This is a genomic window from Nonomuraea sp. NPDC003804 (assembly GCF_040610675.1).
Lineage (GTDB): Bacteria > Actinomycetota > Actinomycetes > Streptosporangiales > Streptosporangiaceae > Nonomuraea.
Genome location: NZ_JBEXMT010000003.1, coordinates 188,424 through 301,650, shown reverse-complemented (window position 1 = coordinate 301,650; position 113,227 = coordinate 188,424). Strand labels below are relative to the sequence as shown.

Below are 113,227 nucleotides of genomic sequence, written 5' to 3'. Positions count from 1 at the left end.
ACTTGTCCAGCACCAGCCGGTGCAGGCTCTCCGCGTCGGCCACCGCCACGTGCACGAGGAAGTCGTCGGGCCCGGCGACGGCGTAGAAGGCGATCGTCTCCGGCAGCCCCAGGATGAACACGCGCAGCGGATCGACCAGCTGGCTGGTGTGCGGGCGCACCTTCAACGCGAGGAAGGCCTGCAGCGGCCGGCCCAGCGCCGAGGTGTCGATCAAGATGCTGCGCACGTCGGGGCTGTCGGCGGCGGTCCTGGTGCGGCGGGAGGCCGATCTCGACGCGGCCTTCCAGCAGCAGGCCAGCTACCTGTTCTACGGCGATCAGGGCTTCGACCTCATCAGCAGGACCGTGGAGTGCACCAAGGCCGCGCTGGGCCTCAAGGTCTTCCTCAACCTGGCGTGGCGGGGGGAGCGGGGGCTCGGCGACTACGTGGCCAGGCAGTACGACACCGCGCACAGGTTCTGGGAGCTGGCGCGGCGGCGGCCCGGCTTCGTCCTGCCGTACGAGCCGGAGAGCAACATCGTCTGCTTCAGGTACGGCGACGGCGACCAGGCGGCGATCCGCGAGCGGTTGATGGCCGACGGCGCCTTCCACCTGACCTCGACCGAGCTGGACGGCGTGCGCCACCTGCGCGTCACCGTCATGGCGCCCGCGACGGACGAACAGCACCTGGAGGCGCTGCTCGACGCCGTCGCGGGCGGCCGGATCACTACCTGACCCCCTTGACAGGCAGGACGGCGACCGCTCCGACGAGCGAGATGACGATGGCCGCCAGCCAGAGCGAGGGGTAGCCGCCCAGGTTCGCGATGATCGTCGCCGCCAGGAACGGGGCGATCATCTGCGGTCCTGCGTTGGCGATGTTGAGGATGCCCATGTCGCGGGCGGCGTCCTTCTTGCTGGGCAGGACGAGCGTGACGATGGCGATGTCGACCGCGCTGTACGCGCCGAACGCGGCCCCCTGCACGGCGGAGAACACCAGCATCGACGTCCAGGTCGGCCACAGCAGGGGCAGCAGCATGGACAGCGCCGCCGCGACGCCCGAGACCGTCACGAACAGCTTGCGGCGGTCGAGCCGGTCCGACAGCGGCCCGCAGACCACGGTGGCGAGGATGCCGGTCAGCGTGGAGACGATCGTGATGGTGGCGACGGCCTGCGGCGCCTGGTCCTTGGGGATGCCGATGTTGTCCTGGAGGATGAAGAGGGTGAACATCAGCGGCATGAAGTAGCCGAGGATCATCATCGCGCGGCCCAGGAAGACCCACAGGAAGTCGCGGTGCCGCAGGGCGGAGACGAAGTCGGCGAGCGACGGCCTCGGGGTGGTGACCACCTCGTACTCGCCGGGCCGAGGGTCGTGCGTGAGTGTCACGATGAGCAGCGCGCCGAGGACGACGGCCGAGCCGAACACGAGGTAGCCGAGCGAGATGTCGCCGACGAAGAAGACCGCGACCTGCGTGCCGGCGATGGTGCCGATCGACAGGGCGACGCCGAGGACGGCGGAGGCGGTGCCGCGGCGCTCCTCCGGCACCCTGTCGGGGACGATCGCGGTGATCGCGGCCTGGTAGATGTTCATCATGGCCTGGGCCAGCGACCAGCCGAGCAGGATCATCGGGATGGTCGAGACCTGGCTCATCAGGAGCATGGTGGCCAGGGCGGCGAGCGCGCCGCCGATGATCCACGGGTTGCGCCTGCCCCAGCGGGAGCGGGTGGTCCTGTCGGACAGCGTGCCGCCGATCGGGTTGAAGACCGTGGCGAAGATCGCGCTGACGCCCGCGACGAGGCCGACGTTGGCGACCTTGTCGGCGGGGTCGATCTCGGCGATCTGGACCTGCACGAGCAGGCCTCCGACGCCCATGTAGAGCGCGTACATGACGGCGTTGCCCGCGCCGAGGACGCTGAGCAGCTTCGGCAGGCCGTCCCGCCGGACGCCAGTGGTGGGGACCATGGCGACTCCTGACTTGTGGGGGGTGGTTATACGTATAAGCATTGGATAGCATCGAGTGACGACTTCTGACAAGAGGAATGTTCTGAACGTGATGAGCGGCAACAGGCCCGCCACCAGCATGGACGTGGCCAGGGCGGCGGGCGTCTCCCAGGCCACCGTCTCGTACGTGCTCAACGATCGGCCCGGCAGCCGGATCAGCGAGGAGACCAGGGCCCGCGTGCGCGACGCGGCCGAGCGGCTGGGGTACGTCCCGCACGCCGGCGCCCGCACCCTGCGCACCGGCAGCAGCGGCCTGGTGCTGGTCGCGCTCCCGGACATCCCCCAGGGTCCGCTGGCCACCGGCCTCATCGAGGGGCTCGACAAGGAGCTGGGCGGACGCGGCTACACGATGGTCCAGTACGGCGGCGCGCGCCACGTGAAAGGCGTCGCCGCCGCGAAGGCGTGGGCCGAGCTGCGGCCCGCCGCCGTGCTGGCCGACGGGGCCAGGCTGACCGGCGCGGGCATCGAGGTGCTGCGCGCGGCGGGGGTCAAGGCGGTCGTCGGGATGGGGTTGAAGGCGGTGCCCGGCATCCCCTCCGTGCTCGCCGACCACGAGGGCGTGGGCGCGCTCGCCGTACGGCATCTGGTGGACAGGGGCCGCGACGGGATCGTGGCGATCGTGCCGCGCGAGGAGGGCATCAGGCCCATGGGCCTCGAACGGCTGCGCGGCGCGCGGTCGGTCGGAGTCCCCGTCAAGGCCGTCGACCTGGCCTTCGACGAGGGCGAGGCGGCCGCGTTCGTGGCCGGCCTGTCGGGCGGCGAGGGCGTGTTCGCCTACAACGACGACTACGCGATGCTGCTGCTGGCCGCGCTCCACGACGCGGGCCTCGGCGTGCCGGGCGACGTGGCGGTGGTGGGCTGCGACGACCTGCCGCTCTCGCGGCTGACCAGGCCCAGGCTGACCACCGTGCGGCCCGACCTGTCGGCGGCGCCTGCCACCATTGCCACGGTGATCGACCGGCTGGTCCGTGGCGAGAGCTGCGGCGACGTCGGCATCTGGACACTCGAGCTCATCGGAAGGGACTCCACATGACCGACCTCGACGCGCGGCTGCGCGCCGTCCTCGACCTGGCGCAGGCCGACGCCCGGGAGACGGGCGGCCGGCACGAGTACGACGGCAGCGTCCAGGACCTGTCGCCCGAGGGCGTGCGGGCCGGGCTGGCGCGGGTCGGCGTGGGCCCCGCGCCGGCCGACGCCTACGACGCCGCCCACCTGGAGGTGTTCGAGGAGGCGGCGCGGGTCACCTTCGGCGAGCTCGAGCTCCACCGCCGCAACCCGCTGTTCCACCTGTCCAACCTCGACGTGGCCTGCTACGACCGCGACTACGCCCCCGAGCAGGAGCGGGCCGCCGCCAAGGCCGCGCACCTGAGCCGGTGGCCCGAGGCGACCGACCACGCCGTCGCCTCCCTCGACCGGGTGCCGGCGCCGGTCGCCACCGCGCTGCTCGGCGCGGTCAAGGGGCTGGCGGCGGGCGTCACCGACGAGGCGGCGCTGAAGGCGCACGCCAGGCTGGTGGCGCACGTCGAGCGGGCCGCCGCCGAGGGCGAGCCCGACGCCGCGCTCGGCGGGCAGGCGCTGGCCCGGTTGATGGGCGGCGGTGAGGGCCTGCCCGTCGACCTCGGCAGGCTCGCCGAGCGCGCCGACGCCGAGCGCGACCGGCTGATGGCCCGGCTCGCCGACGCGTGCGCCAGGCTCGGCGAGCCGGGCAGGCCGCCGCTGGAGGTGGCGCGCGAGCTGGTCAAGCAGCACCCCGACGCCGACGGCGTGATCGAGGCGGCCAGGGTCGGCACCGAGAAGGCCATCGCGTTCACCCGCGAGAAGGACCTCGTCCCCTACCACGACGGCGAGTGCCTGGTCGGGCTCGCGCCCGAGTCGCGCCGCTGGGCGATGGCCATGATGGCGTGGAACGCGCCGGGCGAGCCCGAAGGCCCCTCCTGGTACCACATCACCCCGCCCGACGCCTCCTGGCCGCGCGAGGAGCAGGAGGAGTGGCTCGAGGTCTTCAGCGACACGACGCTGCCGGCGATCAACGTGCACGAGGTGGCGCCGGGCCACTTCTCCCACGGCCGTGCCCTGCGGCACGTGAGCTCCGACATCCGGCGCCACCTGCTGTCGATGTCGTTCGCCGAGGGCTGGGCCCACTACGGCGAGGAGCTGTGCGTGGAGGAGGGCTTCGAGGCCCACGACCCGCGCTTCGAGATCGGCGTCTGGCTGGAGGCGCTGATCCGCGTCACCCGGCTGGCCTGCGCGATCGGCGTCCACACCGGGCAGATGACGGTCGAGGACGGCGCGCGCCGCTTCGAGTCCGACACCCAGCTCGCCGGGCCCGCCGCGCTGTCGGAGGCGCGCAGGGCCACCTTCGACCCCACCTACGGCCGCTACACCTGGGGCAATCTGCTCATCCAGGACCTGAGGGACCGGGCGCGCGCCGACTGGGGTGCGGAGTTCACGCTGCAGCGCTTCCACAAGGCGATGCTCGACCTGGGCTCGCCGCCGCTCGGCCTGCTCGACCGGGCGCTCTGAACCGACCGGCACTCCGGGCGGGCGTGGGTAACGCTTACCGCGCCCCCTGGTGTCCTTTCCTCACGCCCGAGATCACGCTAACGTCTCTTGCAAGCGAGCGCTAGGGAGGGGCGGTGCGGGAGCTCTCCGGCAAGGTCGCGGTGGTGACAGGGGCGTCGAGCGGGATCGGTAGGGCGCTGGCGGTACGGTTCGCGGCCGAAGGCATGGCGTTGATGCTGGCCGACGTCGATCCACGGGGTCTGGCGCGGACGGCCGCGATGATCTCGGGGGTCAAGGTGCTCACCCAGATCACCGACGTCTCCGACGCGCCGGCCGTCCAGCATCTGGCCAACCGGGCCTTCAACGAGCTCGGCGGGGTCCACGTGCTGTGCAACAACGCGGGCGTCTTCCAGGGCGGGCGCATGTGGACCCGCACCGAGGAGGACTTCGCCTGGCTGCTGGGCGTCAACGTCTGGGGCGTGCTCCACGGCATCCGCGAGTTCGTGCCCCGCATGATCGAGCAGGACACCGAGGGGCACATCGTCAACAGCGTGTCCGTCGCGGGCCTGTTCGCCGGGCCCAACCTCGGCGGGCAGGCGGTCAGCAAGTACGCCGCCCTGGCCGCCTCCCAGGCGCTGGCCCACGACCTGCGCCAGGTCGGCTCGAAGCTGCGCGTCACCGCCCTGTGCCCGGGCGGGGTGCGCACCGGCATCAGCCGCTCCGAACGGGTCAGGCCCGCCGACCTGGCGGTGGCCCGCACCCGCGACGACCTCGCCTCCCAGGAATGGCTCGACACCCTGGTGGAGAAGGGCAAGGAGCCGGCCGAGGTCGCCGACGCGACCGTCGAGGCCATCAGGAACGAGCGTTTCCTGGTCCTGACCCACCCCGGCTACGACCGGAACCTGCGCGAGCAGACCGCCGCCCTGCTGGACGGCGACGTGCCCGATCCGCCCGACTACGCGTGACGCGGGCGCGAGCCCGGCCGGTCGTCCGGACGGCGGTCAGGTAGCCGGCCCCCCACAACGCCCCTGTCACGCCTGCCCCGACAAGGTCCGCGTACTGGTCATGACACGTCCTGCCGGGTGTCTGTCGGCCTGCGGATACACTGGGAGCACCGCATTCACCTGGTTGGGGGTTCTTTCGGTGTCTGAATTCGACACAGTGCTCGTGGTCGACTTCGGTGCGCAGTACGCACAGCTCATCGCCAGGCGGGTGCGCGAATGCCACGTCTACTCCGAGATCGTCCCTTCGACGATGTCGGTCGACGAGATGCTGGCGAAGAAGCCGAAGGCGATCATCCTGTCCGGCGGCCCCTCCTCGGTCTACGCCGAGGGCGCGCCCGCCGTTCCTGTCGGCCTGTTCGAGACCGGCGTGCCGACCTTCGGCATCTGCTACGGCTTCCAGGCCATGGCCCAGGCGCTGGGCGGCGAGGTGGCCCGCACCGGCGTCGCCGAGTACGGCGGCACCGAGCTGCGCGTCGGCCGCGAGGGCGTGCTCTTCTCGGGGCTGCCCGCCGAGCAGACCGTCTGGATGTCCCACGGCGACAGCGTCGCCGCGGCGCCGGTCGGCTTCACCGTCACCGCCGCGACCGACGAGACGCCGGTCGCCGCCTTCGAGCATCCCGGCCGCGGCCTGTACGGCGTGCAGTTCCACCCCGAGGTGCTCCACTCCGAGCACGGCCAGGCCGTCCTCAAGCACTTCCTCGACGCGGCGGGATGCCGTCCGTCGTGGACGATGCTCAACATCGTCGAGGACGCGGTGGCCGCCGTCCAGGAGCAGATCGGCCCCGAGGGCCGCGCCATCTGCGCGCTGTCGGGCGGCGTCGACTCCGCGGTGGCCGCCGCCATCGTGCAGCGCGCCATCGGCGACCGCCTCACCTGCGTGTTCGTCGACCACGGCCTGCTGCGCAAGGGCGAGGCCGAGCAGGTCGAGCGCGACTTCGTGGCCGTGACGGGCGTCAAGCTCCGCGTGGTCGACGCCGCCGAACGCTTCCTGAAGGCGCTCGACGGGGTCACCGATCCGGAGGAGAAGCGCAAGATCATCGGCCGCGAGTTCATCCGCGTCTTCGAGGACGAGCAGCGCGCCATCATGTCGGAGGGGCCGGTCGACTTCCTGGTCCAGGGCACCCTCTACCCCGACGTGGTGGAGTCGGGCGGCGGCACCGGCACGGCCAACATCAAGTCGCACCACAACGTCGGCGGCCTGCCGGAGGACCTGCAGTTCTCGCTCGTGGAGCCGCTGCGCACGCTGTTCAAGGACGAGGTGCGCAGGGCGGGCGAGGAGCTCGGCCTGCCGGCCGCGATGGTGTGGCGCCAGCCGTTCCCCGGCCCGGGGCTCGGCATCCGCATCATCGGCTCGGTCACCCAGGAGCGGCTCGACCTCCTGCGCGAGGCCGACGCCATCGCCAGGGAGGAGCTGTCCAGGGCGGGGCTCGACCGCGACATCTGGCAGTGCCCCGTGGTGCTGCTGGCCGACGTCCGCTCGGTCGGCGTCCAGGGCGACGGCCGCACCTACGGTCACCCGGTGGTGCTGCGTCCGGTGACCTCGGAGGACGCCATGACGGCCGACTGGGCGCGGGTGCCCTACGACGTGCTGTCGCGGATCTCGACGCGCATCACCAACGAGGTGCGGGAGGTCAACCGGGTCGTGGTCGACGTGACCAGCAAGCCTCCGGGCACCATCGAGTGGGAGTAGGCATCGCGTAGCGGGGAGTCACGGAATAATCGCCTTCCGTGACTCCCCCTTTGCGTTTCGGATACATCGACGAATCGATCCATGACAGGCAGGGGCTGTACCTCCTGGCCGTGGTGCGTGCCGAGCCGTCGCTCGACGACGAGGTGCGCCACCTGCTGACCGACTGTGTCCCCACCGGCCGGCCGCCGCACTGGTGCAAGGAAGGCGAGGCGGTGCGCGATGCCCTCGTGCGGGCGGTCGCGTCGCTGGATGTCGAGGCGAGCGTCTATGCCTGCCGGTTCTCCGGTCCTCAGCGCCAGGAGGCCGCGCGGGCGCGGGCGCTGGGCTGGGCGGTGCTGAGTCTGGCTCCCTGCGTCGGCCACCTGGTCATCGACCGTCGCGAGGATCGGCAGAACCAGATCGACCGCAAGGTGCTCTCGGCGCTCGTGGGGCGCCCACGGCAGTTCACGTTCGTGCACGCCTCGGCGAGGTGGACGCCGCTGCTGTGGGTGGCCGACATCGTGGTGGGCGCCGCGGCGGCGCAGCTCGCGCGCGGAGAGGAGCGGCACCTCAAGGCGTTGGACGGGCTGGTGGAACTCTCGTGCGAGGCGACCGCGTCCTGACAGCGCAAAGGCCGGGCGCCCGCCATCCGGCGGAAAACCCGGCCCCACTTCACCGCCCTAGTGGGCGGTGCATTACCTATGGTAATCGAGTGACTGCGATCGTCAAGCCAGTTGCCGTGCCCGCTCCTCGCTCACCTCGGCCGTCCGGTGGCGCGGCAGCATGAGCAGGGCTGCTGCGAGCGCGGCCCCCAGGATGGCGACGGCCGCCCAGACGGCCGTCTGGTAGCCGGTCACCAGGTCGGCGGGCCTGGTCGAGTCGCTCGTCACGCCGGCCGCCAGCGAGATGAGCACGGCCATGCCGATCGAGATGCCGGTCTGCTGGCTGACGTTCATGAGGCCCGAGGCCAGGCCCGCCTCGCCGGGTGCGGCCTCGGCGGTGGCGGCGACGGTGGCGGCCACGACCATGAGGCCGAAGCCGAACCCGGACAGCAACTCGGGGGCCAGCAAGACGGACAGGAAGCCGCCGTCGACGTCGATCCGCAGGTAGAGGGCGACGCCGGCCAGCATGAACGCGACGCCGATCGCGGCCGTGGCGCGCACGCCGTACCGGCTGAGCGCCCTGCCGCCGGCGGTGGAGGCGGTGACGGCGACGGTGACGGCGATGGCCACCATGGACAGGCCGGACTGGGTCGGGCTGTAGCCGAGGACGAGCTGGGTGTAGAGGGTCAGGACGAAGAAGATCGGCTGCATGGCCGCCGGCACCAGGAACATCAGCACGTTGCCGGCGCTGAGCTGTCGCTTGCGGAAGATCGTGAGGGGCATGAGCGGGTTGGCCGAGCGCGACTCGATGACGAGGAAGGCGGCCAGCAGCGCGGCGGCGAGGACGCCCGCCCACAGCCCGCCCGAGCCCTCGACGGCGTAGGTCAGCATTGCCAGGCCGCCGGTGGAGGTGACGGCGCCCGCCAGGTCGAAGCCGCCGCGGGTCTCGCCCGAGAGGATCTCGGGCAGCAGCCGGACGGCCAGCACGGCCACGACGACGCCGACGGGGACGTTCACGAAGAAGACCGAGCGCCAGCCGAACCAGTCGGTGAGCAGGCCGCCGAGCACGACGCCGGCCGCGCCGCCCACGCCGCCGACCGCGCCCCACACGCCCATCGCCTTGTTGAGCTGCGGGTCGTCCTTGAAGATGGTCATCACCAGCGACAACGCGGCGGGCGCGACCAGCGCCCCGGCCAGCCCCTGGACGGCGCGCGCCGCGATCACCAGAGTGCCCGTGGCGGCCAGGCTGCCCGCGAGGGAGGCGGCGGCGAACAGCAGCATCCCGGCGACGAACACGCGGCGGCGGCCCAGGTAGTCGGACAGCCGGCCGCCGAGCAGCAGCAGACCGCCGAAGACCAGCGTGTACGCGGTGGTGATCCACGACAGCTCCTGGGGTTTCAGGTGCAGCTCCCGTCCCAGGATCGGGGTGGCGACGCCGGTGATCGTCAGGTCGAGGATCAGGACGAACTGGGCGGCGGCCAGCAGGGCGAGCGCTCCCCACTTGTTGGGCACGGTCATGATTGCTCCCTTAGTGCATGATTTGTAACTATGGGCATGATGTGTGACCATCGAGGTCCGACGGAAGAAGGCACTTTCATGTCCCAGGGGAACACCGCTGTACCAGCCCAGCTCAGGACGCTGGACGACGCCCGAGCCCTGCTCGAGGTGGGGGAATGCCCGATCCCGCCCAGGGAGATCCTCGACCGGATCGCGGGCAAGTGGGCCATCCAGATCATCGTCGCGGCGGCGGGCGAGCCGATCAGGTTCACCGAGCTGGAGCGGCTCATCCAGGGCATCTCCCGGCGCATGCTGACGCTGACCCTGCGCAACCTGGAGCGCGACGGGATGCTGACCCGCACCGTCTACCCGACCGTGCCGCCCAAGGTGGAGTACCAGGCGACGCCGATGGCGCTGGAGCTGTACGAGGCGATGCTCACGCTCACCGACTGGTCACGGCGGCACAGCTCGTGCATCGCCAGGTCGCGGGAGCTCTACGACGCTAGGCAGCAGTGACGAGACCGCGGCCGGCGGCCCGCCGTTCGATCAGCCGCCTGCCGTAGCGCTGGGCGGGCAGCTCGACGAAACGGTAGGTGACCCAGCTCGTGGCCAGGATCGCCCCGAACAACGCCAGGCCGAGACCGAGCTGCGCGGGCCACGGGAAGCGTCCGGGGTCGCCGACGACGAGCAGCGCCAGCTTGATCAGCGGGACGTGCACGAGATAGATCGAGTAGCTGATCAGGCCCAGCCAGGCCAGCACGCGCGGCAGCGACCGCCCGCGCAGCGCGAAGAACAGCGCGAACGTCGCCGCGGCCAGGCCCATCGTGGCCAGGTTCGTCAGGCCGTTGAACGTCACCGGCCGCAGGAACGGCACCAGCACGATCAGCGCCGCGACCCCGGCCACCGGCCACAGCCCCGAACTCCGGCCCTGCTCCCAGCGGTAGATCGCGGTGCCGGTGAACATCACCGACAGGACCATCGCCCCCTGCCACGACTCCCTGCTGCCGATCCAGACCAGCGTCACGGCCAGAACGGCGAGCACGACCGCGCCCGCCGTACGGGCCGGGCGGGAGCCGGACAGCACACCGGCCAGGCCGGCCGCGGCCACGACCAGCACGGCGACGGGCGCCCACGGGCCGTCGAGCAGATGCCCCTCGCGGGGCAGGGTGAAGGCCACCAGCGTCGCCAGCAGCGCGAAGGCGAGCGCGAACCACCCGCTGCGCCGGTGCACGCCCGCCACGAACAACCCGGTGACCAGCAGGTAGAAGACCATCTCGTAGGAGAGTGTCCACATCGGCTCGACGAGACCCGCCGAGCCCGTGACCTCCATCAGCATCGTGAGGTGCGCGAACACGTTGGTGTCGCCGCGTAGCGGCAGCAGCGGCGAGAGCGCCAGCGTGACGGCGATGAGCAGCAGGTAGAGCGGGTAGAGGCGGAAGACCCTGCTGATCCAGAACGCCCGCACGTCACCCCTGCGCTCCAGCGAGGCCGGGATGATGTAGCCGCTGACCAGGAAGAAGACCAGGACGCCGTAGATCCCGAGGTTCATCCAGCGCGGCCGCAGCTGGTCGAGGACGTGGTAGTTGAGATGCTCGACGAGGACGGCTGTCGCGCCCAGGCCCCGCAGAGCGTCGAGCCACGCCAGCCGTCTTGTCATTTGACGAAGCCTACCGGCGCCCCGCTCGCCAGAAGCGCACAAGCAGAGGAAGCATGAGGAAGCCGATGAAGATCGGCGAGGCCATGTAGCGGAAGTCCTGGGCGGAGATGTTGGCGAGCACCGCGAGCTGCTGGCCGAGGATCGCCGCCGCGATGCCGAGCACCCACCGGTTGCCGCGCAGCCATGCCGCCGCGGCGAGCGCCACGTACGCGGCGTAGCACCAGATCGGCCCCCGCCACACCAGCCAGTCGAGGTCGGGCTCGAAGGAGGCCGACAGCCACCCGTCGGCCAGGTCGTGCAGCGGCCACGACAGCGGGCTCAGGTTGAAGCTCTCGAGCTCGGGATGCCGCTCGATCATGTCCGGCCCGACGTACTCCCAGGCGAACCACCGGCGAGAGAAGTGGTAGGTCTCGCCGCCCTCCGACCAGCGGTCGGCCCCCGGCCGCCACGCGATCGCGCCCCTGCACAACCTGGTCTTGACCACCTGGTCGGGCGCCTGCAGGAGGATGCGTTTCCACAGCTCCATCACCTGCGGGCTGAGCTCGTCGGAGCGCCGCCAGTCGAAGTCGCCGCGCCAGATCAGCGGGTTGATCGTGTTGCAGTTGCCGCCTCTCCACCAGCGTTCGAGCGGCACGATCTGGGCCATGAGCGCCACGTCCCGCGTGGTGAACAGGTCCGTCCGCTCCTTCCAGGCCACCGCGATGTCGCCGTAGGCGGTGTGGTAGACGAACGTGCGCGACGGCGGCACGATGCCGACCTGGGGCAGGACGAGGTTGGTGAGCAGGACGGGCACGCCCGCGGCGAGCAGCCCCACCGCCGCCAGCCGCTTCCTGAACCCCTTGCCGATGACCAGCAGCACCGCCACCACGATGCCCACGACCAGGAACCCGTTGGCCCTGAACAACCCCGCGCCCAGCATCACGGCGCCGAGCGCGAGCAGTGTCCCTCGGGTCGGGCCCTTGTTCCTGGCGATCCGCGCGCAGACGGCCGTGATGCCGATGATGCAGGCGGTGAACGGCACGTCCTTCCAGAACGTCACCGAGAAGGCCCCGAACGGCGGCGCGAACGGCAGCAGGACCGCGGCCACGGTCGTCGGGATCCTCGGCGCGCCGAGCCCCTTGAGCTCCTGCGCGAGGAGCGAGACCGCCATCGCCATCGCCGTGGTCTGCAGCAGCGTCACCGGGCTGACGGCGCCCGTGAGCTTCACGCTCAGCCACAGCATCGCGTCGTAGAGGACGGAGTGGTCACTCACCCATGGGCCCACGATGGTGTGGCTCAGGTAGAGGACGGAGTCGCGGCTGAACAGACCGGGGTAGTACGCGGCCCACCACAGCAGGAGCACTGCCTGAACACTGAGGAAGATCCGTGCCGTGGAGCGTTCGACGATCATCGAGGTTATTGTCCGGAGGGAAGTGGATCGGCGCAAAACGGGCTAGGGGTAGGTCTCACCTGGTGCGAGCCTGCGCCCCTGGAGCAGCGCCGACACCGTCACGAGATGGTAGCCGCGTTTCTTCAGCTCCTTGACCAGCGCCGGCATCACCCGCACGGTCTGCGGGACCACGTCGTGCATCAGGATGACGCCGTCGCGCCTGGCCAGCTTGAGCACCACCGCCCTGATCTTCTTCTCGTCGCGCAGCTTCCAGTCGAGCGTGGTGCCGGTCCACAGCACCTGCGCCATCCCCTCGTCGCCGGCCAGCGCCGCCACCCGGTCGTCGGTCTGCCCGTACGGCGGGCGGAACAGCCTCGGCGCCCTGCCGGTCACCTGGGCGACGGCGTCCTGGGTCGCCTTCAGCTCCGTGGTGATCTCCTCGTCGAACAGCGTGGGAAGGCTCGGGTGCGACCAGGTGTGGTTGCCGATCTCGTGGCCTTCGGCCGCCATGCGTTTCACCAGTGCGGGCCGCTCCTCGACGTGCTTGCCCATGAGGAAGAACGTGGCCTTGACGCCCGACTTCCGCAAGGTGGTCAGCAGCGTGCCGGTCGCGGCCCCCGGCCCGTCGTCGAAGGTCAGCGCCAGGCACTTGACCTTGGCGCAGTCGACCGTGGCCGCCGCACCGCCGTGGAGGGCGGCCCGCGCGGGTGGCGCCGGGAGGGTCGCGTGCGCGGGGAAGGCCGGCAGGAGCGCGGCGGTCATGGCGGCTGTGACGAGACCGCGCGAGAACATCGGGCACCTCCATCGACGGGGGATCAACGGACCTCGTCTATCGTGCCCCATCGCGAGTGCCCCCGCGCGTGTCACTGCCCGCGGCTGCCCCCACGCCGGTCACTGCCCCCACGCCGGTCACCGCTCCCGCGCGGGTCACTGCTCCCGCGCGGGTCACTGCTCCCGCGCGGGTCACTGCTCCCGCGGGCGTCTCCGCCTCCGCGCGCGTCGGTCCGGGCGGGCGGCCGGTCCTGGACCGGCGCGTGGACCGTCACCATGCGGGTGAACTCGGAGGGCAGGTCCACCCCGTCCCACACCCGGTGGAAGGTCAGCGCCGAGCCGAAGGGCACCATGCGGTCGACGCCCCGCCCGGCCAGCGCCTTGGCCAGCGTCTCGAGCTCGTCCTTCGCGAAGCCGAAGTGCGTCATCGTCTGGTCCTTGCGCTCGATGAGCGGCACCAGCTCGGCCAGGTCGGCGAGCCTGGTGTGCGCGAAGGTGCCCATGCCGAGCCAGCGCCTCGGCATCGCCGTGGGGGTCGCCAGCCGTACCTCGGCCAGCGTGTTGCCGTGGAAGGTGATCGACTTTCCGTCGCCGTCGGCCGCCATCCCGTAGGTGGCCACGCGCTTCTCGACCGCCATGGCCGCGTCGACGTTCCAGCCGCGGGCGGCGATCGCCCCGGCCAGCCGCAGCGTGAAGTCGGCGTGCGCCTTGTCGGTGTCGGCGGCCGAGCCGACCCAGAACACCGTCCGGGGAGACGAGCACGCCGCCTGGTCGAACCAGTAGGAGTCGTTGGCGAAGCCCTCGGCGGCGGCCGCCCGTACGGCCGGCGAGCTGCCCAGCCACGCCACCGACCGGATGACGGCGAAAGACGAGCGGTCGGGGAAGGTCAGGTCGCGGGCGCGGGGCGCGAGCGGGTGGCGCCGGATGGCCGTGACGGCGGCGTCGCCGCCCCAGATGACCCGCAGGTCGCAGGCGGCCGAGAAGGCGGCGGTGGCCTCCTCGGAACGGTCGTAGGAGACGATCCGCTGCGTCTGCGCGACGGCCGGGTCGGCGTCGCGCAGGGCCCTGGCGAGGGTGTCGACGATGGTGCGGGCGACCGCTCCCGAGCGCGGCGACAGCCGTACGACGTTGTGGTTGCCCATGAGCGCCGACAGCGCCCACGAGTAGACGAAGACGGTGTCGACGTTGGCCGGGGGCACGTGGAAGACCAGCCCGCGCGGCACCCTCAGGTGCTCGCCGTCGAGCAGGTCGATGGCCCTGGCCAGCTCGACGCGGCGCAGGAAGAACCCGAGCGAGCCCAGCTCGGGGTGGCGGCGGGAGATCGCGGGGCTGAGCAGCCTGGCGCCGAAGGTGGTGAGGAAGGCGCGCATCCGGTCGTCGCCGACCACCAGGGGCCCGCCGGCGGGCGGGGCGGCCAGCTCGGCGACCAGCGTCTCGGGCGTCGACCTGCCGGCGACGGGGAACAGGATGTCGATCATCAGGCCGCCGCTCCGAACGTGTCGCCGCATCCGCGCGCCTCCGCCCTGGGCAGCCGGCCCAGGACGGAGAACCTCTTGCCGGGCCACACCCCGTCGTCGACGCCGTGGACCACCCCGAGGTCCTCGGTCAGGAGCACGTGCCCCGGATAGGAGGTGGGCAGCGTGCTGACCACCTCGATCACGCCGGGCACACCCACCGGCGCCTCCTGCCAGGTGGCGGGGTCGCGGACCACCACGTCGGCGAAGTCGGGGCAGTACAGCCCGCCGCCGTCGGGGCCCTCCAGGTAGACGGTGCCGATCTGCTCGACCATGCCGTAGAAATTGTGCACGGCGGTCAGCCCCGTGCGCTCGGCGAAGTGGCGGCGGAAGGCGGCGTTGTCGACCGCCTGGTCGGCCAGCTTCTTCCAGCCGCCGGAGTGGACCAGGATCCCGTTGGACAGGTCGGCCTCCAGCTCGCGCAGGTAGAGCCAGACCATGAAGGTGAACCCGAAGATCAGGAAAGGCTCGCGCCCGTGCTCGGCGAGGAAGCCCGCGACCGCCCGCGGATCGGGCCTGCCCTCCTCGTCGAGGGCGAAGGCGTGGTCCCTGCCGAAGGTCATCATGCCGAGCACGCCCGCGCCGCGCGCGCTCAGCGTCGGATCGCGCACGACCGCCCGGCTGTCGGCGACGAGCATGGGCAGCCGCCGCTCGCCGAGCACGACCCGCATGGTGGCCGCCAGCATGCGGGTCTGCGTGGCCGCCGCCTCCCTGTCGAGGTGGACGCGGCTGGGCCGCTGCCCGCTCGTCCCGCTGGAGGTCAGCACCCTGAACACCCGCTCCGGCGGGACGCTGCGCAGCTCGTGCGTCTTGAACAGTCGCACCGGCAGCCACGGCAGGTCGGCGACCGACGCGTACGGCGGCGCCGCCCCGATCGCCGCCATGATCCGCCGGTACGGCTCGCAGTCGCGCCTGTGCCGCTCGGTCATGGCGGCCAGCTGGGGCAGCAGCGCCGCCTCCTTGGCCGCCTGGGTCAGGGTGAAGACGCTCATGCGCGGGCCTCCAGCGCTCGATAGTCGATCTTTCCGGTGGCGAGGAGCGGCAGCCGGTCCACCTCTCGCACGTCGAAGCCGCTCCAGTGCAGGCGCAGCTCGCCGGCCAGCCGCCGGGCCAGCGCCTCGCGCGCGCCCCGGTCCAGGCCCTCGGTCCACACCGTCACCCTGTCGTCGCCCCCGGTGGCCGCGACGGGGCCGCAGTCGCGCAGGAGCCGCTCCACGTCGTCGAGGTTGACGCGCACCCCGTAGACCTTGGCGATGCGCTTCACCCGGCCGGTGACGAACAGGAACCCCTCCTCGTCGACATACCCCAGGTCGCCGGTCCTCAGCACGCCGCCCAGGTCGTCGCCTCTGGCCAGGTCGGCCGCGCTCGTGGCGTAGCCCATCATCACGTTGGGGCCGCGGTAGACGATCTCGCCGTTCTCGACGCCGAGCGCGCCGCCGGGCAGCGCGACACCCGCCGAGCCGAGCTTGTCCGGCAGGCGCTCGGGGGGCAGCACGGCGATGCGGGCGGTGGCCTCGGTCTGGCCGTACATCACGAAGAACCGGTCGACCTTGGCGGCGAACTCGGCGACCAGCTCGGGGCGCAGCCTGCCGCCGGCCTGGGTCAGCGTGGTCAGCGCGGGATGGGCGGCGGGGTCGAAGCGCAGCCGGCGCAGCATCTCGTACTGGTACGGCACGCCCGCCAGCGAGGTGCAGCGATGCTCGGCCAGCTGCCGCCAGAAGGGCCGTTCGAGCAGGCTCGCGCCGGTGAGCACGATGGTGGCGCCGGCCGCCAGATGGCTGTTGAGCACCGACAGGCCGTAGCTGTAGTGGAGCGGCAGGCTGGTGGGTGCCACGTCGGCGGGGGTCAGGCGCAGGGCCTGGGCGATGGCGCGGGCGTTGGCCATGACGGCCCGGTGCGAGAGCCGGACGAGCTTGGGGTTGCCGGTGGAGCCCGACGTGGTCAGCAGGACGGCCAGGTCGGGATGCGGGTCGGGGGCGGCGCGCGGCCGCGGCCGGTGCGCGACGGCGAACCCCGCGACGGCGGCGGGCTCGCACCCCGCGGTGGTGGGCTGGAACCCCGCGACGGCGGTGGGCTCGAACCCCGCGGTGGTGGGCTGGAACCCCGCGACGGCGGTGGGCTCGAACCCCGCGGTGGTGGGCTGGAACCCCGCGACGGCGGCGGGCTCGAACCCCGCGGTGGTGGGCTGGAACCCCGCGACGGCGGCGGGCGCGAAGCGGTCGGTCAGGTCGGCGAGCACGGCCGCCGGAAGGGCGGGGTCGAGCAGGGCGACGGGCCTGCCCGAGCGCAGCGCGGCCAGATAGGCGAGCACGGACGGCAGGTCGTTGCGCATGCCGAGGAACAGCGGCCCCGGTGGCGCCGCGGCCAGCTTCCGCGCCGCGTCGGCGATGCGCGCGGTCAGCTCGTCGGCGCCGAGCACGTCCTGCGTTTCCGCCACGACGAGACTCGCGTGCGGGTGGGGGAACGGGTCCATTGGCTGTGCCTTCCTGCCCTGCCGGGCACCGGTCGTCGCGCGGCGCTCCTGCTGCGGGGCGCCGGACGGGGTCAGAGCACCAGGCCGCCGTCGACGCCGAGGACCTGACCCGTGACGAAAGCCGCCTCGGCCGACAGCAGGAAGGCCACGCTCGCGGCGACGTCGTCCGGCCTGCCGAGCCTGCCGAGCGGCGTGGCGGCGATCGTGGCGGCGCGGCCGGGCTCGTCCAGCGACTCCAGCATGCCGGTCTCGACGAAGCCGGGCGCGACGGCGTTGACCCTGATCCCCGACGGCCCGAGCTCCTTGGCCGCGGCCAGCGTGAGACCGAGCACGGCGGCCTTGGTGGCGGAGTAGACGGCCTGTCCCGCGCCGCCCCTGGCGCCCATGACGGACGAGACGAGGACCACGGCCGGAGCCGTGCCCCTGCGCAGCAGCTTCACCGCGGCCTGCAGGGTGTGCGTCGCGCCCATGGCGTTGACCTCGAACAGGCGGCTCACCGACGCGCCGCGCATCATGCCCAGCAGGGCCGCCTCATGGACACCCGCGTTGATCACCAACGCGTCGAGCCGCCGGTGCCTGCGGTGGACCTCGCGCATCATGGCGGCGACGGCGTCGGGATCGGCCACGTCGCCGTGGACGGCGCCGACCGCCCCGCCGGTCCGCTCGGCCAGCTCCGCCGCCGCCTTCTCCGCCGCCTCGGCCGCGCGGCCGTGGACGACCACCTCGTGCCCGGTGGCCGCGAGCCTGGCCGCGACCGCCCTGCCGATGCCCTTGGTGGAGCCGGTGACGAGGGCGACCCGCGGCTCAGGCCGCGACACCCTGCTTCTCCAGCAGCAGCACGGCCTTGCCGAACGAGCTCATGTCGAGCATGTCGTCGGTGTCGATCACGATGTCGAACTCGTCCTCCATCGCGGCCACGAGCGCCATGTGGCCCAGGGAGTCCCACTGCGGGACGCCGCGATACTCCAGCGCGTCGACGTCGGTGCCGTCCGGCAGGTTGAGCGCGCTGCGGAAGACGACGCGCAGACGATCGAGATGTCTCATGTTTCCTCACTATGTGCGACAGAATCGAAACGCAGTGTAGCGTCGCGGCGGTGGGCAGGGGGGCGGCGCGTGAAGGCAACTTCCACCGCGAGTAATGGATGGGTATAGAGCCGCGCGGCTCACGGGGGCGAATGGAAACGTCAGCCGAACGCAGGCTCACGAGGAGGTTCGGTGTGGACGAATCCAATCACTGGTACGGGCACTCACAGATCTTCGGACGCTACTGCGGGATGGCTCAGGGAACGCCCCAACGTATTCAGGGATTCGTGCAACACGGCTGGAACTACCTTCACGGCTTCCCGCCCAACGACAAGTGGTGCAGCCCCGGCTACCCCCGGTTCGTCTGGTCCGACGTGCTGCGCCGCAGAGGCTGGTCGATGGGCCGCAGGCAGCACTACCTCATCGGCGCGCCCTGGGTTTACCTGCTCCACCTGGAGCCGGACCTGGGACGGGTGCCGGAGGACGAGCGCGAGGGCACGATCTGGTACCCCTTCCACGGCTGGGAGAAGAGCTCGGTCAACGGCGACCACGCCAGGCTCGCGGCGGAGATCCGCGAGGTGGAGACCGGGCCGGTGACCGTCTGCCTCTACTGGCTCGAGTACGGCGACGCGGGCATCAGGCGGGCCTACGAATCGGCCGGATTCCGTGTCATCAGCCACGGTCACCGGGGCTCGCGCTGGGACGGCAAGGGCCGCGACTTCCTGCGCGGGCAGCTGGCCGAGCTGCGCCGCCACCGCAGGGTCGCCTCCAACCGGCTGGGCAGCGCCCTGTTCTACGGCGCGTCCGTCGGCTGTGACATCGCCGTGTACGGGGACCCGATGCAGTACGAGGACGAACGTCCCGAGTACGGCGGCACAGAGCGCCGGATGCGCCTGTGGCCCGACCTGCACGGCGTGCGCGTCGATCGCGAGCTCGCCCGCGAGGTGGCCCGGCGCGAGCTCGGTTTCGACTACCAGGCGAGCCCGGAAGAGCTGCGACGCCTGTTCGGATGGAGAAAGGCGCGATGCGCGTGAACACGACGCCGGACAATGTCCAGTTGATCGGTGGCGAGATGCTGTTGTGGTCGGATCTGACACAGGCCAGGGACTGGGGGGCCGTCGCCACGCAACTGGTGTCCCTCCTGGTGCCCGAACGGGGCCGGGTACTGGTCGTCGGACCGCATCCCCAGGGCCTGTTCGACCTGGTCGCCGCGCGGGCCGGGTCGCTGTCGGCGCTGCTGCGCTCATACCCGGACGCCTGCGCGCTGGCCACCAGGCATCCGGCGGCGAGCGTCTACTGCGGCAGGCTGGACACGCTCGCGCAGGCCGCGCCGTACGACCTGGTGCTCGCCTTCGACGGGATCGCCGCCCTGCACTCGGCCGAGGAGCCGCCGCAGACCTGGCGGGAGACGCTCGCCGCGCTGTCGGAGCTGGTCGCCGAGGGCGGGCGGCTGGTCCTGGGCGTGGAGAACGACCTGGGCGTGGACCGGTTCGTGTCGGCCAGGCCCGCCGGCCGCGAGGGCGACGACTCCCAGTGGACGCCCCACGGCTTCGACGTCACCTACCCCAACGGCCCCGAGACGGTCGAGCTGGAGCTCCACGCGCTGCGCTTCGCCACGGAGACGTGCTACGCGGCCTACCCCACGCGTGAGGCGCCGCGCGCGCTGCTGGCCACCCACGTGCTGGCCCAGCGCCCGCCGGACGCGCTCGCCGTCCCCCTCAGCGCCAGGGGCTACGACGCGAGGATGATCGTCGCCGACCCGCTCCACCTGACTCGCACCGCCTTCCGGCACGACCTGGCCGACCGGCTGGCCCCGCTGTGGGTGACCGTCGCGGCCAAGGGCCCGGTCGCCGCCCACCACGCCATCCTGCCGATGGGCCTGCTCCAGAGCGGCCCCGTGGTGCACGAGGTGGTCTACGGCGGCCACGGCTGGAGCCGTACGGTGATGTCGGCGCCGCCCGCCGCCGGACGGGTGCGCCTGGCGGATCCGGCCGCCCGCACACCCATCCCGCACGGCAGGGTGCTGGAGGAGATCCTGCTGGAGGGGTGCGCCCGTGACGACCTGCGGGCGCTCAGGCGCACCTTCGCCGTGCTCGGCGCGTGGGTGAAGGGCGAGGATCCCGCGGTCGCGGTCTTCGGGACCACCGACAACCTCGTCTGGGACGGCGAGCGCCTGCGGCTGGCCGAGGAGGGGTGGACGCTGGACGACGCGCCCGCCGTCGAGGTGGTGCTCTGCCGGATCCTGTGGCGCTTCGCCGTACGGCTGCTCGCCGCCGGCCACCACCACCCGTGGCCGTGGCCGGTCGAGGCCGACCAGCTCGCGCTCACGCTGGCCGGCATGTGCGGGATCCCGTGCGACAAGGAACACCTGGTGGCGGCCGTCGAACTGGAGGAGGAGATCGGCGCGGTCATCGAGCCAGGCCAGACGCCGCCCGACTACCGCGAGCTGCTCGACGCCCGCGACCACCTCCACCGGCGGCTGACCGACTCCCAGGCCAGGGTGTCCAGGCTGGAGACCAAGCTGACCTACCGCGAGCGCGACCTCAGGAAGACCAAGGCGAAGCTGAAGAAGGCGCAGCGCAAGGCGCAGGCCGTCCGCAGGTCGCTGCGTCACCGGCTGTCGCGCAGGCTGGCGCGCCCCAGACGGCTGGCCCGCAGGGTCCTCCGTACGTTCTCCGGTTGAAGGGGGTCGCTGTGCTTTCGGTGATCATTCCCTTCCACAACGTGGAGAAGTACGTCGGCGAGTGCCTGAAGTCGGTGGCGGCGCAGAGCCTGCGCGACCTCGAGGTGATCTGCGTCGACGACGGATCGACGGACGGCGGCGCGGCGGTGGCGGCGGCGCTGTGCGCGGCCGACGACAGGTTCCGCCTGATCAGACAGCGCAACACCGGTCCCGGCATGGCCCGCAACGTCGGGGTGCGCCACGCGACGCGCCGCTACCTCGCCTTCGTCGACGGCGACGACGTGGTGCCCCGTGACGCGCTGCGCAGGCTGGTCGGCTCGCTCGAGTCGACCGGCTCCGACCTGGCCTGCGGCAACGCCAAGCGGCTCATCGGCGGGCAGCTGGTGCCGTCATGGGCGCACCGGCAGGCCTTCAGGACCTCGATGAAGCGCACCCACATCACCCGCCATCCGCTGCTGATCCGCGACCGCATGGTGTGGAACAAGGTCTTCCGGCGCGCGTTCTGGGACGAGCTGCGCCTGGCCTTCCCCGACCGGATGTACGAGGACCAGCCGGTCACCATGGCCGCGCACGTCCGCGCCGCCTCCGTCGACGTGCTGCGGGAGGTCGTCTACCACTGGCGGCAGCGCGACGAGGCCGACTCGTCCATCACGCAGCGCAAGCTCGAGCCGGACAACCTGCGCGACCGGCTGCTGTCGGTGTGCGACGCCTCCAGGATCCTGCGCGGAGGCGCGCCGAAGCTGGCCGCCGCCTTCGACACCGACACCCTCGACATCGACATGCAGGTGGTGGTGGAGGCCGTCGCCCACCACGGCGACGCGCTGCCTCCCGACATCGTCGACCTGGCCGTCTCCTACCTCGACCAGGTCCCGCTCTCGGGCTGGCTCGACCTGCCGTGGGCGCGCCGGCTGCTGGTCCACCTCCTGCGCCGGCGCGAGCTCGGCCCGCTGCTGGACGTCGTCGACGAGGTGGAGAGCGGCGCCCTGCAGCCTCTGATGCGCAGGTCCGGCCTGCGGGGACGGCGCTGGGTCGCCGAGCACCCCCAGCTGCCGGGCCATCTGACGCCGCTGTCCCGTGACCTGTCCCTGACCTCCCGACTGGTCCGGCTGGACTGGCAGGACGGGAAGCTGCGCGGCGAGGGGAGGGCCGCGATCGGCAGGTTCGACGCCGGCGCCCTCGGCCGGGCCAGGCTCAGCGTGTCGCTGCGGGAGCGCAAGAGCGGCGCGAGGATACCGCTGGGCCAGGCGACGGCCTTCCCCTCCTGGGACAGGATCGCCTGGGGCGCCGGCGCGGCGCTGGAGAGCGGCTACGACTTCGCGTTCATGATCGACCCCGCCGCGCTGCCCGCCCGCGGGGTCGGCCACTGGGACCTGCGCGTGGAGCTGCGCCGTCCAGGGCTGTGCCTGGAGGGCAAGGTCGGTGGCGTGCGCTGGGATCCGCCCTCGACACCGGTGCCCGTCCGCATGGGCGGCCGGTGGCTGGTGCCGGTGCGGTCCTTCCGCGGCGCGTGGGGGATCCGGCTGCTGCGGCGCGACGCCGTCGTGCGCGAATGCCACGTCGAGGACGACCGGCTCGTGGTGTCGGGAGAGCTGCACGCGCTGGGCGACGGCGAGCCCGTCCTGCGCCTGATCCGCCGGCACGACGGCGAGGAGATCTACTTCCCCGTCGACCTGGACGGCAACACCTTCACCAGCCGCCTGTCCTTCGCCGCGATCGACGACTCCCAGCAGGAGGAGGCCTGGTGGGACGTCGTCATCGACCAGGGCAGGATCGTCAGGCTCGTGGTGGAGACCGCGGCCAAGCCCGAGGCCGAGGTCGGCGACCGGCGCTACCTCGTCGACAGGGGCGAGGACGGCTGCCTCATGATCAGGGAGCGGAGCGCCGGCTGAGGATGCCCGCCAGGCACTCGACGACGCGGTCTTGGTCGCCGTCGGTCAGGTCGGGGAAGAGCGGCAGCGACAGCTGCTCGCTGTAGTACGCCTCGGCCTCGGGGCACAGGCCGCGGCGGTAGCCGAGGTCCTCGAAGACCGGATGCCAGTAGGCGGGGATGTAGTTGACCTGGACCCCGATGCCGGCGGCGCGCATCCTGTCGTAGACCTCGCGCCGCCGCCCGTCATGGATCCGGACGGGGTAGAGATGCCACGAGGGCGTGACGTGGTCGCGCTGGACGGGCAGCGTGAGGCCCGGCACCCCGCCCAGCAGCTTCGTGTAGCGCGCCACCAGCTCGGCCCTGCGCGCCATGAACGCGGGCAGGCGGCGCAGCTGGCTGATGCCGAGCGCGCACAGCACGTCGGGCAGCCGGTAGTTGAGCCCGAAGGCGTGCACCTCCTGATGCCAGCCGCCCACCTCGGGGTCGCGCTGCAGGGCCTGGTCACGGACCAGGCCGTGGTTCCTGAACATCGCCGCGCGCCGGAACAGCTCGGCGTCACGCACGGCGACCGCGCCGCCCTCGGCCGTCGTGACTGTCTTGGTGGGGAAGAACGAGAACGTCGTCAGGTCGCAGACCGAGCCGACCGCCCGCCCGCGATAGGCGGCCCCGATCGAGTGGGCGGCATCGCCGACCAGCAGCGCGCCGCACCCGTCGGCGACCCGGCGCAACTCGTCGTAGTCGGCGGGGTGACCCGCGTAGTCGACGGCGGTGATCGCGCGGGTCCGCGCCGTCACCGCGGCGGCGGCCGCGCCCGGGTCGAGGGTGCCGGTGCCCGGCTCCACGTCGGCGAAGACCACCTTGGCCCCGAGCAGCACCGCCGTGGCCGCGGTGGCGACGAACGTCAGCGGTGAGGTGACCACCTCGTCACCCGCCCCGATCCCCGCCGCCGCGTAGGCGACGTGCAGCGCCGCCGTCCCCGAGGTGACGCTGACGCACGGCACCCCGCCCGTCCACGCGGCCAGCTCGCGCTCGAACCGCGCGACGGCGGGACCCGTCGTCAGCCAGTCGCCGCGCAGCACCTCGCAGACGGCCGCGATGTCGGCCTCGTCGATCGACTGGCGTCCGTAGGGCAGCATCAGGCGCTCACCATCACCATGGCGCGCAGGTCCTCGACCGACAGCCACCGGTCGTTGGTGTCGGAGCGGTAGGCGAATCCCTCGGGGAGCACCTCACCGCCCTGCGGCGGGACGTAGCCCCAGGTCGCGATCGTCGGCTGGACCACATAACGGTCGGCGAGGCGCAGCGTGCGCCTGCCGTCGTCGGGGCCGATCATCTCCTCGTGCAGCTTCTCGCCCGGCCGGATGCCGATCTCCTCCATCGGGCTTCCCGGGGCCAGCGCCTCGGCCAGGTCGGTGATGCGCATGCTCGGGATGCGCGGCACGTACAGCTCGCCGCCCTGCATCATGTCGAAGGAGTCGACGACGAACCCGACCGCCTGCTCGAGCGTGATCCAGAAGCGGGTCATCCGCTTGTCGGTGATCGGCAGGCTCGCGCCCTCCCTGGCCAGGCGCAGGAAGAACGGCACGACCGAGCCCCGGCTGCCCACCACGTTGCCGTAGCGGACCACGGCGAACCTGGTGACGTGGCCGGCGGCGTAGTGGTTGGCGGAGACGAAGAGCTTGTCGGCGACGAGCTTGGTCGCGCCGTACAGGTTGACGGGGCCGGAGGCCTTGTCCGTCGACAGCGCCACGACCTTGCGCACGCCGCAGTCGATCGCCGCCTCGACCACGTTCTGCGAGCCGGCGATGTTGGTCCTGACGTATTCGAAGGGGTTGTACTCGGCCGTGTCGACCTGCTTGAGCGCGGCGGCGTGGACGACGTAGTCGATGCCGTGCATGGCGCGGGTCAGCCGGTCGCGGTCGCGCACGTCGCCGATGAACCAGCGCAGCCGCTCGTCCTCGCCGAACAGCTGCCGGGCCTCGTACTGCTTGAGCTCGTCGCGGGAGAAGACGACCAGGCGGCGCACGCCGAGATGGTCGAGGGCGTGGCGCACGAAGGCCTTGCCGAAGGAGCCCGTGCCCCCAGTGATCAACATTGACGATCCGCTCACCACGCTCACGCCGCCCCCTCATTTCGGTGGTACGACCTGCGTCTGCGCAGGTTGGCCGGTAGCCTAGCGCGACGAAGCAGACACGCACGGTCACACGGGGGAATGGGGCATCAGTGCGTATTGTCGGAGTCATTCAAGCGCGCATGGGATCAACCCGGCTGCCCGGCAAGGTGCTGCGCGACCTGGGGGGTCGCTCGGTGCTCGGTTGGGTGGTCAGGGCCGTCGAGCGGTCGGGGGCGGTCGACGACCTCGTCGTGGCGACCACCGGGCAGGCCGCGGACGACGCGGTCGTCGCCGAGTGCCGGCGGATCGGCGTCGCCTGGCACCGCGGTCCCGTCGACGACGTGCTGACCCGGTTCCTCGGCGCGCTGGAGAGCCGCCCGTGCGAGGCCGTGATGCGGTTCACCGCCGACTGCCCGCTGCTCGACCCCGAGGTCATCGGTCAGGCGGCGCTGGCCTACCAGGCTTTGCCGGGGCTCGACTACCTGACCACGAGCCTGGTCCGCACGCTGCCGCGCGGCATGGACGTCGAGATCGTCGGCAGAGACGTGCTGGAGGCGGTCGGCAAGGTCGCCACCGGCTACCACCGCACGCACGTCACCTCCCACATCTACACTCATCCTGACGACTTCCACCTGCTCGGCCTCAGTTACCGCCCGGCCGCTCCCGACCTGCGCGTCACGCTCGACACCGAGGACGACTGGCGGCTGATCGCCCTGATGGTGGCCGCCATGGGCGACCGCTGCGCCCGCGTGCGCGAGCTGGTCGCATGGCTGCGTGCGCGACCGGAGGCGTGCATGATCAACGCACACGTCGAGCAGAAGGCGCTGCGGGAGGCGTAGCGTGCGCGTCGGCATCCGCTGCGACGCGGGCACCACGATCGGTGTGGGGCACCTGATCCGCTGCGTGGCGCTGGCCGAGGAGCTGCGTGCGCGGGGCATCCGCGTGTCCTTCCTCGGCGACTTGGGCTCGCTGCCGTGGGCGTGGCGGCAGCTCGACCTGCGCGCCCTGCCCGTGCGCCCGGCGCCGGCCGAGCCCGAACGGCTCGCGGCGTTCGGGCTCGACTCCGTCGTGCTCGACTCCTACACGCTGCCGCCCGGGACGGGAGCCGCGCTCATGGCGGCCGGCACCCGCGTGCTGGCCATCATCGACGGCGATCCGCTCGGGCAGGAGGCGCACCTCTACCTCGACCAGAACCTCGGCGCCGAGGAGGTGCCCTGCCGGCTGCCGTACCCGGGGGTGCGGCTGGCGGGGGCGCGCTACGTCCTGCTGCGCGACAGCGTGCGGCGCGCCATCCGCCCGCCCCGCTGGCCGGGGGTCGCCGTGCCCCACGTGCTGTGCTTCTTCGGCGGCACCGACGCCGCCGGGGTCACGCCGCGGTGGGTCGAGGCGCTGCGGGCGACCGGCGTGCCGTTCACCGCCACCGTGATCAGCTCGGCCCCGCTGGAGGCGGGGGAGGGCATCACCGTCATGCCGCCCACCGACCTGCTGCCGAACCTGATGGCCGCCGCCGATCTCGTGGTGACCGCCGCCGGCTCGGCCGTCTGGGAGCTGCTGTATCTCGGGGTGCCCGCCGCGCTCACCTGGGTGGCCGACAACCAGCTCATCGGATACGAGGCGCTGGTCGGCCGCGGCCTGGCGGCGGGGCTCGGCGGCAGCGCCGAGCTCGCGGTGCCCGCGCTGCGCCGCCTGCTCACCGACCCCGGCCTGCGAGCCGAGTACGGCACGCGCGGCCGGGAGCTCGTCGACGGCAGGGGCAGGGAACGCGTCGTCGACGCCCTGCTCAGATGAGGTCCCAGGTCAACGGCGTGCCCAGGGTGACGTCCCTGGTGAAGGTGCGGCCCATCACCGTGCTCACCGCCGCCGGCGGCAGCCCGCCCGCCGGCCTGATCGACCTGACGTTGTCGGGGGTCACGGGCTCGCCCGCCCGCACGTCGCGCACGACGTAGAGCGAGCGCCGGAACCGCAGGCCCTCGCGCTCGCTCGGCCGCGGCCCGAGCACCGGGGCGCCGAGCGAGCGCCAGGCCCGCTCGCTCTCCACCACCAGCGCCGCCAGCTCGGCCGGCTCCAGGGAGAAGGCGGAGTCGACCCCGCCGTCGTCACGCGAGAGCGTGACGTGCTTCTCGATCAGGCAGGCGCCCAGCGCGACCGCCGCGAGCGGCACCCCGATCCCGGGCGTGTGGTCCGACACGCCGACCACCGTGCCGGTGACGCCCGCCAGGAGCGGCAGCGCCCGCAGGTTGCTCTCGGCGGGGTCGGCGGGGTAGGAGACCGTGCAGGCCAGCACCGCCAGCTGGGTGCACCCCCCCTCGCGGGCGGCCTCGACGGCGGCGTGGATCTCGGCGATGGTCGCCATGCCGGTGGAGATGACCAGCGGCTTGCCGGTGGCCGCCGCCAGCCTGATCAGCGGCAGGTCCACGATCTCCGACGACGCGATCTTGTACGCGGGCGCGTCGAGCTTCTCCAGCAGGTCGATCGCCGTCGGGTCGAACGGGGAGGAGAAGGGCACCATCCCCCGCTCGCGAGCCCGCTCGAAGATGGGCCGGTGCCACTCCCACGGTGTGTGCGCCCGCTCGAAGAGCCGGTAGAGGTTCTCGCCGCCCCACAGCGCGTGGCCCTCGCCGATGCGGAAGGCCGGGCCGTCGGCGTCGACGGTGATGGTGTCGGGCCGGTAGGTCTGCAGCTTCAGCGCGTGGGCCCCCGCGGCGGCGGCCGCGTCGACGATGGCCAGCGCCCGGCCGAGGTCGCCGTTGTGGTTGCCGGACATCTCGGCGATGACGAACGGCGGGTGCCCCGCCCCGATCTCGCGCCCCGCGATGGAGATCACGCGTTGTCCTCTCTGCTGAGCTGGATGGTGATGACGTTCCTGTCGACGCCGTCGACGGCCCGAGTGCCGGAGCCGATCTCGGCGAAGCCGAAGCGCCGGTGCAGGCGCCTGACCGACTCGTTGTCCTCGAGCACCTCGCCGCGCAACCTCACCAGGCCGAGCGGGCCGAAGGCGTGCTCGATCGCGGCCCGCTCCAGGCCGATCCACGCCCGCAGCAGCTCGCCCGACGACTCCAGGCCGTCGATGTCGAGGTAGAAGCCCCAGGCCGCGGTCGTGACGCCGGGGCCGAGACCGGCGAAGGTCACCACGCCGGACGGGACGCCGGCGTGCTCGTAGACCAGCACCTGCCGGCTCGGGTCGCCGCTCAGGGCCGCCCACCAGCGGGCGTGCTCGTCGGGGCCGATCTCGTGGGTGGTCAGGCTGGCCGCCCTGACCTTCGGATGGTTGCGCCAGCCCCGGATGATCTCGAGGTCGTGCTCGCGGACGTGTCTCAGCACCTCGTCCCCCTACGAAGCGTGCTCGTGTCGATGCCCAACGTAGCGGATTCGGATGTGGGTAAAGAGCTGATCAGGGACAGGCATGGCGGCTGCCGGGCGGTCATGGGCCAGGCATGCTGCGAGCATGCCCCTGCTCAGCGTGATAGTGCCGTTCTGTAATGTCGAGCCGTACATCACCGAATGCCTGGAGTCGCTCGCCACCCAGACCCTGCGGGATCTCGAAGTGATCCTCGTGGACGACGGGTCCACCGACGGAAGCCGGGCGATGGCCGCGGCCTTCGTCGAGGCGGACCCCAGATTCACCCTGGTCACCCAGGAGCGGCGCGGCCCCGGCCCCGCCCGCAACACCGGTGTACGGCACGCGAGCGGCACCTACCTGGCCTTCGCCGACAGTGATGACCTGGTGCCGTCCGGCGCCTACGACGCGCTCGTCGGCTCCCTCGAAACGACCGGCTCCGACCTGGCCTGCGGCGGCGTCGAACGGCTGCGCTCGGGCGAGCTGTCGCCGTCGGCGCTGCACATGAAGCCGTTCAGGCGCAGCGTGGAGCGCACCCACATCTCCCGCATGCGCGTCCTGGTCAGGGACCGGACGGTGTGGAACAAGGTGTACCGGCGTTCCTTCTGGGACGCGGCCGAGCTGGAGTTCGCCGAAGGCATCTACGAGGACCTGTCCGTCGCGATCAAGGCGCACGTCGCCGCCGAACAGGTCGACGTCCTGTCCGACGTCGTCTACCGGTGGAGGGAGCGGGACATCGGGGAGCCCTCGATCACGCAGCGGCGTGAGGAGCTGCCCAACCTGGTGGCGCGCCACCAGGCGATCAGGCAGGTGCGCGGGTTCATGGCCGAGGCCGCGCCGCGGCTGGTGGTGCCCTTCGACCGCGTGGTGCTGGAGAAGGACACCGCCTTCCTCCTCCAGGCGGTCGCCGACTCCAGCGCCGACGACCGCGGCGAGCTGCTCGAACTGGGCAGGAACTGGCTGTCCGGGCTGCGCCGCTCGGTGGTGAAGGAGGCTCCCGCGCTGCGCCGCCTCGAACTGCACCTGCTCCGCAAGGGACTGGTCAAGGAACTCGCCGAGGTTCGCAAGTACCGCGTCAAGGCGGCGGGGGAGCCCCGCGCGGTCCAGCTGCGCGGCAAGACCAAAGGCTGGTACGGCGACTTCCCCTTCCTCGGCGACAAGCGGCTGGACATTCCCTACAAGGTCTACGAGATCAGCGAGGAGCTCAGGCTCGTCGCCAGGATCAGCCAGGCCGCCCGGGACGGCCGCCGCCTGAAGCTGGAGGGCGAGGTCTTCATCAGGCGGCTGGAGGGCCGCAGGGTCAAGGTCGCGCTCTGGCTGGAACGTGGCCAGACCGCGCTGCCGTTGAAGGCCCGCTGGAAGAAGCGCAGGATCTTCACCGCCGCCATCGACACGGCCGCGCTCGAGAGCGGCACGTGGCGGATCGGCGTGCGCGCCACCTACCGCGACCTGGTCAAGGACGGCTACCTTCGGCTGGCGCCCATGGCAGAGCAATTCGACGGCGCTGACGACGACGACGAGGACGCTGGGGGATCTACCCAGGAGCCCCAGGGGTGCCGGGATGGTCAAGAAGCAGCATGGACATTCTCCAGTAGTTCCAGAGAGTAATCGAAGAACAACGGGCTGTCGTCATGCTGGGATCCATGAGGACCTACTCGCTCGATGATGTCCACGCGACATGCAAGCGGAGAGACTCGTGGTGGACCGTGTACTTCGTGGACCCGGTCGCCTGCCGGGTCGCGCTGTTCGTCGCCAACCGCACGAACATCACGCCGAACGGGCTCACGGTCTTCTCGCTGGTTCTCGGCATGGCGTCGGCCGCGTGTCTGGCGGCCGGTCAGCTCGCCGCGGGGGCGGTGCTGTTCTACCTGAGCTTCATGATCGACTGTGTCGACGGCAAGATCGCCCGACTCAAGGGCACGGGGACGCCGTTCGGCCTGTGGCTCGACTTCATGGGCGACAGGATCAGGGAGCTGTGCTGCGCCACCGGTCTCGCCTACGGCCAGTACGCGGCCACGGGCAACGTCGCCTTCATCGTGCTGGGCGCCGTCGTGGCCGTGCTCGACATGTTCAGGTACGTCAACGCGCCGCAGATGAAGCGGGTCAGGGAGACGATCAGAGAGGAGATCGCCTCCAGGACGCCGCCTCAGCTGCCGGCGCCGAGAGCGCACCAGCCACTGGTACGCCAGCCGAGTTCGCTGCAGGGGACGCGGCCGGCACCGGCGCACCAGACGGAGGCACCGCCCTCGAGGCCGCAGCGACCCGGGCCACGGCGCCGGATGCTGCGAAGGCTCACCAGAGCCATGGCCAGGCGGAGGGTCAGATCCCACGTGATCAGCGGCATCGAATTCCACGCGACGGTCTTCGTGATCGCGCCGCTGCTGGGACAGTCGTCACTCATCCCCGTCATCGCGGGCATCAGCGTCCTGTTCCTGACCAACGAGATCTTCCTTGTCTATCGGATGTGGCTCTTCACCCGCCGCAACAGCGCGGTCCCCAAGCCCGAGGAGAGCCGAGAGTACGTGCCAATGGGGGGTTCACTAAATGTCTGACAGGCCGATATTCGTCGTTGGCTGTCCGCGCTCGGGTACCACGCTGCTGCAGCTCATGCTGCACCAGCACCCAAGGATCGCGGTGCCGCCGGAGACCAGGTTCGTGGGCGCCGTCTACAACAAGCGTCGCTCGTTCGGCGACATGCGGCTGGGCGCCAACCGTCTCGCGCTGGCCGAGTGGATGTCGGGGGAGCGTACGAAGTTCCGCGAGCTGGGCATCGACAGGGACGAGTTCATCAGGCAGGCGGTCGACGGGCCCGGTTCGCTCGGCTCCGTGATCGGCATCGCGTTCAGGATGTACGCCGAACGCTTCGGCAAGCCCCGGTGGGGCGACAAGCGCCCGAGCTACGTCAAGCAGGTCGACATGCTGGTCAGGCTGTTCCCTGACGCGCAGTTCGTGCACCTGATCAGGGACGGTCGCGACTGCGTCTCCTCGCTGAAGGAGATGCCGTGGTTCAAGCACGACTCCTTCCACGCGATCTCCATCTGGGCGGAGGCGATCGACGCCGGCAGGCGGCTGCGCAAGACCATGCCGGAGGACAGCTACTACGAGCTGCGCTACGAGGACCTGACCGACGACCCCGCGACCGAGCTGAAGAAGCTCTGCTACTTCCTCGACGAGGACTTCGACCCGGCGATGTGCTCGCCGCACGAGGTGGCCAGCGTCGCGGTGCCCGTCCACAAGGTCTGGCACAGCAACACGCACGGCGAGGTCATGAAGTCGCGGGTGGGCAGCTGGTCGGCGCGCCTCGACGAGTGGGAGATCAGGCTGTGCGAGCAGGCGCTCGGCAAGCGGCTGGAGGCCAACGGCTACGAGCTGACCGGCGTGCCGCAGGCGGCGATGGAACACGTCGCCCGCCTGCAGAAGGTCATGCAGAAGCGGCGCGGGGCACGGCTGCGCAAGAGCATGCGCGACCGGTTCCTCCGCTTCCGTGAGCCCGGTCCCGTGGCGGCGCTGCTGACCTCGACCCAGCGCTCGCTCGCAGGGGTCCCCCAGCAGCGCACCGAGGCGGAGATCCCTCAGCGCGTCATGTGAGCGAACAGCTCCTCCCAGCGGTCGAGCACGGATTCCAGACGGAACGTCTCGGCCCTGACGCGAGCGGCGGCGCCCAGGCGCCGCCGCTCGTCCGCCGACCCCATGAGGGCGGCGAGCCGTCCGGCGAGGGCGGGCACGTCGCCCGGGGGCGCGAGCAGCCCGCCGATCGAGCGCACCCCTCCTGAGACGTCGAAGGCGACCGAGGGCAGGCCGTGCGCGGCCGCCTCCATCAGCACCAGCGGCAGGCCCTCGTGCTCGCTGGACAGGGCGACGATCGAGGCCGACAGGTACTCCCGCGTCATCGCCGCCGCGGGCACGCGCCCGCGGAACACCACCCGGTCGGCGACGCCCTCCTTCCGCGCCCAGGCGCGCAGCCTCGGTTCCTCGGGCCCGTCGCCGAGCAGGTGCAGCTCCCACGGCGGGGCCGCCGCCTCGGCGAACGCGCTGATCAGCCGGTCGAACCGTTTCACGCCCGCCAGCCTGCCCACGCCGAGCACCCTCGGCGCCGACAGCTCGGCCCGCGCGCCGGGCCAGGCCTGCAGGGGGTTGGGCAGCGACCAGGTGTTGGGCAGCAGCGCGTGCTCGGCGAACAGCCGCGCGTCGTCCTCGCTGAGGAAGACGGCCTGGTCGAGACCGCCGTAGTGCTTCCTGATCGAACCCAGGTGCGAGCAGATGCGGGCGTGCTGGTAGGAGCCGTGGTACTGGCCGATGGTGCGCGTCCGGGCGGGCAGCAGCCCCGACAGCCGCGTCACCACTCCCGGCGAGGTCAGGACGGCGAAGCCGGGCCCGATCCCGGTCAACAGCCTGCGCACCCGCGCTCCTTCGAACCGCGACGCCCGGGAGGACCGGTTGACAACGTGCCGCCGGTAGAGCGGCCGCCCGACGTACCGGAACGGATCCCGCGCCCGGTGCAGGCCCACGACGTGCACCTCGTGGCCGCGCTCCGCCAGACCCTGCGCGAGCGTGTGGGTGACCTGCTGGATGCCGCCGAGGGTGTCGGCGTCCACGCAGGCGAACACCAGCGGCCCGCTCACGTCGCCCCCCGCAGCGGGGACCGCTCGGCCACAGGTACGGCGAGCGGCGCACGGAAGAAGTCGGCCACGACCCTGGCGGCGGCGTCACCCCGTTCCTCCTCGCACCACAGCCTGCGCGCCGCGGCGTACCTGGCGGCGAAGGAGGCGTGCACCGCGGGCAGGTGGCGCAGGCACTCGACGAGATCGGCGGTCGTGGTGACGCACGGGCCCGGCGCGATGGCGGGCAGGTCGGTGTTGACGCCGCGCTCGGTCAGCCGGTACTCGTCCCAGTCGTCGACGAAGAACAACATCGGCTTGCCCGTCACCGCGTAGTCGCACATCACGGACGAGTAGTCGGTCAGCAGCGCGTCGGAGACCAGGATCAGGTCGTTGATCTCCGGATAGGAGCCGGCCGGCGTGACGAAGTGGCGCAGGTGCGGGGGCACCTGGTAGCGCTCGACGGGGTGGGTGCGCAGGATCAGCGCCCATTCGCCCGACAGAGCCTCGGCCAGTTCCTCCAGGTCCACGCGCACCGAGGCGCCCGAGCCCTTGGCGCCGTCGCGGTACGTGGGCGCGTAGAGGAGGATCTTGCGTCCCGGCGGGATCTCCAGCCGCTCGCGCACGCCTTCGGGCGGCCGGCCGCGCACCAGCGCGTCGCAGCGCGGCGTGCCGTACCGCAGGACACGGCCCTCGTAGCCGAGAGCGGGCACGAAGTAGCGGGAGAACTCGGCGCTCGGCGAGATCAGCGCGTCCCATCGGGCGACGGCCGCGCGCCACTGCTCGCGCGGGCCGGGCAGGTCGGCGCGCAGGTCGGGGGCGTCGAAACCGATCGACTTGATGCCCTGGCCGTGCCAGGTCTGCAGGTAGCGGGTGCCGCGCGGCTTGGGATGGTCGAGGGGGAAGCCGTGGCTGTCGACCCAGACGCCCGCGCGGGCCATCGTCCAGACGTAGCGCCAGCTGCCGCGCCGGACGAGGGCGGCGTCGGAGGGGAAGTCGGCCCGGGCGCGGGCGACCGACCAGACGACGCTGACGGGCAGGCCGCGGCGCCGTACCTCCTCGTAGACGGCGCGGGGGCTGCCGGTGTAGCCCTTGCCGCAGTCGGCCTCGAACAGGGCCAGGTCAGGGCGGGGCGGGACCAGCCTGATCAGCGCCTTGTAGGCGGCCAGCTTCGTCCGGGGCATGCCCAGCCTCCTGAGCACGACCCGTTTCAGCCGGGAGAGCGCCACGCGCGGCGTGCGCCGCGGGCGCACGCACAGCTGGCCCGCGCTGCCCTCGGCGCTGACCCGCAGGTGGCGGAGGGTGAACGGCGCCATGCAGGGGTCGGCGAGCAGCACGTCCGTCGTGGTGCGGCCGTCGGGTCCGGTGAAGCCGATGCGCGGGTCACCCCGTCCCCGCAGCGTGGCCAGATCGACGGTGACCTCGCTGAGGTAGCCGCCGTCGGGGTCGGGCACGGGGGACAGCGGCGTCCTGACGGTGCCGCACCGCAGGGACGCGGTCCACCCGGGCGCCGCCGTGAGGACCCCGAAGGGGTCGTAGGTGCGCACCCGCAGCCGCATCCGCGTGCCCGCCGACGCGAGCGCGACCACCTCGTGGCGCAGCCTGGAGGCGGTGTAGGGCAGCTCGGCCAGGTGCAGCGCGGTGATGTCCATGCCGGGCGCCGGCGTGCGGCCCCAGTACGTGCGCCCGCCGCGCGTGACGACCTCGCGCGGCGGCGCCTGCGGGCCGTTCAGCGACCTGGCGGCCACGCGCAGGTCCTCGGCCCTGTCGGCGAGGATCAGGTGGCAGCACACCCGCGCCGTGGCGGGCAGCCGCTCCAGCACCTCGCCGGGGATCTGGGCGAGGTACGGCCTGACCACCCCGGCGAACTCCGCGGCCCACGCCACGTCGCGCGAGGGCAGCGGGTTGAGGTAGACGCGCAGGTCCTGGCGGACGAAGCGGTACTGCCGATCGGGCACCAGGTCGCCGAATCCGTGCGCGCGCAGCACCGCGTCGCTGCGCCTGGCCGCCTCGAGGCGGTGGCGGACGTTGTCCATCTCCTTGGTGCTCATCGAGATGGAGGTGCCGTCCTGCGGCCTGTGCCAGTGGTAGACGGTCCACGGCACGACCGCGAACCTGCGTGCCGCGCAGTACATCTCGGCGCCGAAGACGTGGTCCTCGTAGAGGATGTCCTCGGGGAAGCGCAGCGCGTGACGGCGCAGGAAGGACACGTCGAACAGCTTGTTGGTGGTGAAGCAGTCGAGGAACAGGTCAGGCTCCTCGCGGATGCCCTCGACCGTCCGCCGCCTCGCGAACAGGTGCGGGTAGTAGCGGTGGGTCCGGCCACTCGACTCGTACAGCCGCGCGATCTGTCCCGAGACGAAGTCGGCGCCGGTCCGCTCGATCTCGGTGAGCAGGCTCTTGCACGCGTGCCGTGGCAGCGTGTCGTCACTGTCGAGGAACATCACGTACGGCGAGAGCGCCGCGTCGAGCCCGTCGTTGCGCGGCGCTCCGCATCCGCCCGAGTTGACCTGCCTGCGCACGTAGCGCACCCGGGGGTCGGCGCGCGTGAGAGCCCCGGCCACGCGCGGGGTGTCGTCGGTGCTCGCGTCGTCGCAGATGATCACTTCGAGGTCGCGGAGCGTCTGGTCGAGCACGGAGCGGACCGCCCGGGGGAGGCGGGCGGCGTCGTTGTAGGTGATCACGACAACGGTGCAGTCCGGCATGCGTGTTCTCCCCCGAGTCCTGAGGCTCGAAAAAGACATTCCCCTGCGATTGCCTAAGTGTCGTGACTTGATGGCCTTTTTACCGGACAATTCGCCGGATTAGCCACACAACTAGGGCTATTCCGACAATTGCCCCGACAATGGGCGCGATTCTCTTGAGCAGCGGCGCTCCGGCGATCTCCAGCAGGTCGAGCGCCTCCTCGTCGGGTGTGCGCGAGGTGCGCAGCGTGCCGCTCGGCCGGATGTCCTGCTCTTCCTCCTCGATCTCCGGGACCGCCGCCAGATGGCGCTCCTCGGCGGCGGGCTCGCCCAGCAGCTCGGCCAGGTTCGCCGCGAACGTGTCGATGAGCTTGGCGCCCACCTCCGCCATGACGCCCCTGCCGAACTGCGCGGGACGTCCCGTGACGTTGAACGAGGTCTCGACCTTCACCGTGGTGGCGCCGTCCGACGGGGTCAGCCGGGCGGTGACCGTGGCGCTGGCGGTACCCGAACCGCGCGCCTCCTTGCCGGAGGCGCCGAGCGTGAGGGCGTAGGCGTCCTTGTCGACGTCCTCGAACCTGGCGCCGCCCCGGTAGGTGACGGTGATCGGGCCCACCTTCACCTTCATCCGGCCGATGAACTCCTCCCCCTCGACGGTGTCGAGCGTCGCCCCCGGCAGGCACGGCGCCACGCGCTCGACGTCGAGCAGCGCCGCCCAGGCCTGCTCGATCGGGACAGGAACCGTGAACTCGTGCTCGAACCGCATCGCCATCGATCCGCTCCTTCCACCTGTCTGCTCACGCTCTCTCAGCCTCGTCCCCCGCGCCCTTCGACGGCTACCCTCCGGACCCGTACGAGGGAATCGGCAGGACCGCCTGCTCCGCAGGACCGCACGCGCCGGTTCCTCGCAGGACGCATCTGCCCTCGGCGGCGGCGATCAGGCACTCCGGCGGCCCGCACACGGCTGTCTCCGAACGGCCCGCCCCGAGGACACCCCGGCGTATCGAGGTGCCCTCAGGAACCGGTGGCTCGCGGCGCCCTCGAAACCGGTGGCACGGGGTGCCCTCAGGAACCGGTGGGTCAGGGGGCGCCGGTCGCCGCCAGCACCGCCCGCCGCGTCAGCACCTGGGCCAGGTGCCGCCGGTAGTCGGGCTGGGCGTGCAGGTCGGCCGTGGGGGAGGTGCCCTCCGCCGCCGCCGCGCACGCCTGCGCGACCGCGTCGCCGAGCTCGGCCCCCCGCAGCGCCGCCTCCGTCGCGCCGGCGCGCAGCGGCGTCGGCCCCATGTTGGTGAGCCCGATCCGCGCCTCCTGGATCGAGCCGTTGGACCGGCGGACCGCCGCCGCCACGCCGACGATCGCCCAGGCCTGCGCCGTACGGTGGAACTTCTCGTAGTGGAAGCCCCACCCCGGCCCCAGCTTGGGCACCCTGACGCCCACCAGGATCTCCCCCGGCTCGAGCGCCGTCTCCAGGTAGTCGAGGAAGAAGTCCGCGGCGGGGATCTCCCTCGACGAGGTGACCAGCACGCACTCCAGCGCGAGCGCCACCGCGGGCAGGTCGCCCGCCGGGTCGGCGTGGGCCAGGGAACCGCCGAAGGTGCCGCGGTGCCGTACCGCGGGATCGGCGACGGTGGCGACGGCCATGGCCACCAGCGGGCAGCCGGAGGTGACCACGGCCGAGCGCATCACCTCGTCGTGCGTGGCCGTCGCGCCGATGAAGACGTGCTCGCCCTCGTCGCGGATGCCGGCCAGCTCCTCGATCCTGCTGACGTCCACCAGCAGCGACGGGAACGACAGCCGCAGGCGCAGCAGCGGCAGCAGCGACTGCCCCCCGGCGAGGACCTTCGCGTCCTCGTCGGCGGCCAGCGCCTCGCTCGCCTCCCGGAGGGAGGTGGGGCGCAGATAGTCGAACTGGGCCGGAATCATCGGATGGCCCTCCAGATCCGTTCGGGCGTGCATGGCATCTGGATGTCGTGGACGCCTCTCGGCCGCAGGGCGTCGACGACGGCGTTGACGACGGCCGGAGTCGAGGCGATCGTGCCCGCCTCGCCGACCCCCTTGACGCCGAGCGGGTTGGACGTCGCGGGCGTCTCGGTCCTGTCGGTGACGAAGTCGGGCAGGTCGGCGGCCGACGGCACCAGGTAGTCGGCCATGGTCGCGGTCAGCAGGTTGCCGTCGGCGTCGTGGACGGCCTCCTCGAACAGCGCCTGCGCGATGCCCTGGGCGAGGCCGCCATGGACCTGACCCTCGACGATCAGCGGGTTGACCACGTGTCCGACGTCGTCGACCGCCACGTACTTGCGGATCTTCGTCAGGCCGGTCTCGGTGTCGACCTCGACCGCGCACAGGTGCGTGCCGTGCGGGAAGGAGAAGTTCTCCGGGTCGAACGTGGCGTCGGCGTCGAGCCGGGGCTCCAGGCCGTCGGGCAGGTCGTGAGCGGCGAAGGCGGCCAGCGCCAGCTCCTGGATCGTCTTGCTCGACGTGGTGCCCTTCACCGTGAAGGCGCCGCGGGTGAACTCGAGGTCGTCGGGCGAGCACTCCAGCGCGTGCGCGGCCAGCCGGCGGGCCTTCTCCTTCACCTTCTCGCAGGCCTTCAGGACGGCCATGCCGCCCACCACGAGCGAGCGCGAGCCGTAGGTGTCCATGCCCTTGTGCGAGATCGCGGTGTCGCCGTGCATGACCGCGACGTCCTCGAACGGCACGCCCAGCGAGTCGGCCACGATCTGGCTCCACGCGGTCTCGTGGCCCTGGCCGTGCGGCGAGGTGCCGGTGACGACCTCGACCTTGCCGGTGGGCAGCATGCGCACCGAACCGTGCTCCCAGCCGCCCGCGCCGTAGCTGAGCGAGCCGAGCACCCTGCTGGGCGCCAGGCCGCACATCTCGGTGTAGGTGCTGACGCCGATGCCGAGCTGGACGGGGTCGCCCCTGTCGCGCCTGTCGGCCTGCTCGGCGCGCAGCTTGTCGTAGCCGAACAGGGCCAGCGCCTTCTCGGTGGCCGCCTCGTAGTTGCCCGAGTCGTAGGTGAGCCCCGCGATCGTGGTGTACGGGAACTCCTCGTGCCTGATCCAGTTGCGCCTGCGCACCTCGATGGGGTCGAGGCCGAGCTCGGCGGCCAGCTCGTCCATGACCCGCTCGATGGCGTAGGTGGCCTCGGGACGGCCCGCGCCGCGGTAGGCGTCGGTCGGCATCTTGGTGGTGAAGACACCCGTGCAGTCGAAGCTGTAGGCGTCCATCTTGTAGATGCCGTTGTACATGAAGGCCCCGAGCAGCGGCACGCCGGGCGTGACCAGCATGAGGTAGGCCCCCATGTCGGCGAGCAGCTCGACCTTCACCCCCCTGATCCTGCCGTCGGACTCGGCGGCCAGCGTGACGTGCTGGATCTGGTCGCGGCCGTGGTGCACGGTCAGGTTGCCCTCGGAGCGCGACTCGGTCCACTTGACCGGCTTGCCGAGCTTCCTGGTGAGCAGCAGGCAGAGCACCTCCTCCGCGGTGACCTGCAGCTTGGAGCCGAACCCGCCGCCCACGTCGGGCGCGATGACGCGCAGCTTGTGCTCGGGCACGCCCGTCGTGAGCGCCAGCATCACCCGCAGCACGTGCGGGACCTGCGTCGCGGTCCACAGCGTGAAGCCGTCGCCGTCGGTGGTCGCCACCACCGCGCGCGGCTCCATCGCCGACGGGATGAGGCGCTGCTGGACGTAGGTGCGCTCGACGAGCACGGGCGCGTCCCTGAGCGCCGCCTCCATGTCGCCCTGGGCGAACGTCCAGGTGAAGGCCTTGTTCCCGGCCTCGTGGACCTTCGGGCCCGCGTCGGTGAGCGCCTGCCTCATGTCCATGACGGCCGGCAGCGGCTCGTAGTCGACGTCGATGGCATCCAGCGCGTCGGCCGCCAGGTAGCGGTCGATGGCCACCACGCAGGCGACGGCCTCGCCCGGGTAGCGCACCGTCTCCACCGCCATCGGCGGGTGGTCGGGGATGACGACGTCCTCGCTCACCGGCCACGCGCACGGCAGGCTGCCCTGCTCGCCGGCGAAGTCCTGACCGCTGAAGACGGCCACCACGCCCGGCATGTCCTTCGCGGCCGAGACGTCCACGCCGGTGATCCTGGCGTGCGCCATGGGGCTGCGCTTGAAGACGACGTACAGCATGCCGGGCAGCTGGATGTTGTCGGTCCACTGGGTGCGTCCGGTCAGCAGGCGGGCGTCCTCCTTGCGCCTGCGCGCCCTGCCGACCTCCCGGCCGTCGGCCGGTTCGGACAGCTGGCCGCTCTCGGCCACCTGCTCGGCCACCAGGCCGGCGTCGAGTTCTTCGGTCATGGCGTCCTCACCGCCGCCCCTCGCCGTACCGCTCTGACGATGTTGCAGTAGCCGGTGCACCGGCAGAGGTTGCCCTCGAGGCCCTCCCTGATGGCCTCCTCCGACGGGTCCGGGTTGTGGTTGACCAGGTCGATCGCGGCCATGACCATGCCGGGCGTGCAGTAGCCGCACTGCAGCGCGTGCTCCTCGTGGAAGGCCTGCTGCATCGGGTGCATGGTGCCGTCGGACGCCAGGCCCTCGATGGTGACGACCTCCGCGCCGTCCGCCTGTACGGCGAGCACGGAGCAGCTCTTCGCGCTCTTGCCGTCGAGCATGACGGTGCAGGCGCCGCAGTTGCTGGTGTCGCAGCCGACGGGAGTCCCGGTCTTTCCCAGACGATCTCGGAGCAGGTGCACGAGGAGGAGCCGCGGCTCCACGTCCTCCTCGTAGCGGATCCCGTCGACGGTGACGGAGATGCGAGGCATACGTCCTCCCTCGATTCCTGAGGTCGGCGAGAAAGGCGCGTGCCGGGCCGCCGCGGTGATGCGCCCGCTCGGAGCGAGGCGGCGGTCCGGGGGGCGTTTCTCATCGATAAATGGAACGTACGCCTAACTAACGCCAGGTCAAGTGCGGCGCACCGACCGCGCGACGACGGCGACGACACCGGCCAGCCCCAGACAGCCGAACAGCAGCGCCAGCAGCAGGACGAAGTCTCTGATGACGCCCGTCACCAGCAGGATGCCGAGGACCACGAACAGGATGCCGCTGAGCAGAGCCATCCAGTCGGTGCGGTGCAGCAGCGGCTGCCGGGAGGGCTGCGGAAGGTAGGGGTCATGCCGCAACGCGCACCTCCATGTCACCCAGGCCGCCCTTGAGGTTCAGCACGATCGTGGGCGGCTCGCCCTTCGGCGGGGTCTCGGGCTCGAGCACCCTGTCGACCTCCACGTCCGTGCCGCCCTCGAACGACGGGCCGACCTTGACGTCGCCCACCCTCGAGGTGGCGTGCACCTCGACCCGCGCCGTCGGCGGGACGATCACGACGAGCTCGCCGACGGCCAGCTTGGCGTTGAACGTCACCTTCGCGCCGGGCGAGAGCTTCAGCTCCGACAGGTCCAGCGTGCCGTCGCCGATGCCCACCTCGTAGGTGCGCCGGACCTCGGCCATCGTCGTCGGCGTCCAGGTGGACGTGCCGATCTTCCCGGGCAGGTTGCCGAGCATCAGGCTCACGCTGATGATGAGCGTCAGCACGGTGCCGAGCGCGATGAGCCCGGCCCCGCGGCCGAGCCAGGTGGCCACCAGCAGGCCCGCGCCGATGGTGATGAGCATGGCGCCGCCCACGGCGGTGAGGCTGGGGGCGGTGGATCCTGAGGTGGCTTGGGCCGCCACGACGATCCCTCCAACGATCAATGCCAGCAGGACGGTGATCACGCCGGTGAACGACCTGCGTCGCCTGGGGCGCGGGGTGGCGACCTGCGGGCCGTAGCGGCTCAGGTCGTAGGGCGAGTAGCCGGCGCGCCTGCGGGGGTCCAGCGGCTGGAAGGGACCGTGCGGCGCGAACGGCTCGCCGTAGGAGTAGGCGGGCTGCCGCGGCGGGGGCGCCTGGCGGCGCGGCGGCGGCGGCCCGTACGGCTCGGCCCCGGGGATCTCGTTGACCCGGGTCGGCGCCGGCCGCTCGCCCTCGGCCTCGCGGCTCGCCTGCCACGCCGGCGGCTGGTGGATCTCGACGGTCGGCTGCGGCTCAGGGGCGGCGGGTCGACCGGCGCCGGGCCGGTGCCCCTCTTCGGGCGCCGGACCCCGCAGGTCCGCCCCCTCCCCGCTGTCCCGGTCCTCCCGGGCCTTCTGGACGTCCTGGGTCTCCCGGATCTCCTGGGCGCCCTGGATCTGCGTGTGCTGGTCCTCGTGGGCGGGCCGGACCGGTTCGGCGTGCCGGACCTCCTGAGGCCGCGGCGCGTCGGCGGCCGGCGGGGTGACCGGGGCCTGCGTGCCGGGTGCCGGGGGCGTGCGGAAGGCCGCCGTCGCGAACGACGTCGTCGGCGGGGCCTCGCGCCTGACCGGCGTCGGCTCCCCGCGCAGGCCGGTCGGCGCAGGGCCGTGGCCGATGTCCTCCGGGGCGAGCGGCTCGGTCCTGCGGTTGAGCCGCTCCGGCAGCGACCGCGCCAGAGCCGGCAGGTCCATTCCCCTGGCGTGCGCGGTCAGCAGCGTGATCGCCATCAGCGTGGCGACCACCAGCGTGCCGGTGCCCAGCCACACCGTGGCCAGGTTGACGATGAGGCCGAACCCCGCGATCCCGGTCAGCAGCGCGAACACGGTCTCGGCGTCGAAGTCGCGCCTGGTCCACTGCTCGACGTAGCCGGGACGGCCGTTGCTCTCCTTCATGAGCAGGAAGGCGGCGACGTACAGGAACAGGCCGATGCCGGAACCCAGCACCAGCATGGGGAAACCGACGCGGAAGACCACCGGGTCGATCCCCGTGTAACGGCCGAGGCCCGCGCAGACGCCGGTGAGCATCCTGCCCTCGTCGCTCCTCTTGAGCACGCGAGGCGGGGCTGCCTGGTCGATGGGCGGCGCTTCGGTCATGACACCATCGTGGCGTGCCGGGCGCCGGCCCGCATCCGGGACTCCCCTGAGGCGACCCCGAGAAGACGAACCAGGGCTCTTCCCTGATGCCCGCGAGGCCGCGACGTGTGACTATTGCGGTGTTATGGCTGACCAACAGACTCTGCGCGAGACGGACGACGCGCCCTTTCCCCGCCTGATCCGTCCGTTGGAGGGCCGGCTCGTGGGCGGCGTGGCCCAGGCGCTGGCCACCCAGCTCAAGCTGGACCCCATCGTGATCAGGCTGAGCTTCGTGCTGCTCAGCGTCGTGGACGGGGTGGGCGTCGTCGCCTACGCCGTCCTGTGGATGATCACGCCGCGCAGGCAGCACGAGGGCGCGGTGCCCCCGCGCGACTGGAGCCAGCTGGCCGCCTTCACCGCGATCGGCGTGGCGCTGTTCGCGTTCGGGTGGCTCACCGGCGCGTCCAAGGGCGGGCTCGGCATGGTGCCGTTCGCGGTGGGCGGCATCGGGGCGCTCATCCTGTGGCAGCAGGCCGATCCCGAGCGGCGCCAGAGCTGGGTCAGCGGGGCCACCAAGGGCATGCGCCAGAACCGGGTGCGCACGCTGCTCGGCGTGATCCTGGTGGTCGCCGGCGCGATCGGCTTCCTCTTCCTCGAGGGGGAGCTGGACGCCGCCAGGCCCGGACTGCTCTACACGGCCGTCGTCGTCGGCGGTCTCGCGGTCATCGCCGCGCCGTGGCTGGCCGGCCTGTGGAAGGAACTGCAGCTCGAACGGCGCGAGCGGATCAGGCAGGAGGAGCGCGCCGAGGTCGCCGCGATGGTGCACGACTCGGTGCTGCACACCCTCACCCTGATCCAGCGCGTGGCGCACGACCCGCGCGAGGTCACCAGGCTGGCGCGGGCGCAGGAGCGCGACCTGCGCAACTGGCTGTACCAGCCGGCCCAGGACGCCGACGCCACGCTCGCCGCCGCCGTACGGCGGATCGCGGCGGAGGAGGAGGACGCCCACGGCGTGCCCATCGAGGTCGTCTGCGTCGGCGACGTCGATCTCGACTCGGGAGGCAGGCTGGCCGCGATGCTCAAGGCGTCGAGGCAGGCCATGGTCAACGCGGCGAAATATTCTGAAAGCCCGGTCATCTCCGTTTATGCGGAGGTGGAGGGTGAAGAAGTCACAATTTTCGTGAAAGATCGGGGTAAGGGCTTCGACCTGGACGAGGTGCCGCTGGATCGCATGGGGATCAGGGAGTCCATCATCGGGAGAATGGAGCGCCACGGCGGCAGCGCCAGGGTGCGCACCGAGCCCGGCGAGGGCACGGAAGTGATGTTGACCATGAAGGTGGAGAAATGATTCGCGTGCTGATCGTCGACGACCATCGGCTGTTCCGCTCCGGCGTCCGGGCCGAGCTGGGCGACTCGATCCAGGTCGTGGGCGAGGCCGAGGACGTCGAGTCGGCGGTGAAGGCGGTCGCCGCGCTGGAGCCCGACGTGGTGCTGCTCGACGTGCACATGCCGGGCGGCGGCGGCCAGGAGGTGCTGCGCAGGGTGCTCGGCGCGGGCTCGCAGGTGCGCTTCCTCGCCCTGTCGGTCTCCGACGCCGCCGAGGACGTGATCGGCGTGATCAGGGGCGGGGCGCGCGGCTACGTCACCAAGAACATCAGCGGCCGCGAGCTGACCGACGCCATCCGCCGGGTCGCGGACGGCGACGCGGTGTTCTCCCCCCGGCTGGCGGGGTTCGTGCTCGACGCCTTCGCCTCGACGGAGGCGCCCTCCATCGACCCCGAGCTCGACTCGCTCACCCAGCGCGAGCGCGAGGTCCTGCGGCTGATCGCGCGCGGCTACGCCTACAAGGAGATCGCCAAAGAGTTGTTCATCTCCGTCAAGACCGTGGAGACCCACGTGTCGTCGGTGCTCCGCAAGCTCCAGCTGTCCAACCGGCACGAGCTGTCGCGCTGGGCCACCGCCAGGCGCCTCGTGTAAGGGCGGTTGACGACTTCGCCGAGGTCGCGAGGGGTCCGAGCCTTGAAGGAGCCCGGGTCTCATGCGACATTGCGGATATGGGCAGAGACGTGCCAGTCGTCGTGTTCAGTCGAGATGATCGACGGAATTACCGTGACAAAGTGCGGAGAAATCTGGACACGTTTGCCCAGATGCTGCGGGAGTCGCGCTTCGAGTTCGACCGGCCGCAGGCCGGGCTGGAGATCGAACTCAACCTGGTCGACGAGCGCGGCGAGCCCGCGATGCGCAACGCGCAGGTCCTGGCGGCCATCGCCCAGCCCAACTGGGCCACCGAGCTCGGCCAGTTCAACGTCGAGATCAACATCGCGCCGCAGAGCCTCCAGGGCGACGGCGCGCTCCGCCTCGAGGAGACGGTACGCGCCAAGCTCAACCACGCCGAGGAACACGCCCGGACCCAGGGCGGCCACCTGGTCCTGATCGGCATCCTGCCGACCCTCCACCAGGAGGACACCCACGAGGGCACCCTGTCGGCCAACCCGCGCTACAAGCTGCTCAACGAGCAGATCTTCGCCGCCAGGGGGGAGGACCTGCACCTGTTCATCGAGGGCGTCGAACGGCTCGACACCTACGCCGACAGCATCACCCCCGAGGCCGCCTGCACCAGTGTCCAACTGCACCTTCAGGTCAGCCCCGAGGCGTTCGCCGCCCACTGGAACGCCGCCCAGGCCATCGCGGGCCCGCAGGTGGCCGTCGCCGCCAACTCGCCCTACCTGTTCGGCAAGGAGCTGCACAGGGAGACCAGGATCGCGCTGTTCGAGCAGGCCACCGACACCCGTCCCACCGAGCTCAAGAGCCAGGGGGTACGGCCCCGCGTGTGGTTCGGCGAGCGATGGATCACCAGCGTCTTCGACCTGTTCGAGGAGAACGTCCGCTACTTCCCCGCGCTGCTGCCGATCTGCTCCGACGAGGACCCGCACGAGGAACTGGCGGCCGGACGCATTCCCTCCCTCGACGAGCTGACCCTGCACAACGGCACCATCTACCGGTGGAACCGGCCCGTCTACGCCGTCGTCGACGGCACCCCGCACCTGCGCGTGGAGAACCGCGTCCTGCCGGCGGGCCCCTCGGTCCTGGACATCGCGGCCAACGCGGCCTTCTACTACGGGCTCATGCGGGTGCTGCCCAACGCCGAGCGGCCCGTGTGGAGCCAGATGTCGTTCGCCACGGCGGAGGAGAACCTGGCCGGCGCGGCCAGGCACGGCATCGACGCCCGGCTGTACTGGCCGGGGCTCGGCGACGTCCCGGCGGCCGAGCTGATCCTGCGCAGGCTGCTGCCCATGGCGGCCGAAGGGCTCGCGCAGTGGGGCGTCGACACCCCGGTCGCCGAGCGGTTGCTCGGGGTGATCGAGGGACGCTGCCTGCTGGGCAGGACGGGAGCGACCTGGCAGGTGGAGGCGGTCCAGGCGTTCGGCGGGGAGCGGCGGGAGGCGCTGCGCAGGATGACGCTGGAGTACATCGACCGCATGCACGCCAACGAGCCCGCCCACGCGTGGACCCTCTGACATCGCGGAACCCTGGGGACCCCTGGGACCCCTGGAACCCCGGCCCCCTGTCCCGCCGTTGCCCGCGCCCGCCCCCAACGGCGCGTGTCCCGAGCCTGCCAGGCAGGATGGAGGTATGACCGCGCGTCTCCTGACAGCCGCCCTCCTGATGCTGCTGCTCGCCTCGTGCGGCGGCACGGCCGGCAGGAGTTCGACCGCCGGCGCGAGCTCGAGCGCCGGCGTCCAGGGCGACACCTTCGAGGAGGACGTTCAGCTCGCCCAGACCTATACCGAGCAGTTCTGGGCCGCGCAGTTTCGATCGATCGGCCGCGTCTACCGGCCGATCACCGAGTTCATCCCCTACCGGGGAGACAAGGGCCCCGCGTGCGGCGGCGAGCCGGCCGCGTCGGGCAACGCCTTCTACTGCCCCGAGGGCCACTTCATCGCCTACGACAAGGACTGGATGGAGCAGCTGTGGAAGCAACTCGGCGACGGCTCCACCTATCTGATCATCCCGCACGAGATCGGCCATGCCGTACAGGCGCAGCTGGGCACGGAGTTCGAGCTCAACGTGCAGTACGAGCTGCAGGCGGACTGCTACGCGGGCGCGGCGCTGGCCGGGCTGGTGAAGGCCGACGTGCTGAGCGCCGAGCCGGGCGACGACAAGGAGCTGATGCTCAACCTGCAGGAGGCGGGCGACCCCGACGACGACTGGTTCAGCCCCGACGCCCACGGCACCGCGCAGCAGCGGCAGCAGGCGTTCACGACGGGCTACACCAAGGGCGTGGGTTCCTGCTGACGTAGGTTCCTGCTGACGTAGGCGGAAGTACGCCTCAAGGGTGATGCGGCCGCCGGGCGGGCGGTCTAGCGTGAACGCATGCCACTGGGGAACGTCAAGGAGATCGGCTGGTTGCGGCGGGGTGCCTGCAGGACCAGCGACCCCGATCTCTTCTTCCCTCCCGCGCCGTCGCCGGCGCAGGAGGCGCAGGCCAAGGCGGTCTGCTCGGGTTGTCAGGTGCTCGCCGAGTGCAGGGCCTACGCGGTGCGCGCGGGCGAGTCCGAGGGCATCTGGGGCGGGCTCACCCCCGACGAACGCAGACGGCTGCGCTTCCCCGCCGGATGGCGGCAGCGGACCGCATAGCCTGCAGGGGTGCTGCTTCGTTCCCTCGCCGTCCTCGTCGCGGCCAACGTCATGAACAACCGCGTCGCCCCCAGGCTCGCCCCCCTCACCTCCGCGCTGGCCACCGGCGCCCTGGTGGCCATGGCCAGGAAGTCGGGCCTGTCGTGGGAGGAGATCGGCTTCACCCGCGGCATGCCCGGTGCCAGGGCGGGCGCCGCGCTGGCGGCCATCGTCGCCGCCGGCTACACCGCGGGCATCGCCGTCCCGCGGACGCGGGCGCTGTTCCACGACGAGCGGGCGCTGTCGCTGTCGACGGCCGAGGTCGTCGAGGCGGTCCTGCTCCAGGTGCCCGTCGGCACGGTCCTGCTGGAGGAGGTCGGCTTCAGGGGCGCCCTGTACGGCATGCTGCGCCGCGACCACGGCACGGTGACGGCCACGGCGGTCTCGTCCACGCTCTTCGGGCTGTGGCACATCCTGCCCTCGATGGAGATGGCCCGCGCCAACCCGGCGCTCGGCGAGCTGACCTCCGGCGACGGCGACATGGCCAGGGTCGTGGTGGGCAGCGTCGTCTCCACGGCGGCGGCGGGCGTGCTGTTCTGCGAGCTGCGCCGCCACCGGGGGCTCCTGGCGCCCGCGCTGCTGCATCTGGCCACTAACTCGCTGGGCTATCTGTTCGCCCGAATCGCCCCCGCGCCACCAGCTCGACCGTGACCAGCACGGCGACCGCCTCGGCGGCCAGCAGGGCGACCAGCACCACGAGCTGAACCACGCCCGCCTCCAGCGGCCGCGCGCCGCCGAGCAGCATCCCCACGAACGCGCCGGGCAGCGTGACCAGGCCGACCGTCCTGGTCTGGTCGAGCGCGGGGATCAGCGCCTGGGCGGCGGCCGGGCGGCAGATCTCCAGGTTGGCGTCCCGGTCGAGGAAACCGAGCGACAGCGCGGCCTCGACCTCGCCCCTGCGCTGGCGCAGCTCGTCGAGGGCGCGCCTGCCGGCCAGCGCGGTGGCGGTCAGGCAGCCGCCGAGCAGGATCCCCGCGATCGGGATGACGGTGACGCCGCGCATGGGCGCCACTCCGGTGCCGAACAGCGCGACCAGGACCGGCAGGGTGCCGGCCGCGATGGGGAGGGCGGCGGGCCACGGCCGTTCCTTGCTGATCCTGCGGCCCGCGGTGACGGCGGCCACGCCGTACATGACGAGCAGGAAGGCGGCGACGGCGGGTGGGGCGCCGATCACCCAGGCGATCACCAGGGAGACGGCGCCCAGCTGGACGGCGGCGCGCAGGCTCGCGGTGAGGACGGCGCGGGCGTGGCCGAGCCCGCCCAGCCGGGCCACGGCGGCACCGCCCCCGGCCAGCAGGACGACCGTGACGGCGAGGGCGGGCGTGAGCGTGAGTCCCATGGACAGGTTTCTACCTGGGAGCGGCGCGGGCCGCCCCTGGGCAGCGTGGGGTCACGCGGTGGGGACCACCTGGAAGGCCTCGGCGTAGCGGCCCTCACCCAGGCCGCCCTTCACCGCGATGCCCGCCCAGCGCTCGCGGACGAACTCCTCGAACCCCTCGCGGTGCCCGACCTGGCTGGCGTGCGCGGCCAGCGCGGCGAGCTTGCGGTCGATGGTCTCGGTGATGTCCACCCAGTGGTCGGGGGTCATGCTGCCGATCAGCCACACCTCGCCGACCGTCCAGGGCTCGAGGCCGGCCAGCTCCTCGTAGGCGTAGGGGTTGCGGGCGTCGGGGTAGACGGCGTCGAGCGTGGTGGCGCCGACCGCGCGGTGGTCGGGGTGGCTGGGGCCGATGAACTGGTAGTTGCGCTCGGGCGTGCTCGTGATCACCAGGTCGGGCCGCACCTGGCGGATCACCCCGGCGATGTCGCGGCGCAGCTCGATGGTGGGCTCGACCCTGCCGTCCCGGTAACCGGACAGGAAACGTACGTCGGTGACGCCGACCGCCTTGGCCGCCGCGGCCTGCTCGGCCCTGCGCAGCTCGGCCATGCCCTCGCCGTCGGTCTCGCGCTCGTGACCACCCGCGTCGCCTGCCGTGACGAGCAGGTAGGTCACTTCGACGCCCTTGTCGACGAACTGCGCGATCGTGCCCGCCGCGCCGAAGTCGACGTCGTCGGGATGCGCGGTCACCACCAGGACCCGGGCGAACTCCATATTGACTCCTTCAATGGGGGACGAATCAGGCAACCCAGCGGAACGGCGGCGCATTCCTGGGCGCGTTTGTCGGTGGGGCGCTTTACCCTAGGTCCGTGCCCACCCAAGTCTCTGTTGACCACCCCTTGCTCGACGGCCTGAACCCGCAGCAGCGCGAGGCCGTGATCCATCACGGCAGCCCCCTGCTCATCGTCGCGGGGGCGGGGTCAGGCAAGACGCGGGTGCTCACCCATCGCATCGCCTACCTCCTGGCCGAGCGCGAGGTCCACCCCGGCCAGATCCTGGCGATCACCTTCACCAACAAGGCCGCCAGGGAGATGAAGGAGCGCATCGACAAGCTGATCGGCCCGCGCTCCAAGGCCATGTGGGTGATGACCTTCCACAGCGCCTGCATGCGCATCCTGCGCAGGGAGGCCAAGCGGCTCGGCTACCCGTCCAGCTTCTCCATCTACGACCAGGCCGACTCCCAGCGGCTCATGGCCATGGTCTGCCGCGAGATGGACCTCGACCCCAAGCGCTACCCGCCGCGCTCGTTCTCCGCGCAGGTCAGCAACTTCAAGAACGAGCTGATCGACTACGAGAGCGCCATCGACCGGGCGGGCTCGCACCTGGAGAAGGTGCTGGCCGAGGCCTACAAGGCCTACCAGCTCAAGCTGACCGAGTCCGGCGCGATGGACTTCGACGACATCATCATGAACACCGTGGTGCTCTTCCAGCTCTTCCCCGAGGTGGCCGAGCACTACCGGATGCGCTTCCGGCACGTGCTCGTCGACGAGTACCAGGACACCAATCACGCCCAGTACATCCTCATCAGGGAGCTGGTCGGGCGGCCGCAGCTGACCACCGTCGACGGCGAGCTTGTGCGCTCGGGCGCCGACCAGTCCGAACTGTGCGTCGTCGGCGACGCCGACCAGTCGATCTACGCCTTCCGCGGCGCGACGATCCGCAACATCCTGGAGTTCGAGCGCGACTACCCCGACGCGCGCACGATCCTGCTGGAGCAGAACTACCGCTCCAGCCAGAACATCCTGGCCGCCGCCAACGCGGTCATCGCGCGCAACGAGTCGCGCAAGCCGAAGAACCTGTGGTCCGACCAGGGCGACGGGCCCAAGATCGTCGGATACGTGGCCGACAACGAGCACGACGAGGCCATGTTCGTGGCCCAGGAGGTCGACCGGCTCTCCGACGAGGAGGACGTGCGGCCCGGTGACGTGGCGGTCTTCTACCGCACCAACGCCGCCTCCCGCGTGTTCGAGGAGATCTTCATCCGCACCGGCCTGCCGTACAAGGTGGTCGGGGGCGTGCGCTTCTACGAGCGCAAGGAGGTCAAGGACCTGCTGGCCTACCTGCGGGTCGTCGCCAACCCCAACGACGTGGTCTCTCTGCGGCGCATTCTCAACGTGCCCAAGCGCGGCATCGGCGACCGCGCGGAGGCGATGGTCGAGGCGCTGTCCTCGCGCGAGCGCATCTCCTTCTGGGAGGCGCTGCGCAGGGCCGACGAGGCGTACGGCATGGCGACCAGGTCGCTCAACGCGATCCGCGACTTCGTCGCGCTGGTCGAGGACCTCATCGGCAAGGCCGAGGGCATGCCGCCCTCGGCGCTGGCCGAGGAGATCCTGGCGGCCACCGGCTACCGCGCCGAGCTGGAGGCCTCCGAAGACCCGCAGGACGAGTCGCGGCTGGAGAACCTCAACGAGCTGATCTCCGTCGCCACCGAGTTCGAGGAGGCCAACCCCGAGGGCACCCTGGTGGAGTTCCTCGAGCAGGTCTCGCTGGTGGCCGACGCCGACCAGATCCCGGAGAGCGACGGCGGGCAGGGCGTGGTGACGCTCATGACCCTCCACACCGCCAAGGGCCTGGAGTTCCCCGTCGTCTTCCTCACCGCGATGGAGGACGGCGTCTTCCCGCACATCCGCTCACTCGGCGAGCCGAAGGAGCTGGAGGAGGAACGCCGCCTGGCCTACGTCGGCATCACCCGTGCCGAGCAGCGCCTCTACATCACCCGGGCGGCGGTGCGCAGCTCGTGGGGCTCGCCGTCGTTCAACCCGGCCTCGCGCTTCGTCAACGAGGTGCCCGCCAAGCTCATCGAGTGGCGTACCGACCCGGAGAAGTCGGCGTGGAGCGCGGCGACGGCACGCAAGGCGGCTCCGGCCCTGGCTCCGGCGAAGAAGGCGGGGGGCAAGCAGCTGCCGTCGCTGGCGCCGGGCGACCGCGTCACGCACGACGCCTTCGGCCTGGGCACCGTGGTGTCCGTCGACGGGGTGGCCGAGAAGACCAAGGTGAAGATCGACTTCGGCGGTGGCGGCGAGAAGACGCTCCTGCTCGCCTACGCGCCGCTGGAGAAGCTCTAGGGGTACGGCCCCCGCACCGCGGGCGAGGGGATCCCTCCGCTCGCGAGGGCGTCCGGTTCCGGCTACCACCGGCGGGAGGGCTCACCGTGGCCAGGCTGATCTACTCGGCGATCGCCTCGCTCGACGGCTACGTGGCAGACGAACGCGGCCGCTTCGACTGGGCGGTGCCCGACGACGAGGTTCACGCCTTCGTCAACGATCTCGTCCGGCCGAGCCGCCTTCACCTGTACGGGCGCCGGATGTACGAGGTGATGGCCGGCTGGGAGACCGCGCACACCCGACCCGATCAGCCCGCCGTCATGCTCGACTTCGCGAGGATCTGGCGGGCGGCGGACAAGATCGTGTACTCCAGGACGCTGGAGACGGCGTCACGGCGAGGACGCGGATCGAAAGGGACTTCTCGCCCGAGGCGGTCAGGAAGGTGAAGGAGTCGGCGCAGACCGACGTCACCGTGGGCGGCGCCGACCTCGCCGGGCAGGCGCTGGCGTGGGGCGTGGTGGACGAATGCCACCTGCTCGTCGCGCCGATCGTGGTGGGAGGCGGCACGAGAGTCTTCCCCGACGGCGTCCGCGTGCCGCTGGACCTGGTGGACGAACGCCGTTTCGGCAACGGCACGGTCTACCTGCGCTACCGCACCGGATCGTGACCGTGCCGGCCCGTTCCGGCGGACGGCGTCACGGTGCTGTGGATCGTGTCCGTGCGAGCCCGTTCCGGCGGAGGGCGTCATGGTGCCGCGGATCGTGTCCGTGCCGGCCCGTTCCGCGGAGGGCGTCATGGTGCTGTGGTGAGCAGGTCGGGGCCGCGCCAGACGCCTGCCGCCGCCGCCGCGAGCAGTGGCGGCCCGAGCAGGATCACGCTGGTCCAGAAGGACGGCTCGCCGTTGGAGGTGAAGGCCACGTAGACCGCCTCCCACCCGGCCAGGCTCAGCACGCAGGCGCACGCGACCAGCAGCCGGGCCCGCCACGCGGTGTGCCGCGCCCATCCGGCCAGCGGGATGAGCGCCACCAGCGCGGTGCCCGCCACCAGGAGCCCGAGTACCGCCCCCAGCAGCAGCGACACCAGTACCAACGTGAACAGTCCTGGGACGACCGCGAGCGTGATCTCCCCTTCCTGATACTCCACCATCAGGGCGGAGAGGATCACCACCATGGTCAGGAGACCGGCCGCCGCGCCTGCCACCGCCCCGGTGACCGTCGTTCTGGCCGCGATACCGCCCGCCTTGCGGGCCTGCCGTGTTCCCACCCAGCACCCCGTCCCCGTTGACGGCCCTAAGGACTCCGCGGTTCCTTCCGCAACCTGCTCCGCAGAACTTCCTCCGGCTTCGATCGAATGCCTTTCTTCTGATCGAAGCGGCCCTCAGGGTAACCCGTTCTCCGGCTCGGCGACTGTGGAAAGGGGCCTTGATCCGCCGCCGGAAACTCTGGTGAACGGTGAAGCCGATCAGGCGTTGAGACCCCGGTACGGAGGTGACGCGTGCCCGAGGGTGTCTCATCCACCGCTCGGGCACGCGTCCAACGCCTCACACGCCCGCTTCAGGCGAGGTCAGTGAGGGGTCGCCTTACTTGGGCGCCTCGGTCAGCGACTCGGGCATGCCGGGCACGTTCGGGAGCTCCTTGTCGAGGTCCTTCGCGTCGACCCACGACTCGGCGGCCGGCTCGGTCACCTTGACCGTGGAACCCCACCCGGTGTACCTGCTGTCGGCGGTGAAGTCGATCGTCTCGCCACGGCCCATCGGCAACGAGATCTTGGTGGTGAACCGGCTCACGAGGCCCTTGCTGTCGAACCAGAGCGCCCACGTGACCTTCTGACTGGCCTTGAAGCCCAGCGGCCTGCTGGGCAGCTTGCCCGCCTTGATGGTGCCCTTGGCCAGGCCGTTCTTGACGGAGGAGGCGCTGGACAGCAGCGTCTTGAGCGTGCCGGGGGAGAAGAGGTCGACGCTGGGGCCGCCGAGGCTGGCCGCGTCCGTCCGCGGGCCGCGCACCCACGTCTTGCCCTCGGGCAGGGAGCCGGCCACGAGGCCGCCCGACAGGTAGCTCCAGTTCTTGATGGTGATCTGGCGGGTCGGGGTGCGCACCAGGTCCTTCAGCGCCGCGCCGTCCTCGTCGCCTTCCTCCAGCGCCGAGACGACGACCGGGTCGAGGCTGAACTTCACGGTCTTGTCGGAGGCGGCGACGCCCGACCTGCTCCATGCCAGGGCGCCGGTCTCGCGGGCGGTGATGACGGGGTCACCGGAGATCGACATCCTGAGGGTGGCGGTGGTCTTGACGCCCTTGCCCGGGACGAACTGGGCCTTGAGCGCCTTGACCGGGTCGGCCTTGGGCGCTGCCGCCTGAGCGGGAACGGCGGTGATCAGCGCGACGCCCGTGGCCAGGGCGAGGCCGACGATGGTTCGCTTCATGTGTTTCTTCCTTCTGGAGGGGGAGGAAAGATCTTTTCACTTGAAGATCACGACCGCGTCTCATCATTCGGGACACCGTGCGCATGGCGTGTGAAGGTTCGGTGCGGGAGGCGCTGCTCGGAATCCCGGGCAGCGGAAAGCCCGGCGCCCCCGTCGAGGGGCGGCCGGGCTCTCGACGGCGTCGGCTCCTAGCCGGCGGCCTCGGTGAGGACGCTGGGCAGGTCGGGAACCTCGGTCCCGAGGTCGGCCGCGTCGACCACCTCCTCCTCGGGGGGAGCGGTGATGACGACCTTGGTGCCCCAGTCGCTGTAGCGGGTGTCGGCGGTCATGCTGATGACCCCCAGCAGCCCGAAGTCCAGCTTCGCCACGGTGGTCACCCTGGTCACGAGCAGCTTGGAGTTCACGGTGACCGCGTAGGCGACCTTCACCTTGCCCATCTTGCCGGGCAGCGGGCTGCCGCCCGACGCCTTGCTGAGGTCGTTGAGGCTGATGGCGCCCTTGTAGACGCCGCCGCGGACGCTCGACGCGCCCTTGAGGACCGTCTTGAGGATGGAGGCGTCGAAGATGTTGATCAGCTGGCTGCTGGACATGGTGGCGTCGGGCGCGCCGTCGACGCGCACCCACTTCTTGCCCTCGGGCAGGTCGCGGGAGTAGATGCCGCCCTTGGCGTACGTCTGGTCCTTGACGCTGATGTACCTGGTGGGGCTGAACAGGGCGGCGAACTCGTCGTCGTCCGCGACCTTCGGGCCCTTGGTGCGGCGGGTCAGGTCGGAGGCGACGACGCCCTTCTTGCCGAACGCGAGGACGCCGGTCATGCGGCCGACGCCGCCGGACGGCTTGCCGTCCGTGGTCATGGTGGTGGTCTCGGAGACCTTGACGCCCTTGCCGGCGACGAACTGCTTCTTCAGCGCCTCCACCGGGTTCTTCGGCGCGGCGGAGTACGCGAAAGCGGGGGTGGCGACCGCGACCGCGGCTGCGGTGAGCGCGGTGGCGGCGATCAAACGCCTCATGTTGGTTTGTGCCCCTTCGGTCAGATGTGCGGGACATCCTAGATCGCTAAAGAGGACAATCAGGCGATTTGCCGCACATTGGTATGGCGCGCGAGCGATATCTATGACCCGATGACCTGGGCAGGTCGAGCTTGGGACTAGGCTTCCTTGGCGGAAACGCCCGGCACACGGGGGTGGGCCCGGGCCGTCGAACATCAGTCGAATAGCAGGGAGCGAGCCCGACCGAGCGAGCGGAGTGGAAGGCCGAGGAGCGAGGCGTTCCGCGAAGCGAGTGAGGAGGGGGAGCGACCAAGGAGAAGGACGGACCCTCGTGGACCTGTTCGAACATCAGGCGAAGGAGCTCTTCGCGGACTACGGCATCCCGGTGCCGCGCGGCATCGTCGCGCACACCGTGGAGGAGGTGCGTGCGGCTGCCGAGCAGCTGACCGGCCGCGTTGTCGTCAAGGCCCAGGTCAAGACCGGGGGCCGCGGCAAGGCGGGCGGCGTCAAGGTCGCCGACGACGCGGCGGACGCCGTCGCGAAGGCCACCGACATCCTCGGGATGGACATCAAGGGCCACACGGTCCACAAGGTGCTGGTGGAAGAGGCCAGCGCGATCGCGGAGGAGTACTACTTCTCCTTCCTGCTCGACCGTGCGAACCGTACCTTCCTCGCGATCTGCTCCGCCGCCGGCGGCATGGACATCGAAGAGGTCGCGCACAGCGCCCCGGAGAAGGTCGCCAAGGTGCCGGTCTCCGCGCTGACCGGCGTCGACCGCGCCAAGGCGCGCGAGATCGCCGTCGCCGGCGGGCTGCCCGAGAAGTCCCTGGACGGCGCGGCCGAGCTCATCGAGAAGCTCTGGTGCTGCTTCGTCGACGAGGACGCCTCGCTCGTCGAGGTCAACCCCATGATCCTGTCGGCCGACGGCCAGGTGAAGGCCCTCGACGGCAAGGTCACGCTCGACGACAACGCGACCTTCCGCCAGGCCGACCACGAGAAGTTCGCCGACAAGGCCGCCGAGGACCCGCTGGAGGCCGCGGCCAAGGAGAAGGACCTCAACTACGTCAAGCTCGACGGCAACGTCGGCATCATCGGCAACGGCGCGGGCCTGGTCATGTCCACCCTCGACGTCGTCGCCTACGCGGGCGAGGCCTTCCCCGGTCAGCCCAAGCCCGCCAACTTCCTCGACATCGGCGGCGGCGCCAGCGCCGAGGTCATGGCCGCGGGCCTGGAGATCATCCTGTCCGACGTCGCGGTGAAGTCGATCTTCGTGAACGTCTTCGGCGGCATCACCGCCTGCGACGCGGTCGCCAACGGCATCGTCGCGGCCTTCAAGCTGCTCGAGGAGCGCGGCGAGGCGGTGACCCGCCCGCTGGTCGTCCGGCTGGACGGCAACAACGCCCTGCTGGGGCGGCAGATCCTGCGCGACGCCGGGCTCAAGGGCGTCGAGCTTGTTGACACGATGGACGACGCGGCCAAGCGCGCCGCCGAGCTCGCTGCGGTAGGTGCGTAATGGCAATCTGGCTGACCGAGAACAGCAAGATCATTGTTCAGGGCATGACCGGCGGTGAGGGCACCAAGCACGCCAAGCGCATGCTCGCCTCCGGCGCCAGGGTCGTCGGCGGCGTGAACGCCCGCAAGGCCGGCACCACCCACCTCGACCTGCCCGTCTTCGGCACGGTCAAGGAGGCCATGGAGCAGACCGGGGCCGACGTCTCCGTCGTCTTCGTGCCGCCGGCCTTCACCAAGGACGCGGTCATCGAGGCCATCGACGCGGGCATCCCGCTCTGCGTGGTCATCACCGAGGGCGTCCCGGTCCACGACACGACGGCCTTCTGGGCCTACGCGGTCGCCAAGGGCAACAAGACCCGCATCATCGGGCCGAACTGCCCCGGCATCGCCTCGCCCGGCGCGTCCAACGCGGGCATCATCCCCGCCGACATCACCACCGCGGGCCGCATCGGCCTGGTGTCGAAGTCCGGCACGCTGACCTACCAGCTCATGTACGAGCTGCGTGACTTCGGCTTCTCCACCGCCGTCGGCATCGGCGGCGACCCCGTTATCGGCACCACGCACATCGACGCCCTGCAGGCCTTCCAGGAGGACCCGGGCACCGACGCGATCGTGATGATCGGCGAGATCGGCGGCGACGCCGAGGAGCGGGCCGCCGCCTACATCGAGCAGCACGTGACCAAGCCGGTCGTGGCCTACGTGGCGGGCTTCACCGCCCCCGAGGGCAAGACGATGGGCCACGCGGGCGCGATCGTGTCCGGCTCGGCCGGCACCGCCCAGGCGAAGAAGGAGGCGCTGGAGAAGGTCGGCGTCCGCGTCGGCAAGACGCCCTCCGAGACCGCCCGCCTCATGCGCGAGATCATGCAGTCGCGCTAGTTCCCGCCCATCGCGGGGGCTCTCCTCCGTACGGCGGAGCGTGATGACGGCCACCGGGGTCACCCGGTGGCCGTCCGCATGTCCACGCCACTCCAGCGGGACTCCGGTGCCCGCCGTGACGTGGCAGGCGCCGCTCGATCGCGGCCTGCCGTCCAGGATGAATGGCGACTCACGGCGCGGCTGAGAGGTTCTTGACTGAAAACTTGAGAACATCGAGCACTGTGACGGCCCTTCTCGATCACCTGCGGACAGCTCCCCGGACGGTACTCAGCAAGATCTCCGGAGATGACGACGAGACGCGGCGGCCGCTGCCCGTCTCAGGGATGCTCGCGGCTGCGGCCACGCTCGGGGTGGGCCTGGCCGTGCTCGTCACCCTCACCCTGGTCGGCTGGATCGCCGCGCCCAGGGGCGCGCTCGGGGCGGGGCTGCCGGGGGTGTTCCGCACCGCGGCGCAGATCTGGCTGGCCGCGCACCACACCGGGTTCTCCTGGTCGGGCGGGCAGCTCGGCCTGCTGCCGCTGGGGCTCATGGTGCTGCCCGCGGTGCTGCTCTACAAGGCGGCCATGTGGATGGCGCGCGACGCCGACCTGCGGCTGCGGCTGCCCGCGCGGCTGCCGAAGAACAGCCCGAAGGAGCAGGCGAGCGCCCGGCGCAAGGCCCAGCTGGTGCTGGTGGCGCAGGCGGGGGTGTCGCTGGCCGCGCCGTACGCGCTGCTGGCCGGGCTGATGGCGCTGGTGGCCAGGAACGACGTCACCCAGCCGTTCATCGGCGAGGCGCTGCTCAGTCACTTCCTGCTGGCGTTCGTGGCGGGCGTGCTGGCCACCGCGCGCACCATCGGCCCGTGGCGGTCGATGCTGCGGCTGCTGCCCGAGCGGGTGCGGGCCGTCACGGTCGGCACGGCCGTCGCCGTCGCCGTCATGCTGGTCGCCGGCCTGGTGCTGGTGCTGGTGGCGATCGCGGTCAACTTCCAGCAGGTACGCGAGCTGACCGACGGCCTGGCGCCGGGGTTCGTCGGCGGGCTGCTGCTCCTGCTGGTCCAGGTCCTGTACCTGCTGAACGCCGTCATCTGGGGGCTGGCCTACATCGCCGGTCCCGGGTTCGCCGTCGGCACCGGCACGCTGGTCGCGCCGACGGGCGTGCAGCTCGGCTACGTGCCGACGCTGCCGCTGCTCGGCGCGCTCCCCGAGAACGGGCCGGTGCCGGCCGTCATGATGGGGCTGATCGCGCTGCCGTTCGCCGCCGGCGCCGTGGCGGGCGTGGTGGTCGCCAGGATCGCGCCGTCGCCGTCGTACGAGGCGGCACCGCTGTGGGGGTTCGTCACCGGCGTCACCACGGGACTGGCCGCGGGGCTGCTGGCCGAACTGTCGGGCGGCTCGATCGGCGGGGCCAGGTTGGCCGTGGTCGGCCCCTCGGCCTGGGAGGTGGCGCTGTCGGTCAGCCTGGAGGTCGGCGTCGCCGCCGGCATCTCGGCGGGGCTGGCCAACTGGTGGCTGCTCTACCAGGGGGCGCGCGGCAAGGGCCCGATCGCCCGCAAGCTCGACACGGCGCGCAAGGCCGGCGCGGCCATCGCGAAGGCGGCGAGCAAGGTCGGCTTCGCCGAGCCGGAGGGGCGCGCCCTGCCCGGCCACTGGATGGACGCCACGGAGGCCGACACCCAGCCCATCCCGGTCATCCGCGACGACTGGCAGGACGAGCACGCCTCAGCGGCGGCCGAGACGCTGGCGCAGGCCAAGCCGCGCGGCCCCGAACGGTCAGGGCCGCCCCGCCGCGACATCGTGGACGAGTCCGACGACCGCGGCGGCCACGTCATCTACCTCGACCCCTACGCCTGGGACCGCGACTAGGCGGCTACTCCACCGCGCCCAGGAACTCGATCACACCGGGCGGAAGCTTGGCCGCCGCCGCGTTCCTGAACTCCGCGAAGCACGCGTTCTGCGCGGCCACCGTGCCCGCCCCCTTCCTGCACTCCTGGTAGGCGGCGTACTCGTCCATCAGGTACAGCTGCATCGCCGTCGCCGACGCCGACAGCAGCAGCGCGATCGCGGAGATCACGATGCCGCCCACCGCGACGCCCGTGGACCTGCCGGCGGCGCGCAGCGCCGGCCGCGCCCTGAATCCCGCCAGCAGGGCGAAGACCGCCATGACCAGGCCGGCGAGCGGAAGCATGAACGTCATGGCCAGCGCCGCGATGGCCAGCCATATCGCCCTGCGGCCCGCGGACTCCGCGAGCTGCTGGTCGCCCGGTGCCTGCACCGGTGTCGTCACCTGACCTCCTCAACGTTGCCGGACGAGGAACAGATACCCTGGCAACCCCACCCCGAGCATGTGAATGGAGTGCGCCTGTGTCGCAGGCAGGTCGGCTTGTGGTTCTCGTCTCCGGCTCTGGAACCAACCTACAGGCCCTTCTGGATGCCTCAGCAGATCCGTCGTACGGCGCGACGATCGTGGCGGTGGGTGCGGATCGCGACGGCATCGAGGGGCTGGCCAGGGCCGAGCGCGCGGGCGTGCCGACCTTCGTCGAGAAGCTGTCCGGGTACGGCTCCCGCGCCGAGTGGGACGCCGCCGTCGCCGCGCGCATCGCCGCCTACCGGCCCGACCTGGTCGTCTCGGCCGGCTTCATGAAGATCCTCGGCGACCCGACGCTGAGCGCCTTCCCCGTGGTCAACACCCATCCCGCGCTGCTGCCGTCCTTCCCCGGGGCCCACGGCGTGCGCGACGCGCTGGCCCACGGCGTCAAGGTCACCGGCTGCACGGTGATGCTGGCCGACGCGGGCGTCGACACCGGGCCCATCATCGCGCAGGAGGCGGTGCGCGTCTTCGACGGGGACGACGAGCACCAGCTGCACGAGCGCATCAAGACCGTCGAACGAGAGCTGCTCGTCGACACCGTCGGCCGGATGGTCCGCGAGGGCTGGACCGTCGCCGGCCGTACCGTCCGCATCGGACCAGGAGGAGAGAAGAAGTGACCGAGCGCAGCGAGGGCGCTGCCCAGCCCGACAGCCGCATCGCCATCAGGCGCGCGTTGATCGCGGTGTACGACAAGTCCGGGCTCGAGGAGCTGGCCCGAGCGCTCGACGCCGCGGGGGTGGAGATCGTCTCCACGGGGGGCACGGCGGCCGCGATCGCCTCATCCGGCATCGCCGTCACCAAGGTCGAGCAGCTGACGGGTTTCCCCGAATGCCTGGACGGCAGGGTCAAGACCCTGCACCCGCGCGTCCACGCGGGCCTGCTGGCCGACCTGACCAAGGAACACCACGTCGCCCAGCTGAACGAGCTGGAGATCGACCCGTTCCAGCTGGTCGTGGTCAACCTCTACCCGTTCGAGCAGACCGTGGCCTCGGGCGCCTCCGACGCCGAGTGCGTCGAGCAGATCGACATCGGCGGCCCCGCCATGATCCGCGGTGCCGCCAAGAACCACGCCACCTGCGCCGTCGTGGTCGACACCGGCTCCTACGGCGAGATCTACCGCGCCCTCGACGGGGGCGGCTTCACCCTCGACGAGCGCAGGAGCCTGGCGGGCCGCGCCTACGCGCACACGGCCGCCTACGACGTCGCCGTGGCGACCTGGTTCGCCGAGACCTACACCGGCGACCGGCGGTTCAGCGGCACGGCCGGCCGGCTCAAGAACGTCCTGCGCTACGGCGAGAACCCGCACCAGCAGGCCTGGCTGTACGTCTCCGAGGACGGCGGGCTCGCCAACGCCGAGCAGCTGCACGGCAAGGAGATGTCATACAACAACTACCTCGACGCCGACGCCGCCTGGCGGGCCGCGTGGGACTTCGACGCGCCGTGCGTCGCGATCATCAAGCACCAGAACCCGTGCGGCATCGCCGTCGGCGCCGACGTGGCCGACGCCCACCGCAAGGCCCACGCCTGCGACCCGGTGTCGGCCTACGGCGGGGTCATCGCGGTCAACGGGGAGGTGAGCGTCGAGCTGGCCAGGCAGATCGCGGAGGTGTTCACCGAGGTGGTGGTCGCGCCCTCGTTCGCCGACGAGGCGCTGGCCGTGCTCACCGGGAAGAAGAACCTGCGCCTGCTGCGGTGCGGGCAGCGTCCGGCCAACGCCACCGAGTTCCGCAGGGTCGACGGCGGGCTGCTGGTGCAGACCGCCGACCGGATCGACGCCCCCGGCGACGCGCCGGAGAACTGGGAGCTGAAGGCGGGGCCCGCGGCCACGCCCGAGCTGCTGCGGGAGCTCGACTTCGCCTGGCGGGCGTCCAGGTCGGTGAAGTCCAACGCGATCGTGCTGGCGGCCGCGGGCGCGACGGTCGGCGTCGGCATGGGCCAGGTCAACCGGGTCGACTCCTGCCGTCTCGCGGTCACCCGCGCGGGCGACAGGGCGGCCGGGTCGGTGGCGGCCTCCGACGCGTTCTTCCCGTTCGCCGACGGCCCCGAGGTGCTCATCGCGGCCGGGGTGAAGGCCATCGTGGAGCCCGGCGGGTCGATCAGGGACGACGAGGTCATCGCGGCCTGCGAGAAGGCCGGCGTCACCCTGTACTTCACCGGGACGCGGCACTTCTTCCACTGACCGGCGCGCTACGGCCATCGCCCCCCGGCGGGGGCGATGGCCAGGCCGTCGATGGCGATCCCGGAGACAAAGGGACCGGGCCGCAGCGCCGGCACGGCCACGACGAACACCCAGGCCAGGCCGTAGACGGTCCACGCGCCGACGCCGAACAGGCGCCGGGCCGGCACCTGGCTGACGCCCTCGATCCAGCGGATCCGGCGCCTGCTCCGCGCGCCCGGCACAGCCGCACCTTCGCCCGCGCCTCCGGCCGCACCTGCGCGCGCGCCCGGCACCGGGGAGGTGCGGCGGCTCCAGGAGCCCCGCCGCGGCCAGCCCGTCCAGGAAGCATGGACAACCGTAGAAACGCCGGCTATCGGATCGACATCCGAATCCTCTTCGCCTCCTCGCTGCGGAAAGGCGAAGGCGAATGGGAGAAGACAGTGGCGGCCGGGACAGGTTTGAACGGCGTCGACCATGCGTGGCCGCCGGTTATGGTGAGTCCTCTGTCTGGTTCTTTCCCCGGAGTCCGCATATGCCGATGCTCGACGTGATCCTGCAGGTGTTCGTGACGGTGAACGGGTTCGCCACGAGTCCGATCGTCCTGCTGGTGCTGGCCTTCATCGGCGCCTACCTCGGGGCGAAGGTCGTGGAGGTCATCCCCTACACGCGAAGGATCATCGAGCGTCGCGAGGCTCAGGCGGAACGGCGGTAGCCGGCGTCGCCGTCCAGGCCAGCTTGGCGGCCCCGGCCAGCGCGGCCCGCACACCCAGCCTGGACCGGCGGATCTCGACCCGCCGGACGAAGTCGAGTCCTGCCAGCTCGTCCATCGCGCGGCGGAGCGGGTCGAACAGGATCGGGCCCGCGTTGGCCACGCCGCCGCCGATGACCACATCCGTTACCTCGACCGCGGCGGCCGTGGAGACGATCATCGCGGCCAGCGCGCGGGCGCCCCGCTCGAACGCCGCCAGCGCCACGGGGTGACCCGCCGCGGCGTCCCCGGCCAGCAGCGCCCCGTCGGGAGCGGCCCCCTCCGGCGAGGGGGTCCAGCCGTTCTCGACGGCCCAGCGGACCAGGTTGGGCCCGCTGGCGTACCTCTCGACGCAGCCCCGGCTCCCGCACGCGCACGGCTCGCCGGCGGGGTCGACCGTCATGTGCCCGACGTGCCCGGCGTTCCCTGTGGGGCCGAGCAGCGGCGCGCCGTCGATGACCAGCCCTCCGCCGATGCCCGTCGAGACCACGATGCCGAGCATCGACGGGCTCCGCGCGCCGGTGCCGAGCCAGTGCTCGCCCAGCGCGAAGCACTGGGCGTCGCCCGCCAGCACGGTGGGCAGCCCGGTGAGCTCCCGCACCCGCTCGCGCAGCGGGAAGCCGCGCCAGGTGCCGATGTTGACGGGGCTGACCGTGCCGGTGGCCAGGTTCAGCGGGCCCGCGCAGCCGATCCCGACCGCGACGGGCGCCGGGCCCTCGGCCACGACCTCGCCGACGAGCAGGGCGAGCGCGCCGAAGACGTCCTCGCGCGGAGTGGGGCGGGTGGCCGAGCGCAGGACGGTTCCCGCGCGGTCGACGAGGGCCGCCGCGAGCTTGGTGCCGCCGATGTCGACGGCCAGTACGTGGGTCATCAGTGTTTGTGGTGGTTGTCGGGCTGGCGAGGGTCGCCAGGATGTTCGAGACCGGGGACGAGTTCCACCCGGGTGGCCCGCTGCTCGTCCAGCCACCGGGCGAACGCGCGCCGCCCGGCGGCCTCCGCGAGCGGCGCGTCCCCGGTGCCGCTGCCGCTGCGGGCGCCCGGGTCGGTGACGGGCGCGGGCTCGGCGACGGCCACGTGCCAGCCCAGCGGGTCGCGGACCGGCCCGGCCTGCGTCCCGTACGGCAGGCGCCGCAACGCCTCGGCGATCGCGGAAGGCAGCGAGTCGAGACTGATCGCGCCGAGCCGTTCCAGGTCGCCGGGCGTGGCGGCGCGGGCGGCCGGCTCGTCGCCGAACAGGGCGTGCCGTACCAGGTGGAGGGGGGTGGGGGCGGCCGGAGGGGGAGCGGACCAGGCCGGCGGGACCTGCGCCGCGGCGGCCACGGCACGGTGGACGGCGCGCACCCACGGGCTGCCGTTGTAGGCGGCGGCGTTGATGGAGCCCAGCTCGACCGCGGCGAGGCGGTCGAGCGGCGGCCCTTCGAGCGGCGCCAGGCCCCTGGCCAGCGCCTCGCGCTCGCACAGGACCTCGGTCAGGACGACCTGCGTCACCCAGCGGGCCATCTGCCTGTCCTCGGAGCTGCCGGGCGTGGGCAGCGCGGCGCTGAGCGGCCCCTCGCGCAGGTCGCGCAGGCGGACGTCGAGCAGCTCACGGGGGACGGGCTGCCCGTCGACCGTGCCGATCACCTGCGGGCGCGTCATCGTGCCACCTCCAGGCGTACGGCAGGCGCGTACTGGCACCTGCCGAACCACATGACCTTGGCCAGCGCCCACGAGCGCAGCTCCTGAGCGTCGGGCGGGACCGTGACGGGGAAGGCGACGTCCACCGTCTCGCCGGGAGCCACCTCGAAGCCCTGGACGACCTCGGGCAGCAGCTCCCACGTGCCCCACGGGGAGGCGAGCTGGGCCTCGCCGCGGATGGTCCCCGCGGTCGTGTTGGCCAGCCGCACGGTCAGGGCCGCCCGGTCGCCGGGACGCAGCGACAGCGAGCCGGTGACGGCGCGGACCGTCAGCCCGGTCGGCCTGCCCTCGGCGGCCGTGGTGCCCCGCGCCGCGACCCCGTCCTCGGGCACCGACTCGACCGGCGCGGGCAGCTCGGGGACCGGGCCGAGGGCGACGGTGACGGCGTCCTCGATCACCTGCTCGCCCACCCGGGTGCGGGCGGTCACGAAGTGGAGGCCGGAGCCCTGCGCCGGCGTGACGGTGAAGGGGAAGCGGGCATGACCGCCGGGCTCCAGGCGGAAGACCCGCCGGGACGGCTCGGCCGTCCAGCCGCCGGGCAGGTCCAGGGTCACGACGCCCTCGTGGGCCGCGTCCACCAGGTGGGAGGAGACGACGACGTCCACCTCGAACGGGCCCTCGGGGGTGACCAGGCCGGGGGAGACGGCCAGGCTCACGGGCAGGTAGCCGAGCGGCGCCGGGCCCTTGTTGTGCAGCCAGTACCGGCTGTAGACCGGCTGCACCGGCTCAGCCGTCACACCGAGCTCCGCGCCCGCCTGGTCGAGCACCGCAGGGACGACGAACGTGGCCGCCTCGGCGCCGGACAGCTCGAGCGGCGCGACGGGACCCTGCCCGGAGCCGGCCGACCGGTCGGAAGCGGCGTGGCCTGCCCCAGACGGGGTCGGCCGGTCGGGCGTGGCGTGGCTCTCTCCGGACGGGGTCGGCCGGTCGGAGGTTTCGAGCAGGTCGGAGGGGACCAGCGCGTCGAGCGGGAGCACCGGCGAGTGCAGGGCGGCGGTCGTGCCCAGGCCGGTCGACTCGGCCAGCCTGATCGTCACCCCGCCCCCGGCCCCGGCCCCGTTCCCGCCCCCGGCCCCGTTCCCGCCCCCGGACAGGCCGTGCGCGTGCGGGTTGCCGGTGGCCTTGACCGTGCTGAACAGCACCTCGCGCGGCGGGTCCACACGCAGCAGCGAGTGCGGCGACGGCAGGTCGCCGCCCTGCGCGTCCAGGACGCGCGGCAGCAGCGGCGTGATGAACTCCTGTCCCGCCGCGGGCAGGCCGAGCGCGCGCCAGTCGCCGTCACCGGCCGCCAGCGCGTAGGAGAACTCGTGCGTCCAGTGCTGCAGCTGGAACCCCGACCCGTCAGGCGTCGTACGGCGCGGCGGATCCAGCCACACGCCGGACGGCCAGCCCGTGCACGACCGCATCAACGACAGGTGCAGCGCGCCCGAGGGGTCGACGGCGAAGCCCGGCAGGCCGTAGGAGAGCAGCGCGACCGTCCTGTCCTCCAGCTCCTCGCTCCCCAGCGGGCACGACGCGTGGACGACCGCGCCGTCCAGCAGCGTGTCGGCGGGGTCGGCCACGATCAGCGCGGGCAGGGCCCGCACGTCGCGCAGGTCGGCGCTCGGCTGCCACACCTCGGCCAGCGGCTTCTCGGCCGGCACCCACACGCGCCGCTCGCCCGACCTGAGCGCGTCGAGGAAGGCCGGGTCGCTGCGCGACAGCAGCTCGGCGGCCAGCGGGTTGGTGTCGGGGCCGCCCAGGACGATACGCACGTCGGGCAGGTTGGAGTCGACGTCCAACCAGCCGTACCTGGAGCCCGAGGCCGACGAGACGGTCGCCGTCACGCCCACCCTGGCCAGCGCCACCACCAGGTCACGGGCGGTGGCCGCCGCCTCCTGGGAGGACACGACGATCTCCGCCACGCCGATCGCGCGGGCACCGGCGGCGCCGAGGTCGACGCGGGCGGTCGACGACAGGCCGAACCAGGTGTTGGCCGGGTTGTCCAGCGTCCACGGGTGCTCGGCGCTGTCCACGTCGGGCAGGGCGAAACCGCGCCCGACGACCGCGCCCGCCACGTCCGAGACCGGCAGCGCGCCCCGCACCTGAGCCGGGAAGCGGACCCTGAGCAGCCGGTCGGCGCCCGTGTGGTCGAGGACGCGGGTGGTGAACTCGACCCGCTCGTCCCTCAGCGTGACGACCTGCTCGTAGGTCAGGTCGCCGACCTCTCCTGAGACGACCAGGCGGGAGCCGAGCGGGCTGGTCTCCGCCCGCACGGTCGCGGTGGTCGCGCCCGAGGCGGTGGTCGCGCCCGTCGGCATGAGGTGCCACGGGCCCTCGCCCATGTCCGGGTGCTGCGGGTACTCCTCGTAGAGCCGCAGCTCGTTGGCCAGGCCGGTGAGCAGTTCGCGGCCGTCACGGGTGACGGAGGTCAGGCCGCCGCCCTGGGCCGGGTCGGCGGTGACACGCCAGCGGTCGCTCTCGACGGTGTGGCCCTCGACGGGTTGCCAGCCGTCCGCCTCGCCCTCGACCACCGGGTAGGACCGCCAGCCGAGCGCGGGCACGTCCTCGGCGAGGAAGACGTGCGTGCCGTCCTCGACGACGGAGGGGGCGTCCACCCGCAGCCTGGGCTCCAGCCGTACCCTGACCAGGCCGTCGCGGGCGAAGGAGAGCGTGTTGGTGACGACGACCGAGCGGCCGTCCACGGCGACCCGGCCCAGCAGCGCGTCGAGCGCGCGGTCGCGGGCGTCGGCCGCCAGGTCGTAGGCCTCCCGCCAGCCGGTGAGCAGGTCGATGTAGACCTGGTCGGACTCGGAGCCGGTGATCGCGTCGTGGTGGGCGCCATAGGCCAGCTGCCGCCACACCTTGTCCAGCGCCGCGTGCGGGTAGCGGCCCAGACCCAGCAGCGACGCGAAGGCGGCCAGCCGCTCGGCGTCGAGCGCGGCCACCTCGGCGGCGCGCTGGGCCTGCTTGGTGTCGATGTAGGAGACGTCCTTGCCGGTGTAGACGGGGTTCATGTCGCGCGTCTGCGGGCTGAACGTGCTGGTCTCCGCCCTGACCGCGGCGAAGAAGTCGCGCGGCACCGCGCAGACGAACCTCGGCCACACGTACCGCGCCGCCCACTCCCGGTGGATCTCCGTCACCCACTTGTTCGGCGGGGTGTAGTCGGTGCCGACGGGCAGCAGCACGTTCCTGGTGGCGGCCACCGGCTTCAGGCTCGCGAACAGCTCGTGAACCGCCGTCATCGCCTCCTCCAGCGTCGCCGAGGAGTCCATCCACCAGCCCGCCGAGTAGTGCGCGGGCATGTAGTGCGTCACGACACCGAGCCCCGAGGGCGAGATCCACTCGAACTCGCTCGGGAACTGCATCAGCGTGGCGTCGTTCTTGGCCTGCTTGAAGTTCTTGCTGATCGGGCCCCACTGGTGGAAGGGGCCGCGCGCCCACGCGCTGCCGGTCAGCCCGGCGGCGGCGAGGTAGCCGGGGAACTGCGGGTCGTGGCCGAAGGCGTCGAGCTGCCATGCCGTACGGGGCTCGCCGCCGAGGATGTCGCGCTGGTAGCCGATGCCGTACACGATGTTGCGGATCGTGGTCTCGGCGCCGGTCAGGTTGGTGTTGGGCTCGTTGTAGGTGCCGCCCATCAGCTCCACCCTGCCCTCGGCCATCAGGCGGCGCAGGTCGGCCCTGCGCTCGGGGTGGGTGTCGAAGAACGGCTTCAGGTAGTCGATCTCGGCGAGCACGAACTTGTAGTCCGGGTCGCGTGCCGCGAGCGCCAGATGCGCCTCCACCAGGGCGAACGCGTTGCGCTCCCACAGCGGCCTGGTGGTCGCGTCACCCGACAGCAGCTCCCACGGGCTGGTGTAGGCGGCCTGCGTGTTCCACCAGACGGGGTCGTAGTGGAAGTGCGACACCATGTGCATCGTCCAGCCCGGCTCCTCCACGGTCACCTGGGCGGCGAGCTCGTCGCCGGCCGCGGTGACCACGCACGGCAGGACGGTCCCCGGCTCGGCGTTCACCTCCAGCGGGACCTCCACCACGACGGTCCCCTCGCCGGCGGGCACGACCGCGCGTCCCGCCACGCCGTCGCCGCGCACCTCCAGGCCGGCGTCGTGCTCACCCTGCTCGGCGGTGACCCGGAGGACCTGGTACGGCTGCGCCTCCGTCCCGACGAAGAGGTCGGTCGACTCGGCGGTCAACAGGCGAACGGGCACGGGGTCTCCCTCGGCGTTCTAGGGGGCGGTCGCCGTCACACTAGGACCTATCAAGATCAATGGCAACGTTGTCATAACCCGCGCCCGCTCTCCCCGGGAACGCTGATCCCGGCGTTTCCGGGAAGCGGACAGTCCGTGCCCCGCCTGCGCCGGGACAGTCCTTCGTGGCGCGCCGGAAACCCCGGACGTGGGCATCTACATCTCAGAAAGGGCCCGAACAGGATCGGGTGATGTTGACGAGACCCGGAGAAAGGGATACGTTCCGGTAGATTTCGCGGCGAATCAGGGGAAATCCGGTGAGATGCCGGTGCGGACGCGCCACTGTATCCGGGGCCCACAGCCCCGGGAGCCAGGTCACCTGACCGTCGCGACCTCAACCAGCGGGACGCGTCATCCCTGAGGAGGCTTCACATGAGTGGTCTGTCCACGTCCGTAACCGCAATTCCGCTTCACCGTCTCACACGCTGGCTGCTGGCCGTGCCCGTTCTGATGCTGCTCGCGTACCTCGTCCTCATGGACAACGGCGCGATCTCGCAGACCGGCACGCTCCTGCACGAGCTCATGCACGACGGGCGTCACCTGCTCGGCGTGCCCTGCCACTGAGGCAGCGTCATGGTCAAGTCCCTGGTGGTCAGGGGCCTGCTCGTCGGGCTCCTGGCCGGACTCGTCGCGGGCGTGTTCGCCTTCTTCGTGGGGGAGCCGCGCGTCGACGCCGCGATCGCCCTGGAGGAGGCGGCCGCCGCCGTATCGGTTGACGGCGGCGACACCCCGTCCTCCCACCATTCCGACGGCGCCGGTCAGCCGTCCGCCCCGGCGGACGACGCGGCTCAGCCGTCCGCTCCGGGGAATGCGGCTCAGCCGTCGGCCCCAGCGGATGCGGCTCAGCCGTCCGCTCCAGGCAACGCGGCTCGGCCGTCGGCCCCGGCAGGCGGCGGCGAGGAGGCGCACAGTCACGACGACGGCGCTTCGGCCGGCCACAGCCACGGCGAGGAGGCCGTGGTCAGCAGGCCGGTACAGAAGGTCGGCCTCTTCCTGGCCACCGGCCTGTACGGCCTGGCCGTCGGCGGCATCTTCGCCCTCGTCTTCGCCGCACTGCGCGGCAGGGTCGGCCCCAGGTCGGAGCCTGGCCTGGCGATCGTGACGGCCGCGTGCGCGTTCGGTGCCATCACCCTGGTCCCCTTCCTGAAATATCCCGCCAACCCACCCGCTGTCGGCGACCCCGAAACCATCAACGCCAGAACGCTGCTCTACGTCGTGATGGTCCTCGTCGGCCTCGCCTCCATCGCGATCGCCGTCGCCGCCACCCGTAGGGTCACCGTGCCCGGCGTCTGGGCGAAGGGCCTGGTGGGCGGGGTGACCTTCCTGATTCCGGTGATCGCCGCGTGGGTGCTCCTGCCGCGCGTCGACGAGGTGCCGCCCGGCTTCCCCGCCTCGCTGCTGTGGGACTTCCGGCTGGCCTCCCTCGGCACCCAGGTGGTGTTCTGGGTGGCCTTCGGGGTCTTGTTCGCGGTGGCGGGCGAACGGGCGAAGGCGCGGGTCAGCTGACCGGGGTGCTGTTCGTCCGGCATGCCTCGACACCGGGCATGCGTGGCGCGCGCTTCCCTACGGGGGAGGAACGCGCCGACGCGGCGAGCCTCGAAACGGCCCAGCGCCTGAGCCGAACCCTGGCGTCCGTCCTGCACCCCGGAACACCGTCATCTCCTGGAACACCGTCATCTCCGGGAACACCGTCATCTCCTGGAACACCGGGTTCCGGGGTGTTCGGGGAGGGCGGAACGGCGTTCGTCGCTCCAGGGCGGGCGGCTCGGGAGACGGCCGTGGCGCTCGGGTTGGCGCGCGTGGTCGTGCCCGAGCTGGCCGAACCGGATTACGGGAGCTGGCGCGGCCTGCCGTACGAGGAGGTCGTGAAGGCCGACCCGGAGTCCTTCGCCCGGTGGCTCGCCGACCCCTGCGCCGCGCCCCACGGTGGGGAGTCGCATGCCGAGGCGGCGGACAGGGTGGTCCGCTGGGTGGAGTCCCTTCGCGAGACCCCACCAGGCGAGCTCGCCCGCCCCGACGCTCCCTCACCGGAACCCGGCACCTCGGGGCGGTCGGGCCCGGGTTCGGGCGGGCGGGGGTGGGTGGTCGTGTGCGACGTGACGGTGGTGCGGGCGGTGCTGGGACATGCGCTCGGCGTCGGCCCTCTCGTCGCCGCGCGACTCGACATCGCCCCTCTTTCTCTCACGCAGGTGTCCGCCTCCCGCGAGGGCTGGCGGATCGGGTACGTCAACCGGAAGGCCACACCGTGACCGCCACCTATCCCTTCAGCGCCGTCGTCGGTCTGGACGATCTCAAGCTGGCGCTGGTGCTCAACGCCGTCTCCCCCCGCGTCGGCGGCGTGCTCGTCAGGGGGGAGAAGGGCACCGCGAAGTCCACGATCGTCAGGGCGCTGGCCGCGCAGTTGCCGCCGGTGGACGTGCTGGCCGCCTGCAGGTTCGCGTGCGACCCCGTCGCGCCCGACCCCACGTGTCCCGACGGGCCGCACGAGCCGGGCGAGCAGGTGGTCACCAGGGCGGCCGCGCTGGTGGAGCTGCCGGTGGGCGCCTCGGAGGACCGTCTGGTGGGGTCGCTCGACCTGGAGCGGGCGCTGACGGAGGGCGTGAAGGCGTTCGAGCCCGGGCTGCTGGCCGCCGCGCACAGGGGCGTGCTGTACGTGGACGAGGTCAACCTGCTCCACGACCACCTCGTGGACCTGCTGCTGGACGCGGCCGCGCTCGGCACCTGCTACGTCGAGCGCGAGGCCGTCTCGGTACGGCACGCGGCCAGGTTCCTGCTGGTTGGCACCATGAACCCGGAGGAGGGCGAGCTGCGGCCCCAGCTGCTGGACCGGTTCGGGCTGACGGTGGAGGTGCGGGCGTCGCGGGACCCGTCGGAACGGGCCGAGGTCGTACGGCGGCGCATGGCGCACGACGCGGATCCGCAGGGCTTCGCAGCACGCTGGACGGCCCAGGAGGCGGAGCTGGCGGCCGGCATCGCGGCGGCCAGGGAACGTCTGGCGGCGGTGGAGCTGCCGGACGCGCGGTTGCGGCAGATCGCGGAGGTGTGCGCGGCCTTCGAGGTGGACGGCCTGCGCGCCGACCTCGTCACGGCGAACGCCGCCGTCGCGCATGCCGCCTGGCGGGGCTCGCGGGTGGTGACGACCGAGGACGTGCGGGTGGCGGCCCGGCTGTCGCTGCCGCACCGGCGGCGCCGCGACCCGTTCGACGCGCCGGGGCTGGACGAGCGGCTCCTGGAGGAACTGCTGGCCAGGACCTCGCAGGACGAGCGCCCCGACGACGACCCCGACCCCGACCCTGACACCGGCTCAGACCCCGACACCGCTCCCGAAGGCCCCGACGGCGCCGACTGGCCCGACGGGCCCAGGGGTGGGGGCGGCACGGAAGACGGCGGTCGACCGCCGTCCGACGCCCCGGCCGCCCGCGCCGAGAACCGGCAGGGCCAGGACGGACACGACCAGGACGGGCGAGAGGCCGGCGAGGCGGCGAGCGGAAACGGCGCCGCCAGGACCCCGCGGCACGACCGCGACAGCGCCCCCACCGGCCAGGACGCGGCCGTGGACGGGGAGGGCCTGGTTCAGGTGGCCGGGGTGGCGGCGCCGTACCGGGTGCCGTGGCTGACGGTGGAGGGCCTCGGCGACGGCGCGTCCGGCAGGCGGTCGCGGGCCCGCACCCCGCACGGCCGTACCACCGGCTCCCGGGTTCCCGAGGGGCACCTGCGCTCGGTGCACCTCACCGCGACGCTCGTCGCCGCCGCGCCGTACCAGAAGGAGCGCGGGCGCACCGCGCCCGGCCTGCTCATCCGTGCAGGGGACCTGCGCGAGGCGGTGAAGGAGGGCAGGGAGGGCAACCTGGTGCTGTTCGTCGTCGACGCCAGCGGTTCGATGGCCGCGCGCAAGCGGATGACCGCCGTGAAGACGGCCGTGCTCAGTCTCCTGCTCGACGCCTACCAGCGGCGCGACAAGGTCGGCATGGTGACGTTCAGGGGGAACGCCGCCGAGGTGGCGCTGCCGCCGACCTCGTCGGTGGAGGCGGGCGCGGCACGGCTGCGCGCGCTGCCGACCGGCGGGCGCACCCCGCTGGCGGCGGGCCTGGCCCGCGCCGCCGACGTGCTGCGCGTGGAGCGCATGCGCGACCCGGACCGCAGGCCGCTGCTGGTGGTGGTGACCGACGGCCGCGCCACCGCCGGCGGCGACGTGGACCGCGCGGCCGCCCTGCTCAACGGTACGGCGAGCGTGGTCGTCGACTGCGAGTCCGGCCCCGTACGGCTCGGCCTGGCCGGACGCCTGGCGACCAGGCTGCGCGCCCGCCTCATCCCGCTCGACGGGATGGACGACCTCATCCGCGACTACAGAAAGGCGGGCTGAGATGCCGCAGGGCAAGCCCGAGGTCGTCCCCGACGACGGCCTCACCACCAGGCAGCGCAGGAACCGGCCGCTGCTGATCGTGCACACCGGCCCCGGCAAGGGCAAGTCGACGGCCGCGTTCGGGATGGCGTTGCGGGCGTGGAACCAGGGCTGGCCGATCGGCGTGTTCCAGTTCGTGAAGTCGGCCAAGTGGCGTATCGGCGAGGAGCGGGCGCTGCGCGTCCTGGGCGACTCGGCCGAGGGCGGGCCGGTGAGCTGGCACAAGATGGGTGAGGGCTGGTCGTGGATCCAGCGCCCCGGCACGGAGGAGGACCACGCCGCCGACGCCCGCGAGGGCTGGGAGCAGATCAAGCGCGACCTGGCGGCGGAGACCTACCGGTTCTACGTGCTCGACGAGTTCACCTACCCGCTCAAGTGGGGCTGGCTCGACCTGGACGACGTGGTGGAGACGCTCGCCGGCCGTACGGGGAGCCAGCATGTCGTGATCACCGGCAGGGACGCGCCGGAGAAGCTGCTGGCCGCCGCCGATCTGGTGACGGAGATGGGCAAGGTCAAGCACCCCATGGACGCCGGGCAGAAGGGCCAGAAGGGCATCGAGTGGTAGTCCCGCGCCTGGTGATCGCCGCGCCCGCCTCGGGGAGCGGCAAGACGACCGTGGCGACGGGGCTCATGGCGGCGCTGCGGGCGCGCGGGCTGCGCGTCTCGCCGCACAAGGTCGGCCCCGACTACATCGACCCCGGCTACCACGCGCTGGCGACGGGACGGCCCGGACGCAACCTGGACCCGTGGCTGACCAGCGAGGACCTGGTGGCGCCGCTGTTCCTGCACGGCGCGTCCGGCGCGGACGTCGCCGTGGTCGAGGGCGTCATGGGCCTGTTCGACGGCAGGGCGGACACCGACGTCGCCTCGACCGCGCACGTCGCCAGGCTGCTGGAGGCCCCCGTCGTGCTCGTCGTGGACGCGGCGCGGCAGAGCAGGTCGGTCGCCGCGGTGGTGCACGGGTTCGCCACGTTCGACCCGCGGGTGCGGGTGGGCGGGGTGGTCCTCAACCGGGTGGGCTCCGACCGCCACGAGGAGCTGTGCAGGTCGGCGCTGGCGGCGGCGGGGGTGCCGGTGCTCGGCGCGATCAGGCGGGACGACGCGGTCTCGACGCCCTCGCGCCACCTGGGCCTGATCCCGGCCGCCGAGCGGGAGAGCGAGGCGGTGGCCGCCGTGGAGCGGCTGGGCGCGCTGGTGGCCCGGTCGTGCGACCTGGAGGCGCTGGTACGGCTGGCGCGCACGGCTCCCGCGCTGCGCGCGCGGCCGTGGAGCCCGGCCGCGGCCCTTCGGGAGGCGGCCACCGAGGAGACCCGGCGCGAGGGGCCGGCGGTGAGCTCAGGGGGTGGGCGGCGGCCGGTGGTGGCGACGGCCGGGGGAGCGGCGTTCACCTTCGGGTACGCCGAGCACGCCGAACTGCTGCGGGCGGCCGGAGCCGACGTGGTCACCTTCGACCCGCTGCGCGACCGGGCGCTCCCCGAAGGCGCCGCGGCCGTCGTGATCGGCGGCGGCTTCCCCGAGATGTACGCGGCCGACCTGGCCGCCAACGAGCCGCTGAAGCGGGAGATCGCCGCGTTCCGGGGCCCGATCGCGGCCGAGTGCGCGGGCCTGCTGTACCTGTGCGAGAGCCTCGACAACCACCCGATGTGCGGAAAAATCGCGGCGAAGGCGGAAATGACGCCTCGGCTGACGCTCGGCTACCGCGACGCCACCGCCACCCGCGACTCCCTGCTCACCCGCGCGGGCGAGCGCTACCGGGGCCACGAGTTCCACCGGACGGCCGTGACCGCCGCCGGAGAGCCCCTGTTCCGGTGGGAAGGCGGCGGAGACGGTCACGGGGATGCCCTGGTGACCGCCTCCTACCTGCACCTGCACTGGGCGGGCCGGCCGCTGTCGGCTCAGCGCCTGGTGTCGTCCTCCAGATCGCCCTCCGCCTTGAGATAGGCCTCCTGCAGCTCTCGCAGCACGTCGGGATCCGGGTGCTCCCACATCCCCCGCTCGGCCGCCTCCAGCAGCCGCTCGGCGATGCCGTGCAGCGCCCACGGGTTCGACTTCTCCATGAACTCCCTGTTCACGGGATCGAGCACGTAGGTCTGCGTGAGCTTGTCGTACATCCAGTCGGCCATCACGCCGGTCGTGGCGTCGTAGCCGAACAGGTAGTCCACGGTCGCGGCCAGCTCGAAGGCGCCCTTGTAGCCGTGCCGCCGCATCGCGGCCAGCCAGTTGGGGTTCACCACGCGCGCCCGGAAGATCCGCGAGGTCTCCTCCGACAGCGTGCGCGTGCGCACGGCGTCCGGGCGTGTGCTGTCGCCCACGTACGCGGCGGGCGCGCGGCCCGTGAGCGCCCGTACGGTGGCGACCATGCCGCCGTGGTACTGGAAGTAGTCGTCGGAGTCGGCGATGTCGTGCTCGCGGGTGTCGATGTTCTTCGCCGCGACCGCGATCCGCCGGTAGGCGCTCTCCATGTCCTGGCGGGCCGGCACGCCGTCCAGGTCGCGGCCGTAGGCGAAACCGCCCCACACCGCGTAGACCTCGGCCAGGTCGGCGTCGTCCCGCCAGTTGCGGCTGTCGATCAGCGGCAGCAGGCCCGCGCCGTACGCGCCCGGACGGGAGCCGAAGACCCGCATCGTGGCCCTGCGCTCGTCGCCGTGCGTCTCGAGGTCGGCGGCGACGTGGGCGCGGACGTAGTTGTCGTCGGCGGGCTCGTCCAGGGCGGCGATCATGCGCACGGCGTCGTCCAGCATGGCCACGACATGCGGGAAGGCGTCGCGGAAGAAGCCGCTGATGCGAACCGTGACGTCGATGCGCGGCCTGCCGAGCTCGTCGAGCGGGACCGGCTCCAGGCGGGTGACCCGCCGGGAGGCGTCGTCCCACACCGGGCGGGCGCCCAGCAGCGCGAGAACCTCGGCGACGTCGTCGCCCGCCGTCCGCATGGCGCTGGTCCCCCACACCGACAGGCCCACCGAGCGCGGCCACTCGCCGGTGTCGGCGCGGTAGCGGGCCAGGAGCGAGTCGGCCATCGCCTGGCCGGTCTCCCACGCCAGCTTGCTGGGGACGGCGCGCGGGTCGACCGAGTAAAAGTTCCTGCCGGTGGGCAGCACGTTGATCAGGCCGCGCAGCGGGGAGCCGCTGGGGCCTGCGGGGACGTAGCCGCCGTCGAGCGCGTGCAGGAGGTGGTCGAGCTCGTCACCGGTCCTGGCCAGCCTGGGCACGACCTCGGTGGCGGCGAACTCCAGGATCCGGACGACCAGGTCCCGCCGCGCGCCGGAGGGGGCGAGGACCGCGTCGGTCACCTCGCGGGCCGCCGCCACCTCCCAGCCGCGCGCCTCCATGCCCTCCACCAGCGCCCTGGCCGTCGACTCGGCCGCGTCCACGCTCGCCAGGCCCGCCGTACCGTCCTCGGCCAGCCCCAGCGCCTCCCGCAGGCCGGGCAGCGTCTCGGCGCCCGCCCACATCTGCCGGGCCCGCAGCATCGCCAGCACCAGGTCGACCCGCACCGACCCCTCGGGCGCCGCCCCCAGCACGTGCAGCCCGTCGCGGATCTGCACGTCCTTGACCTCGCACAGCCAGCCGTCCACGTGCAGCAGGAAGTCGTCGAACTCCGTGTCGTGCGGCCGGTCGGCCAGACCGAGGTCGTGGTCGAGCCGTGCCGCCTGGATGAGCGTCCAGATCTGCGCTCTGATCGCGGGCAGCTTGGCCGGGTCCATCGCGGCGATCGAGGCGTGCTCGTCCAGCAACTGCTCCAGGCGGGCGATGTCGCCGTAGGTGTCGGCGCGGGCCATCGGCGGCACCATGTGGTCCACCAGGACGGCGTGCGCCCGCCGCTTGGCCTGCGTCCCCTCGCCCGGGTCGTTGACCAGGAACGGGTAGACCAGCGGCAGGTCGCCCAGCGCCGCGTCGGGCCCGCACGCGGCCGACATGCCCGCCGACTTGCCGGGCAGCCACTCCAGGTTGCCGTGCTTGCCGACGTGCACGATCGCGTGCGCGCCGAACTCCGCCGACAGCCACCGGTAGGCCGCCAGGTAGTGGTGGCTGGGCGGCAGGTCCGGATCGTGGTAGATCGCGATCGGGTTCTCGCCGAAGCCGCGCGGCGGCTGCACCATCACCACGACGTTGCCCGCCCGCAGCGCGGCGAACACGATGTCGCCCTCGTGCACGAACAGCTCGCCGGGCGGCGGCCCCCAGTGCCGCTCCATCGCCTCGCGCAGCTCGGCGGGGAGCGTGCCGTACCAGGAGGTGTAGGTGGCGGCGGGGACGCGCACCGGGTTGGCCGCGAGCTGCTCCTCCGTCAGCCACTCCTGGTCCTGGCCGCCGGCCGCGATGAGCGCGTGGATCAGCGCGTCGCCGTCGCCCTCGGCGACGCCGGGCAGGCCCTCGCCCAGGTCGTAGCCCTCGCCGGCCAGCCTGGCCAGCAGTTTCACGGTGCTCGCGGGGGTGTCGAGGCCGACCGCGTTGCCGACGCGCGCGTGCTTGGTCGGGTAGGCCGACAGCATCACCACGAGCTTCTTCTCGGCGTTCGGGACGTGCCTGAGCCGGGCGTGCCGTACGGCGATGCCGGCGACGCGGGCCGCGCGCTCGGGATCGGCCGCGTAGACGGTCAGCCCGTCCGCGTCCACCTCCTTGAACGAGAACGGCACCGTGATGATCCGGCCGTCGAACTCGGGGATCGCCACCTGCGACGCAGCGTCCAGCGGTGACAGGCCGTCGTCGTTCTCCTCCCACGCCTGCCTGCTCGTGGTCAGGCACAGCCCTTGCAGGATCGGCACGTCCAGCTCGGCCAGCGCGCCCACGTCCCACGCCGCGTCGTCGCCGCCGGCTCCGGCCGTCGCGGGCCGCGTGCCTCCGGCGGCCAGGACGGTCACCACGAGCGCGTCGGCGGTCCGCAGATTGTCGAGCAGGCCGGGCTCCGCCGTACGGAGCGAGGAGCAGAAGACCGGCAGCGCGCGGCCGCCCGCGGCCTCGATCGCGTCGCAGAGCGTCCGCACGAAGGCCGTGTTGCCCGCCATGTGGTGCGCGCGGTAGTAGAGCACGCCCACGACGGGCCCCTCGGCGGGCCCCTCGGCGGCGGACCGCTCCCTCTCGAGCAGCCCCCACGCCGGGGCCGGCTCGGGCGCCGCGAACCCGTTGCCGGTCAGCAGCACCGTGTCGGACAGGAAGGCGTGCAGCTCGGCGAGGTTGGCCGGGCCGCCGTGGGCGAGGTAGGCGTGCGCCTCGGCGCAGACGCCGCCGCTGACCGTCGACAGCTCCATGAGCTCGGCGTCGGGCGCCTGCTCGCCGCCCAGCACCACCACGGGCCGCGGTCCCGCGAGCAGCCGGTCGAGCCCCTCCTCCCAGGCCCTGCGCCCGCCGAGGAGCCGCACCACGACCAGGTCCGTGCCCTCGACCAGCGCGGGCAGGTCGTCGACCGTCAGCCGGGCGGGGTTTCCGAGGCGGTACGGCGCGCCGCTCGCCCTCGCGCTCAGCAGGTCGGTGTCGGAGGTGGACAGCAGCAGGACGGCCGTGCTCTCGGGCACAGGAACTCCTCCCTCGGGGTCCTCGCCCCGGTCGCGGGTGTCACGAGAGCGGGAGTCTCCTGGCTCCCGGATCGACGCTCACCCCGGCCTTCCCGTCCGTCGCCGGACAGTGGCCTGCGGTGGGGTTCGCTCCCCGGTCACAGTGGCGGGACCGCGCCGGCTTCGCACCGGCTTCCTCCGTCGCCCTCGTCTGTGATCAGACTAGAGGGTTTTGAACGGGTTACCATCCTCCCCGTGGACATAACCGACGTTTCAGGACACCTGCGCCCTGATGCGTGTCCCGGGGCCCTTCAGGTCCACACCGCCGCGGACGGCGCCCTCGCCCGGGTCCGCATCCCCGGTGGCTTCCTCACGGCGGCCCAGCTGGGCGAGGTGGCGGCGTGCGCGGCCGAGCTGGGATCGGGCGTGATCGAGCTGACCTCCCGGGCGAACCTCCAGGTCCGCGGCCTGCGCGTCACCCCCGCCCCGCCGGACGGGCTTCGGGCGGGTCCCGGATCGGGCGCGGCCGCGGCGAGCGTGCCGGTCTTCGCGGCGCGGATGGCGGCGGCGGGGCTGCTGCCGTCGGCCACCCACGAGCGGGTCCGCAACATCCTCGCCTCACCGCTGGCGGGACGCGCCCCCTCGTCCCTGGTGGACGTCCGGCCGCTGGTCGCCGACCTGGACCGCCGGCTGTGCGCCGCCCCCGAACTGGCCGCGCTCTCCGGCCGCTTCCTGTTCGCCCTGGACGACGGCACCGGTGACGTGCTGTCCTGCGGCGCCGACGTGACCTTCCTGGCCACCTCGCCCACCGGCGGGGTGCTGTTGCTCGGTGGGGCACGGCATGCCGTACCCGTGACCGTGTCCGGCGCGGTTCCGCTGATGCTCGCGGCGGCCTCGGCCTTCATGGAGCTGAGCGACGGCACCGCCTGGCGCGTCACCGACCTCCCGGACGGCCCTGCCCGGCTCGCCGCCCGCCTGAACCCGCCGACCACCCAGGACCCCGGCCCGGCGACTCCGCGGCAGGACGCCCGGTTCCCCGGCCCTGCCCCACAGGGCGACCAGGCTCCCGCCCAGGCCCGGCGGGGGGACGACCAGGCTCATGCCCAGGCCCGGCAGGGGGACGACCAGACCCCCGCGCAGGCCCGGCGGGGGGACGACCAGGCTCATGCCCAGGCCCGGCGGGGGGACGACCGGGGGACGATGACCCCGGATGTCGAGACGGCCGCGCGCGGCGCCGGGGTGCGCGACGCGGGGACCCGCCCGCAGCGTGACGGCAGGGTCGCGCTCGAGGTCGTGGTCCCGCTCGGCCGCCTGTCCGCCGGTCAGGCCACGGCGCTCGCCGCCTGCGCCGCCGAGATCCGCGTCACGCCGTGGCGCACCGTCGTCCTGCCCGACCTGCCCGCCGACGCCGTCCAGCCGATCGCGGACCGCCTCACCGCCGCCGGGCTGGTCGCCGTCGCAGGGACGCCGTGGGCGGGCCTGTCGGCCTGCACGGGCCGCCCGGGGTGCGCGAAATCCCTGGCCGACGTCCAGCTCGACGCCAGACGCTGGGCGGAACGGCCCAGCCACGAACCACCGGCCCACCCGGTCCACTGGGCCGGGTGCGAACGGCGGTGCGGCCGTCCGGCGGGGGAGGTGGTCGACGTCGTCGCCACCCCGACCGGCTACCGTGTCGCGGGCCGTACCGAAGAAGAGGGGATATGACCGACTACATCCGCGACGGCGCGGAGATCTACCGGCGCTCGTTCGCCACCATCCGCGCGGAGAGCGACCTGGCCGGGATGCCGCAGGACGTGGCCCAGGTGGCCGTCCGCATGATCCACGCCTGCGGCATGACCGACCTGGTCGCCGACCTCGCCTACTCGCCGGGCGTGGTCGCCGCGGCGCGGGCGGCCCTGCGCGGGGGCGCGCCGATCCTGTGCGACGCCATGATGGTCGCCTCCGGGGTGACCAGGGCGCGCCTGCCCAGGGACAACGAGGTGATCTGCACCCTCGGCGACCCGGGCGTGCCGGGGCTGGCCGAGCGGATGGGCACGACCCGCAGCGCCGCCGCCCTGGAGCTGTGGCGCGACCGGCTGGACGGCGCGGTCGTCGCCGTGGGCAACGCGCCCACCGCCCTGTTCAGGCTCCTGGAGCTGGTCGAGGAGGGCGCGGGACGCCCCGCGGCGGTGCTCGGCATCCCCGTGGGCTTCATCGGGGCGGCCGAGTCGAAGCAGGCGCTGGCGAGCGGCGACCTGGAGTACCTGGTGGTGCACGGCCGCAGAGGCGGCAGTGCGATGGCGGCAGCGGCGGTCAACGCGATCGCCTCCGAGCGAGAGTGAGCGACGTGGCGGGACGGCTGTTCGGGGTGGGGCTGGGGCCCGGGGATCCCGAGCTGGTGACGGTCAAGGCGGCCAGGCTGATCGGCGAGGCGGACGTGATCGCCTACCACAGCGCCAGGCACGGCAGGAGCATCGCGCGGTCGATCGCGCTGCCGTACATGCGGGAGGGGCAGGTCGAGGAGCTGCTGAAGTACCCGCTGACCACGGAGACCACCGACCACCCCGGCGGCTACCAGGGTGCGCTGGAGGACTTCTACGCCGAGTGCGCGCAGCGGCTGGCCGCCCATCTGGACGCGGGCAGGGCCGTCGTGGTGCTGTGCGAGGGCGACCCGCTCTTCTACGGCTCCTACATGCACATGCACAAGCGGCTCGCCCACCGCTACGAGACCGAGGTCGTGCCGGGCGTCACCTCGGTGGCGGGGGCGGCGGCGGTGCTGGGACGCCCGCTGGTGGAGCACGAGGAGACGCTGACCGTGCTGCCTGGCACGCTCCCGGCCGACGTCATCACCGAGAAGCTGAAGAGCGCCGACTCGGTGGCCGTGCTCAAGCTCGGCAGGACCTTCGAGAAGGTCCGTGACGCGCTGGCGGAGGCGGGCCGGCTGGACGAGGCGTGGTACGTCGAGCGGGCGACGACGGCGAGCCAGCGGATCGAGCCGCTCAAGGACGTGGACCCGGCGAGCGTGCCGTACTTCTCGCTGGCGATGCTGCCCAGCGGCGGTGGGCGGGCCGACGAGGAGCTGAGGCCGGGCGTCGCGGTGGTGGGGCTCGGGCCCGCGGGAGCGCAGTGGCTCACGCCGGAGGCGCGGCAGGTGCTGGCGGAGGCGACCGACCTGGTGGGGTACGGCCCGTACGTGGACCGGGTGCCGCAGCGGGCGGGCCAGGTCAGGCACCGCACCGACAACAGGGTGGAGGCCGAGCGGGCCGCGCACGCGCTGGAGCTGGCCCGCCAGGGTCGCAGGGTGGCGGTCGTCTCGTCCGGCGATCCCGGCGTGTTCGCGATGGCCAGCGCGGTGCTGGAGGCGGCCGAGGGCTTCCCCGACGTGCCGGTGCGGATCGTGCCGGGCCTGACGGCCGCGCACGCCGTGGCCGCCAGGGCGGGGGCGCCGCTGGGGCACGACTATTGCGTGATCTCCCTGTCGGACCTGCTCAAGCCGTGGGACATCGTGGCCGGGCGGCTGCGTGCCGCCGCCGCGGCCGACCTGGTGCTGGCGATCTACAACCCGGCCTCGCGCAGCCGTACCTGGCAGGTGGACGCCGCCCGCGACCTGATCATGGAGCATCGCGACCCGGCCACGCCCGTGGTGATCGGCCGCGACGTCGGGGGTCCGCAGGAGACGATCACCGTGACCACGCTGGCCGGGCTCGACCCGGCGCAGGTCGACATGCGCTGCCTGCTGATCGTCGGCTCCTCGACCACCCGCGTCACCGGCGACGGCGTCGTCTACACCCCGAGGCGATACCCGGCATGAACCCACGCCACGGCCGCCGCCACGGTGTCCACGAGCACCGCGTCCTCGGGCAGCGGCGGCCGTCGGACGACCACCACGGGCAGTTCGAGCTCGGCGGCGGCCGTCAGCTTGGCGGTGGTCATCTCGCCGCCGCTGTCCTTGGTGACCAGCACGTCGAGCCGGTGCTCGCGGATGAGCGCCCGCTCCCCTTCGACGGTGTAGGGGCCGCGCGCCAGCACCACGTGGACATTGGCGGGGACCGGCGGCTCGGGCGAGTCGACCGATCTGGCCAGGAACCACATACCGGACAGACCGGCGAACACCGGCAGGCTCCTGCGCCCGGTCGTCAGGAACACGCGGCGGCCCAGCGAGGGCAGCGTCCGCGCGGCCTCCTCCAGCGAGTCGACGAGCACCCAGCCGGGCCGGGGCGGCCAGCCGGGGCGCCGCAGCACCAGCAGCGGCACTCCCGCGGTACGGCACGCCTCGACGGCCCCGGCGGTCATCCGCCGCGCGAACGGGTGCGTGGCGTCCACCACGGCGTCGATCCGGTTGGCGGCGATCCAGGCGGCCAGCCCCGCCGCGCCGCCGAACCCGCCGACGTGCACCTCGCCCACCGGCAGCCTGGGGTCGCGCACCCGCCCGGCCAGCGACGACACGACATGGACGGCGCCGTCGAGGGCGGCCGCCAGGGCGCGCGCCTCGGCCGTGCCACCCAGGATCAGGATCCGCCGCACGTCCCCTCCATCCTCGACATGAGCATCCTCGACATGAGCGTCCTCGACATGAGCACCCTCGACATGAGCACCCTCGACACATGAGCACCGCGTCCCCGAGCACAGGGCTGCGCCACGGCTGGACCACCGGCGCGTGCGCGACCGCGGCCACCGCGGCCGCCTACACCGCGCTGCTGACCGGTGACTTCCCTGACCCGGTCACCATCACCCTGCCCAAAGGGCAGCGGCCCGCGTTCGCCCTGGCCAGGGAGTCGCTGGGCGCCGGCTTCGCCGCCGCCTCCGTGGTCAAGGACGCCGGCGACGATCCCGACGTGACGCACGGCGCGCTGATCACCTCGACGGTACGGCACGCCGCCCCCGGCACCGGCGTCACCTTCAGGGCGGGCCCGGGCGTCGGCACGGTCACCAAGCCCGGCCTGCCGCTCGAGGTGGGCGAGCCGGCCATCAACCCGGTCCCGCGCCGGATGATGAGAGAGCACATCGCGGCCGTCGGCGGCAGCGGCGACGTCATCGTGGAGATCTCCGTCGAGCACGGGGAGGAGCTGGCCCGGCGGACCTGGAATCCCCGGCTCGGCATCCTCGGCGGCCTGTCGATCCTCGGCACGACCGGCGTCGTCGTGCCCTACTCGTGCTCGGCGTGGATCGACAGCATCCGCAGGGGCGTGGACGTGGCCATCGCGGCGGGCCGTACGCACGTGGCCGGGTGCACGGGCAGCACCTCCGAGCGTGTGGCCGCCGAACTGTACGGCCTGCCCGAGGACGCCCTGCTCGACATGGGCGACTTCGCCGGAGCCGTCCTGAAGTACCTGCGCCGGCACCCGGTGCCGCGGCTGACGATCGCGGGCGGTGTCGGCAAGCTGTCCAAGCTCGCCGACGGCCACCTGGACCTGCACTCGGGCCGCTCCCAGGTCAACCTCGACCTGCTGGCGAGGCTGGCGGGGGAGGGCACCGGGCTGGCGGAGCGGATCCGCGGCGCCAACACCGCGCTGCACGCCCTGCGCATGGCCCAGGAGGAGGGGGTGCCGCTCGGCGACCTGGTGGCCGAGCGGGCGCACGCCACCGCGGCCGGGGTGCTGCGCGGAGCGCCCGTCGAGGTGGACGTCGTGGTGATCGACCGGGCGGGCGTGATCGTGGGCCGTCACGGCTGACGGCAGCGCGCGGCCGAGTACAGGTGGCTGTCGGGGAACTGGGTGGCCGCCAGCACCCTGCCCACGACGATCACCGCGGTCCTGACCACGCCCGCGGCCCGCACCTGGTCGGCGATGTCGGCGAGGGTGCCCTTGAGGATCAGCTCGTCGTCGCGGCTCGCCCGGGCGACGACCGCCACGGGGCAGTCGGCGCCGTAGGCGGGCGTCAGCTCCGCCGCGACCTGCGCGATCCGCTGCACGGCCAGGTGCAGGACCATGGTGGCCCTGCTCGACGACAGCGTGGCCAGATCCTCGCCCTCCGGCATGGGCGTCGCCCGCGCCGAGGTCCTGGTGAGGATGATCGTCTGGCCGACGCCGGGCACGGTGAGCTCCCTGCCGAGCGACGCGGCCGCCGCCGCGAACGCGGGAACCCCCGGCACCACCTCGTACGGCACGCCGATCGCGTCGAGCCGCCGCATCTGCTCGGCCATCGCGCTGAAGACCGACGGGTCGCCGGAGTGGAGCCTGGCCACGTCCAGGCCCTTGGCGTGGGCGTCGGCCAGCTCGGCCACGATCTCGTCGAGCGTCAGGTTCGCGGTGTCGACCAGGCGGGCGTCCCGCGGGCACGACTCCAGCAGTTCCTCAGGCACGAGCGAGCCGGCGTACAGGCACACCGGCGCGCGCTCGATCAGGCGCAGCCCGCGCAGCGTGACGAGGTCGGCCGCGCCGGGTCCCGCGCCGATGAAGTGGACGGTCACGTGCCGCTCTCCTTGGTCGCTGTCCAGATGGTCACCGGCATCATCGTCCGCCAGCCGGTGAAGCCGCCGATCGGGGCGGCCCTGCTGACCGACAGGCGTACCAGGTCGCCGCCGTGCCTGCCGTACCGGGAGGTCAGGACGGACTCCGACTCCAGGGTGACGGCGTTGGCGACCAGCCTGCCGCCGGGTGGCAGGGCCTGCCAGCACGCCTCGAGCAGGCCGGGCACGGTGGCCCCGCCGCCGACGAAGACCGCGTCGGGCGCGGGGAGCCCCTCCAGGGCGGCGGGCGCCCGCCCCGTGACGACGCGCAGCGCGGGCACGCCGAGCGCCGCCGCGTTCCGCCCGATCCTGGCCGCCCGTTCGGGGTGGCTCTCGACGGCGATCGCGCGGCAGCCGGCGTCGGCCCGCATCCACTCGATCGCGATGCTGCCCGCGCCGGCGCCGACGTCCCACAGCAGCCGGCCCGGCAGCGGGGCCAGGTGGGCGAGGCTGACCGCGCGCACCTCGCGCTTGGTGAGCTGCCCGTCGTGCTCGAAGGCGTCGTCGGGCAGGCCGGGCACCAGCGGGCGTGGCACCGTCCCCTCGTCGGCCGCGCACTCCACCGCCACCACGGTCAGGGCGGTGCCGTCCCGCTCCCACGTGGCGGCCTGGCCGGTGTGGTGCGTCTCGTCCGCCGAGCCCAGGTCCGACAGCGCGTGGAGGGTGCTCGCGCCGTACCCGTGCTCCCGCAGCAGTCCGGCCACGAGGGCGGGCCCCCGCGCGTCCGCCGCCAGCACCAGCAGCCGGCGCCCCGGCAGGACGGCGCGTCGCAGCGCGTCCAGCGGCCTGCCGACCAGGCTGACCACCGCCGTCTCCTCGACCGGCCAGCCGAGGCGCGCGCACGCCAGCGACAGGCTGGACGGGTGCGGCAGCACGCGCAGGTTCTCCGGGCCCGCCAGCCTGGCCAGCGTCGAGCCGATCCCGAAGAACATCGGGTCCCCGCTGGCCAGCACGCACGGCGCCGCGTCGCCGAACTCGGCCAGCAGCCCCGGCAGCGCGGGCAGCAGCGGCGAGGGCCAGCTCACCTTCCGCGCCCGGCCGTCGGGCACCAGGCCGAGCTGGCGCGCCGAGCCCAGCAGCACGCCCGCCTCCGCCACGGCCTGGCGGGCCTGGGGCGACAAGCCGTCCCAGCCGTCGGCGCCGACACCGACGACGGTGATCACACGCTGCCCATGGCGCGGGTGACCTCGATCTCGATGACCACCCGGGCCGGGTTGGGCCGGGGCGGCTTGTAGCGGGCGGTGTAGCGGGCCTCGGCGTCGGCGACCCGCTCGGGCTCGGTCCGCACCGTCGCCGTGCCCTCCAGCGTGGACCAGCGGCGGCCGTCGACCTGGCACAGCGCCACCCGGGCGCCGTCGTCGCCGGCGAGCAGGCGGGCCTTGCGTGAGGTGCCGGAGGTGATGACCCTCGCGATCCCCGTCTCCAGGTCGAGCGTCGCGCCCACGGGCACCACGTGCGGCGTGCCGTCCGGCCTGACGGTGGTCAGCGTGCACAGGTGCCGCTCCCGCCAGAACTCGGCGAACCCCGCTCCCCGCGCGGCCAGATCCACCTTCGCCCCTTTCGTCCGTCCATTCTGCATGGTCAGGGTAGCGAGGCCCCGCGCTCACCTGACGGGACGGGGCTTGCGGACGGCGCGGGAGGCTCTGCAAGGATGTGGACATGAGCGCTGTGAAACTCGACGGCAAGGCGACCGCGGCCAAGATCAAGGCGGACCTCACCGCGCGGGTGACCGCGCTCAAGGAGCGGGGCGTCGTGCCCGGGCTCGGCACCGTGCTGGTCGGCGACGACCCCGGCAGCCAGATCTACGTCGCGGGCAAGCACCGCGACTGCGCGGAGGTCGGCATCGCCTCCATCCGCGTCGACCTGCCGGCGACGGCCACCCAGGCCGACGTCGAGGCCGCCATCGACGAACTCAACGCCTCACCCTCCTGCACCGGCTACATCGTCCAGCTCCCCCTGCCCAAGCACCTCGACACCATGGCGCTGCTGGAGCGCATGGACCCGGCCAAGGACGCCGACGGCCTCCACCCGGTCAACCTCGGCCGCCTCGTGCACATGGTCGAGGCCCCCCTTCCCTGCACGCCGCACGGCATCGTGCTGCTGCTGCAGGAGTACGGCGTGCCGCTGAAGGGCGCCGACGTCGTGGTGGTCGGCCGTGGGATCACCGTGGGCCGCTCGCTCGGCCTGCTCCTGACCAGGCGCACCGAGAACGCGACCGTGACCCTCTGCCACACCGGCACGACCGACCTGGCCGCACACGTACGGCGCGCCGACATCGTCGTGGCGGCGGCGGGCGTGCCCGGGCTCGTCACGGCCGACATGGTCAAGCCGGGCGCGGCGGTGCTCGACGTGGGCGTGTCGCGGGTCGACGGCAAGATCGCCGGTGACGTGGCTCCTGACGTGGCGGAGGTGGCCGGCTTCCTCACCCCCAATCCCGGTGGAGTGGGGCCGATGACGCGCGCGCTGCTGCTGGCCAACGTGGTCGAGGCGGCGGAGCGCTCGCTCGCCTGACGGAGTGGGTGTGACGGGGAGGAGGATCGCTCTCCCCGTCACACGGTCCCTCTCCATGCGGTCCGCCGACCGGACGAGGGTCGCTCGTCCGGTCACGCGGTGTCCTCGCCCGGGGTCGGTCAGGCGAAGGAACGGAGGGCTTCGCGGAGGTTGCCGGAGGTGCGGTCGAGGGCGGCGCGGGCCTCGGCCGGGTCGGCGCCCGTGAGGAGCATGATGACCGCGGCGGGGACCGAGCCGTCCGCCGCGCGGAGAGCCGGCGCGACCTCGGCGTCCGGCAGGCCGGTGATGGTCGAGACCATGTCGCGCGCGCGGACCCACAGCTTCTCGTTCGAGGCCACCAGGTGCGTCATCAGGTTCCCGTGCGTGCGCCCGAGCCGCACCATGGACAGCGTCGTGATGGTGTTGCAGACCAGCTTCTGCGCCGTTCCGGCCTTGAGCCTGGTGGACCCCGTCAGGAACTCGGGGCCCACCACCACCTCGATGGCGATCTCCGCCGCCGCGCCGAGCGCCGAGCCCGCGTTGCACGCGACCCCGACGGTCAGCGCGCCGACGGCGCGGGCGTGCCGTACGCCTCCCACCGCGTACGGCGTGCGCCCGCTGGCCGAGATGCCCACCACCGCGTCGGCGGCGGACACCTCCACCTCTGTGAGGTCGGCGACGGCCAGCGCGGCCGAGTCCTCCGCGCCTTCGACGGCGACCGTGAAGGCCGAGGGCCCGCCCGCGATGAGCGCGAACACCTCCGACGGGCTGGTGCCGAAGGTGGGGCCGCACTCGCTGGCGTCGAGCATGCCGATGCGCCCGGCCGTACCGGCTCCGAGGTAGATGAGCCTGCCGCCGTCGCGCAGGCGCGCGGAGACGGCGTCGACGGCGGCGGCGATCTGCTCGGACTGGCCCGCGACGGCGGCGGGGACCAGGGAGTCCTGCTCGTTCATGCGCCTGACCAGCTCGATCGTGGGCAGCACATCGAGGTCGTCGAGTCCGGGCAGCCGCTGCTCGGTGACGAGATCGGAGATGCCGCGCGTCATGGTCCCCCCGCAGGATGGAGAAAAGCTAGCTATCTACGACTATATGTGAAAATTTCCTTCATCGGCACCCCTCATCGCGTTCTGAAGATCTCCAACGCCTCCCTGGTCGCGCGCAGCGCCGTCTCGGAGCTGTCGAACGTGCGCTGCGCCAGCCCGACGAAGATGCAGTCGACGATCAGGAGCTGGCTGATCCTGCTGGCCAGCGCCCCGGGCCGGAAGGCCGTCTCCCGCCCCGCGGACACCAGCACGTGGTCGGCGGTCTGGGCCAGCGAGGAGCGCGGGTTGTTGGTGATGGCGATGGCGAGCGCGCCCGCCTCCTTCGCCGTCCTGGTCGGCGCGATCACGTCCGTCGTCTCGCCCGAGCAGCTCACCGCCACCACGACGTCGCCCTCGTGCAACAGCGCGGCGCTGGTCAGGGCGAGGTGGGCGTCGTTGAACGGATGGCTCGACAGGCCGATGCGCATCAGCTTGTGCGCGAGGTCGGCCGCCACCAGGCCGGAGGCGCCCACGCCGTAGACGTTGATCCTGCGGGCGGCGGCGATGGCCGCGACGACCTCGCCGAGCTGGTCGGGCACGAGCTGTTCCGCGGTGTCCGACAACGCGTCCACCTCCGCCCTGGTCACCTTGGCGATCACGTCGGTGAGCGGGTCGTCGGGTCCGAGGTCGCCCGGCACCAGCCGCTCGGGGGTGTCCCGCGCGACGGCGCCCGCCAGCGCGAAGCGGAGCTGGGAGTAGCCGGAGTAGCCGAGGGCACGCGCCGTCCGCACGATGGTCGCCTCGCTGGTGCCCGACACCGCGCTGAACTCGGTGATCGTGCTGCGCACCACCAGGCCGGGATCGTCCAGGATGATCCTGGCGATGGCCTGCGCCGCGGGCGTGAGCGACGGCAGCACCGCCCGCACCGCCGAGACCGGGTTGACCGGCTCGTTCATCTGGTCAGCCATCGTGCCACCGCCTTCGCCGAGACCTTGGAGATTCCGTGCGTGGCGATGTGGGCCGCGCCCGCGGGCTCGGCGGGGATGCCCGTCTCGACGACGATCACATCGGGGCGCTGCCGTACGGCCTGCGCCACCGTGTCCCGCACCCACGTGTGCCGGGCCGCGTCGTGGACGACCAGCACCACCGGCCGCTCGCCGGGCACCGAGGAGAGCTCGGGGGAGGAGGTCCGTTCGGTCCCCGGCAGCACCTCGCCGAGCGCCGCGGCCAGGCCTGCCGGGGTGTTCGGGTCGACGGCCTGGTTGTGGCGGGTGTTGACCTCGACGACCAGCGGAGCGGTGGTCAGCCGGGCCGAGCCCGTGACGGTGAGCGCCCTGACCGCCGCCTCCATGCCGGCCTCGGCGTCGGGCGCGGCGTCGCGCGGCTGCCTGCCGTACCAGTCGGACAGGGCCCGCACCCGCCCCGCCGCCTCGGCCAGGCGCTCCTCGGGGAGTGACCCGTCGCGCACGGCGGCCACGATGGCGTCGCGGATCTCGGCCAGACCCTCGGCGGTGACCAGGCCCGCGCAGATCGCGTCCGCGCCCGCCCTGAGCGCCCGGACCGCGATCTCGCCCGGCGAGTACATCGCCGCGACCGCCTTCATCTCGATCGCGTCGGTGACCAGCATCCCGTCGAAGCCGAGCTCCTCCCTGAGCAACCCGGTCAGGATCGTACGGCTCAGCGTGGCGGGCATCGCGGGATCGAGCGTGGGGACCAGCAGGTGCCCGCACATGATGGACCGCACGCCCGCCTCGATGGCCGCCCTGAACGGCGGCAGGTCGCGGTCGCGCAGCTCGGCGAGGGAGGCGTGGACGGTCGGCAGCGCCAGGTGGGAGTCGGTGACGGTGTCGCCGTGGCCGGGGAAGTGCTTGGCGCAGGCGGCCACGCCCGCTCCCTGCACGCCCCTGACGTAGGCGGCGGAGTGGCGCGCGACCAGGTCGGCGGTCGGCCCGAACGAGCGGACCCCGATCACCGGGTTGGCCGGGTTGGCGTTGACGTCGACGGAGGGGGCGTAGTCGAGGGTGATGTCCAGTTCGGCGAGCATCCGCCCGATCTGGCGGCCCACCCGCTCGGTCAGCTCCTCGTCGTCGACCACGCCGAGCGCCCGGTTGCCGGGGAAGGAGCTGCCCTCGCCGGTCTCGAGGCGGGTGACGACGCCGCCCTCCTCGTCGATGGCGACGACCACGCCGGGGTTCTCCGCGCGGAGGGCGGCGACCAGGTCCGCCGTGGCGGGCGAGACGTTGCGCGCGAAGAGCACGGCGCCGCCGAGCCCCTCGCCCAGCGCCTTTCGCAGCCAGTCGGGGGCGGTGACGCCCTCGAACCCGGGCTGGAGGACCGCCAGGGCGAGTCGGTGCAGGTCAGCGGGCACAGAACCTCCTCGGTACGCGTCGCGACCGGGTGACCGGCCCGCGCGGCATTTTCTTTCACAATTGTTGATCTGAAGGTAATTTTCTGCCATCGTCGCCCTGGAACACAACCACCTCCCCCGAGAGGCACCCCCCATGCCCACTAGAAGGACCGTTCTGAAGGGTCTGGCCCTCGCGGCAGCCGCTTCCGTCGTGCCGCTCCCCGCCTTCGCCGAGCCCGACTACGTGCCTCCGCTGCGCCAGATGCGCGGCATGTGGATCGCTTCCGTCGTCAACATCAACTGGCCGTCGAAGCAGGGGCTGACCGCGGACGAGCAGAAGGCCGAGTTCATCGCCTGGCTCGACCTGGCGGTCGAACGCCGGCTCAACTCGGTCTTCGTGCAGATCAGGCCGACCGCCGACGCCTTCTGGCCGTCACAGTTCGAGCCGTGGTCGCACTGGCTGACCGGCGTGCAGGGACAGGACCCCGGCTACGACCCGCTGGGCTTCGCCGTCGAGGAGACCCACAAGCGCGGCCTGACCTTCCACGCGTGGTTCAACCCCTACCGCGTCTCGATGCAGGCCGACCCGACCAAGCTGCACCCCTCGCACCCCGGACGGGTCCACCCCGAGTGGATCCTGCCCTTCGGCGGCAAGCTCTACTACAACCCGGGCATCCCGGAAGTGCGGAAGTTCTGCCAGGACGCGATGCTCGACGCGCTGGTCCGTTACGACATCGACGGCCTGCACTTCGACGACTACTTCTACCCGACCAACACCACGGCCTTCAACGACGCCGACACCTTCGCCACGCACGGCGCGGGCTTCCCCGACCTTGCCTCGTGGCGGCGCCACAACGTGGACCTGATGGTCTCGGAGATGCAGCAGCGGGTCCGGGAGGCCAAGCCGGAGGTGGCCTGGGGCATCAGCCCGTCGGGCATCTGGCGCAACAAGGGCACCGACCCCCTCGGCTCCGACACCAACGGCGGCCAGTCCTACGACAACCTGCACGCCGACACCCGTGGCTGGGTCAAGAAGGGATGGCTCGACTACATCGCGCCCCAGCTCTACTGGTACATCGGCCAGCCGCCCGCCGACTACAGCAAGCTGGTGCCGTGGTGGTCCGACGTGGCGAACGGCACGGGCACCATGCTGTGGATCGGCCAGGCCGCCTACAAGGCCGGCGACCCCGCCCAGGCCCCGCAGTGGCAGGACCCCGCCGAGCTGTCGAAGCACCTGACGCTCAACCGGGCACACCCGCAGGTCGGCGGCGACATCTGGTACAACGCCAACGACCTGCGCGTCGACCGGATCGGCTCGGTCACCACGGCGGTCCGCGACCACTACCAGCGGCCCGCGCTGCCGCCGCTGCTGCCCAGGCTCGCCGACGGCGAGAAGCCGAAGCGTCCCGTCCTCGCCCACGTGCGCAAGGTGTCCGGCGGCGTCGAGCTGAACATCGTCGCGACCGGCAGTCAGGAGCCGTTCCAGTTCGCGATCTTCCGGGCGGCCGACGAGATCGACACCTTCGACGACGGCCGCAACCTGGTGGCGGTCGTCCCCGGTGACCGGCTCGTACGCTGGGTGGACGCCGAGGGCAAGAGCGGCGACCACTACTACGTCATGGCCGTCGACCGGGTCAGCAGGACCAGCCGGCCCAGCCGCGGCCGACAAGTCTGGTACTGATGAGAAACGTGGCTATCAGACTGCCGCGCATCTCTTTTTGCAGGCCAGCGCCGTATCGGCAGTCCAGCGGCCACGTTTCTCATCAGTAGGAGACACATGCGGGTTCTCGGGTTGATGTCCGGCACCTCCCACGACGGGATCGACAGCGCGATCGTCGACTGGTCGATGGAGGGCGACGTCCTCACCGGTGTGATCACCCACACCGGTGAGCGTCCCTATCCGGCCGAGCTGAGAGCCCGTCTCCTGGCCGCCCTGCCGCCCTCTCCCGTCACGCTGGCCGAGGTGTGCGCGCTCGACACGCTCATCGGACAGGCCTTCGCCGACGCCGCGCTCGCCGCGGGCGAGGCCGACCTGGTCTGCTCCCACGGCCAGACGCTCTACCACTGGGTGTCCGACGGCCGGGTGCACGGCACGCTCCAGCTCGGCCAGCCCGCGTGGATCGCCGAACGCACCGGCCTGCCCGTCGTCTCCGACCTGCGCGTGCGCGACGTGGCGGCCGGAGGGCAGGGCGCGCCCCTGGTCTCCTACCTCGACCGGCTGCTCATCAGCGGGCTGCCCGGCCGGGCGGGGGCGCTCAACCTGGGCGGCATCGCCAACCTCACGACCGCCGAGTACGCCTACGACACCGGACCCGCCTGCGCGCTCATCGACGCGGCCGCGCCGCCGTACGACAGGGACGGGGCGCTCGGGGCGGCGGGCACGGTCGACGAGAAGCTGCTGGCCGAGCTGCTGGACGAGCCGTACTACCGGTTGGACCCGCCCAAGACGACCGGCAAGGAGCTGTTCACGCCCGGCTACGTCACCTCGGACCTGCCGCCGGCCGACCTCGTGGCGACGCTGACCGCGCTGACGGCCAGGACGGTCGCCGACGAGATCGGCAGGCACCGGCTCGACACCGTGATCGTCTCCGGCGGCGGCACGCGCAACCCGACGCTCATGGGGATGCTCGCCGCGCTCACACCTGCCCGGCTCGTCCCGAGCGACGAGCTCGGCATCCCCTCAGACGCGAAAGAGGCGATCGCCTTCTCGCTGTTCGGCTGGCTGACCGCGCACGGCCTGCCCGCCACCGTGCCGGCATGCACGGGCGCGGCAGGCCCGCGCATACTCGGCACGATCACCCCGGGATCCGGACCTCTCAGACTGCCGGAACCCCTCGCCGAAGCACCGGTCGCCCTGCGGGTCGGTTAACTGGCGCGGCGGCCGGCCGGCTGGCTCTCCTGGGACGTTCCGGTGCGCTGTGGCGGCACCACCGGCGTCGGCCTGACCAGGCCGAGCGCCACCACCTCGTTGGCCAGCCTGGTGCGCCTGTTGGTGCCCTCGGGGATCCGGAACTTCTGGTAGAGCCTGAGCAGGTGCTGCTTGACCGCCGCCTCGGTCACCACGAGATCGTCGGCGATCTCGCGCGCCGTGGCCGGGGCGACGAACGCCTCGTCCGACAGGGCGGGCCTGCACAGCGATGTGAGCACGTCGACCTCGCGCCTGGTGAGCTCGGGCGCGGCGGCCCTGCGGAGCTCGACCTCGGGCGTGAAGTCCTCGCGCGGCACGCCACCGATGCGTCCGCGTGCCGCGCCGAAGGAGACGACGTCGCCGTCGTCAAGGACCCTCCGGGCGATCGGCCTCCCGTTCACCCGCGTGCCGTTGCGGGACAGGCCCAGGTCAACGACATACAGGTAGGGTCCGCGCCGAACGAACTCAGCGTGGAGCCGAGACACGCTCGGGTCGGTCAGCCGGATGTCGACGCCCCGGCCCCTTCCCACTGTCGTGATCTCGGGACGCAACGGGACGACCTCGCCGGTGTCCTCGATGCGTATGAAGGGCCCCTCCACGGCAGTTCCTCCCCAGGTAGCCCGCCGTTACTGTTACTACAGCTCCGGCTTACCCAAACGAAGGGATGGGGAATCGCCTTTGCCATAAGGAGAATCCGGCGTGAAATTGGTCTGGACCTCTGCGGCCGGTTTTGCCTGCTCACGGGTAGACTTTCGGCGGAGATAAGCGGAGGAAACACACATGGCGGACAAGCCCACAAAAGGCCTGGCCGATGTCGTCGCCGCGTCCACAGCGCTGAGTGACATCGACGGGAAGGCCGGTCGCCTCTTCTACCGTGGATACGACATCCATGACCTGGCCGGCCACGCGACGTTCGAAGAAACCGCCCACCTGCTGCAGCGCGGCAAGCTGCCCACACGCCAGGAACTGGGCGCGTACGGCGACGAGCTCGTCAGGGGACGCGAGCTGGGCGCGCTGGTGTCGGCCAACATCGCCGAGATCGCGGAGAAGCAGAAGCCGATGGAGGCGCTGCGCTCGCTGGTCTCCCTGTCCGGCGCCGACGATCCCGACAAGGACTCGATCGCCGCCGACGCCAACCTGCGCAAGGCCGCCCGTCTGACGGCCCAGCAACCGGTGCTCGTCGCGTACTACCACGCCGCCCGCACCGGCAAGGACCTGCCCCAACCTGACGACTCCCTCAGCATCGCGGGCAACTTCCTCCTGCAGGTCACCGGCCGCACGCCGAGCCCGCGCGAGGTCGAGATCTTCGACACCTGCCTGGTCCTGCACGCCGACCACACGATGAACGCCTCCACGTTCGCCGCCCGCGTGTGCGCCGCGACGCTGTCCGACATGCACTCGGCCATCGTCGCCGCCATCGGCACGCTGAAGGGCCCGCTGCACGGCGGCGCGAACGAGCAGGTCATGAAGACGCTGGAGTCGCTGGACCCGTCGCAGGTGGCGCAGTCGGTACGCGACAAGCTGGCCGCGCACGAGAAGATCATGGGCTTCGGGCACCGCGTCTACAAGACCGAGGACCCGCGCGCGACGCACCTGCGCAGGATGTCCGAGGAACTGGCCACCGCGTCGGGCGACGACACCTACTACCGGATGTCGAAGGAGATGGAGGAGGTCGTCTTCGAGTCCAAGGGCCTCTATCCCAACGTCGACTTCTACGCCGCCACGGTCTACCACTACCTGGGCATCCCCACCGATCTGTTCACCCCGGTCTTCTCGGTCAGCCGCATGTCCGGCTGGACGGCGCACGTCATCGAGCAGCACGCCGACAACCGGCTGATCAGGCCCGACAGTGAGTACATCGGTGAGCGTGACCAGAAGTGGAAGCCCATCGACGAGCGATGAGCCGGGCCGGAGAGAGCGAGGCCGTCGATGCCAACGCAGGCCCGAGCGAATGCGACCATGGGCGCGCGCGATGAGCCGGGCCGGAGAGAGCGAGGCCGTCGATGCCAACGCAGGCCCGAGCGAATGCGACCATGGACACGAGCGATGAGCGGCCCGAATCCGGGCGTCGGGGTCGGCACGGCCCCCCGCGGATGCGACCATAGGCACGAGCGATGAGCCAGGCAGAAGAGAGCGAGGGCGCCCGCCTCGACGGGCGCCCGAGCGACGAGAGATGGGGACCGTACCCGCCGATTCTGGCGGGTGCGGCTCTCGGCGTGCTCGCGATCTTCCTGGTGGACGCCGAATGGGGCGGCTTCGCGCTCGGCGCCGTGATCCTGGTCGCCGCCGCCGTCCGTTTCGCCGGCTACGGCGGGGCGCTTGCCGTACGAGCGAAGAACGCCGATGTCTCCACCATGGTGGTGCTCGGAGCCGCGCTGGTGGTCACCGCGCTGTTCCTGGAGTACCCCGACCTGAAGGCGCAGCTTCTGGCCCTTTTCGGCCGGTGACGCCGCCTCCGATAACCTCAATCATCATTTGTCACGAAGGGGAACCATACGCATGCCCAAGATCAAGGTAGAGGGCCCCGTCGTCGAGCTTGACGGCGACGAGATGACCCGGATCATCTGGCAGTTCATCAAGGACCAGCTGATCCTTCCCTACCTCGACGTCGACCTGAAGTACTACGACCTCGGCATCGAGCACCGCGACGCCACCGACGACCAGGTCACCATCGACGCCGCCAACGCCATCAACAAGTACGGCGTGGGCGTCAAGTGCGCCACCATCACCCCCGACGAGGCCCGGGTCGAGGAGTTCGGCCTCAAGAAGATGTGGAAGTCCCCGAACGGGACCATCCGTAACATCCTCGGCGGCGTCATCTTCCGCGAGCCGATCATCATGTCCAACGTGCCGCGCCTGGTGCCGGGCTGGACCAAGCCGATCGTGGTCGGCCGTCACGCCTTCGGCGACCAGTACCGCGCCACGGACCTGAAGATTCCCGGCGAGGGCACGCTGACCCTGACCTTCACCCCGAAGGACGGCACCGAGCCGATCGAGCTCGACGTGTACGACTTCCCTGGCAGCGGCGTGGCGCTGGCCATGTACAACCTGGACGAGTCGATCCGCGACTTCGCCCGCGCCTCCATGCGCTACGGCCTGGCCCGCAACTACCCGGTCTACCTCTCCACGAAGAACACGATCCTGAAGGCCTACGACGGCCGCTTCAAGGACATCTTCGCCGAGGTGTACGAGGCCGAGTTCAAGGCCGACTTCGAGAAGGCCGGGCTCACCTACGAGCACCGCCTCATCGACGACATGGTGGCCGCGGCCCTGAAGTGGGAGGGCGGCTACGTCTGGGCGGCCAAGAACTACGACGGCGACGTCCAGTCCGACACCGTCGCGCAGGGCTTCGGCTCGCTCGGCCTGATGACCTCCGTCCTCATGACCCCCGACGGCCGGACCGTCGAGGCCGAGGCGGCGCACGGCACGGTGACCCGTCACTACCGCGAGCACCAGAAGGGCAACCCGACCTCCACGAACCCGATCGCCTCGATCTTCGCGTGGACGCGTGGCCTGCAGCACCGCGGCAAGCTCGACAACACCCCCGAGGTGATCGACTTCGCCGAGAAGCTCGAGCGGGTCTGCATCGAGACCGTCGAGAGCGGCCAGATGACCAAGGACCTCGCGCTGCTGGTCGGCGGCGACGCCAAGTGGCTGACCACCCAGGACTTCCTGGCGGCGCTGGACGAGAACCTCAAGAAGAAGATGGCCTGACCTTCTTCCTCCGCCTCACCCTGCCTGAGGGCCGCCCGGTGGGCGGCCCTTTCGCGTTCCTCCCACACGGACATGGCGGGAGGGCGACACGTGGCCGCACGCGAAGGCTCTCCTGGCCGATTCCATACCTACACCCGGTCCATTCACATACCGTGAATGGGTAAGAGCACCCTGTAGTCGATCTACCGGGGGGTTCCCATGCGGATGCTGGGTGCAGGGCTGATAGTGATAGGCGTGTTGACCGCGGGCTGCGGCGGTGCGAACACGGGAGCGAACCTCGCCAAGCCGCAGCTCGACCAGGCCGCCCTGCAGCGGCAGGCGCAGGCCGCCAAGGCCGCCAAGGCGGCGAACGCCGCCAAGGTCAGGGCCAACGAGCTGGGTCAGATCCCAGTGATCATGTTCCATCGGGTCATCGAGAAGCCGGCCACCCACGACGACCGCACCCCCCAGCAGTTCCGCGCCGACCTCGAGCGTCTGGCCAAGGACGGCTACGTGCCGATCACCGCCGCCGAGCTCGTCACCGGCAGGATCGACATCCCGGCGGGCCGGCACCCCGTCGTCCTCACCTTCGACGACTCCTCGCCCTCGCAGCTCGCCATGGACGAGCTCGGCCAGGTGAAGCCGGACACCGCCGTCGCCATCCTCCAGGACGTCGCCAGGAACAACCCCGGCTTCCGCCCCGTCGCCACCTTCTTCGTGACGCGCGACATGTTCGGCAAGACCACGCCGGAGGAGAAGTCGCAGATGCTGCTGTGGCTGAAGCAGAACGGCTTCGACATCGGCAACCACACCCGCGACCACCTCAACCTCCTGGGCAAGTCGCAGAAGCAGGTCATGGGCGAGATCGCCGCCGGCCAGCGCCTGGTCACCGACCTGGAGGGGGCGGCGCCGATCACGCTGGCGCTGCCGTACGGGAACCAGCCGCGCAAGAAGGAGTGGGCGGCGACGGGCAAGAGCGGGCCGACCTCCTACAAGCACGCGGGCGTGTTCCTGGCCGGGTACACGCCGGCGGCGGCGCCGTTCAACAAGAACTTCGACCCGCTCGGCATCCCGCGCATCAGGGCCATGGACAAGAAGGGCGACTGCTCGCAGTTCTGCTCCACCGCGTGGCTCGACTGGCTGAAGTCCAACCCCGACCAGCGCTACACCTCGGACGGCGACCCGCAGACGGTGGCCTTCCCGAAGTTCAAGGCGCCGTTCCTGCGCAAGGCCTTCGCGCAGCGCGCGCTGCCGTACTAGGAGGGCCGCCGTTCCAGGAGACGGCAGCACTGGAAGGCCGTCGTTCCAGGAGACGGCACTGGAAGGCCGCCGTTCTAGGAGACGGCGCCGAACGCGACGGCCTCGGGGGCGAGCGGCAGCCGCTTGACCCTCGCGGTCCGTCCGGTGGTGAGGTCGAGGGAGAAGAAGCCGACGAACTCCTGCGTGTCGGCCGTGAACGTCCTGATCAGCAGCTTGTCGCGGCTCAGCCAGGTCTCGGCGGACGAGACGGTCGGCTCGCGCAGCGGGTTCGGCCGCAACGGCTCCCGCCGCCTGCCCGTCGCAGGGGCGACCAGCTCGATCGTGTCGGCGGGCTCGTCGCCGACCAGCGCGAGCCAACGCCCGTCGGGAGACAGCCGAGCCGTCGAGGGGACCTCGACGGTGCTCATCCGCGCCCCGCTGGAGCGGACGACACCGACCACGGTGTCGTCCTTGCTGGCGAAGACGATGTCAGGAGTGATCCCGATCACGCCGTCGACCAGCGGCAGGGTCGTGACCTTGCCGCTGTCGAACTCCGTGACGAGCACCTGCTCGCCGTCGCTCACCGCGAACGCCGCGCCGTCGGCCGAGACCGCGATGGCGTCGGAGCGCAGGTTGGCCGTGTCGATCTCCGGCGACAGTTCGCGCACCGCGCCGCTGGGCAGGTCGTGCGCCACGAACCGCTGCCGCGCCACGCTGAAGTAGGCGAGCCGGTGCCCGTCCGCGCTCAGCCGGAACCCCGGCATGACCGACGCGCCGCCCTTGGTCGGCACCCACACCGCCGCGTCGGTCACCCTGATCCGGTAGGTGTAGCCGCCGTCGGCGTCGCGCGTCTCGTTGTAGTCGGTGACGAGCGTCTCCTTCTTGCCGCTGAACGCGTGGATCCACCACGACCTGCACTCGGGCGGGCCGTCGGTCTCGGGACACTCGTCCGGTACGGCGTAGCGAACCGCCACGGGCACCGCCCCGTGCTTCCACTCCAGGCCACCGGGCGCGGCCTCAGAGGCGCCGCACGCCGCCGTCATCGTCAGGACACCCGCGGTGAGCCACATTCGTACGTTCAGCACATGCATAGGACGTGCGCGACGCGGTCCTGGGTTCAATCCTCCAGGATCGTGAAGCCGATCCCCGCGGCGCGCAGACGGTCGATGAGCGGCCGCCCCATGGCGACGGCGGTGGTGAGCTGGCCCGCCACCTCGGGTACGTCGTCGAAGGCCAGGCACAGCGCCGACTCGGCCAGCATCTTCGCGGTCTCCGAGTAGCCGGGGTCGCCGCCCGAGACCTCGGTGACGACGCGCTTGCCTCCTCCCTCGCCGAGCAGGGTGAGCCTGAACCAACTGCGCGCCCGTCGCTCCGCCGAAGGCCCGTCACCGGCGGCGATCTTCCTGAGCAGCCAGTCGCGGCCCGCCGGGAGCTGCGCGAGTGCCGCCATCGCCCCGGCCCCCGCCGCCACCGCCAGCGCCGAGGGCAGGTGCCGGACGGCGAAGTACTGGCGGTAGGAGAAGTCGGGACCGTAGCGGTCGAGGGCGCGGGCGGAGCGGCCGACGATCTGGTGGTCGATCGTGGGCATGGGCAGCGCCCAGCCGCCGACGTAGCGCACGCCGCCCGGCAGCGCGCTCACCCTGCGGCCCTTCGGTCGCGGCTCGACGGCACGGCGCCGCGCCGCGGCCTCGGCCATCTGCCGTGGCCTCGACATCGCGGTCACCGCCGAGTGCAGGGTGCCGCCCGAGGGCCTGCCGTCGCCCCGCAGGAACCCGCTGACCCTGATCGGCACGTCCGGCGGCAACAGGCCCACCGTGAAGAGGACGCCGAGGTCGTAGGGGATGGAGTCGAAGCCGCACGCGTGCACGATCTTCGCTCCCGTCTCGCGGGCCAGGCCGTCGTGGCGGACGTACATCCTGTCGACGAACTCCGGCTCTCCGGTGAGGTCGACGTAGTGCGTGCCCGCCCGCGCGCACGCGGCGACCAGCGGCTCGCCGTACCGCAGATAGGGGCCGACGGTGGTGGCGACCACGCGAGCCCCGGCGGCGAGCGCCTCCAGGGAGGCGGTGTCGGTGACGTCGGCGTGCAGGAGGGGGACGTCCAGGCCCAGCGCCTCCAGCTTCGCCCGGTCGCGTCCGGCCAGCGCCCACCGGCATCCCGGAGGGACGGCCCTGGAGAGGTGGTCCGCGGTGAGGGCGCCGGTGAATCCGGTCGCGCCGAGCAGCACGATGTCGTACATGAGAGCCAGAATGTCATTCTGTGGACGTGGTGACGAGAGACTAAAGGAACGGTCCTGCGACCGCTGACACCTCCGCTGACTGCGCGGGTCAGGCGGTGTCGCGAGACCGTCTCCCGGGCACCAACTGTGACGTCACGAACGGTTAACGGTTCCCTGGGAGGTTCCTTGGCGTCGTAAAGTTTGCGTCGTCAGGCCGAAGCCAACGTGGGGAAGACGAATGCCGCAGATCGCGCCGTTGATGGCGGGCGACCCCAGCCACCTGGGCTCGTTCACGCTGTCCGGGCGGATCGGGGAAGGCGGTCAGGGGATCGTCTACCTGGGGGCCGACAACCATGGCGAGCGCGCGGCGATCAAGCTGCTGCACGTGAAGTTCAGCGGCGACACGATCGCCAGGTCGCGCTTTGCCAGGGAGCTCAAGGCCGCCCAGCGCGTGGCCTCCTTCTGCACGGCGCGGGTGATCGAGGCCGACCTCGAGGGCAACACGCCCTACATCGCCAGCGAGTACATCGACGGGCGCTCCCTCAGGGACATCGTGGAGGACGACGGGCCGCTGACCGGTCAGGCGCTGGAACGGCTGGCGATCGGCACCGCGACCGCGCTGACCGCCATCCACCAGGCGTCGATCATCCACCGCGACTTCAAGCCCGACAACGTGCTCATCGCGGCCGACGGGCCGAGGGTGGTCGACTTCGGCATCGCGCGCATCATCGACTCGACCGGAACGATCACCAGCCGGGCGATCGGCACCCCCGCGTACATGGCGCCCGAGCAGATCGCCGGCGACGACATCGGACCCTACACCGACGTGTTCGCCTGGGGCGCCACCATCGCCTACGCGGCGACCGGCGTGACCGTCTTCGAGGGCAACTCCATCGCGGTCGTGCTCAACCGCATCCTCAACCACGTCGTCGACGTCTCCGTGCTGCCCGAGCCGTTGCGCGGGGTGGCCGCCGCGGCGCTGACCAAGGACCCGCGGGAACGGCCCTCCGCCGACGAGATCCTGCTGCGTCTGCTCGGGCATCCCCCGCGTACGGCGGGCGCGTCCACGGCGGTGCTCAGCCAGGGCGTCAAGATCGCCAGCGACGACACGACGCCGATGGCGCGGCTCTCCCCGGCCACGCACGCCGCCCCCGCCGCCGGCACCACCGCCTCCGGAGGCGCCGCGGCTTCCCACGGCTCTGCCGCTTCCCACAGTTCCGTGGGTTCCCGGGGTTCCGCACCTCACGGCCCCGTGACCGCCCATGGCTCCATGACGTCCCAAGGCTCCGGAACCCCCCACGGTCCCGTGACCGCCCACGGCGCTTCGGCGTCCGGCCCTTCGACGGTGTCCGCGAGCCTGCCCGTCACCGCCTTCCCCGCGCTTCCCGGCGGCCGGCCGCCGACCCAGCCGCCCGGGCACGGGCCGACCCCGCCGACCGACCAGCCCGCCCCGTACGGCGGGCCCGCCCCGGTGCCGCCGGCGAAGCGGCGCAGGTCCCTGACACCGTGGGTGGCGCTGCTGGCGGCCGTGCTGCTGGTCGCCGCGCTCGCCTTCGCCGCCCTCCAGTACGGCTGGCCGCTGGCGCTGGTCAGCGACCGGTCACCGCAGCCCACACCGGGGGGCGACTCGGTCGTCGACCGGGCGGCGGCCACGGGAAAGCTCACCATCGGGGTCAGGGCCGACGTGCCCGGCGTCGGCTACCGCGACCGCGACGGCGGGTTCTCCGGCTTCGACGTCGACGTCGCCAAGCACATCGCCAAGGAGCTGCGCGTCGCGGAGAGCGGCATCACCTTCGTCGCCGTTCCCGCGCCGAGGCGGGCCGAGGCCCTGGCCGACGGCGACGTCGACATCGTCGTGGCCACCTACTCGATCGACGACAGCGACGTGGAGTTCGCCGGGCCGTACATCATGGCCCACCAGGCGCTGCTGGTGCGCGACGGGGACAGGGAGATCGCCAAGCCGGCCGACCTCAAGGGCAAGAAGCTGTGCGACCAGCGCAGCACGGCCGTGCGCAAGGTGCAGAAGATGGTCGACATGGTGACCGTCAGCGCGGGCAACTACGCCGACTGCATCAGGATGCTGGCCGCGGGCCAGGTCGACGCGGTGGCCGGTGACGACCTCATCCTCGCCGGGTTCGCCAACCGGGAGAACGCCCGCTACCGGATCCTCGGCGCCACGCTGAGCGACGAGCGCTACGCCGTGGGCATCAAGAAGGGTGACGCGCGCACCTGTGAGGCGATCAAGGGCGCCATCTCCGACATGATCGCGCGGAACACCATCGGGCAGCTTGTGGCCACCCATTTCCCCCATGTGGAGTTCAAGGCCGATCTGAAGGTACCCGTGATGGAGTCCTGCGGATGACGAGCGAGTAACATCCAGAAGTCACGATTAGATTCTTCTGAGTTAGGGGAAGGCCATGGCCGCGCCCGTCAAGGTAACCGTCACCGGAGCCGCCGGACAGATCGGTTATGCCCTGCTGTTCCGCATCGCCTCGGGTCAGCTGCTGGGCGCCGACGTCCCGGTCAAGCTGAGCCTGCTGGAGATCCCCCAGGCGGTGAAGGCGGCCGAGGGCACCGCCATGGAGCTCGACGACTGCGCCTTCCCGCTGCTGTCCGGTATCGAGATCACCGACGACCCCAACGTCGCCTTCAACGGCGCCAACGTCGCCCTGCTGGTCGGCGCCATGCCGCGCAAGGCCGGCATGGAGCGCGGCGACCTGCTCGGCGCCAACGGCGGCATCTTCGGCCCGCAGGGCAAGGCGATCAACGACCACGCCGCCGACGACATCAGGGTCCTGGTGGTCGGCAACCCGGCCAACACCAACGCGCTCATCGCCCAGCAGAACGCGCCCGACGTGCCCGCCGAGCGCTTCACCGCGATGACCCGCCTCGACCACAACCGCGCGCTGTCGCAGCTGGCCGCCAAGCTGCAGGTGCCGGTCACCGACATCCAGAAGATGACCATCTGGGGCAACCACTCCGCGACGCAGTACCCCGACCTGTTCCACGCCGAGGTCGGCGGGAAGATCGCTGCCGAGCAGGTCGACTCCGAGTGGCTGCGCGAGACCTTCATCCCGACCGTCGCCAAGCGCGGCGCGGCGATCATCGACGCCCGTGGCGCCTCGTCCGCCGCCTCCGCGGCCAACGCCGCCATCGACCACGTCTACGACTGGGTCAACGGCACCGAGTGGACCTCCGCCGCGATCCCGTCGGACGGCTCGTACGGGGTGCCGGAGGGGCTCATCTCGTCGTTCCCCGTCCGCTCGGTGGGCGGCCGCTGGGAGATCATCCAGGGGCTGGACATCGACGCGTTCTCCCGCGAGCGCATCGACGCCTCCGTCGCCGAGCTCGTCGAGGAGCGCGACGCGGTGCGCGAGCTGGGTCTCATCTGACCCACCACGACACGCCACGATCACGGCCACCGGGACACCCCGGTGGCCGTTCGTCTTTGCGTGGCAGCGGCTGTCGTGGTGCGGTGTCCCGGGTCCTGCGCGCGGGCGAGGTGCGCGTGTCGGTCGGGGGGTTCTCGCAGGTCACCAGGGCAGAATGGGGGGCCGGTGAAGGGGGCGGAGTGCGCGTTGCGGTGAAGATGGTCGCCGGTGCGGTGGCTGCGGCAGTGGTGAGCGGTTCGATACCCGCGCGGGCGGCGGCGCCGGAGCCGGCGAACCTGTCGGTACGCGTGTCGGCCAGCCCTTCGACCGCCCAGCCTGGCCGGCCGATCACCTACCGGGTAGACGTCCGCAACGCCGGCCCCGGCGAGGCCGTCCGGCCGGTCCTGACCGTGGTCGTCCCCGACGCGGTCGACATCAGCAGCGTGGACGTGGTCAGCTGCCGGCCCGGCCGTACGCTCGGCGAAGTGGTCTGCCCTTCACCGGAGAACGTCGCCGCGGGCGGCACGGGCGGGGTCACGATCACCGGCACCGTACGGCGCGACGCCGTCGGGCCGCTCCGGCTGGTGGCGCGCATGGCGGCCCAAGGCACCGACGCCGACGCTGACAACGGCACGACGCTCGTCACCGGCGTCGATCAGGGCGCGGACCTGGGGGTGCGGCTGAAGGCGAGACAGGAGCGCGATGGCGCCTTCACCGTCATCGCCGACGTGCACAACAGGGGGCCGCGCGCGGTGCGGGACGCGCGTTTCACGGTACGGGCCGAGGGCGCGCGCCCGGCCGGACCCGCCGCGGACCAGTCGTGCCGGCGTCGCGCGGGTGAGACGGTGTGTGAGCCCGTCATGGTGCCGTCGGGCGGCACGATGCGCTTCGAGCTGCCGTATCTGGCCTCGCGCGGGCCGGTGCGCGTCAGGGGAGAGGTCCGCTCGTCACGCCTCGGTGACCGCCGCCCTGACGACAACGAGGCCACCCTGCGCGTCGCCGTACGCTGACCTGGCGGGCGGGGACGAGCGCGGCCGACCAGTTGTCGGTCGGCCCTTTCCGGCTTCTCAGGGCATGCAGCTGTGCGGCTGCTGTGTCGCCGAGGTGGGCTCCGTCGTGGCGAACACCACCCCGGCGGCGGTCACGGTGCTGCCGAGCACGATCGCGAGCGCGAACAGCACCTTGTGTGAAAAGGTCCTCACATTTCGCTATCTCAGCATATTTTTCTTTACCGAGTGATGGCATTCCAGGCATCCGCCACGATGTCGCGGATCGCGGCGCGCTCGGCCTTCCAGCCCAGTTCGTGTCGGATCTTGTCGGATGAGGCGACGAGGACGGCGGGGTCGCCGGCCCGGCGCGGCCCGACGACGGCGGGGATCGGGTGGCCGGTCACCTCGCGGCAGACCTCGATCACCTCCTGGACCGAGAAGCCCGCGCCGTTGCCCAGGTTGTAGATCGTGTGGCGGCCCGGCGTGGTCGCGTCGAGGGCGAGCAGGTGGGCGCGGGCCAGGTCGGCGACGTGGATGTAGTCGCGCACGCAGGTGCCGTCGGGCGTGGGGTAGTCGGTGCCGAACACGCTGACCGACTCGCGCTCGCCGGTGGCGACCTTGAGGACATTGGGGATGAGGTGGGTCTCGACGGTGTGGCGCTCGCGGTAGACGCGCCCGTCGGGAGCGGTGTAGGCGCCCGCCACGTTGAAGTAGCGCAGGCTGACCGCGCCGAGGCCGTGCAGGCCCGCGAAGGCGGTGAGCGTCGTGTCGACGGCCAGCTTGGAGGCGCCGTAGGGGTTGGTCGGGCGGGTCGGGTCGGTCTCGGTGATGGGGGAGCGCTCGGGCTCGCCGTACGTGGCGGCGGTGGAGGAGAAGACGATCCTGCGCACGCCGGCGACGCGCATGGCCTCCAGCAGCGCGAGGGTGCCGCCGAGGTTGGCGGCCCAGTACTCTCCCGGCTTCTCCACCGACTCGCCGACCAGCGACCTCGCCGCGAAGTGGAGCACGCCGTCGACCCCGTCGAGCGCGTCGCCGGGCTCGGTGACCGGCCGGTGGACGAACCTCGCGCCCTCGGGGACGGCGTCGGCGTGGCCGGTCGACAGGTCGTCGAGCACCGTCACCTCGTGGCCCGCCTCGACGAGCTGGGCGGCGACGACGCTGCCGATGTATCCGGCACCGCCCGTGACGAGCACCTTCATGTGCACCTCTGTTGATTCGTGTTGAATTTTGTACGGCCCCAGCATACTCGGCCCCCTAGACCTCGCCGGGTACGCTGGCAAACCACTACGTCGAAAGCACCTGCGTTGAACAGCGTTGCGGCCAATATCGCCATCGTCCTGCTCTTCATCCTGATCGGCGGCTTCTTCGCGGCAGCGGAGATGGCCATGGTCTCGCTGCGGGAGAGCCAGATCCGCAAGCTCGAGCAGCGGGGACGCAGAGGCGCGAGAGTCGCGAAGCTGGCCCAGGACCCGAACCGGTTCCTGTCGGCCGTCCAGATCGGTGTCACGGTCGCCACCATGCTCTCGGCCGCCTTCGGCGCCGACCGCCTGGCCGTCGAGCTCGAACCCGCCCTGGAGGCCTGGGGCCTGCTGCCGGGCGTCGCCGAGCCTGCCGCGCTGGTCCTGGTCACGCTCGCGATCTCCTACGTCTCCCTCGTGCTGGGTGAGCTCGCCCCCAAGCGCCTGGCCAGGCAGCGCGCCGAGGGGCTGTCGCTCGTCGTCGCCCCCTTCCTCGACCGGCTGGCCAGTCTGTCCCGGCCGGTCATCTGGGCGCTGTCCAAGTCCACCGACGGCGTGGTCAGGCTGCTCGGCGGCAACCCCGAGGCCGACCGTGAGGAGATGACCACCGAAGAACTGCGCGACATGGTGGTCGGCCACACCGATCTGACCGCCGACGAGCGGCACCTGATCGGCGAGGTGTTCTCGGCGGGCAAGCGGCAGTTGCGCGAGGTGATGCTGCCGCGCACCGAGGTGGAGTTCATGGAGGCCGACACGCCGCTGGCCGAGGCCGCGGTGCTGGCCGCCGCGATGCCGCACTCCCGCTTTCCCGTCTACCGCTCCTCCTACGACGAGATCCTGGGGTTCGTGCACGTCAGGGACCTGCTCGACCCGGTGCTGACCGGCCGTATCGAGCCGATCAGCCAACTGGTGCCGATCCGGCCCATCAAGCACGTGCCCGCCTCCAAGCGGGTGCTCACCACTCTGTCGGAGATGCGCGACGAAGGACATCACCTCGCCATCGTGGTCGACGAGTACGGCGGGACGGCCGGCATCGTCACCATGGAGGACCTGGTCGAGGAGCTCATCGGCGACATCAGGGACGAGTACGACCTCGAGGAGGAGACCGTCCTGCTGCCCGCGGGCGAGATCGAGGTCGACGGGCTGACCAACCTCAACGACTTCGCCGCCCAGACCGGCATCAGGCTCCCGGACGGCCCCTACGAGACGCTCGGCGGCTTCATGCTGGCCCGCCTCGGCCACCTGGCCACGACGGGCGAACAGGTCGAGATCCCGGGCTTCGAGTTCACGGTCACCGAGCTGGACGGCCGGCGGATCGCTCGCATCAGGGTGAAACGCCGCGCGCTGGTCGAGTCGCCGCCCGAGCCGGATTCCTGACACAATTGCGGGCTATGGCCAGACCTCGCGTACTCTCCGGCATCCAGCCCACCGCGGACTCCTTCCACCTGGGCAACTACCTCGGTGCGGTTCGCCAGTGGGTCACGCTGCAGGAGACGCACGACGCGTTCTACTGCGTGGTCGACCTGCACGCGATCACCGTGCCCACCGACCCGGCCGACCTGCGCCGCCGCTCCCGTGTGGCCGCCGCGCAGCTGTTCGCCGCCGGCCTCGACCCCGAGCGTTCCACCGTCTTCGTCCAGTCCCACGTGCGCGAGCACAGCGAGCTCGCCTGGGTGCTGATCTGCCTCACCGGTATGGGCGAGGCGGCGCGCATGACGCAGTTCAAGGACAAGGCGGCCAAGTTCGGCGAGAGCGCCGCCAGCGTCGGGCTGTTCACCTACCCGATCCTGCAGGCCGCCGACATCCTGCTCTACCAGGCCAACAGCGTGCCGGTGGGCGCCGACCAGAAGCAGCACCTGGAGCTGACCCGCGACCTCGCGCAGCGCTTCAACCACCGCTTCGGCGACACCTTCACCCTGCCCGAGCCGCACATCCTCAAGGAGGTCGAGAAGATCACCGACCTCCAGGACCCGTCCGCCAAGATGTCGAAGTCCTCCTCGTCTCCCGCGGGCATCCTCGACGTGCTGGAGCAGCCAGGGCCGCTGCGCAAGAAGGTCATGCGCGCGGTCACCGACACCGGCTCCGAGGTGCTCTTCGACGAGGAGAACAAGCCGGGCATCTCCAACCTGCTGCGCATCCAGTCCGCGCTGTCGGGCACGCCGATCCCCGAGCTGGTGAAGCGCTACGAGGGCCAGGGCTACGGCACGTTCAAGAAGGACGTCGCCGAGGTCGTGGTCGAGACGTTCGCGCCGATCCGCGAGCGTACGGAGAAGCTGCTGGCCGACGAGGCCGAGCTCGATCGGCTGCTGGCCATCGGGGCCGAGCGCGCGGGCGCGGTGGCGCGGGAGACCATGGCGCGGGTGCGCGACCGCGTGGGGTTCCTGCCGCGCGCGTTCTAGTACGGCTCAGCGGGCGCGGCGGCCCAGCGCGAGGGTGAGCTCGCGCAGGGCGTCGGCCGCCTGCCGGAGCGTCGTCTCGGGGACGCCGGCCATCGCCTCGGAGTGGGCCCGGCCGGCGCCTTCGAGTGCCAGGTTCGCCACGCGCAACCCCTCGGGGGTGAGGCGCACCCACCGGCTGCGGGCGTCGCCGGGGTTGTCCTCCCGCTCGACGTATCCCGCGGTGGTCAGGCGTTGCAGCACGTTGCTGGTGCCGCCGGAGGTCAGGAACAGCGCGCGGGTCAGCTCGCTCGGCTTCAGCCGGTGCGGAGGGCCGGTGCGGGCCAGCGCGGCGAGCACGTCGAACTCGGCGTAGGTGAGCCCGAGTTCGACCAGCTCCGCCTTCACCGCCTGCTCGAACAGCGCGTGGAGGCGGGACATCCGCTTGCTCAGCTCCAGGCTGGCGATGAGCGGCGGCTCGAGGCCTGCCTCCCGCCAGCGGGGCACCAGTCCGTCGACCTCGTCCTGCTTCACGCATCGAGGATACCCGCGCTCATATTGCTTTTCTAAAAGCTTCTTTCTAAGCTTTTCGCATGAATGATTCTTGGATCATCACCAACGGCCTCGTGATCGACACCGAGCCGCAGCCCACCGTGCTCGGCGACGTCGACGTGCTCGTCACGGAGGGCCGGATCGCCGCCGTCGGCCCGGACCTGCGCGCGGAGGGGGCGGAGGAGATCGACGCGACCGGCATGATCGTGCTGCCGGGCTTCGTCGACAGCCACCGGCACACGTGGCAGGCGGCCATCAGGGCCGTCGCCCCCGACACGACGCTGGACGGCTACGTGTCCCACGTGCTGGGCGAGCTCGCCCCGCGCTTCGGCCCCGACGACGTCAGGGAGGGCATCGCGGCCGGCGCGCGCGAGTGCCTGAACGGCGGCATCACCACCCTGCTCGACTGGTCGCACGTGCAGTTCACGCCCGAGCACACCGACGCCGCCGTCGACGCGCTCACCGCCTCCGGCATCCGGGCCGTCTTCGGCTTCTGCCACGGCGGCGCCGACCCGGGCCTGATGGCGCCCGAGGGAAGGCGGGTCCGCGAGAGGCTGGCCGGCGGCCTGGTGACCATGGCGCTCGCCGCGTTCGGCCCCGAGTTCGGCGACCTGGACCGGGCGGTGCGCGAATGGCGGCTGGCCCGCGAGCTCGACGTGCCGGTCAGCGTCCACATGGGCGGCCAGGGGCCCGAGAGCGCCGAGCGTGGCCTGGCCTTCCTCGACGCGCACGGGTTCCTGGGCCCGCGCACCACCTACATCCACGCCAACCACTACACCGACGAGCAGCTCAAGCGGATCGCCGGGAGCGGCGGCAGCGTGTCGGTCTCGCCGTTCAGCGAGATGGCGCTGGCCATGGGGTACCCCGTCACCGGCAGGGCGCGTGCTCTCGGCGTCCCCGCCTCCCTCAGCGCGGACGCGGTGACGAGCGGCCCCGGCGACATGTTCGCGATGATGCGGGCGGCCCACGCCATGGAGCGCGGCCGGCCGGACGGGGCGGGGCTGGGCTTCACCACCCGCGACGCGCTGCGCATGGCGACGATCGAGGGGGCCGAGGTGGTGGGGCTGGCCGACGTCACCGGGTCCCTGAAGGTGGGCAAGCAGGCCGACCTGCAGCTCCTGCGGACCGGCACGCCGTCCATGTCGGGACTGCGCGACCCGATCGGCGCGGTGGTGCTCAACGCGGACACCGCCGCCGTCGACACGGTGCTGGTGGCCGGACGGGCGGTGAAGCGGGCGGGACGGCCGGTCACGGGATGAGGCCCGCCGCCGCGCCGGGATCCGCCCGGGTGCTGGCAGGATCCGTGCCGGATCGGGTAGAAGCGCCTCATGAGCACCTGGGCCGACCGGATCCTCGCGGTCAAGGAGTGGGGGCGCCGGACGACCGAACGGACACGGGTGCGCTGGCATCCCGTCGACCATCTCCTCAGGACCGTGCAGCGCTACCAGCTGCAGAACGGTGACCGGCTGGCCGGCGCCATCACCTACTTCGTGTTCCTGTCGCTCTTCCCGATCACCGCGCTGGCGTTCGCGGTGTTCGGCTTCGTCCTCGAGGAGCGGACCCAGATCCGCGAAGCGCTGCAGAAGGCCATCGAGGAGCAGCTGCCGGGCCTGGCCGGCCTCATCGACCTCCAGGGCATCGCCCAGGCACGCGTGAGCGCCGGGGTGATCGGCCTGCTCGGTCTGCTGTACGCGGGGCTCGGGTCCATCAACGCCCTGCGCGGGGCCCTGCACGAGATCTCGATGACGGCCAGCCCGCCGCTGAACTTCGTGGTCGGCAAGGCCCGCGACCTGGTCACCCTGATCATGATCGGTATCGCGCTCATCGTCTCCACCCTGCTCGGCGGCTTCGCCACGCAGGCGACGACGACCGTGGCGACCTTCCTCGGCGTGGAGACCTCGGCGCTCGCCGGGGCCGCGCTGACCGGGGTCGGGCTCGCGGCCAGCGTGGGCGCCGACTGGGTGCTGTTCCTCATCGTCCTGGGCTGGGTGGGCCGGCCGGGCCAGCCGTTCAAGGTGCTGGCCCAGGGGGCGCTGCTGGGGGCGATCGGGTTCGGCGTGCTGAAGCAGGTGGCGACGCTGCTGCTGGCGGGCACGCTGAGCAATCCCGTGTACGGGACGTTCGCCGTGACGGTCGGGTTGCTCCTGTGGATCAACTTCTCGGCGCGGCTGACGATGTACGTGGCCGCGTGGACCGTCACGGCGGGCCTGTACCCGCCGCCCGACCCCACGCCGCTGCCGTCCGGCGGCTACTCGACGGACTCCTGAACGCCCGGACCCGTACCGGCGCCGCCGCCCTGCCGCCACATGGACGGCCGCGCCACACTCGGGCCGGCTAGCGCGCCGTCCGGCGCCTGCGGATGCCGTAGAGCAGCCAGCCCGCGCCACCGAGCACGCCCGCGCCGATGATCAGGGCGCTGACGGGGCCGCTCGCGCCGGGTCGCGCGGCCGGCGACGGCGCGACGGCCGGAGCGGACGGCTTGGCGCGCACCGTCACCTGGTCCACCGCGGGCTGGGCGGGCAGCGGATCCACCAGCACGCCCACCGGAACGACCTTGCCGCGGGCGGCGAAGCCCCAGTCGAGCAGCTTCTCGACCTCGTCCCAGAAGTAGCCCTCGTGACGCATGATCGTCACGATGATCGTGTGGCCGTTGCGGGTGGCCGCGCCGACGAAGCTGCCCAGCGCCTTGGAGGTCCAGCCGTTCTTGATGCCGACCATGCCCTTGTAGCGCCACAGCAGCTTGTTGTGGTTGCCGATCTCGTAGTAGCCCTTGGGCGCGGGGAAGCGCGAGGACTTGAGGCTCACGTACCTGCGGAACTCGGCGTTGGCCAGGCCCGCGCGGGCGATCAGCGCCAGGTCGTAGGCCGAGCTGCTCTGCCCCGGCTTGTCCAGGCCGCTGGGCGTCTTGGCGACCGTGTCGTTGGCCTGAAGGCGCTTGGCCTCGGCGTTCATGTCGGCGAGGGTCGTGGCGAGACCCCCGTTCGCCTCGGCGAGCGCCATCGCCGCGTCGTTGCCCGAGCTGAGCATGAGCGCCTTGAACAGGTCGTCCACCTTGTAGATGGGCTTGGTGGACAGGCCGACCGCGCTGCCCTCCTGGTTGACGGCGTTCCTGCTGGGCTTGACCTTGAGGTTCCGGTCGAGCTTGGGAATGAGCGCCACGGCGGTGAGGGTCTTGAGCGTGCTGGCCGGCAGCAAGCGGCCATGGGGGTTCTTGGCGGCCAGCACCTGTCCCGTCTCGGCGTCGGCGATCACGAAGGAGGTGGCCTTCGTCTTCGGCGGCGCCTTCACTCCTGCGGGCACGACCAGGCCCTTGCCCGCCAGCTGGTCGCCGCCGAGCGGACCTTCGGCGGCGGGCGGGTCGGCCAGGGCAGGACCTGCCAGAGCGACCGCGGCGAGAAGTGCCGCGACCGGCACCAGTTTCGTCCCCATAGCGTCCTCAGCGTAGCTTCGTCACATAGCGCATGAGGCGTCACTACCCGCGAAGCAGCAGAGAGATGGGCATGTCACGAAAGATCGCCGGATTCCTGATCATCATTGGCGCGTTCATGGTCTTCGAGTGGATCAACCTTGGATTCAACCTCGCCGACGGGCACCCGACCAGCTTCTACGTGGTCCACGGCATACTCATCGCCGTCAACGTGGTGCTGGGCGTCGTGCTGGCCCTGATCGGCTGGCGCGGCTACATGCGCGCCCCGAGGCAGAAGGGTTGATCACATTGACCGGTGGCCCGGTCAGCCCTCGCAGAGCGCCAGGTGGGTGATCCTGTGCAGTTCCTCGGCCTCCTCCCGCGAGTCCCCGATGCTCGTGAAGCCCAGCTTGCCGTGCTCGGGGATGGCGCCCAGCAGGTGCAGCACGTTCCCCGTACGGCGCCGCCGGTCGAAGCCGAGCCCGAGCCGCTCGATCATCCGTACCACCTGACCGGGCGTGTGGCCGCGCAGGCAGCCCGCCGAGCAGTTGTCGGTCGCGGTGTAGTACTTCGGCCGGCCCTCGCTCATCAGCAGCCCGGTGGCCGGGTCGTAGCCGGCGTCCGTGGTCAGCAGCGCGGCGCCGAACGGGTGGGTGGTGCCGCCGATGCGCAGGTTCACCTCGCACAGCAGCGCCGCGTAGCCGGCGTCGGTCTTCATCGCGAAGAAGTCCATGCCGAACAGGCCGACCACGCCGCGCTCCGCCAGCAGCTTGGCGATCTTCGCGGCCGAGGCGCTGACCTCCTGCCGGTACTCCGACCG

104 protein-coding genes and 2 riboswitches (2 of these 106 only partly in view) are annotated in these 113,227 nt (G+C 72.0%); of the genes, 55 read left to right on the top strand and 49 right to left on the bottom strand.

Translation table 11 applies throughout. The features are described 5' to 3' along the window. Window positions 1-226, bottom strand: partial view of an Lrp/AsnC ligand binding domain-containing protein gene (locus ABZX22_RS05700; protein ID WP_354906374.1) — the 5' portion only. It extends 86 nt beyond the left edge of the window; the window shows 226 of its 312 coding nt (coding positions 1-226); the start codon lies at window positions 224-226; its stop codon lies beyond the left edge, outside the window. On the opposite strand from ABZX22_RS05700, the gene ABZX22_RS05695 reads away from it, so the two are divergent. Next, on the top strand, window positions 216-713 hold the full coding sequence (locus ABZX22_RS05695; protein ID WP_354906373.1) for a pyridoxal-dependent decarboxylase: 498 nt from the start codon (window positions 216-218) through the stop codon (window positions 711-713). The two genes, ABZX22_RS05700 and ABZX22_RS05695, sit on opposite strands and share 11 nt — an antisense overlap. Here ABZX22_RS05695 and ABZX22_RS05690 read toward each other — a convergent pair. Continuing rightward, window positions 706-1,938 (bottom strand): MFS transporter, encoded by a 1,233-nt coding sequence (locus ABZX22_RS05690; RefSeq protein ID WP_354906371.1) that lies wholly within the window; start codon window positions 1,936-1,938, stop codon window positions 706-708. The genes ABZX22_RS05695 and ABZX22_RS05690 overlap by 8 nt on opposite strands. 91 nt (window positions 1,939-2,029) lie before the next feature. Here ABZX22_RS05690 and ABZX22_RS05685 point away from each other — a divergent pair, with 91 nt between their 5' ends. From ABZX22_RS05685 to ABZX22_RS05665, 5 genes are all read left to right on the top strand, one after another. Continuing rightward, window positions 2,030-3,010: a LacI family DNA-binding transcriptional regulator gene (locus ABZX22_RS05685; protein WP_354906370.1), complete on the top strand. Its 981-nt coding sequence runs from the start codon at window positions 2,030-2,032 to the stop codon at window positions 3,008-3,010. After that, a complete protein-coding gene (locus ABZX22_RS05680; protein WP_354906369.1) occupies window positions 3,007-4,500 on the top strand; it encodes a DUF885 family protein in 1,494 nt (497 codons plus the stop codon). The genes ABZX22_RS05685 and ABZX22_RS05680 overlap by 4 nt, the downstream gene beginning before the upstream one ends. Before the next feature lie 113 nt (window positions 4,501-4,613). After that, entirely contained in the window at window positions 4,614-5,444 is an 831-nt protein-coding gene (locus ABZX22_RS05675) for an SDR family NAD(P)-dependent oxidoreductase (RefSeq protein WP_354906368.1), read from the top strand. Window positions 5,445-5,607: 163 nt separating this feature from the next. Beyond that, window positions 5,608-7,173 carry a glutamine-hydrolyzing GMP synthase gene (guaA, locus tag ABZX22_RS05670; protein WP_354906366.1) on the top strand — a complete coding sequence of 522 codons (1,566 nt, stop codon included), beginning with the start codon at window positions 5,608-5,610 and terminating at the stop codon, window positions 7,171-7,173. A 38-nt stretch (window positions 7,174-7,211) separates the two neighbouring features. Then, on the top strand, window positions 7,212-7,775 hold the full coding sequence (locus ABZX22_RS05665) for a hypothetical protein (RefSeq protein WP_354906364.1): 564 nt from the start codon (window positions 7,212-7,214) through the stop codon (window positions 7,773-7,775). A gap of 102 nt (window positions 7,776-7,877) precedes the next feature. On the opposite strand, the gene ABZX22_RS05660 is transcribed toward ABZX22_RS05665, so the two are convergent. Next, window positions 7,878-9,272 (bottom strand): MFS transporter, encoded by a 1,395-nt coding sequence (locus ABZX22_RS05660; RefSeq protein ID WP_354906362.1) that lies wholly within the window; start codon window positions 9,270-9,272, stop codon window positions 7,878-7,880. 78 nt (window positions 9,273-9,350) lie between these two features. On the opposite strand from ABZX22_RS05660, the gene ABZX22_RS05655 reads away from it, so the two are divergent. Continuing rightward, window positions 9,351-9,767, top strand: coding sequence for a helix-turn-helix domain-containing protein (locus ABZX22_RS05655; RefSeq protein WP_354906360.1), 417 nt, complete (start codon window positions 9,351-9,353; stop codon window positions 9,765-9,767). Here ABZX22_RS05655 and ABZX22_RS05650 read toward each other — a convergent pair. The 8 genes from ABZX22_RS05650 to ABZX22_RS05615 form a co-directional block, all read right to left on the bottom strand. Then, the gene (locus ABZX22_RS05650; protein WP_354906358.1) at window positions 9,754-10,908 is read right to left on the bottom strand and encodes an acyltransferase; all 1,155 of its coding nucleotides are present in this window, start codon (window positions 10,906-10,908) and stop codon (window positions 9,754-9,756) included. The two genes, ABZX22_RS05655 and ABZX22_RS05650, sit on opposite strands and share 14 nt — an antisense overlap. A 10-nt stretch (window positions 10,909-10,918) precedes the next feature. Then, window positions 10,919-12,298, bottom strand: a complete 1,380-nt coding sequence (locus ABZX22_RS05645) for a hypothetical protein (protein WP_354906357.1) — start codon at window positions 12,296-12,298, stop codon at window positions 10,919-10,921. Between the two features lie 42 nt (window positions 12,299-12,340). Next, entirely contained in the window at window positions 12,341-13,069 is a 729-nt protein-coding gene (locus ABZX22_RS05640) for a polysaccharide deacetylase family protein (protein ID WP_354906355.1), read from the bottom strand. Between the two features lie 71 nt (window positions 13,070-13,140). After that, window positions 13,141-14,526 (bottom strand): acyl-CoA reductase, encoded by a 1,386-nt coding sequence (locus tag ABZX22_RS05635; RefSeq protein ID WP_354906353.1) that lies wholly within the window; start codon window positions 14,524-14,526, stop codon window positions 13,141-13,143. Next, window positions 14,526-15,554: an acyl-protein synthetase gene (locus tag ABZX22_RS05630; protein ID WP_354906352.1), complete on the bottom strand. Its 1,029-nt coding sequence runs from the start codon at window positions 15,552-15,554 to the stop codon at window positions 14,526-14,528. The genes ABZX22_RS05635 and ABZX22_RS05630 overlap by 1 nt, the downstream gene beginning before the upstream one ends. Beyond that, on the bottom strand, window positions 15,551-17,035 hold the full coding sequence (locus ABZX22_RS05625; protein ID WP_354906351.1) for an AMP-binding protein: 1,485 nt from the start codon (window positions 17,033-17,035) through the stop codon (window positions 15,551-15,553). The genes ABZX22_RS05630 and ABZX22_RS05625 overlap by 4 nt, the downstream gene beginning before the upstream one ends. A 71-nt stretch (window positions 17,036-17,106) precedes the next feature. Beyond that, window positions 17,107-17,853, bottom strand: coding sequence for an SDR family oxidoreductase (locus ABZX22_RS05620; protein WP_354906350.1), 747 nt, complete (start codon window positions 17,851-17,853; stop codon window positions 17,107-17,109). After that, on the bottom strand, window positions 17,840-18,079 hold the full coding sequence (locus tag ABZX22_RS05615) for an acyl carrier protein (RefSeq protein WP_354906348.1): 240 nt from the start codon (window positions 18,077-18,079) through the stop codon (window positions 17,840-17,842). The genes ABZX22_RS05620 and ABZX22_RS05615 overlap by 14 nt, the downstream gene beginning before the upstream one ends. 173 nt (window positions 18,080-18,252) lie before the next feature. Here ABZX22_RS05615 and ABZX22_RS05610 point away from each other — a divergent pair, with 173 nt between their 5' ends. The 3 genes from ABZX22_RS05610 to ABZX22_RS05600 are packed head-to-tail and all read left to right on the top strand — an operon-like array spanning window position 18,253 to window position 22,630. Next, a complete protein-coding gene (locus ABZX22_RS05610; protein WP_354906346.1) occupies window positions 18,253-19,092 on the top strand; it encodes a hypothetical protein in 840 nt (279 codons plus the stop codon). Further along, window positions 19,083-20,741 (top strand): hypothetical protein, encoded by a 1,659-nt coding sequence (locus ABZX22_RS05605; RefSeq protein WP_354906345.1) that lies wholly within the window; start codon window positions 19,083-19,085, stop codon window positions 20,739-20,741. Before ABZX22_RS05610 ends, ABZX22_RS05605 begins: the two co-directional genes overlap by 10 nt. An 11-nt stretch (window positions 20,742-20,752) precedes the next feature. Then, complete coding sequence (locus ABZX22_RS05600) at window positions 20,753-22,630, top strand: glycosyltransferase family 2 protein (RefSeq protein ID WP_354906343.1); 1,878 nt, start codon at window positions 20,753-20,755, stop codon at window positions 22,628-22,630. On the opposite strand, the gene ABZX22_RS05595 is transcribed toward ABZX22_RS05600, so the two are convergent. After that, the gene (locus ABZX22_RS05595) at window positions 22,608-23,747 is read right to left on the bottom strand and encodes a DegT/DnrJ/EryC1/StrS family aminotransferase (protein ID WP_354906342.1); all 1,140 of its coding nucleotides are present in this window, start codon (window positions 23,745-23,747) and stop codon (window positions 22,608-22,610) included. The genes ABZX22_RS05600 and ABZX22_RS05595 overlap by 23 nt on opposite strands. Next, the gene (pseB, locus tag ABZX22_RS05590; RefSeq protein WP_354906340.1) at window positions 23,747-24,706 is read right to left on the bottom strand and encodes a UDP-N-acetylglucosamine 4,6-dehydratase (inverting); all 960 of its coding nucleotides are present in this window, start codon (window positions 24,704-24,706) and stop codon (window positions 23,747-23,749) included. Before pseB ends, ABZX22_RS05595 begins: the two co-directional genes overlap by 1 nt. Before the next feature lie 128 nt (window positions 24,707-24,834). Between pseB and ABZX22_RS05585 the strand changes: the two genes are divergently transcribed. Then, window positions 24,835-25,563, top strand: a complete 729-nt coding sequence (locus ABZX22_RS05585; protein ID WP_354906338.1) for a glycosyltransferase family protein — start codon at window positions 24,835-24,837, stop codon at window positions 25,561-25,563. A gap of 1 nt (window position 25,564) precedes the next feature. After that, entirely contained in the window at window positions 25,565-26,512 is a 948-nt protein-coding gene (locus ABZX22_RS05580; protein ID WP_354906336.1) for a hypothetical protein, read from the top strand. Here the strand turns inward: ABZX22_RS05580 and pseI are convergent. Further along, entirely contained in the window at window positions 26,505-27,548 is a 1,044-nt protein-coding gene (gene pseI / locus ABZX22_RS05575) for a pseudaminic acid synthase (RefSeq protein ID WP_354906335.1), read from the bottom strand. The genes ABZX22_RS05580 and pseI overlap by 8 nt on opposite strands. Next, the gene (locus tag ABZX22_RS05570; protein WP_354906334.1) at window positions 27,545-28,045 is read right to left on the bottom strand and encodes a GNAT family N-acetyltransferase; all 501 of its coding nucleotides are present in this window, start codon (window positions 28,043-28,045) and stop codon (window positions 27,545-27,547) included. Before ABZX22_RS05570 ends, pseI begins: the two co-directional genes overlap by 4 nt. A 124-nt stretch (window positions 28,046-28,169) precedes the next feature. On the opposite strand from ABZX22_RS05570, the gene ABZX22_RS05565 reads away from it, so the two are divergent. The 3 genes from ABZX22_RS05565 to ABZX22_RS05555 are packed head-to-tail and all read left to right on the top strand — an operon-like array spanning window position 28,170 to window position 31,649. Continuing rightward, window positions 28,170-29,669, top strand: a complete 1,500-nt coding sequence (locus ABZX22_RS05565) for a glycosyltransferase family 2 protein (protein ID WP_354906332.1) — start codon at window positions 28,170-28,172, stop codon at window positions 29,667-29,669. 35 nt (window positions 29,670-29,704) lie between these two features. Next, window positions 29,705-30,613 carry a CDP-alcohol phosphatidyltransferase family protein gene (locus ABZX22_RS05560; RefSeq protein WP_354906331.1) on the top strand — a complete coding sequence of 303 codons (909 nt, stop codon included), beginning with the start codon at window positions 29,705-29,707 and terminating at the stop codon, window positions 30,611-30,613. Beyond that, window positions 30,606-31,649, top strand: coding sequence for a sulfotransferase (locus tag ABZX22_RS05555; RefSeq protein WP_354906330.1), 1,044 nt, complete (start codon window positions 30,606-30,608; stop codon window positions 31,647-31,649). The genes ABZX22_RS05560 and ABZX22_RS05555 overlap by 8 nt, the downstream gene beginning before the upstream one ends. Here ABZX22_RS05555 and ABZX22_RS05550 read toward each other — a convergent pair. From ABZX22_RS05550 to ABZX22_RS05515, 8 genes are all read right to left on the bottom strand, one after another. Further along, window positions 31,634-32,683: a glycosyltransferase gene (locus ABZX22_RS05550; protein WP_354906329.1), complete on the bottom strand. Its 1,050-nt coding sequence runs from the start codon at window positions 32,681-32,683 to the stop codon at window positions 31,634-31,636. The two genes, ABZX22_RS05555 and ABZX22_RS05550, sit on opposite strands and share 16 nt — an antisense overlap. Beyond that, a complete protein-coding gene (locus ABZX22_RS05545; RefSeq protein WP_354906327.1) occupies window positions 32,680-35,364 on the bottom strand; it encodes a CDP-glycerol glycerophosphotransferase family protein in 2,685 nt (894 codons plus the stop codon). Before ABZX22_RS05545 ends, ABZX22_RS05550 begins: the two co-directional genes overlap by 4 nt. 79 nt (window positions 35,365-35,443) lie before the next feature. Next, window positions 35,444-36,115, bottom strand: coding sequence for an SRPBCC family protein (locus ABZX22_RS05540; protein ID WP_354906326.1), 672 nt, complete (start codon window positions 36,113-36,115; stop codon window positions 35,444-35,446). A gap of 308 nt (window positions 36,116-36,423) precedes the next feature. Continuing rightward, window positions 36,424-37,266, bottom strand: a complete 843-nt coding sequence (locus ABZX22_RS05535) for a xanthine dehydrogenase family protein subunit M (RefSeq protein WP_354906324.1) — start codon at window positions 37,264-37,266, stop codon at window positions 36,424-36,426. Beyond that, window positions 37,263-39,653: a xanthine dehydrogenase family protein molybdopterin-binding subunit gene (locus ABZX22_RS05530; protein ID WP_354906322.1), complete on the bottom strand. Its 2,391-nt coding sequence runs from the start codon at window positions 39,651-39,653 to the stop codon at window positions 37,263-37,265. Before ABZX22_RS05530 ends, ABZX22_RS05535 begins: the two co-directional genes overlap by 4 nt. Continuing rightward, complete coding sequence (locus ABZX22_RS05525) at window positions 39,650-40,117, bottom strand: (2Fe-2S)-binding protein (protein ID WP_354906321.1); 468 nt, start codon at window positions 40,115-40,117, stop codon at window positions 39,650-39,652. The genes ABZX22_RS05530 and ABZX22_RS05525 overlap by 4 nt, the downstream gene beginning before the upstream one ends. Window positions 40,118-40,255: 138 nt before the next feature. Further along, a complete protein-coding gene (locus ABZX22_RS05520) occupies window positions 40,256-40,474 on the bottom strand; it encodes a hypothetical protein (RefSeq protein WP_354906320.1) in 219 nt (72 codons plus the stop codon). Next, complete coding sequence (locus ABZX22_RS05515; protein ID WP_354906318.1) at window positions 40,464-42,209, bottom strand: PspC domain-containing protein; 1,746 nt, start codon at window positions 42,207-42,209, stop codon at window positions 40,464-40,466. Before ABZX22_RS05515 ends, ABZX22_RS05520 begins: the two co-directional genes overlap by 11 nt. A 124-nt stretch (window positions 42,210-42,333) precedes the next feature. Here ABZX22_RS05515 and ABZX22_RS05510 point away from each other — a divergent pair, with 124 nt between their 5' ends. From ABZX22_RS05510 to ABZX22_RS05485, 6 genes are all read left to right on the top strand, one after another. Further along, the gene (locus ABZX22_RS05510) at window positions 42,334-43,536 is read left to right on the top strand and encodes a PspC domain-containing protein (RefSeq protein WP_354906316.1); all 1,203 of its coding nucleotides are present in this window, start codon (window positions 42,334-42,336) and stop codon (window positions 43,534-43,536) included. Next, window positions 43,533-44,165 (top strand): response regulator transcription factor, encoded by a 633-nt coding sequence (locus ABZX22_RS05505; protein ID WP_354906314.1) that lies wholly within the window; start codon window positions 43,533-43,535, stop codon window positions 44,163-44,165. The genes ABZX22_RS05510 and ABZX22_RS05505 overlap by 4 nt, the downstream gene beginning before the upstream one ends. A 140-nt stretch (window positions 44,166-44,305) precedes the next feature. Then, complete coding sequence (locus tag ABZX22_RS05500; RefSeq protein WP_354906312.1) at window positions 44,306-45,706, top strand: glutamate--cysteine ligase; 1,401 nt, start codon at window positions 44,306-44,308, stop codon at window positions 45,704-45,706. A gap of 115 nt (window positions 45,707-45,821) precedes the next feature. Beyond that, window positions 45,822-46,484: a neutral zinc metallopeptidase gene (locus ABZX22_RS05495; RefSeq protein ID WP_354906311.1), complete on the top strand. Its 663-nt coding sequence runs from the start codon at window positions 45,822-45,824 to the stop codon at window positions 46,482-46,484. A 78-nt stretch (window positions 46,485-46,562) separates the two neighbouring features. Next, the gene (locus tag ABZX22_RS05490; RefSeq protein ID WP_354906309.1) at window positions 46,563-46,826 is read left to right on the top strand and encodes a WhiB family transcriptional regulator; all 264 of its coding nucleotides are present in this window, start codon (window positions 46,563-46,565) and stop codon (window positions 46,824-46,826) included. A gap of 9 nt (window positions 46,827-46,835) precedes the next feature. Further along, entirely contained in the window at window positions 46,836-47,516 is a 681-nt protein-coding gene (locus tag ABZX22_RS05485; RefSeq protein WP_354906308.1) for a CPBP family intramembrane glutamic endopeptidase, read from the top strand. On the opposite strand, the gene ABZX22_RS05480 is transcribed toward ABZX22_RS05485, so the two are convergent. Both ABZX22_RS05480 and ABZX22_RS05475 read right to left on the bottom strand, forming a co-directional pair. After that, window positions 47,458-48,204: an ABC transporter permease gene (locus tag ABZX22_RS05480; RefSeq protein ID WP_354906306.1), complete on the bottom strand. Its 747-nt coding sequence runs from the start codon at window positions 48,202-48,204 to the stop codon at window positions 47,458-47,460. The two genes, ABZX22_RS05485 and ABZX22_RS05480, sit on opposite strands and share 59 nt — an antisense overlap. A 51-nt stretch (window positions 48,205-48,255) precedes the next feature. Next, window positions 48,256-48,957: a PIG-L deacetylase family protein gene (locus ABZX22_RS05475; RefSeq protein WP_354906305.1), complete on the bottom strand. Its 702-nt coding sequence runs from the start codon at window positions 48,955-48,957 to the stop codon at window positions 48,256-48,258. 125 nt (window positions 48,958-49,082) lie between these two features. Here ABZX22_RS05475 and pcrA point away from each other — a divergent pair, with 125 nt between their 5' ends. From pcrA to ABZX22_RS05460, 3 genes are all read left to right on the top strand, one after another. Then, the gene (gene pcrA / locus ABZX22_RS05470; RefSeq protein ID WP_354906500.1) at window positions 49,083-51,308 is read left to right on the top strand and encodes a DNA helicase PcrA; all 2,226 of its coding nucleotides are present in this window, start codon (window positions 49,083-49,085) and stop codon (window positions 51,306-51,308) included. An 86-nt stretch (window positions 51,309-51,394) separates the two neighbouring features. Beyond that, a complete protein-coding gene (locus ABZX22_RS05465; RefSeq protein WP_354906303.1) occupies window positions 51,395-51,733 on the top strand; it encodes a dihydrofolate reductase family protein in 339 nt (112 codons plus the stop codon). Further along, complete coding sequence (locus ABZX22_RS05460; RefSeq protein WP_354906302.1) at window positions 51,730-51,954, top strand: dihydrofolate reductase family protein; 225 nt, start codon at window positions 51,730-51,732, stop codon at window positions 51,952-51,954. Before ABZX22_RS05465 ends, ABZX22_RS05460 begins: the two co-directional genes overlap by 4 nt. 125 nt (window positions 51,955-52,079) lie before the next feature. Here ABZX22_RS05460 and ABZX22_RS05455 read toward each other — a convergent pair whose 3' ends face one another. The 3 genes from ABZX22_RS05455 to ABZX22_RS05445 all read right to left on the bottom strand — a co-directional run bounded on the left by ABZX22_RS05455 (window position 52,080) and on the right by ABZX22_RS05445 (window position 54,716). Beyond that, window positions 52,080-52,550, bottom strand: a complete 471-nt coding sequence (locus ABZX22_RS05455; RefSeq protein ID WP_354906301.1) for a hypothetical protein — start codon at window positions 52,548-52,550, stop codon at window positions 52,080-52,082. Window positions 52,551-52,866: 316 nt separating this feature from the next. Then, complete coding sequence (locus ABZX22_RS05450) at window positions 52,867-53,706, bottom strand: hypothetical protein (protein WP_354906300.1); 840 nt, start codon at window positions 53,704-53,706, stop codon at window positions 52,867-52,869. A gap of 188 nt (window positions 53,707-53,894) precedes the next feature. Next, window positions 53,895-54,716 carry a hypothetical protein gene (locus ABZX22_RS05445; RefSeq protein ID WP_354906298.1) on the bottom strand — a complete coding sequence of 274 codons (822 nt, stop codon included), beginning with the start codon at window positions 54,714-54,716 and terminating at the stop codon, window positions 53,895-53,897. A 310-nt stretch (window positions 54,717-55,026) separates the two neighbouring features. Here ABZX22_RS05445 and sucC point away from each other — a divergent pair, with 310 nt between their 5' ends. The 3 genes from sucC (at window position 55,027) to ABZX22_RS05430 (ending at window position 58,927) form a co-directional block, all read left to right on the top strand. Then, window positions 55,027-56,208, top strand: a complete 1,182-nt coding sequence (sucC, locus tag ABZX22_RS05440; RefSeq protein ID WP_354906297.1) for an ADP-forming succinate--CoA ligase subunit beta — start codon at window positions 55,027-55,029, stop codon at window positions 56,206-56,208. Then, the gene (sucD, locus tag ABZX22_RS05435) at window positions 56,208-57,083 is read left to right on the top strand and encodes a succinate--CoA ligase subunit alpha (protein ID WP_354906295.1); all 876 of its coding nucleotides are present in this window, start codon (window positions 56,208-56,210) and stop codon (window positions 57,081-57,083) included. The genes sucC and sucD overlap by 1 nt, the downstream gene beginning before the upstream one ends. A gap of 221 nt (window positions 57,084-57,304) precedes the next feature. After that, complete coding sequence (locus ABZX22_RS05430; protein ID WP_354906294.1) at window positions 57,305-58,927, top strand: DUF6350 family protein; 1,623 nt, start codon at window positions 57,305-57,307, stop codon at window positions 58,925-58,927. Between the two features lie 4 nt (window positions 58,928-58,931). Here the strand turns inward: ABZX22_RS05430 and ABZX22_RS05425 are convergent, their stop codons facing one another. Then, the gene (locus ABZX22_RS05425) at window positions 58,932-59,348 is read right to left on the bottom strand and encodes a hypothetical protein (RefSeq protein ID WP_354906293.1); all 417 of its coding nucleotides are present in this window, start codon (window positions 59,346-59,348) and stop codon (window positions 58,932-58,934) included. 77 nt (window positions 59,349-59,425) lie between these two features. Between ABZX22_RS05425 and purN the strand changes: the two genes are divergently transcribed. Then, the gene (gene purN / locus ABZX22_RS05420) at window positions 59,426-60,049 is read left to right on the top strand and encodes a phosphoribosylglycinamide formyltransferase (protein ID WP_354906292.1); all 624 of its coding nucleotides are present in this window, start codon (window positions 59,426-59,428) and stop codon (window positions 60,047-60,049) included. After that, the gene (gene purH / locus ABZX22_RS05415) at window positions 60,046-61,611 is read left to right on the top strand and encodes a bifunctional phosphoribosylaminoimidazolecarboxamide formyltransferase/IMP cyclohydrolase (RefSeq protein WP_354906291.1); all 1,566 of its coding nucleotides are present in this window, start codon (window positions 60,046-60,048) and stop codon (window positions 61,609-61,611) included. Before purN ends, purH begins: the two co-directional genes overlap by 4 nt. An 8-nt stretch (window positions 61,612-61,619) precedes the next feature. Here the strand turns inward: purH and ABZX22_RS05410 are convergent, their stop codons facing one another. Next, entirely contained in the window at window positions 61,620-61,832 is a 213-nt protein-coding gene (locus ABZX22_RS05410) for a hypothetical protein (RefSeq protein WP_354906289.1), read from the bottom strand. Window positions 61,833-62,122: 290 nt separating this feature from the next. On the opposite strand from ABZX22_RS05410, the gene ABZX22_RS05405 reads away from it, so the two are divergent. Then, window positions 62,123-62,302, top strand: coding sequence for a hypothetical protein (locus ABZX22_RS05405; RefSeq protein WP_354906287.1), 180 nt, complete (start codon window positions 62,123-62,125; stop codon window positions 62,300-62,302). Here the strand turns inward: ABZX22_RS05405 and ABZX22_RS05400 are convergent. From ABZX22_RS05400 to ABZX22_RS05390, 3 genes are read right to left on the bottom strand one after another with little or no spacing between them, the layout of a single operon-like run. Then, a complete protein-coding gene (locus ABZX22_RS05400) occupies window positions 62,265-63,209 on the bottom strand; it encodes an ROK family protein (protein ID WP_354906286.1) in 945 nt (314 codons plus the stop codon). The genes ABZX22_RS05405 and ABZX22_RS05400 overlap by 38 nt on opposite strands. Then, on the bottom strand, window positions 63,209-63,976 hold the full coding sequence (locus ABZX22_RS05395; RefSeq protein ID WP_354906285.1) for a hypothetical protein: 768 nt from the start codon (window positions 63,974-63,976) through the stop codon (window positions 63,209-63,211). Before ABZX22_RS05395 ends, ABZX22_RS05400 begins: the two co-directional genes overlap by 1 nt. Continuing rightward, on the bottom strand, window positions 63,973-68,202 hold the full coding sequence (locus ABZX22_RS05390; protein WP_354906283.1) for an NEW3 domain-containing protein: 4,230 nt from the start codon (window positions 68,200-68,202) through the stop codon (window positions 63,973-63,975). Before ABZX22_RS05390 ends, ABZX22_RS05395 begins: the two co-directional genes overlap by 4 nt. Before the next feature lie 241 nt (window positions 68,203-68,443). Beyond that, a riboswitch (cobalamin riboswitch) is annotated at window positions 68,444-68,584 on the top strand. 95 nt (window positions 68,585-68,679) lie between these two features. Here ABZX22_RS05390 and ABZX22_RS05385 point away from each other — a divergent pair. Genes ABZX22_RS05385 through ABZX22_RS05360 form a run of 6 tightly spaced genes read left to right on the top strand, consistent with a single transcriptional unit; the run spans window position 68,680 to window position 74,584 of the window. Then, window positions 68,680-68,805 carry a CbtB-domain containing protein gene (locus ABZX22_RS05385; RefSeq protein ID WP_354906281.1) on the top strand — a complete coding sequence of 42 codons (126 nt, stop codon included), beginning with the start codon at window positions 68,680-68,682 and terminating at the stop codon, window positions 68,803-68,805. A gap of 9 nt (window positions 68,806-68,814) precedes the next feature. Next, on the top strand, window positions 68,815-69,747 hold the full coding sequence (locus ABZX22_RS05380) for a CbtA family protein (protein WP_354906280.1): 933 nt from the start codon (window positions 68,815-68,817) through the stop codon (window positions 69,745-69,747). Between the two features lie 38 nt (window positions 69,748-69,785). After that, the gene (locus ABZX22_RS05375; protein ID WP_354906278.1) at window positions 69,786-70,490 is read left to right on the top strand and encodes a histidine phosphatase family protein; all 705 of its coding nucleotides are present in this window, start codon (window positions 69,786-69,788) and stop codon (window positions 70,488-70,490) included. Next, entirely contained in the window at window positions 70,487-72,604 is a 2,118-nt protein-coding gene (locus ABZX22_RS05370; RefSeq protein WP_354906276.1) for a VWA domain-containing protein, read from the top strand. Before ABZX22_RS05375 ends, ABZX22_RS05370 begins: the two co-directional genes overlap by 4 nt. A gap of 1 nt (window position 72,605) precedes the next feature. Then, complete coding sequence (gene cobO / locus ABZX22_RS05365) at window positions 72,606-73,208, top strand: cob(I)yrinic acid a,c-diamide adenosyltransferase (RefSeq protein ID WP_354906275.1); 603 nt, start codon at window positions 72,606-72,608, stop codon at window positions 73,206-73,208. Window positions 73,209-73,216: 8 nt separating this feature from the next. Further along, window positions 73,217-74,584: a cobyrinate a,c-diamide synthase gene (locus ABZX22_RS05360; protein WP_354906499.1), complete on the top strand. Its 1,368-nt coding sequence runs from the start codon at window positions 73,217-73,219 to the stop codon at window positions 74,582-74,584. Here the strand turns inward: ABZX22_RS05360 and cobN are convergent. Beyond that, complete coding sequence (cobN, locus tag ABZX22_RS05355; RefSeq protein WP_354906273.1) at window positions 74,539-78,153, bottom strand: cobaltochelatase subunit CobN; 3,615 nt, start codon at window positions 78,151-78,153, stop codon at window positions 74,539-74,541. The two genes, ABZX22_RS05360 and cobN, sit on opposite strands and share 46 nt — an antisense overlap. A gap of 36 nt (window positions 78,154-78,189) precedes the next feature. Beyond that, a riboswitch (cobalamin riboswitch) is annotated at window positions 78,190-78,370 on the bottom strand. Window positions 78,371-78,387: 17 nt separating this feature from the next. On the opposite strand from cobN, the gene ABZX22_RS05350 reads away from it, so the two are divergent. The 3 genes from ABZX22_RS05350 to ABZX22_RS05340 are packed head-to-tail and all read left to right on the top strand — an operon-like array spanning window position 78,388 to window position 81,922. Beyond that, window positions 78,388-79,836, top strand: coding sequence for a precorrin-3B synthase (locus tag ABZX22_RS05350; RefSeq protein WP_354906272.1), 1,449 nt, complete (start codon window positions 78,388-78,390; stop codon window positions 79,834-79,836). After that, a complete protein-coding gene (locus ABZX22_RS05345; RefSeq protein WP_354906270.1) occupies window positions 79,833-80,453 on the top strand; it encodes a precorrin-8X methylmutase in 621 nt (206 codons plus the stop codon). Before ABZX22_RS05350 ends, ABZX22_RS05345 begins: the two co-directional genes overlap by 4 nt. 5 nt (window positions 80,454-80,458) lie before the next feature. Next, on the top strand, window positions 80,459-81,922 hold the full coding sequence (locus ABZX22_RS05340; RefSeq protein ID WP_354906498.1) for a precorrin-2 C(20)-methyltransferase: 1,464 nt from the start codon (window positions 80,459-80,461) through the stop codon (window positions 81,920-81,922). Here the strand turns inward: ABZX22_RS05340 and ABZX22_RS05335 are convergent. Next, window positions 81,895-82,635: a cobalt-precorrin-6A reductase gene (locus tag ABZX22_RS05335; RefSeq protein ID WP_354906269.1), complete on the bottom strand. Its 741-nt coding sequence runs from the start codon at window positions 82,633-82,635 to the stop codon at window positions 81,895-81,897. The genes ABZX22_RS05340 and ABZX22_RS05335 overlap by 28 nt on opposite strands. 80 nt (window positions 82,636-82,715) lie before the next feature. On the opposite strand from ABZX22_RS05335, the gene ABZX22_RS05330 reads away from it, so the two are divergent. Next, entirely contained in the window at window positions 82,716-83,783 is a 1,068-nt protein-coding gene (locus ABZX22_RS05330) for a cobalt-precorrin-5B (C(1))-methyltransferase (protein WP_354906268.1), read from the top strand. On the opposite strand, the gene cobM is transcribed toward ABZX22_RS05330, so the two are convergent. The 3 genes from cobM to ABZX22_RS05315 are packed head-to-tail and all read right to left on the bottom strand — an operon-like array spanning window position 83,774 to window position 86,108. Then, the gene (cobM, locus tag ABZX22_RS05325) at window positions 83,774-84,520 is read right to left on the bottom strand and encodes a precorrin-4 C(11)-methyltransferase (RefSeq protein WP_354906266.1); all 747 of its coding nucleotides are present in this window, start codon (window positions 84,518-84,520) and stop codon (window positions 83,774-83,776) included. The two genes, ABZX22_RS05330 and cobM, sit on opposite strands and share 10 nt — an antisense overlap. After that, window positions 84,517-85,722: a precorrin-6y C5,15-methyltransferase (decarboxylating) subunit CbiE gene (gene cbiE, locus ABZX22_RS05320; RefSeq protein ID WP_354906264.1), complete on the bottom strand. Its 1,206-nt coding sequence runs from the start codon at window positions 85,720-85,722 to the stop codon at window positions 84,517-84,519. Before cbiE ends, cobM begins: the two co-directional genes overlap by 4 nt. Further along, the gene (locus ABZX22_RS05315) at window positions 85,719-86,108 is read right to left on the bottom strand and encodes a TIGR03618 family F420-dependent PPOX class oxidoreductase (protein ID WP_354906262.1); all 390 of its coding nucleotides are present in this window, start codon (window positions 86,106-86,108) and stop codon (window positions 85,719-85,721) included. Before ABZX22_RS05315 ends, cbiE begins: the two co-directional genes overlap by 4 nt. 110 nt (window positions 86,109-86,218) lie before the next feature. Here ABZX22_RS05315 and ABZX22_RS05310 point away from each other — a divergent pair, with 110 nt between their 5' ends. Next, window positions 86,219-87,070 (top strand): bifunctional methylenetetrahydrofolate dehydrogenase/methenyltetrahydrofolate cyclohydrolase, encoded by an 852-nt coding sequence (locus tag ABZX22_RS05310; RefSeq protein WP_354906261.1) that lies wholly within the window; start codon window positions 86,219-86,221, stop codon window positions 87,068-87,070. Between the two features lie 119 nt (window positions 87,071-87,189). On the opposite strand, the gene murQ is transcribed toward ABZX22_RS05310, so the two are convergent. The 3 genes from murQ to ABZX22_RS05295 form a co-directional block, all read right to left on the bottom strand. Then, entirely contained in the window at window positions 87,190-88,095 is a 906-nt protein-coding gene (gene murQ / locus ABZX22_RS05305; protein ID WP_354906259.1) for an N-acetylmuramic acid 6-phosphate etherase, read from the bottom strand. A 71-nt stretch (window positions 88,096-88,166) separates the two neighbouring features. Then, the gene (locus tag ABZX22_RS05300) at window positions 88,167-89,039 is read right to left on the bottom strand and encodes a MurR/RpiR family transcriptional regulator (RefSeq protein WP_354906258.1); all 873 of its coding nucleotides are present in this window, start codon (window positions 89,037-89,039) and stop codon (window positions 88,167-88,169) included. Then, window positions 89,024-90,439, bottom strand: a complete 1,416-nt coding sequence (locus tag ABZX22_RS05295; protein WP_354906256.1) for a glycoside hydrolase family 3 protein — start codon at window positions 90,437-90,439, stop codon at window positions 89,024-89,026. Before ABZX22_RS05295 ends, ABZX22_RS05300 begins: the two co-directional genes overlap by 16 nt. A 133-nt stretch (window positions 90,440-90,572) precedes the next feature. Between ABZX22_RS05295 and ABZX22_RS05290 the strand changes: the two genes are divergently transcribed. Continuing rightward, a complete protein-coding gene (locus ABZX22_RS05290) occupies window positions 90,573-92,099 on the top strand; it encodes a family 10 glycosylhydrolase (protein ID WP_354906254.1) in 1,527 nt (508 codons plus the stop codon). Window positions 92,100-92,195: 96 nt separating this feature from the next. Beyond that, the gene (locus tag ABZX22_RS05285) at window positions 92,196-93,287 is read left to right on the top strand and encodes an anhydro-N-acetylmuramic acid kinase (protein WP_354906252.1); all 1,092 of its coding nucleotides are present in this window, start codon (window positions 92,196-92,198) and stop codon (window positions 93,285-93,287) included. Here ABZX22_RS05285 and ABZX22_RS05280 read toward each other — a convergent pair. Continuing rightward, the gene (locus ABZX22_RS05280) at window positions 93,284-93,925 is read right to left on the bottom strand and encodes an FHA domain-containing protein (RefSeq protein ID WP_354906250.1); all 642 of its coding nucleotides are present in this window, start codon (window positions 93,923-93,925) and stop codon (window positions 93,284-93,286) included. The two genes, ABZX22_RS05285 and ABZX22_RS05280, sit on opposite strands and share 4 nt — an antisense overlap. A 181-nt stretch (window positions 93,926-94,106) precedes the next feature. Here ABZX22_RS05280 and ABZX22_RS05275 point away from each other — a divergent pair, with 181 nt between their 5' ends. From ABZX22_RS05275 to ABZX22_RS05260, 4 genes are all read left to right on the top strand, one after another. Next, window positions 94,107-95,228, top strand: coding sequence for a citrate/2-methylcitrate synthase (locus ABZX22_RS05275; RefSeq protein ID WP_354906248.1), 1,122 nt, complete (start codon window positions 94,107-94,109; stop codon window positions 95,226-95,228). 212 nt (window positions 95,229-95,440) lie between these two features. Next, window positions 95,441-95,773, top strand: coding sequence for a DUF3017 domain-containing protein (locus tag ABZX22_RS05270; protein WP_354906246.1), 333 nt, complete (start codon window positions 95,441-95,443; stop codon window positions 95,771-95,773). Window positions 95,774-95,825: 52 nt separating this feature from the next. Beyond that, window positions 95,826-97,040: an NADP-dependent isocitrate dehydrogenase gene (locus tag ABZX22_RS05265; RefSeq protein WP_354906245.1), complete on the top strand. Its 1,215-nt coding sequence runs from the start codon at window positions 95,826-95,828 to the stop codon at window positions 97,038-97,040. A 234-nt stretch (window positions 97,041-97,274) separates the two neighbouring features. Next, complete coding sequence (locus ABZX22_RS05260) at window positions 97,275-98,279, top strand: polysaccharide deacetylase family protein (protein WP_354906244.1); 1,005 nt, start codon at window positions 97,275-97,277, stop codon at window positions 98,277-98,279. A gap of 74 nt (window positions 98,280-98,353) precedes the next feature. Here ABZX22_RS05260 and ABZX22_RS05255 read toward each other — a convergent pair whose 3' ends face one another. Beyond that, entirely contained in the window at window positions 98,354-99,343 is a 990-nt protein-coding gene (locus ABZX22_RS05255; protein ID WP_354906243.1) for a hypothetical protein, read from the bottom strand. Between the two features lie 32 nt (window positions 99,344-99,375). Continuing rightward, entirely contained in the window at window positions 99,376-100,506 is a 1,131-nt protein-coding gene (locus ABZX22_RS05250; RefSeq protein WP_354906497.1) for a saccharopine dehydrogenase NADP-binding domain-containing protein, read from the bottom strand. A 208-nt stretch (window positions 100,507-100,714) separates the two neighbouring features. Between ABZX22_RS05250 and ABZX22_RS05245 the strand changes: the two genes are divergently transcribed. From ABZX22_RS05245 to ABZX22_RS05235, 3 genes are all read left to right on the top strand, one after another. Continuing rightward, window positions 100,715-102,838 carry a transporter substrate-binding domain-containing protein gene (locus tag ABZX22_RS05245; protein ID WP_354906242.1) on the top strand — a complete coding sequence of 708 codons (2,124 nt, stop codon included), beginning with the start codon at window positions 100,715-100,717 and terminating at the stop codon, window positions 102,836-102,838. 55 nt (window positions 102,839-102,893) lie between these two features. Continuing rightward, window positions 102,894-103,868: a malate dehydrogenase gene (locus ABZX22_RS05240; RefSeq protein ID WP_354906240.1), complete on the top strand. Its 975-nt coding sequence runs from the start codon at window positions 102,894-102,896 to the stop codon at window positions 103,866-103,868. A 179-nt stretch (window positions 103,869-104,047) separates the two neighbouring features. Further along, window positions 104,048-104,857: a hypothetical protein gene (locus ABZX22_RS05235; RefSeq protein WP_354906239.1), complete on the top strand. Its 810-nt coding sequence runs from the start codon at window positions 104,048-104,050 to the stop codon at window positions 104,855-104,857. A 57-nt stretch (window positions 104,858-104,914) separates the two neighbouring features. Here the strand turns inward: ABZX22_RS05235 and ABZX22_RS05230 are convergent, their stop codons facing one another. Both ABZX22_RS05230 and galE read right to left on the bottom strand, forming a co-directional pair. Further along, window positions 104,915-105,049, bottom strand: coding sequence for a hypothetical protein (locus ABZX22_RS05230; RefSeq protein WP_354906237.1), 135 nt, complete (start codon window positions 105,047-105,049; stop codon window positions 104,915-104,917). A gap of 26 nt (window positions 105,050-105,075) precedes the next feature. After that, the gene (galE, locus tag ABZX22_RS05225; RefSeq protein ID WP_354906236.1) at window positions 105,076-106,035 is read right to left on the bottom strand and encodes a UDP-glucose 4-epimerase GalE; all 960 of its coding nucleotides are present in this window, start codon (window positions 106,033-106,035) and stop codon (window positions 105,076-105,078) included. Between the two features lie 105 nt (window positions 106,036-106,140). Here galE and ABZX22_RS05220 point away from each other — a divergent pair, with 105 nt between their 5' ends. Continuing rightward, on the top strand, window positions 106,141-107,451 hold the full coding sequence (locus tag ABZX22_RS05220; protein WP_354906234.1) for a hemolysin family protein: 1,311 nt from the start codon (window positions 106,141-106,143) through the stop codon (window positions 107,449-107,451). Window positions 107,452-107,465: 14 nt separating this feature from the next. Further along, window positions 107,466-108,473 (top strand): tryptophan--tRNA ligase, encoded by a 1,008-nt coding sequence (trpS, locus tag ABZX22_RS05215; protein WP_354906233.1) that lies wholly within the window; start codon window positions 107,466-107,468, stop codon window positions 108,471-108,473. A gap of 6 nt (window positions 108,474-108,479) precedes the next feature. Here trpS and ABZX22_RS05210 read toward each other — a convergent pair whose 3' ends face one another. Continuing rightward, complete coding sequence (locus tag ABZX22_RS05210) at window positions 108,480-108,983, bottom strand: MarR family transcriptional regulator (protein ID WP_354906231.1); 504 nt, start codon at window positions 108,981-108,983, stop codon at window positions 108,480-108,482. A gap of 59 nt (window positions 108,984-109,042) precedes the next feature. Here ABZX22_RS05210 and ABZX22_RS05205 point away from each other — a divergent pair, with 59 nt between their 5' ends. Together ABZX22_RS05205 and ABZX22_RS05200 are read left to right on the top strand one after the other, a co-directional pair. Then, window positions 109,043-110,260 (top strand): amidohydrolase family protein, encoded by a 1,218-nt coding sequence (locus tag ABZX22_RS05205; RefSeq protein WP_354906230.1) that lies wholly within the window; start codon window positions 109,043-109,045, stop codon window positions 110,258-110,260. Between the two features lie 69 nt (window positions 110,261-110,329). After that, entirely contained in the window at window positions 110,330-111,268 is a 939-nt protein-coding gene (locus ABZX22_RS05200; protein WP_354906228.1) for a YhjD/YihY/BrkB family envelope integrity protein, read from the top strand. 67 nt (window positions 111,269-111,335) lie between these two features. Here the strand turns inward: ABZX22_RS05200 and ABZX22_RS05195 are convergent, their stop codons facing one another. After that, complete coding sequence (locus ABZX22_RS05195; RefSeq protein WP_354906226.1) at window positions 111,336-112,430, bottom strand: D-alanyl-D-alanine carboxypeptidase; 1,095 nt, start codon at window positions 112,428-112,430, stop codon at window positions 111,336-111,338. Window positions 112,431-112,501: 71 nt separating this feature from the next. Here ABZX22_RS05195 and ABZX22_RS05190 point away from each other — a divergent pair, with 71 nt between their 5' ends. Beyond that, window positions 112,502-112,711, top strand: a complete 210-nt coding sequence (locus ABZX22_RS05190) for a hypothetical protein (protein WP_354906225.1) — start codon at window positions 112,502-112,504, stop codon at window positions 112,709-112,711. A 21-nt stretch (window positions 112,712-112,732) separates the two neighbouring features. Here ABZX22_RS05190 and ABZX22_RS05185 read toward each other — a convergent pair whose 3' ends face one another. Beyond that, window positions 112,733-113,227: the end of a peptide ligase PGM1-related protein gene (locus ABZX22_RS05185; RefSeq protein ID WP_354906224.1), read on the bottom strand. It continues 891 nt past the right edge of the window; the window shows 495 of its 1,386 coding nt (coding positions 892-1,386); its start codon lies beyond the right edge, outside the window; its stop codon occupies window positions 112,733-112,735.

Excerpts from the sequence above, each read along its gene's own strand:
- ABZX22_RS05510 (WP_354906316.1), top strand. The coding sequence starts at position 42,334 with ATGGCTGACCAACAGACTCTGCGCGAGACGGACGACGCGCCCTTTCCC.
- ABZX22_RS05395 (WP_354906285.1), bottom strand. The coding sequence starts at position 63,976 with ATGACGCGCCCGCAGGTGATCGGCACGGTCGACGGGCAGCCCGTCCCC.
- ABZX22_RS05275 (WP_354906248.1), top strand. The coding sequence starts at position 94,107 with ATGGCGGACAAGCCCACAAAAGGCCTGGCCGATGTCGTCGCCGCGTCC.
- ABZX22_RS05285 (WP_354906252.1), top strand. The coding sequence starts at position 92,196 with ATGCGGGTTCTCGGGTTGATGTCCGGCACCTCCCACGACGGGATCGAC.
- ABZX22_RS05515 (WP_354906318.1), bottom strand. The coding sequence starts at position 42,209 with ATGACCGAAGCGCCGCCCATCGACCAGGCAGCCCCGCCTCGCGTGCTC.
- ABZX22_RS05530 (WP_354906322.1), bottom strand. The coding sequence starts at position 39,653 with ATGACCGAAGAACTCGACGCCGGCCTGGTGGCCGAGCAGGTGGCCGAG.
- ABZX22_RS05565 (WP_354906332.1), top strand. The coding sequence starts at position 28,170 with ATGCCCCTGCTCAGCGTGATAGTGCCGTTCTGTAATGTCGAGCCGTAC.
- ABZX22_RS05190 (WP_354906225.1), top strand. The coding sequence starts at position 112,502 with ATGTCACGAAAGATCGCCGGATTCCTGATCATCATTGGCGCGTTCATG.
- ABZX22_RS05330 (WP_354906268.1), top strand. The coding sequence starts at position 82,716 with ATGAGCACCGCGTCCCCGAGCACAGGGCTGCGCCACGGCTGGACCACC.
- ABZX22_RS05475 (WP_354906305.1), bottom strand. The coding sequence starts at position 48,957 with ATGGAGTTCGCCCGGGTCCTGGTGGTGACCGCGCATCCCGACGACGTC.
- ABZX22_RS05405 (WP_354906287.1), top strand. The coding sequence starts at position 62,123 with ATGCCGATGCTCGACGTGATCCTGCAGGTGTTCGTGACGGTGAACGGG.
- ABZX22_RS05240 (WP_354906240.1), top strand. The coding sequence starts at position 102,894 with ATGGCCGCGCCCGTCAAGGTAACCGTCACCGGAGCCGCCGGACAGATC.
- pseB (WP_354906340.1), bottom strand. The coding sequence starts at position 24,706 with ATGTTGATCACTGGGGGCACGGGCTCCTTCGGCAAGGCCTTCGTGCGC.
- ABZX22_RS05555 (WP_354906330.1), top strand. The coding sequence starts at position 30,606 with ATGTCTGACAGGCCGATATTCGTCGTTGGCTGTCCGCGCTCGGGTACC.
- murQ (WP_354906259.1), bottom strand. The coding sequence starts at position 88,095 with ATGACGCGCGGCATCTCCGATCTCGTCACCGAGCAGCGGCTGCCCGGA.
- ABZX22_RS05265 (WP_354906245.1), top strand. The coding sequence starts at position 95,826 with ATGCCCAAGATCAAGGTAGAGGGCCCCGTCGTCGAGCTTGACGGCGAC.
- ABZX22_RS05635 (WP_354906353.1), bottom strand. The coding sequence starts at position 14,526 with ATGATCGACATCCTGTTCCCCGTCGCCGGCAGGTCGACGCCCGAGACG.
- ABZX22_RS05695 (WP_354906373.1), top strand. The coding sequence starts at position 216 with ATGCTGCGCACGTCGGGGCTGTCGGCGGCGGTCCTGGTGCGGCGGGAG.
- ABZX22_RS05540 (WP_354906326.1), bottom strand. The coding sequence starts at position 36,115 with ATGGCGATGCGGTTCGAGCACGAGTTCACGGTTCCTGTCCCGATCGAG.
- sucD (WP_354906295.1), top strand. The coding sequence starts at position 56,208 with ATGGCAATCTGGCTGACCGAGAACAGCAAGATCATTGTTCAGGGCATG.
- ABZX22_RS05685 (WP_354906370.1), top strand. The coding sequence starts at position 2,030 with ATGAGCGGCAACAGGCCCGCCACCAGCATGGACGTGGCCAGGGCGGCG.
- ABZX22_RS05545 (WP_354906327.1), bottom strand. The coding sequence starts at position 35,364 with ATGCCGGACTGCACCGTTGTCGTGATCACCTACAACGACGCCGCCCGC.
- ABZX22_RS05630 (WP_354906352.1), bottom strand. The coding sequence starts at position 15,554 with ATGAGCGTCTTCACCCTGACCCAGGCGGCCAAGGAGGCGGCGCTGCTG.
- trpS (WP_354906233.1), top strand. The coding sequence starts at position 107,466 with ATGGCCAGACCTCGCGTACTCTCCGGCATCCAGCCCACCGCGGACTCC.
- ABZX22_RS05290 (WP_354906254.1), top strand. The coding sequence starts at position 90,573 with ATGCCCACTAGAAGGACCGTTCTGAAGGGTCTGGCCCTCGCGGCAGCC.
- ABZX22_RS05480 (WP_354906306.1), bottom strand. The coding sequence starts at position 48,204 with ATGGGACTCACGCTCACGCCCGCCCTCGCCGTCACGGTCGTCCTGCTG.
- ABZX22_RS05345 (WP_354906270.1), top strand. The coding sequence starts at position 79,833 with ATGACCGACTACATCCGCGACGGCGCGGAGATCTACCGGCGCTCGTTC.
- ABZX22_RS05525 (WP_354906321.1), bottom strand. The coding sequence starts at position 40,117 with ATGCCTCGCATCTCCGTCACCGTCGACGGGATCCGCTACGAGGAGGAC.
- ABZX22_RS05375 (WP_354906278.1), top strand. The coding sequence starts at position 69,786 with ATGCGTGGCGCGCGCTTCCCTACGGGGGAGGAACGCGCCGACGCGGCG.
- cobO (WP_354906275.1), top strand. The coding sequence starts at position 72,606 with ATGCCGCAGGGCAAGCCCGAGGTCGTCCCCGACGACGGCCTCACCACC.
- ABZX22_RS05615 (WP_354906348.1), bottom strand. The coding sequence starts at position 18,079 with ATGAGACATCTCGATCGTCTGCGCGTCGTCTTCCGCAGCGCGCTCAAC.
- ABZX22_RS05450 (WP_354906300.1), bottom strand. The coding sequence starts at position 53,706 with ATGAAGCGAACCATCGTCGGCCTCGCCCTGGCCACGGGCGTCGCGCTG.
- ABZX22_RS05200 (WP_354906228.1), top strand. The coding sequence starts at position 110,330 with ATGAGCACCTGGGCCGACCGGATCCTCGCGGTCAAGGAGTGGGGGCGC.
- ABZX22_RS05310 (WP_354906261.1), top strand. The coding sequence starts at position 86,219 with ATGAGCGCTGTGAAACTCGACGGCAAGGCGACCGCGGCCAAGATCAAG.
- ABZX22_RS05400 (WP_354906286.1), bottom strand. The coding sequence starts at position 63,209 with ATGACCCACGTACTGGCCGTCGACATCGGCGGCACCAAGCTCGCGGCG.
- ABZX22_RS05245 (WP_354906242.1), top strand. The coding sequence starts at position 100,715 with ATGCCGCAGATCGCGCCGTTGATGGCGGGCGACCCCAGCCACCTGGGC.
- ABZX22_RS05300 (WP_354906258.1), bottom strand. The coding sequence starts at position 89,039 with ATGGCTGACCAGATGAACGAGCCGGTCAACCCGGTCTCGGCGGTGCGG.
- ABZX22_RS05195 (WP_354906226.1), bottom strand. The coding sequence starts at position 112,430 with ATGGGGACGAAACTGGTGCCGGTCGCGGCACTTCTCGCCGCGGTCGCT.
- galE (WP_354906236.1), bottom strand. The coding sequence starts at position 106,035 with ATGAAGGTGCTCGTCACGGGCGGTGCCGGATACATCGGCAGCGTCGTC.
- ABZX22_RS05380 (WP_354906280.1), top strand. The coding sequence starts at position 68,815 with ATGGTCAAGTCCCTGGTGGTCAGGGGCCTGCTCGTCGGGCTCCTGGCC.
- ABZX22_RS05505 (WP_354906314.1), top strand. The coding sequence starts at position 43,533 with ATGATTCGCGTGCTGATCGTCGACGACCATCGGCTGTTCCGCTCCGGC.
- ABZX22_RS05650 (WP_354906358.1), bottom strand. The coding sequence starts at position 10,908 with ATGACAAGACGGCTGGCGTGGCTCGACGCTCTGCGGGGCCTGGGCGCG.
- ABZX22_RS05680 (WP_354906369.1), top strand. The coding sequence starts at position 3,007 with ATGACCGACCTCGACGCGCGGCTGCGCGCCGTCCTCGACCTGGCGCAG.
- ABZX22_RS05645 (WP_354906357.1), bottom strand. The coding sequence starts at position 12,298 with ATGATCGTCGAACGCTCCACGGCACGGATCTTCCTCAGTGTTCAGGCA.
- ABZX22_RS05535 (WP_354906324.1), bottom strand. The coding sequence starts at position 37,266 with ATGATTCCGGCCCAGTTCGACTATCTGCGCCCCACCTCCCTCCGGGAG.
- ABZX22_RS05605 (WP_354906345.1), top strand. The coding sequence starts at position 19,083 with ATGCGCGTGAACACGACGCCGGACAATGTCCAGTTGATCGGTGGCGAG.
- ABZX22_RS05560 (WP_354906331.1), top strand. The coding sequence starts at position 29,705 with ATGAGGACCTACTCGCTCGATGATGTCCACGCGACATGCAAGCGGAGA.
- ABZX22_RS05690 (WP_354906371.1), bottom strand. The coding sequence starts at position 1,938 with ATGGTCCCCACCACTGGCGTCCGGCGGGACGGCCTGCCGAAGCTGCTC.
- ABZX22_RS05640 (WP_354906355.1), bottom strand. The coding sequence starts at position 13,069 with ATGTTCTCGCGCGGTCTCGTCACAGCCGCCATGACCGCCGCGCTCCTG.
- ABZX22_RS05660 (WP_354906362.1), bottom strand. The coding sequence starts at position 9,272 with ATGACCGTGCCCAACAAGTGGGGAGCGCTCGCCCTGCTGGCCGCCGCC.
- ABZX22_RS05595 (WP_354906342.1), bottom strand. The coding sequence starts at position 23,747 with ATGCTGCCCTACGGACGCCAGTCGATCGACGAGGCCGACATCGCGGCC.
- ABZX22_RS05655 (WP_354906360.1), top strand. The coding sequence starts at position 9,351 with ATGTCCCAGGGGAACACCGCTGTACCAGCCCAGCTCAGGACGCTGGAC.
- ABZX22_RS05445 (WP_354906298.1), bottom strand. The coding sequence starts at position 54,716 with ATGAGGCGTTTGATCGCCGCCACCGCGCTCACCGCAGCCGCGGTCGCG.
- ABZX22_RS05205 (WP_354906230.1), top strand. The coding sequence starts at position 109,043 with ATGAATGATTCTTGGATCATCACCAACGGCCTCGTGATCGACACCGAG.
- ABZX22_RS05270 (WP_354906246.1), top strand. The coding sequence starts at position 95,441 with ATGAGCCAGGCAGAAGAGAGCGAGGGCGCCCGCCTCGACGGGCGCCCG.
- ABZX22_RS05495 (WP_354906311.1), top strand. The coding sequence starts at position 45,822 with ATGACCGCGCGTCTCCTGACAGCCGCCCTCCTGATGCTGCTGCTCGCC.
- ABZX22_RS05625 (WP_354906351.1), bottom strand. The coding sequence starts at position 17,035 with ATGGACCCGTTCCCCCACCCGCACGCGAGTCTCGTCGTGGCGGAAACG.
- ABZX22_RS05490 (WP_354906309.1), top strand. The coding sequence starts at position 46,563 with ATGCCACTGGGGAACGTCAAGGAGATCGGCTGGTTGCGGCGGGGTGCC.